Below are 111,913 nucleotides of genomic sequence, written 5' to 3' on the forward strand. Positions count from 1 at the left end.
GCTGGAGGTGGGATGGGTGTAGGCGTGCACGGCGTGCAGCCGGGCGCCGCGGACCGCTGCCTCCTCGGCGGCGAACTCGACCGCGGCCCGGGACAGCACGGAGCCGTCCACCCCGACCACCACCGGGCCGGCCGCCCGCTGCGCGCCGCGGGCCACCAGCACCGGGCAGTCGGCATGCTGGGCTACCTGGATGGCCACCGAGCCGACCACCAGGGCGGCGAACCCGCCGAGGCCACGGTCGCCGAGCACGATCATCGTGGCGGTGGGGGTCTCGCCGAGCAGCACCGCCGCCGCCTCCCCGTCGATGATCTCGCCGGAGACCCGCAGCCCGGGGGCCGCCGCCCGCGCCTCGGCGACCGCCGCGGAGACCAGTTCCTCGGCCTGGTGCCGCAGGCCACCGCCGGGTGGCGCCCCGGCCGGCGCGGAACCGGGTACGCGCAGCAGCGGCCAGATGAACCCGTGCACCACCCGCAGCGGCCGGTCGCGTCGGGCGGCCTCGGCCGCCGCGAGGCGTACGGCTCGCAGTGCCGGCTCCGAGCCGTCCACGCCGACCACCACGGCCGCGCCGTTCGCCGAGTTCACGTTGCACCTCCTGGCCGCCGACGCCCGCGCGGCCAGTATCGCGGCCGGCGGGGTGTCGCCGGGGCGATACCGCCGGAGCCGGGCCGTGGGTACGCTGTCCGCCACCGCCCGAGGAAGGGAGCCTCGTCGATGTCCGAGCCCGACCAGCCGAGCACCGCCCGTATGATCGACTTTTGGCTCGGCGGCGAGCACCACTTCCCGGTGGACGTGGCCGCGGCCCGTGCGTTCGAGGGGGCGTACGGGCCCTGCGCGGCGATCTTCCGCTCGCTCCGGGACTTCCTCGGCCGGGCGGTCCGGTCGATCGCCGACGCCGGCGTGGACGGCTTCCTGGTCTTCGGCGCGGGCGTGCCGAGCCAGGGCAACGTGCACGAGGTGGTCCCGGACGCCACCGTGCTCTACACCGACGTCGACCCGGTGACCATCCGGCTCGGCCAGCGCCTGCTCGCCGGCAGCGACCGTGCCGGCTACGGCTTCGGCGACGCCACCGACATCGGCACGATCGACCCGGCCCAGTTGCACCGGTTCGTGCCGGGGTGGGGGAGGAGGCCGGTCGGGGTGGTCTTCCTCGGGCTGGCCGCCTTCCTGGACGACGCCACTCTCGCGCGCACTCTCGACGAGCTGTACGAGGCGGCGGCGCCGGGCAGCTTCCTGGCCGTCGACTTCGACAGCGAGGAACTGGCCACGTACCCGGCGGCGTTGGCGATGATGGGGCCGGCGTTCCGGATGCGCCCGCCCACGGCGTTCCCGCCGCTGCTGGGCCGGTGGCGGCCCACGGCGGACGGTGTCGTACCGGTCGCCGAGTGGCGTACGCAGGGCGAACCCGCCCCGGTGCCGGACGCCTTCTACGGCGCGGTGGCGACGAAGCCGACCGCCTGACCGCCTCTGCCACCTGCCACCGCCGGGTGGACCGTGTCGGCCGCGGACGTACGCCATCGCCCTGTTCCGGGCGGGATGCCAACCCGGATTCGCCCCGCGGCCGCCGGCCGCCGCGGGGCGGTCGACCGTGATCCCGTGCCCGGCGGCGCAGGTCGGACGGGCTCGCCGCTTCTGGCCGGTACCGGGCGTCCGGCACCGGGCGTTCCTCCGTATGATGCTTGCCCTATAGCAATAGTCGTCATCGGAGGATGAGCATGCCGGACGCGCCCGGACAGGTGTCCCGCGCACTGCGCGCGGCGCCGCCCGACCAGTTGGCGGAGGCCGCCGACCGGGCGATCCGCCGGTCCCTCGGTGCGTCGCGGACCGAGGTGTTCATCGCCGACTACCGCTCCAGCGGGCTCTGGCCGGTGCTGGAACCGGACCGGCCCGACGGCGGCTTCCTCAGTGGCCATGGTGCGGCGCAGCGCTGTTTCAGCAGCCAACAGCCGGTGCAGGACGCCGGCGAGGACGGCCGGTGCCGGGTCTGCCTGCCGCTGTCGGTGTGGGGCGAGCGGCTCGGGGTGCTGCTGGTCGAGTTGCCGGCCGCGCCCGACGCGGCGACCGTCGAGGCGGCCCGGGACGTCGCGGGCGAGCTGGCGCTGGCGTTGCGGGCGGCCGACCGGGAGACGGACCGGTACCGGCGCGCCCGCCGTCAGGAGCGGCTCAGCATGGCCGCCGAGATGCAGTGGGACCTGCTGCCCGGACGCAGCGTCACGCACGGCGACTTCCTGCTGGCCGGGCAGCTCGAACCGGCGTACACGGTGGGCGGCGACCACTTCGACTGGTCCGTGGACGGGGACCGGCTCACCGTCACGGTGCTCAACGGCGCCGGCAGCGGCCTGGCCGCGTCGCTGCTCACCGCGGTGACCGTCAACGCCATGCGCAACGCCCGCCGCTCGGGCGGGAGCCTGGTGGAGCAGGCTGAGCTGGCCTCGGACACGATCTTCTACCAGCACCGGGGCGACCGGTACGTGGCCACGCTGCTGATGGAGTTGGACACCCGGCGGGGCGTGGTGAAGGCGGTCGACGCGGGCTCGCCGCACGTGCTGCGGCTGCGCGCCGGCAGCGTCGCCCCGATCAAACTGGAGCAGCAGTTGCCGCTGGGCATGTTCGCCGAGACCCGCTACGACGCGCAGGAGTTCGCGGTGGAGCCGGGGGACCGTCTCTTCGTGGTCAGTGACGGGGTGTACGCGGCGCAGCCGGACGGCCAGGAGCCCTACGGGGAGCGGGCCATGGCGCGCTCGATGCGGTCGACTCGGTTGCAGCCGGCGGCCGAAGCAGTTGGTACGGTAATGCGCGAACTGCACGCGTACCACGCCGACGCGGACCTTCGCGACGACGCGGTCGTCGTCTGCCTGGACTGGCGCGGTTCCAGCCCGCCGGACGACGCTGGCGGGCAGTGACCGGACCGGTGGGCGAACACGAGCGGGAAGATCGCAGGGGGACTGCGGGTGGAGCGACCTCCGAATCTCGCCGCGGCCATAGACGCGGCTGCCGAGGCGCTCATCGGTGTGCTCGACTCGGCGACGTCCCAGCACGCCGTACCGGTCTCGCCGACGCAGCTGCGGGTGCTGTCGCTGATCATGTCGCACCCGAACACGAACGTGAACCGGCTGGCCGAGCTGCTGGACGTCGTACCGTCTTCGGCGAGCCGCCTCTGTGACCGGCTGGAGGCGGTCGGCCTGCTGCGCCGGGCGGCCGACCCCCGGGACCGGCGCGAGGTGCGGTTGCTGCCCACCGCGGCGGCCGAGACCCTGCTGCGGGAGTTGACGGAGCGGCGGCACCAGGCGGTGCAGGCGGTGCTGGACCGGATGCCCAACCGGGTCCAGCACGAGCTGCTGCTGGCCCTGGTGGCGTTCGGCCAGGCGGCGGCGCTCGGCGCCACACCGGCCAACTCCGACTCCGCCGCTGTTCGTACCGCCTGATCTCTCGGCACCTCCGTGGCCTTCTCCACCGAGACAACTAGCGTCCTAGGACGCCCTAGGGGTAGTGCCGCGCCACACGGGAGACAGGACGAAAACGCCACCGAAAGCGGGGGCCGGGGCTCGTCACGGCGGCCCGATATAGTGGCAGCGCAACTGGGCGGACCATGATCGACGCGGTCGTGGTCCGCATGGGGGAGGTCCCAGCCCGGGATCGCGAAGGGCGCCGGCGCTGACCGGCCGGCAACGCGCACGTCCGGAACCGGAGCGGCCGATCGTGGTCGGCCGCCGGACCGTGCTGCGAAGGGAGGGTTCGGTGTCGCGTCGGCCGGCTCCATCGGAGCACCCGGCTCCCGGTTCGACGGCGGTCGTGGGGGACCGCGTCCTCACCCTGCCGAACCTGATCAGTTTCGTCCGGCTCGTCGGCGTACCGCTCTTCCTCTACCTGTTCCTCGTCGCCCGGGCGGACGTGGCGGCGATCGTCGTGCTGGCCATCGGTGGCACCAGCGACTGGGTCGACGGCTGGCTGGCCCGGCGGCTGCACCAGGTCAGCCGCCTCGGTGAGCTGCTCGATCCGCTCGCCGACCGGCTCTACATCCTGGCCACGCTGCTGGCGTTCACCGCTCGCGAGGTGGTGCCGTGGCAGTTCACCGCGGCGCTGCTGGCCCGCGAGCTGCTCCTGCTCGGCTCGCTCGGGGTGCTGCGCCGCTACGGTTACGGGCCGCCGCCGGTGCACTACGTCGGCAAGACGGCCACCTTCCTGCTGCTGGCCGCGTTCCCGATCCTGCTGCTCGCCGCCGCGTCGCCGGCGATCGCCACGGTGACCGCGGCGATCGGCTGGGGGCTGGCCTGGTGGGGCCTGGTGCTCTACTGGGTGGCCGGCGCGATGTACGTGGTGCAGGCCAGTCGACTGGTCCGGGCGATGCGGGCGCGCCGGGCGGGAGCGGCGGCGTGACCACGGGGTCCGGGGACAAGGGCCGGGACCCGTCGGCGCGGTCGTACGCGCCGGACTTTCTCACCGAGTTGTTCCGCAACCCCCTCGATCCGGGGTACGCCGCCGCGGCGGAGCGGCGTCGGCAGGTGCCGCCGTCGCGGTGGCGGCGGCTGTTGTCCCGTCCGGTCAGCCTGGTGGTGCTCGCGACGATCGGGCTCCTGTTCGCGGTCGCGTACCGGGAGACGGTCGCGGAGGAGCCGAGCCGGGCGAAGGCGCGGGCCGGGTTGATCGCCGAGATCAAGCAGCGGGAGGCGGAGACGGACCGGTTGACCGCCCAGGCCGACCAGTTGCGCGAGGAGGTCGGGCGGCAGCGTGATGCGGCGTTGAGCGGTGCGCAGGCGTCCCGGCTGCGGAACATGGAGGCGGGTACGGGCCTGGGCCGGGTGCGTGGTGACGGCGTGGTGGTGCGGCTGGCCGACGCGCCGCGGGACAAGGACGCGGTGACGGGCGCGGATGCCGGCCCGGACCGGGTGTTGTACTCGGACCTGCAGACGGTGGCGAACGATCTGTGGGCGGCGGGCGCGGAGGCGATCGCGATCAACGGGCAGCGGTTGACGGCGACGACGACGATCCGTCAGGCCGGTGAGGCGATCCTGGTGGACTACCGCCCGGTGACGAGCCCGTACGAGGTGACGGCGATCGGTCCGGGATCGATGCGGGACCGGTTCGACGAGAGCCGGGCGGCGGATCTGATGCGTTACTTGGCGCGGGTCACCGGAATGTCGTACGGGGTGAAGAAGGCGGGGGACCTCACCCTGCCGGCTGCCCCGCAGCCGCGGCTACGCTACGCCGAGCCCTCGGTGAGTCCGAGCCCGCAGCCGTCGGGTTCGGGTGCCGCCGGTTCTTCCAGTCCCGGGCCGTCCCGGCCGGGGACGTCTTCCAGCCCCTCCGGAGGTGGTCGATGATCGCGGTGCTGGCGTTGCTCGTCGGTGTGGTGCTCGGGGTGTATCTGGACCCCACGGTGCCCGCGGCGTTGCAGCCGTACCTGCCGATCGCGGTGGTGGCGGCGCTCGACGCCGTGTTCGGCGGGGTCCGGGCGAAGCTGGACAAGATTTTCGACGACAAGCAGTTCGTGGTGTCGTTCATTTCGAACGTGCTGGTGGCGGCGCTGATCGTGTATCTGGGTGACCAGCTGGGGGTGGGCGGTCAGCTCTCCACCGGTGTGGTGGTCGTGCTCGGGGTGCGCATCTTCGGGAACGTGGCGGCGATCCGCCGGCACCTGTTCCGGGCGTAGGTTTGTGGCGATGAGCGAGGAACACAGGGAGACGGGGACCGGTTGGCCGGAGCCGGCGGAACCGGCGCGGCCCTCGGGGCCGGCGGGTGAGCCGGATCCGCGGCCGGACGCGCCCGATCCGGACGAGTTGAGCCCGTTGACGCCGGCCGAGCGGGAGGCGGACGCGCCGCCGGCGGAGGAGTCGGCGGGTGAGGAGCCGAGCGGGTCGGCGGCGCCGGTGTCGCGGCGGTTGACGTCGGCGGGCGCGATGATCGCGGTGTTGTTGGCGTTGCTGGGGTTCACCCTGGTGGTGCAGTTGAAGACGACGTCGACGGATTCGAGCCTGACGGCGACGCGCGAGGAGGACCTGGTCCGGATCTCGTCTGATCTGGATTCGCGGGAGCGCCGGCTGCGGCAGGACATCGCGGCGTTGGAGGACAGCCAGCGGCAGCTGCGCTCGGGTGAGCAGGGCCGGCAGGCGGCGTTGGACGAGGCGACGCGGCGGGCGGACGAGTTGGGCATCCTGGCGGGTACGTTGCCGGCGGTGGGGCCGGGGTTGTCGGTGCGGTTCGTGGGTGGTGGCAAGGCGATCGCGGCGACGCGGATCCTGGACGCGGTGCAGGAGTTGCGGGGCGCGGGCGCGGAGGCGATGCAGATCGCCGGGTCGGACGGTGCGGCGGTGCGGGTCATCGCGTCGACGTATTTCGTGGACGCGCAGGGCGGTGGCCTGATGGTGGACGGGCGGCGCTTGACCGGTCCGTACACCATTCTGGTGATCGGTGATTCGGCGACGATGCGTACGGCGTTGAACATCCCCGGCGGGGTGGTCGCATCGGTGGCGGATGACGGCGGTAACGTGATCGTCGAGGATCGTGAGGCTGTGGAGGTTTCGCAGCTGCACGCGCCGATCAAGCTGGAACACGCCCGGCCGGTCTCCTGACCGGTCGCGGCCGCGCCGGTTCCCCCGGTGCACCGATGGATGAAGGATGCTGCTGGTGATTCCTGAGGATCTGCGGTACACCGCCGAGCACGAGTGGGTGGTCGGTGGGGACGGCGGGGCCGTCCGGGTCGGTATCACGCACTTCGCGCAGGACGCGCTGGGTGACATCGTGTTCGTCCAGTTGCCGGAGGTGGGTGCGGTGGTGGCCGCGGGCGAGTCGTTGGGTGAGATCGAGTCGACCAAGAGCGTGTCGGAGATCTACGCCCCGCTGAGTGGCACGGTGGCGGCGCGCAACGAGGCGTTGGCCGACACCCCTGAGGTGATCAACACGGATCCGTACGGTGCGGGGTGGTTGGTGGAGATCACTCCGGATGATCCGGCGGCGGTCGAGGGTTTGCTGACCGCTGGTGCGTACCGCGAGCTCACTGAGAGCTGATTGTGTCGTCCCGGGCGGCGGGCCTGTCTCCGCGCGTCCGGTTGCCCTGCATTTCGGCGCTGGCTAGGCTCGCCCAGTCGACCGAGAACCCAAAAGTTGAGCGTTGTGGAGTGCGCCTTCCCGGGCACGGGGAGCCAGCCGCCGGGTGTGTGACTGCCCGGCGGCCAGACCCGCCATTACCCCGACGCCGACCGAACAGATCCGTGAGGTGGTCCCATGACGCGGCCAGACGACGAGTTCCCCCCACTCGACGTCACTTCGACGCTCAATCTCGGTTCGCTCGACGAAGTGCTGGAGGGGCCGGACACCGATGTGGTGCCGAGCCGGATGTCCGGCTCGTTGCCGCCGGGGATGGCGCTGCTGGTGGTTCGTCGGGGTCCGAACGCGGGCGCCCGGTTCCTGTTGGACCACGATGTGACGACCAGCGGCCGGCACCCGGACAGTGACATTTTCCTCGATGACGTGACGGTTTCTCGGCGGCACGCCGAGTTCCACCGTGATGGTGGCACGTTCACGGTGCGGGACGTGGGCAGCCTGAACGGCACGTACGTGAACCGGGAGCGGGTCGAGGCGGCCACGCTGAGCAATGGTGACGAGGTGCAGATCGGTAAGTTCCGGGTGGTGTTCATCGCCGGGCCGCGTCCGGAGGAGGCCGGCCGGGGGTGAACGAGCCTGCGGCTTCGACGCCGCCCGGGGCGGCACGTTCCACCGCGCTGATGAGCATCGGTGAGGTGTTGGCGCAGCTGCGGGTGGAGTTCCCGGACGTCACCATCTCGAAGTTGCGGTTTCTGGAGGCCGAGGGCCTGGTGGAGCCGCAGCGGACGGCGGCGGGGTATCGGAAGTACAGCTGGGACGATGTGGCGCGGTTGCGGTTCGTGTTGACCGCGCAGCGGGACCAGTATCTGCCGTTGCGGGTGATCCGTGAGCAGTTGGCGGAGTGGGACGGGTCGGGTGCGGCGTCGGGTCGGCAACGGCCGACGTTGGTGGCGGTCGGTCCCGGTGGTGAGGTGCCGGGCCGGGAGATGGCGGAGTCCGCCGAGCCGGCCGAGGTCCGGTTGGGGCGGTCGGATCTGCTGGCCCGCAGTGGGCTCGCCGAGTCGACGTTGGCCGAGTTGGAGCGGCTCGGTGTGCTGGTGTCGGATCCGCCGGGTTGGTACGACGCGGATGCGTTGATCATCGCGTCGGCGGTGGCGGCGTTGGCGTCGTACGGGTTGGAGCCGCGGCATCTGCGGGGGTATCGGACGGCGGCGGATCGGGAGGTCGGTCTGTTCGCGCAGTTGGTGGCTCCGTTGGCGCGGCAGAGTGATCCGGCGGCGCGGGCTCGGGCGGCGGAGACGGCGCGGGAGCTGGTGGCGTTGTCGCAGCAGTTGCACGCGGCGTTGGTGCGGGTGGGGCTGCGGTCGACGTTGGGCCGGTGAGGGTGTGGTGGGGCCGGGTGCCGTGGGGTGCCCGGCCTCGGCCGTCGGTGGGCGCGGAAAGATCTGTCCCGGGAAGCGTGTCGTAGGCTTGCCGGGGTAAGCCCTTCCTGGCGAGGCGTGGTGCACGTAGCGCATGGGGCTCTCGTGTCGCGGTCCGTGTACCGTGCAGGGAAGGGCGCGGGTGCGGGCGTAGGTGACAACGACACGGAGGCGGCGGTGCGCGAGCTGAGCGTGGTCGGAGTTCGGGTGGAGCTCCCCAGCAACCAGCCGATCGTCCTGCTGCGGGAGGTCGAAGGGGACCGCTATCTGCCGATCTGGATCGGCGCGGTCGAGGCGACGGCGATCGCCTACGAGCAGCAGGGGGTCAAGCCGGCGCGGCCGTTGACGCATGATCTGTTGCGGGACGTGCTGGCGGCGTTGCAGGCGCCGTTGCGGGCGGTGGAGATCACCGAGTTGAAGGAGAACGTCTTCTACGCCGATCTGTTGATCGGTGACGGGGTGCGGGTGTCGGCGCGGCCGAGCGATTCCATCGCGTTGGCGTTGCGGGTCGGGGCCCCGATTCGTTGTGCGGAGCAGGTCCTCAGCGAGGCGGGGATCGTGATCCCGGACGAGCAGGAGGACGAGGTGGAGAAGTTCCGGGAGTTCCTGGAGCAGGTGCGGCCGGAGGACTTCGCGGGCTGAGTGCGGGCCGGTCGGCTGGCAAGTGCGGTGCGGCGGTGGACGTCACGGTAGGTGACGGCACGCCGCTGTGGGTGATCTTCCGGTTGTCGGCGCGGCGTGTCGCGGTGCGTCCTGCGTGGTAACTCCCGATGGCGGCGATAGGGTTGCGGTGTCGAGGGGTGCACGTACGGGGAGATGACGTGTCGCCGCACGGGCGGGGAGGTTTTCCGGATGCACGAGCCGCGGGATCCTGGTCCGAGTACGGAGCAGCAGGCGGGTGTGGTGGGGCCTGAGCCGGGCGGTGACGGCGAGGTCGGCTACCGGGGTGTGACGGCCTGCCACGCGGTGGGTATCAGCTATCGGCAGTTGGACTACTGGGCTCGGACGGGCCTCGTCGTGCCGAGTGTGCGGGACGCGTCGGGGTCGGGGACGTCTCGGCTGTATTCGTTCCGCGACCTCGTGGTGTTGAAGGTCGTGAAGCGGCTGTTGGACGCCGGGGTGTCGTTGCAGAACATCCGGAAGGCGATCGAGGCGCTGCGGTCGCGTGGGGTGGAGGACCTGGCGGGCATCACGTTGATTTCCGACGGTACGACGGTGTTCGAGTGCCGGTCGCCGGAGGAGGTGGTCGACCTGTTGCAGGGCGGCCAGGGGGTGTTCGGCATCGCGATCGGTGGCGCGTTCAAGGAGATCCAGGGTTCGTTGTCGAACTTGCCGGCGGAGCCGGTGGGTGGTCCGCCGCCGGCGGTGGATCCGCCGGAGTCGGTGGGTGACGAGTTGGCGGCGCGTCGGGCGCGTCGTCGGGCGGGCTGAGTCGACCCCAGGCGTTTTTTCGAGGATCGCGTCGTGGCTGAGGCCCGGCGCGATCCTTTGTTCGGCACCTCGGTGCCCGGTGCGGTCCGGTTGGTGGGACTGGCGGCCGGTGCCGGGTCGTTGCCGGTCGCGGGTGGCGTTGCCGGTGGTCAGGGGCGGTTGCCGGGGTGGTGGACGGGCCGGGGTGGGGCCGGTCCATGGTGGAGAGGTGTCACGTGGAGCTGTCCGGTGCCGGTCGGCGAACCGTGTGGCTGATGAGCACATTGACCGGACGGCGGGTGTCAAGAATCTGATAGGCCGGACGTGACCTTGTCCGGATAGCGCGCTATGGTCCCACACGGTCGTGCTGGCGACGACGTCACGGCAACTCCCCGCCAGCCGGCCGGTTGCCCCTCCGCGCCGATCGGCGTGGCCCTGCGTGTTGGAAGGAACGACCGTGACGGTTACTGAAGAGACCGCGCCCTCCCACTACGAGCGGATCGGCGGCGCCGCTTCGGTGAAGGCGGCGGTGGCGCTGTTCTACGACAAGGTGCTCGCCGACCCGGAACTCGTCGGCTACTTCGCCGAGGTCAACATGGCGGAGCAGCGGCGGCACCTGGCGCTGATGTTGACCGTGGTGCTCGGCGGTCCGAACGAGTACGCCGGTCGGGAACTGGCCGAGGCGCACCAGCCGTTGAACATCCCGGTGGCGCACTACGTCATGGTCGGCGAGCACCTGACCGCGACGCTGACGGAGCTGGGCGTGCCTGCGGACATCATCACCGACGTGCAGGTCGTGCTGGAGAAGGTGCAGGACCAGGTGGTGGCCCAGGGACGCGGGACGGGCGCCTGAGTGTGGACGCGGCACGGCTGAAGCAGAGCTGGTCCCTGGTCGCCGCGCACGGTGACCAGGTGCCGCTCTATTTCTATTCGACGTTGTTCCTGGCTTATCCGGAGACCCGGCAGATGTTCCCCACGAACATGGCCGGGCAGCGGGACCGGTTGGTGACCGCGTTGGGGCATATCGTGTCCAACGTGGACCAGGTCGACAGCCTGGTCGGGTTCCTGCAGGATCTCGGTGCCGACCACCGCAAGTTCGCGGTGCGGGCCGAGCACTACCCGGCGGTCGGCGAGGCGCTGGTGGCGACCTTGCAGCATTTCCTCGGCGAGGCGTGGACCGACGAGCTGGCCCAGGACTGGACGGCGGCGTACGGGCTGGTCTCGCAGGTGATGATCGACGCCGCGCAGGCCGCCGAGTCGGTGAAGCCGCCGTGGTGGGTGGCCGAGATCCTCGGGCACGAGCGGCGGGCGTTCGACCTGGCGGTGCTCACGTTGCGCCCGCAGTACCTGCTGCCGTTCACGCCGGGCCAGTCGGTCGGGGTGTCCCATCCGGCGGTGCGGGCGTGGCGGTACTACTCGCCGGCCAACGCGCCGCGCGCCGACGGCACGCTGGAGTTGCACGTGCGGGCGGCGCCGGGCGGCGTGGTGTCGTCGCGTCTGGTGTACGGCTGTGCGGTGGGTGACCAGGTGCACTTGGCGGCGCCGGTGGGGGACCGGTTGACGTTGTGGCCGGCCGGGTCGGCGGATCTGCTGCTGTTGGCCAGCGGCACCGGCTGGGCGCCGGTCAAGTCGCTGGTGGAGCAGGTCGCGGCGGAGGGTTCCCGTCGCCGGGTCGACCTGTATCTGGGGGCCCGCTCGCGCGCCGAGTTCTACGACAACGACGCCATCGACAAGCTGGCGGCGTCGTACCCGTGGTTGACGGTCACCTACGTGGTGGGTGCGGACTTCCAGCGGCCCGGTGAGTTCACGCACGTGGTGGATCGGGTGCTGGCCGACGGGGACTGGCGGTCCCGGCACGTCTACATCTGCGGTTCGGACGAGATGGTGAGCCATTCGGTGGGGGCGTTGACGCAGGCGGGTTACCACGCCGGTCAGCTGCACCATGAGGGTTTCGGCAAGCACTGGTACGGGCCGACGTGGCGGACGGCGATCGCCCCTGACGATTCCGGAGGTGTCCGGTGAGCGCGAGGAGTGAGCTCGCGAGCCCCGCAGTCGCGAACGAAGGAGGTGTCCGGTGAGCGCGACCCCGATCAGCAGGTACGACGGGGGCCAGGTCTCCAGCGTGCAGGTCCGGATGACCTCGGACCGGGTGCGGCGGTGGGAGTTCGACGCGGCGTCGTTCGCCCGCCGGGGTTACGACCCGACGGACGTGGACCGGTTCCGGATGCAGGTGGCCGACGAGCTGGATCTGCTGGCGGCGCAGGTGGCGAATCTGCGGGCGGAGAACGAGCGGCTCAACGACCATCTGGAGCTGCACCGGCACGGGGTGCTGCCGAGCGCCGGGGCGGCGAAGTTGCCGGCGGCGAAGGAGGTCAACCTGCTGTCGGCGGCGCAGCGGGAGGCCGAGCAGATCATCGCCCAGGCGCACGACTACGCCCAGCGGGTCGCCGAGTACGCGCGGATGCAGTACGAGAGTTACATGCGTGCGGCGGCGGAGGAGGCGAAGCAGGAGGCCGAGCGGGCGGTGACGGAGTACCGCAGCAGCTCCGGCGCGAACTTCGACGACTCGGTGGCCACCCGGGAGGCGTTGCGGATCTTCGGCGAGATGATGATCTCGCACATGCAGGCCGCGGCCCGGCATCTCGATGACGGCAGTGCGCAGTTGGCGCGGACGATGGAGCGGATCGCCGCGGAGGTCACCGCCGGCGCGGCGGTGGGCGCCAGCGGTGCGGCCGTGGGCGCCGGCGGCGCGGCGCCGGTGGACGGCGGTCGGGTGCGGGTCGCCCTGCCGCCCCGCCACCAACGCTGACCGACGTCACGGCCCGCCGGACAGGAGTGCCCGGCGGGCCGTGACGGTGCCGGCGGGTCAGTGGGCGGCGACGGTGCGGATCGCGTCGGCGATCGGCGTCTCCCCGCCGACCAGTTCCAGGGTCAGTCCGGCGGTGGTGGGCTCGTAGAGGAGCGCGAGCAGGACGCGGGCCACATCGGCGCGGGTGACCTCGCCGGGGTCGACGTGCCGGGCGAGGGTGATCCGCCCGACGGGCTGGTCGTCGGTGAGCCGGCCGGGGCGCAGCACCGTCACCTCCAGGTCGCGGCCGGTGACCTCGCCCTCGGCGGCCTTCTTCGCCCGTAGGTACGCCGCCCACACCTCGTCGCTGCCGGACCGGGGTGGGGCGTCCACGCCCATCGAGGAGACCAGCAGGTAGCGGCGGACGCCGGCCTGTTGGGCGGCGTCGGCGAGGAGCACGGCGGCGGCCCGGTCGACGGTGTCCTTGCGGCCGGCGCCGCTGCCCGGCCCGGCGCCGGCGGCGAACACCACCGCGTCCGCGCCGGCGAGGTGGGCGGCGACGGTGTCGACGTCGGTGTGTTCCAGGTCGGCCACGACCGGTTCGGCGCCGGCGGCGTGCAGCGCGGCGGCGTGGTCGGGGTTGCGGATCAGCCCCACGGCGGTGTCGCCGCGCCCGGCGAGTTCCCGCTCCAACAGCTTGGCGATCTTGCCGTGGCCTCCGGCGATGACGACTCGCATGGTCTCAACCTAGTCGCCGGGCGGGCCGCCGGGCGGTCGAGCGCGTCCCCCCGGTCGCCGGGTTGGCCGGCACCGGGCGGACCGGCCGCGCCGGATGCCGTGCGCCGGCCGGGGCCGCACCGCTCGCCGACGCCTCGGTCCGGCGTACGGGCCGTGCTGGTCGTCGCCGGGCGACGGTTGAGGCAGCATGGACGGGTGAGGCAGACCTTCGACGCGTTGACCCGGCTGGTGGACGCCGGTGACGTGGTAGTGCTCAGCGGCGCCGGGTTGTCCACCGAGTCGGGCATTCCGGACTACCGGGGGCCCAGCGGCGCGGCTCGCCGGCACACCCCGATGACGTACCAGGCGTTCACCCGCGACGCGGACGCGCGGCGGCGCTACTGGGCGCGCAGCCACCTGGGTTGGCGGCTGATCGCCCGGGCCGCCCCGAACGAGGGGCACCGGGCGGTGGCGCGGCTGCAGCGGGCCGGCCGGGTCGGCGGGATCATCACGCAGAACGTCGACGGGCTGCACGGCGCGGCCGGCAGCACCGGCGTGATCGAACTGCACGGCCGGCTCGACGAGGTGGTGTGCCTGGACTGCGGCAACCTGACCTCCCGGGAGGAACTGGACCGGCGGCTGCGGGAGGCCAACCCCGGTTTCGTCGCGCGCGCGGCCCACGTCAACCCCGACGGCGACGTCGACCTGCCCGCCGAGGCGGTCGCCGGGTTCCGTACCGTCGACTGCGGCGTCTGCGGCACCGGCACGCTGAAGCCGGACGTGGTGTTCTTCGGCGAGACCGTGCCCGCGCCCCGGGTCGCCGAGTGTTTCGCCCTGGTCGAGCGGGCCCGGGCGGTGCTGGTGCTCGGCTCGTCGTTGACGGTCATGTCGGGGCGTCGGTTCGTGATCCGGGCGGCGAGACTCGGCATTCCGGTGGCCATCGTCAACCAGGGGCCGACCCGCGGCGACGGGTACGCCGCCCTGACCGTGGACGGGCCGCTGGGTGAGGTGCTGTCCGCGCTGGCCGACCGCGTCGCCGGCCCGGCCACGGCCGTCGCCGCCGGGGAACCGGCGGCGGTGTAGCGCGACCGGCGGGGAGGACGTGAGCCGGAGACACAGCCGCTGGTAGCGTTGACCATGCCGGTACCACCCACGCGGGAGAGACCGTCCGGAAACACCCCGGACGGCGCCGAAGGGGCAGATTCCTCCCCGGAACCTCTCAGGCAAAAGGACCACGTGGGCAGGCACTGTGGAGCGCGTGTGCGCGACTCAGGGGGAGGCCGACCTGTCGACCTCGCCCCCACAAGGAGCGCAGCGCATGACCGCAGAGCAGTTCGCCGACCGGCACATCGGCCCCGATCCGGGTGATGAGCGCCGGATGTTGGAAACCGTCGGCTACAGCTCCGTCGACGAGCTGATGGACGCCGCGATCCCCGAGGTGATCCGCTGGCACGGCACCCTGGACCTGCCGGCGCCGGCCAGCGAGCGGGAGGCGATCGCCGAGCTGCGTGCCCTGGCCGCCCGCAACACCGTCGCCGTGTCGATGATCGGGCTGGGCTACCACGGCACGCACACCCCGGGGGTGATCCGCCGCAACGTGCTGGAGAACCCGGCCTGGTACACCGCGTACACGCCGTACCAGCCGGAGATCAGCCAGGGCCGGCTGGAGGCGCTGCTGAACTTCCAGACGATGGTCACGGACCTGACGGGGCTGGCCACCGCGAACGCCTCGATGCTCGACGAGGGCACCGCGGCGGCCGAGGCGATGACCCTCGCCCGCCGCGCGTCCAGGAGCAAGAGCCCGGTGTACGTGGTGGACGCGGACGCCCTGCCGCAGACCGTCGCGGTGATCACCAGCCGGGCCGAGCCGCTCGGCATCGACGTGCGGGTGCTCGACCTCGGCCGCGACGAGTTGCCCGCCGAGTTCTTCGGCCTGCACCTGCAGTACCCGGGGGCGTCCGGGGCGGTCCGCGACCACGCCGGGCTGGTCGAGGCGGCCCACCGGGTCGGGGCGCTGGTGTGTGTGGCCGCGGACCTGCTGGCGTTGACGCTGCTGCGGCCGCCCGGTGAGATCGGCGCCGACATCGCCGCCGGCACCACCCAGCGGTTCGGGGTGCCGATGGGCTTCGGCGGGCCGCACGCCGGTTACCTGGCGGTGCGGGCGGGCCTGGAGCGGATGCTGCCCGGCCGGCTGGTCGGCGTGTCGAAGGACGCGGACGGCAACCCGGCGTACCGGCTGGCGTTGCAGACCCGTGAGCAGCACATCCGTCGGGAGAAGGCGACCAGCAACATCTGCACCGCGCAGGTGCTGCTGGCGGTGATGGCCGGCATGTACGCCGTCTACCACGGCCCGGACGGGCTGCGGGCGATCGCCCGGCGTACCCATGAGCTGGCGGCGCGGCTCGCGGCCGGGCTGCGCGCCGGCGGGGTGACCGTCGCGGACGTGGCGTTCTTCGACACCGTGACCGCGACGGTGCCGGGGCGGGCCGCGGAGGTGGTGGCCGCGGCGGCCGAGCGTAACGTCAACCTGCGGCTGGTCGACGCCGACCGGGTGGGGATCTCCTGCGACGAGACGACCACGCCGGCGCACCTGGCGGCGGTGTGGGCGGCCTTCGGCGTCCCCGCCTTCGACGGCGCGGGCGATGCCGCGCTGCCGGCCGGGCTGCGCCGCGCGTCGGACTTCCTCACCCACCCGGTGTTCCACCGCCACCGCTCCGAGACGGCGATGCTGCGTTACCTGCGGCGGCTGGCCGACTTCGACTACGCCCTGGACCGGGGCATGATCCCGCTGGGGTCGTGCACGATGAAGCTGAACGCCACCACCGAGATGGAGGCGATCACCTGGCCGGAGTTCGCCCACCTGCACCCGTTCGCGCCGGCGGAGCAGACCGCCGGGTACCGGGAGTTGATCGCCCAGCTGGAGGACTGGCTGGCGGAGGTGACCGGGTACGACGCGGTCAGCGTGCAGCCCAACGCCGGCTCGCAGGGGGAACTGGCCGGGCTGCTGGCCATCCGGGCGTATCACCGGCAGCGCGGGGAGGGCCACCGGGACGTGTGCCTGATCCCGTCGTCGGCGCACGGCACGAACGCGGCGTCGGCGGTGATGGCCGGCATGCGGGTGGTCGTGGTCGGTTGCGACGCGGACGGCAACGTCGACCTGGTCGACCTCGACGCGAAGATCGACAAGCATCGGGACGACCTGGCGGCGATCATGGTGACGTACCCGTCGACGCACGGCGTGTACGAGACGGGCATCGCGTCGCTGTGCGCGAAGGTGCACGACGCCGGCGGCCAGGTGTACGTCGACGGCGCGAACCTCAACGCGCTGGTCGGGTTCGCGAAGCCGGGCCGGTTCGGCGCGGACGTGTCGCACCTGAACCTGCACAAGACGTTCTGCATTCCGCACGGCGGCGGCGGGCCGGGCGTGGGTCCGGTGGCGGTGCGGGCGCACCTGGCGCCGTTCCTGCCCGGCGACCCGGCCGGCGCGGTGCGGGAGGGCCGGCCGGCGATCTCCGCGGCGAGGCACGGGTCGGCGGGGATCCTGCCGATCCCGTGGGCGTACCTGCGGATGATGGGCGCGGAGGGGCTGACCCGGGCCACGGGGGTGGCGGTGCTGGCGGCGAACTACGTGGCGGCGCGGCTGCGCGACCACTTCCCGGTGCTGTACGCCGGCAACAAGGGCCTGGTGGCGCACGAGTGCATCCTGGACCTGCGGCCGTTGACCAGGGCGAGCGGGGTGAGCGTCGACGACGTGGCGAAGCGGCTGATCGACTACGGCTTCCACGCGCCGACGATGTCGTTCCCGGTGGCGGGGACGCTGATGGTGGAGCCGACCGAGAGCGAGGACCTGGCCGAGCTGGACCGGTTCTGCGACGCGATGATCGCGATCCGGGCGGAGATCGACAAGGTGGCGTCGGGTGAGTGGCCGGCGGGGGACAACCCGTTGTGCAACGCTCCGCACACCGCGGCGATGGTCTCGGGGGACGAGTGGCCGCACCCGTATCCGCGGTCGGTGGGCGCGTACCCGGCCGGGGTGGACCGGGCGGGGCGGTACTGGCCGCCGGTGCGGCGCATCGACGGGGCGTACGGCGACCGGAACCTGGTCTGCTCGTGCCCGTCACCGGAGGCGTTCGAGAGCTGAGGCGCGGATGCCGGGGCGGTCGTCGAGCCGCCCCGGCCGAGGCGTCGACCTGGCGGGGCCGGCCACCCGTTCGGGTGCCGGCCCGAGGGTCGACGTCGCACGCTGCGCTCACGCAGCGTGGTGGAATCAGGCGACGAGGGCGTGCCGGGCGGGCCCGCGGTGCGGGGCGATGGTGCTGCCGTCGGGGAGTAGTTCGCCGGTGTCCTCGAAAACGATGACACCGTTGCAGAGCAGGCTCCAGCCCTGCTCAGGAAAGCAGGCGAGGACGCGGGCGGCTTCGCGGTCGGTCGCCTCGGCGGAGGGGCAGGTGGGTTGGTGCTGACACATCGGGTTCTCCGGGCTGTGGGGGCGCTGTGTCATGGTTCACATGACCAGTGACGCACAGTACCAAGCGGAAGCGCGCGCTATCGAGCAGGCTTCCGTCTTGTTCACCTTAAATCGGCTGAACGGATGAGCGAGGATGGGCCAGACGGCGTGGAAGCGCTCCCACAGAGGGTGATCGACGTACCCGGCGCCCCCGGCGGCTGCCGGGAACGGCTCGTGGAACGGGCGCGGCTGCAGTGGTGGCCCGCCGACGGCGGCGACCCGGCCGCGCTGGCGCAGGAGTTCCTCGCCGCGCACGGGATCACCCTGGACGACCTGGCCCGCCCGGCCGGCCACGATCCGGCCGGGGTCTGCGGGGCCGCCCTGTACCTGTCCGCCGCCGCCGGGGCGCGGGCCGCCGGCGGACCCCCCGGCGCGCCCACCCCGGCGCCGGCGCTGCCCGACCTGGTGGTGGTCGTCTACGGTCACGCCGACCGGCCGCCCGCGCCCGAGCCCCCGGCGGGCGGCGGCTGGTGGCTGGGGGACTGGCGGGACAGTTGGACCCCCCGACAGCACGCCGACGCCGTGGCCGCGGTGCGCGCCGCCATCGGTCGCGGCGACGTCTACCAGGTCAACCTGGTCGGCTACGCCGCCGCCCCGTACGCCGGGGACCCCCAGCCCGCGCTGGCCCGGCTGGCCGCCCTGCCCGGCGCCCGCTACGGCGGCACCCTGACCGGCGCGGGCTGGGCGATCGGCTGCGCCTCACCGGAGACGCTGATCGCCCTCGAGGGCGGCCGCCTGGTCACCCGGCCGATCAAGGGCACCCGGCCGGCCACCCCCGCCGGGCGGCGGGAGCTGCTCGCCTCCGCCAAGGAACGCGCCGAGCACATCATGATCGTCGACCTGGAACGCAACGACCTGGCCCGGGTGGCCCGCACCGGCTCGGTGCGGGTGGACGAGCTGTTCGCCGTACGCCGGTGGTGCGACCTGTGGCAGGCGGAGTCGACGGTGTCGGCGGCGCCCGCCGACGGGCTGGGCCTGGCGGCGCTGCTGCGCGCGGTGTGCCCCGGCGGGTCGGTGACCGGCGCGCCCAAGCTCGCCGCGCTGGACCGGATCGCGGCCCTGGAGCCGGTCGGTCGGGGCGCCAGCATGGGCGCGCTGGGCTGGGTCGGGCCCGGGCGGATCGACCTGGGGCTGACGATCCGCACCGCCGCGGCCGACGCCGACCGGCTGCACCTGTGGGCCGGCGGCGGCATCACCTGGGGCAGCGACCCGGCCGCCGAGGTCGCCGAGGCGGCGGCGAAGGCCGCCCCGGTGCGCGCCCTGCTCGCCGCCGGCTGACCCCCACGCGGGTCAGGCGTGGGCGAAGGCGTCCAGGGCCGCGACCACCCGCTCACCCACGCCGTGGCCGCTGCCGTGGCCGCCGCTCTCGACGATCTCCAGCCGGGCGTCCGGCCAGTCGCGGGTGAGCCGCCAGGCGATGTCCGGCGGGCCGCTGACGTCGAGGCGGCCCTGCACCAGCACGCCGGGGATGCCGGCCAGCTTCCCGGCGTCGCGCAGCAGCTGCCCGTCGGGCAGGAAACCGAGGTTGCGCCAGTAGTGGGTCACGATCCGGACGAAGCAGGCCCGGAACACCGGGTCGGCGTAGCGGGGGCTGGGCCGGAAGCCGCCGGCGAGGGAGACGTGCACGTCCTCCCAGGCGCACCAGTCACGCTCGGCCCGCTCCCGTACGGCGGGGTCCGGGTCGTTGACCAACCGGGCGTACGCGGCGGACAGGTCGCCGTCCCGGTCCGCCTCGGGCACGCCGTCGCGGAAGCGGGCCCACTCCTGCGGGAAGATCCGGCCCATGTCCCGGGTCACCCAGTCGATCTCGCGACGGGTGTTGGCGACCACGCTGAACAGCACCAGCGCGGTGACCCGCTCCGGGTGGCGCTGGGCGTACGCCAGGGACAGCGACGAGCCCCAGGAGGCGCCGCAGAGCAGCCACCGGTCGACGCCGAGGTGCTCGCGCAGCCGTTCCATGTCGGCGAGCAGGTGCGCGGTGGTGTTGACCGACAGGTCCACCGCCGGGTCGCTGGCGTGCGGGGTGCTGCGTTCGCAGCCGCGCTGGTCGAACAGGATGATCCGGTAGGCGGTCGGGTCGAACAGCCGCCGCCACGACGCGGTGGCGCCGGAGCCGGGGCCGCCGTGCACCACCAGGGCGGGGCGGCCGTCGGGGTTGCCGCAGGTCTCCCAGTACACGTGCTGGCCGTCGCCGACGTCGAGCAGGCCGTGCGCGTACGGCTCGATCGGTGGATACATCCCGGTTCCCTCCCACACACCAGATACAACAGCGCTGTTACATTAGCGGACGTGACCGCCACCCCCGACCGCGAGGCGCTGGGCACCCTGCTGCGCCACGTCCTCGAGCTGCTCGACGGCGACGTCGCCGCCGTCTACACCGACCTCGACCTGGCCGACTACCGGCCCCGGTACTCGCCACTGGTGCGGGTGCTGGTCGCCGACGGGCCGCTGCCCATCCGTGACCTCGCCACCCGGGTCGGGGTCACCCACTCCGCGGCCAGCCAGACCGTCGCCCAGATGAGCCGCGCCGGCCTGGTCACCCTCACCCCCGGCGCCGACGGCCGGCAGCGCATCGTCGCCCTCACCGACCGGGCGCGGGCCCTGCTGCCCGTCATCGAGGCCGAATGGGCGGCCACCACCGCCGCCATGCGGCGACTCGACGCCGAGCTGCCCGTACCCCTCGCCGACGAGCTGTACGCGGTCCTCGCGGCGCTGCGCCGCCGTCCGCTGCGCGACCGGATCGCCGACACCGGCCTGGCGCCCCGCCGCGCACCCTGACCGGTCACCCGCTTGCCGGCGGGTGCTGACACCACCGCGGGTAACGGCCGGATAGCCTTCCGGGCATGACTATGCGCCCGATCCGGATCATCGGCGACCCCGTGTTGCGTACCCCGTGCGAGCCGGTGACCAGCTTCGACGCCGACCTGCGCGCCCTGGTGCAGGACCTGATGGACACGCTGCTCGGCGCGCCCGGCCGGGCCGGGGTGGCCGCGACCCAGATCGGGGTGAGCGCGCAGGTGTTCGTCTACGACGCAGACGGCCACCGCGGCCACCTGATCAACCCGACCTTGGAGTTGTCCGAGGAGCGCCAGGACGACGACGAGGGCTGCCTGTCCATCCCCGGCCTGTACTTCCCGACCTCGCGGGCGATGCATGCCACCGCGCACGGCTTCGACCAGCACGGCCAGCCGCTGACCATCGCCGGCAGCGGCTTCCTGGCCCGCGCGCTGCAACACGAGACCGACCACCTGCACGGCCGCCTGTACGTGGACACGCTGCGTGGCGACACCCGACGGCGGGCCCTGCGGGAGATCCGCGCCGGCCGGTTCGACTCGCCCGGCCGCAGGCTGTGACGACGCGGGGGTGACCGGTCCGACCGGCCACCCCCGCGCCCGCTCACCCGGTCACTTCGGCGGCGGGGCCACCAGGCACGTCGCCGTCGCCGTGTTCCCGGCGTCGTCCACGCCGGTGATCACCGCGTCACCGCGCAGCGTGACCCTGTAGTCGATGTCGCCGGCGCCGACCTTGACCCGGCGCCGTCCTTGACCCGGCGTCGCGGCTGGACGGGGCGGTGCGGCGGGCTGAGCCGGTCACGGACGGCGGCGCAGCGCGCACTCGGTGAAGTCGGCGACCCGGGTGAAGCCGAGCCGCTCGTAGAGGCGTACGGCGGTGGTGTTGTCGGCCCGGACGTTGAGCGTCACGTGGTCGACGTCGGCGCGCAGCCGGGCACAGAGCGCCGCCACGGCCGCTGCGGCGAGCCCCCGGCCGCGCACGCGCGGGTGGGTGGTGACGTTGCCCAGCGCGGCCACCCGCCAGGTGGGGGACCATACGTGCACCCCGGCCACCGCGACGAGGTCGCCGCCGTCGCGGATGCCCACGTACCGGCCGGTGTCCAGCATCCGCGGGTCGAACCAGTTGCCGGGGTACGCGGCGGCGTACAGGTCGAGCAGCGCCGGCAGGTCGGCGCGGCCGAGCGTCTCGCCGGCGGCGGTGACCCGGGCCAGCCGGGCCGGGTCGGTCAACGCCATCCGATGGTGCCCGGCGGCGTCGCGGACCTCGTACCAGCGCGCCACGGTGGCCTCCAGGCCGGGGGAGAGGTGCGCCCACAGCCGGACCGGCAGCACCGGCGCGAGTTCCTCCAGCAGCGCCGCCAGCTCGCCGGCGCCCCGCGGCGAGGCGAACGCCAGCAGCGTCGGCAGCTCGACCCCGTGGTAGAGCAGCGCCACCTCGTCGCCGCGGCGGAACCACGAGGTGTACGGCCAGAAGAAGTCGTCCAGGTCACCCAGCTGGTACGCGTGCAGCACCGGGTCCCGTCCCAGCAGCTCGGCCAGGACGGCCCGGTCGTGTTCGGCGCGGACGGGCATCCGCCGATGATCACATGCCGGCCGTCAGCAGCCGCCGGCGCGTCCCGCCTCGGGCAGGTTCTCGTGGGCCCACCGGGCGAGCGCGTCCAGGGCCGGCAGCAGCGCGGACCCCCGGTCGGTGAGCTGGTAGCTGACGCCCAGCGGTGGCCCCTCCCGCACGGTGCGGGAGACCAGGCCCACCCGGCACAGCTCGCCGAGCCGGTCGGACAGCACCGACTCGCTGATGCCCGGCAGCGCGCGGCCCAGCTCGGCGAACCCGGCGGGGCCGTTGGCGAGGGTGCCCAGCAGCACGCCGTTCCACCGTTTGCCGAGAAACGCGAAGGCGCGGGCGAGGCCCCCGTCGCACGCCCGTGGCGTGTGGCTCACTTCCGGCCTGACTGTCACCTCTTCAGGATACGGGGCTACCCTGACACCCGATGTACTACTAAAAAGCTAGCCGCTGCCCTTCGAGTAGCAGTTAGCCAAGAGCGAGGAACACCATGAACGACGTGATCGCCCTGCACCCCGACGCGCAGGCCCTGCTGTTCACCGACGCCCGCACCGCCAACACCTTCACCGACGAGCCCGTCACCGACGAGCAACTGCGCGCCATCCACGAACTCGCCAAGTACCCGCCCACCGCCGCCAACGTCCAGCCCCTGCGCGTGCTCTACGTCCGCCCCGGCGAACCCCGCGAACGACTGCTCACCCACATGAACGACGGCAACCGCGCCAAGACCGCCACCGCACCCGTCGTCGCCGTCCTCGCCGCCGACACCGACTTCCACGAGCACATCCCGCGGGTCTTCCCGATCCGCCCGGAACTGCGCGACGCCTTCGCCGCCGACCCCGCCGGCCGCGAACAGATGGCCCGCTTCAACGCCACCCTGCAGACCGCCTACTGGCTGCTCGCCGTCCGCGCCGCCGGCCTGGCCGCCGGACCCATGGGCGGCTTCGACGCCGCCGGCATCGACAAGGAATTCTTCGCCGACACCAGCTGGCGGTCCCTGCTCGTGGTCAACCTCGGCAAGCCCGGCCCGGACGCCTGGTACCCCCGCCTGCCCCGCCTCGACTACGACGACGTCGCCCGGCACGCCTGACACCGGCCCACCTGACCGGCCCGGCCACCCACCGGGCCGGTCAGCCGGCCACCCACTGGTCGTAGCCCAACCGGCCCACCAACGCCAGCACCACCACCAGCAACACCACCCGCACAAAACCCGAACCGCGCCGCAACGCCATCCGCGCCCCCACCGCCGCCCCCGCGACGTTGCACGCCGCCATCGCCGCCCCCAACAGCCACCACACGTGCCCGGTCGCCGCGAACACCACCAGCGCCCCCAGATTCGTGCCCGCGTTGACCACCTTCGCCATCGCCGAGGCGTGCACGAAATCCGCCCCCACCAACGCCGTGAACGCCAACACCAGGAACGTGCCCGTACCCGGCCCGATCAACCCGTCGTACAGGGCGATACCCAACCCGGCCACCGCCACCGCAGCCACCACCCGCGCCGACGTACGCCGCTGCGGCAACGCCAGCACCCCCAGCCGCGGCCGCGTCAACACGAACACCGCCACCGACACCAGCACCACCAACACCACCGGCCGGTACGCCCCCGCCGGCACCGACCCCGCCAGAACCGCACCCAACCCCGCGGTCAACACCGCCAGCCCCGCCGACGGCCCCGCCACCGCCCAGTCCAGCTTCGTACGCCGCGCATACGTCACCGCCGCCGTCGACGTACCGAAGATCGCGGCCAGCTTGTTCGTACCCAACGCCGTGGCCACCGGCACCCCCGGCGCGGCCACCAGCAACGCCGGCAACAGCAACAGGCCCCCACCACCCACCACCGCGTCCACCCAGCCCGCCATCGCCGCCGCCCCCAACAGGGTGGCCACCGACACAAGATCCACGGGCGGCATTCTGCCCACCACCACCGCGCCCACGAGCCCGGTTGTGGCCAGCCTCACCGCCACTCAACGACCCCGACGACCCCGCAACCACAAACCCACCGACGCCACCGCCACGAACACCAGCACCGAACAGACCAACGCCTTCAGCACCCGGCAAGCCTGCCACGCGGACGTAGGGTGAGCGGGTGCGCCTGGCCACCTTCAACCTGCTGCACGGCCGGTCCCTCACCGACGGACTCGTCGAACCCGACCGGCTCGCCGCCGCCGTCACCGCACTCGACGCCGACGTCCTCGCCCTACAAGAGGTCGACCGCGACCAGTCCCGCAGCGGCAACCTCGACCTCACCGCCATCGCCGCCCGCGCCCTCGACGCCCCCGAACACCGCTTCGCCGCCGCCGTCGTCGGCACCCCCGGCGAAAAATTCCGCCCCCTCACCAACGACGACGACGGCCACGGCGAACCCTGCTACGGCATCGGCCTCGTCAGCCGCCACCCCGTACGCTCCTGGCAGGTCACCCGACTCCGCCCCGCCCCCGTACGCTCCCCGGTCTACGTCCCCGGCCCCGGCGGAGGACTCGTGCTGCTGCACGACGAACCCCGCGTCGTCCTCGCCGCCGTCCTCGACACCCCGTACGGGCCACTCACCGTAGCCGCCACCCACCTGTCCTTCGTCCCCGGCTGGAACCTGCTGCAACTGCGCCGCGTCGTACGCGCCCTACGCGCCCTGCCCGCCCCGCGGATCCTCCTCGGCGACCTCAACCTCCCCGCCGGACCCGCCGCCTTGCTGACCCGCTGGCGACCCCTCGGCCGACGCCCCACCTACCCGGCCGGACAGCCCCGCGTCCAACTCGACCACATCCTCGCCGACCGGCACGACCTCGACCGGCTGCCACCCGTCACCGCCGTCGCCACACCACTGTCCACCATCTCCGACCACCGGCCCCTCATCGTCGACCTCGGCCCTCACAGCTGACCCTCAGCCACCACACATACCGTTGGTGGCGCACCACCGGTGCCACGGCCCGGAAAACCCCCCGGCCACCGCCCGCACCATGGTGCGATGGTGCAACGAGGGGAGGGGCCACCCCATGTCGCTGACCGGCCTACCACTGCTGCTCCTGGTCGCCGCCACCACCGTCGCCGCCGCCGTGACCACCGCCCGCACCTGGCGCCGCCACCGCCGCTGGAGCCACCTCACCCGAGCCGCCGCCGTCCTGCTCACCGAAACCCTCGCCCTGCTCACCGCCGGCCTCGCCGTCAACCGGACCGCCGCGTTCTACCCCACCTGGGCAGACCTGCTACCCGCCGACACCGTCCACCGCGACACCGGCCCCGCCCGCCCCGGCCACCTCGACCACTTCATCACCAGCCGGGCCGGCCGCGCCCCCACCGCCCCGATCACCTTCACCTGGCACCCACCCCGCTGGACCAGCTGGCCCCTCACCGCCGCACCCACCGTCGTGGTCCCCGCCGACTACCCACAGCACCCCACCTGGCGCTACCCGGTGATCGTCCTCACCGACCCGGCCAACCCCACCCAGGAGAACACCGCCGCCCACACCGCCGAGAACCACGCCGGACCAGCCGTCCTCGTCTTCACCCACCTACGCCCCGCCGCCACCCCCGACATCCTCACCGACGCCATACCCACCAGCCTCACCCACGACCTACGCGTCACCACCCACACCTGGGCCCTCGTCGCCGGCGGCCAACTCACCCCACTCGCCCAGGCCGCCGTCCGCGCCGCACCCACCCGCTATCCCACCCTCGCCCTGATCGACGACACCCCCGACCAACACCCCAACCCGGCGCCCACCGACCTACCACCCACCGAAACCGTCGCCGTCGCCGGCGTACCCACCCCACCCGGCGCCCCCGCCACCCACCTCGACGCCCCACCCGACGACCGGCTCACCGCCGCCCTGACCTGGGCCTGCCAACAGACACCCCCACCACTGAGCGCGCCCGCCCCACTGATCCCACCGCCCACCCGACACACCCACCACGGCCCACGCCACACCACCACCGGAGGCTGACCATGGCCCCCGACAGCCTCACCACCGCCATCACCCTCACCATCGCGGCCGTCCTCGCCGCCGTACTGCTCTCCGCCACCTGGGACCGCGGCGCCGGCCCCCGCCACGCCGCCCTACGCGCCGCCACCGCCGCCTGCTGCCTCACCACCGCCCTGGCCGCCACCGCCATCTGGATCAACCACCAGGTCGACACCTACCCCAGCTGGTCCGCCCTCACCGGCCAGAACACCACCACCCGCACCGACCCCACACCCACCACCGACCAGACCGGCGGCCAACTCGTCACCCTCACCGTCACCGGCGCCGCCAGCGGCCTCACCCTCCCCGTCAACGCCTACCTGCCCGCCGCCTACCGGCAGCAGCCCACCACCCGCTTCCCCGTCATCGAAGCGCTGCACGGCTTCCCCGGCTCACCCCACGCCTGGCTCAACCGGCTCGCCGCCGCCCACCACCTCGACCAGGAAATCAGCTCCGGCCGGATGGCCCCCACCGTCGTGCTGTTCCCCCCACAGACCCCCAACCCCCTCCTCGACACCGAATGCACCGACCTCGTCAACGGCCCCCGAACCGAAACCTTCCTCACCATCGACGTCCCCACCGCCGCCCAGACCCACCTACGAGTACGCACCGACCGCGCCGGCTGGGGACTCATCGGCTACTCCGCCGGCGGCTACTGCGCCACCAACCTCGCCCTCCGCCACCCCGACCGGTACACCGCCGCCGCCAGCCTCTCCGGCTACGCCGACCCCGGCATCACCATCGGCGACGGCACCGAACACACCCTCAACGACGACACCTGGCGACTACGCCACCTGCCCCAACCCGCCGTCGCCCTCTACCTGTCCAGCGGCCGCGCCGACCTCAAGGCCCACCACGACGCCGAAACCCTCGCCCACCTCGCCCACCCCCCACTCACCGTCACCACCTCCTACATCGACGGAGGCGGCCACAGCATGGCCGTCTGGGAAGCCGCCGAAGGCCCCGCCTTCGACTGGCTCTCCACCTGGCTCGGCCGCCCCCGCCACTGACCCGGCTCAGCCCAACCCCGACGCCCGCCACGCCGCCCGCACCGCGTTACGGAACAACATCGCCACCGTCGTCGGACCCACCCCACCGACCCGCGGCGTGATCGCCCCCGCCACCTCGGCACACGACTCGTCCACATCCGGCAGCAGCCGCCGCCCCTCGTACCGCACCCCACCACCGACCACCACCGCGCCCGGCCGCACATGCTCCGGCCGCACGATCCCCGGCACCCCAGCCGCCGCCACCAGAATCTCCGCCCGCCGCGTATACCGCGGCCAGTCCGCCACCCCGGTGTGCACCACCGTCACCGCCGCGTTCGCCGTCGACCGCTTCTGCGCCAACAACATCGCCAACGGCCGACCCAACGTGGCACCCCGACCCAGAATCACCACCTCCCGGCCCGCCACCGGCACCCCGTGAAACGCCAGCAACGCCTCGATCCCCGCCGGCGTACACGGCAACGGACCCGGCAACCCCAACGCCAACCGACCCATGTTCACCGGATGCATCCCGTCGACGTCCTTGTCCGGATCCAGCACCGCAAGAGCCCGGTCGTAGTCCAGCCGCCCCGGAATCGGATACTGCACCAGCACCCCGTGCACACCCTTGTCGGCGTTGAAATCCTCCAGCACCGCGTGCAGATCCACCTGCGACGCCGACGCCGGCAGATGCACATGCGGAGAGACGAACCCCAACTCCGCCGCCTGCCGCTGCTTGATCCGGATATAACCCGCGCTCGCGTCGTCGTCACCCACCAGCACCGTCGCCAACGCCGGCGTCACCCCCACCGCACGCAACGCCGCCACATCCTCGGCGACCTCCGCGAACACCCGCTCCGCCACCGGCCCACCCGGCAGCAGCCGAGCCGACACACCCGAAGAAGACATGCCACACCTCGCCCACGGAGGCCCAGGCGGTCGACCCCCGCGGCGAGCTCCCCGATGGTTACAGCCATCCCCGTGCCGCCAGTCGCGTTCCCGCTCAGCCTGCCACAGCCCGCCGCGCCAGCACATCCGCCCGCGGCCCCACCGGCTCAACCCGGAAGCAGATGCACCCGCTGGGCCAGAAAGATCACAGTGACCGTGGCGACCAGCGCAGCGATCACCCAACCCGCCACCCGCAGACCCACATGGATCCGACTCGGACCCACCAACTTCGGATTCCCCGCCGCCAACACCAGCAGGACCAACCCCAACGGAGTCGCCACCCCACCGATCAGGCTCGCCGCGAACAACAACCGAATCGGACCGATCCCCGCCATCGCCAGAGCAACGCCGGCCAGCGCCTGCACCACGACCACCGCATAGAAACGCGGCGCCTGCCGAGGCGTACGACTCAGCCCCCGCGGCCAACCGAAAGCACTCGCCGTCACGTACCCGCCGCTCGCCATGATCACCGGCACCGCGATGATCGCGGAGGCGAGCAACCCACCCGCGAACACCGCACCCGCCAACGGCCCCGCCAGCGGACGAAGCGCCTGCGCCGCCTGCTCGGCCGTGTCCACATGCTGATGATGCGCGCCCAAAGTGGCACCACTGGCCACCAGGATGCACCAGAAGATCACCGCCGCCAGACCACCGCCCACCAGCCCGTCGAACTCGCGATACCGCAGCTCCCGCCGGGAACACGGCTCCTCGACCTGCTCCACCGTCTGCCACACGTACATGTAGCTGGTCAGCGTGGTACCCAGAATCGCCAACATCCCCGCCAGGTGCTCCCGCGTGAACGGCACCGCCGGAACCAGGCTGCCCCGCGCCACCGCCAACCAGTCCGGACGCGCCAGAATCGCCGCCAGCCCGTACGCGAGCAGACCCAGCATCACCAGCTTCAGCACCCGCTCGACCTCGTCATACTTGCCCCACAGCAGCAGGGCCAGCACCCCCGCGGCGAAGCCGGGAACCAGCCAACGCGAGTCCACCCCGACCAGCAGACCGATCGCCGCCGCCCCGGCCGCGACATCGGCCGCGACCGTCACCACGTTGACCGCCAGAACGGAGACCAGGAACAGGACACTCACCACCCGGCCGTACCCGTCGCGCACCGCCCGCTGAAGATCACGCCCGGACAGCACGCCCACCCGCGTGGCGAGAACCTGCACGACCACCAGCGCCGGCATCATCAACAAGGTCAGCCACGCCAGCCCGAACATCGTGCTCGCCCCGACCACGACCAACGTCGCCACCGTGGTCGGATCGGTGTCCGCGGCCCCCGACACCAGGCCCGGACCCAGCGACCTGAACCCCAACCCCCGGGAACCCGCCGACGACCCCGCCCCGCGCCTCCCGCGACCGGACCGCGACAGCCGCCACCCACCCATCACGACCCCCGCCGGCGGCACCGGCCCAGCCCGACCCGACGGCCGGACGTCTCACAACCGGCCGCTGCTCGAACCTCGAACCCGTCGGCGGCCACGCACTCTCAGAGTGTGACAGCGAACCGGCGACCGCGGACGAAGTTCCGGTTCGTCAACGAACCGGACCGACCGCCCCAGGCCCCGACAACTCCGCCAACACCCGGTTGGTCCGGTTGGACCGCACCGCCGCCCGCTGCTGACCCGCCGTCACCTCGATGTACGTCTGCGACGACGCCAACGACGCGTGCCCCAGCAACCGCATGATCTCCGCCGCGCTCGCCCCGTCCTCCGCCAACCGGGTCGCGAACGTGTGCCGCAACGCGTGCAGCCGCGCACCACGCGGCACCCGGTCGCCGATGCCCGCCCGCCGGTAGCAGGACTCCACCAGATACTGCAGCCCACCCCGGCGCAACGGCTCACCCCGCCGGTCCACCAGCAACGGCGAGTCCGGCCGCACGCTGCGCGCCCCGAACCGACGACGGCGGCTGTCGAGGTAGTCCACCAACACCCGGTCCACGCCCGCCTCGATCGGCACCGTCCGGGGACGCCCGCCCTTGCCGGCGACGTCCACCCGCCGCTCGCCGGCACGGCCGGCCAGCGACGCCACCCGCAACGCCAGCAGCTCGGACAGGCGCAGCCCCGCGCAGAGCGCCAACGCCAGCACCGCCAGGTCGCGTTCCGGCCACGGGTCGCGCTGCCGGCCGTCCGCGCGGGCCACCGCGGCCAGCAGCTCCTCCGGGGTGTCCTCGCCGCGCAGCGGCTTGGGCTGGGGGAGAGGCGTGCGGGGTCGCCCCACCGCCGGCATCGGGTTCCCGGGTACGACGCCCTCGGCGACCAGGAACGTGAAGAAGCTGTTCCAGGTGGACCAGGCGCGGTGGACCGAGGCGGCGGCGCGGGGAGCGGCGAACCGGGCGAACGCCGTCCGCATGATCCGGGGGGAGAGGGCGGTGATCTCCAGCTCGTCGAGGGGGAGGGGAGGGGTGGCGTGCTCGGCCGCGAGCTGGGCGACCGTGAGCAGGTCCCGCCGGTACGCCGCGAGGGTGTGGGGGGAGGGCTTGCGGGTGGCCCGGGCGGTCAGGAACTCCTCGATCAGTCGCCCTACCAACTCGTCCGGTTTGTCATGCATAAGGGATATTATGCATGATTTTCGCGTTCGAGTGCTGACGATGCCCGGGGGAGGTCGGGCTGTTCGCCTTCAGGGGACTCGTCCGCGCCGTGCTGGGCTCGGCGGGCCGCCCGCCATCCGACGAACGCCAGATGAAGTTGATGCGCGCCGAACCAGCCGAACGGGCCGCTGACCCACAGCGGCCAGCCCCGCCGGTCGGCGACAAAGGCGGCGACGAAGCTGAGCGCCGACAGGACCAGGCCCACGATGACCCGTCGTACGGTCGTACGGGTCGGTGCCGGTTCGACGAACTCCCGGGTCCGGCCTCGTCGCTGCGCGGGTATGCCCGCCTCCAGGCGTTCGAGCTCGGCGAGGGTGCCGATCGCGTGTCGACGGTCCGGCTCCGCGGCGTACGTGGCGATCGCCCGGGCCACCAGGTCCGGGTCGCCGTCCTCGAACGCGACCTCGTTGCGTGTCGGTGTCCAGCCGGTCATGGTGACCAACTCGGGCCGGGCGTAGCGCAGTTTGATCTGCCACCGGTTCTCGCCTCTGACCGGCGGTTCCGGAGCGAGCGCCTCCCAGGGGACGGTCAGCGCGCCGGCCATCTTGCCGGCCTCGATCCCGCTGGGCCGCAGGGTCAACCCGGCGCCTTGCCACAGCGCCCGCCACATCGCGGCGAGCATGCCGCAGAAGAACAGCCCGGCGACGAGGCCGGCCCAGGTCTCGTGGATGCCCACCAGGCAGAGTCCGGCCAACTGCAGGACGAGCAGGCCGAGGAGGAGGTTGCTGGCGTACGGCGGCGTGCGGAAGCTGCGGTCGCGCTCGTCGACCAGGAGCGTCGCCCAGGGCCGCCGGTTGTGTCGTAGGGCCACGACCACGGCCACGCCGAGCAGGATCGCCATGCTCACGAGGCAGGCGATGTAGATCGGCGCCGGATACCCGACCCCGATGATCAGTTCGGCGGCGAACACCCCGAGCCCTGCCACGATGACCTTGCGTCGTCTGTCCACCGAGCGACGGTACGGGTGCCCGGGGTTGCCGGGGAACGGCCGCCCGGCCCTCTGAAGATCATCCAATCCGCTGCCCGGCGGCGACGGATGCGACCGCCGAGGGAGGGCTCACCCCGTCCAACTTGACATAATGTACATTATCGAATGTTCGTTCGGCGGCGGGTCGAGCCCTGCAACTGGGGGCGCCCCTCTTGGGCATGACCGACGACCCGCGGCCGGCCGGCGACCATCCCGCGATCCAACCCCCCGGACCCGTCACACCCGTCCCTCATACCCGCCTCAACCCCATCGAGCTCTCCGGATGGGCGCAGGCGACCGTCGTCTACATCGGGTCGGCCGTGGCTGCCGGAGTGCTGGGGAACATCGCGTACGACGGGCTCAAGGCGGCACTCGGCCGGCTGCGACGCGGCAAGGTGTCCCCCGAACCCAGGCTCCAAGACCCCGACCTCGTGCTCCTCGCTCGGACAGCGGTCAACGTACGGTGCACGGAACTCGGCATCGACGGGCAGGCCGGTGCCGACCTCAACGCCACTTGCATGCCGGTATCCGATGGGTGGGAGGTCCTGTTCCGCCGCCTCCCTCATGGGGTCACGGCCTCCGTCCGGCTGTCGGTCGACGATCAGAGGGCGGACGTCAAGGCGGAGGTTCGCCTGCCGGAGGAACTGGTCAGCCAGCGCCCCGAGGTGAAAGACGACGGGGGTGCCGTGGGGGTGCTCAGGGCGGCCGACGGGTGGGAGCAGTCACCGCCCGCCTAGCCCGTGCCCCTGCACGATCCGCACCTCGACCCGGATCTCGTCAAGCCACGGCCCGCCGTACTTGAGATCTCCGCGAGTCCCGTGGGATTGTTGTACGTCGATGAGCTGCCGCGCGCGGGGCTGACCGCCGTCCAATGGGCAACCGGGAACTGATCCCGGGGGACGGCGACAAGCACAGGAGAAGTCCGTCCCTGGTCCGCCCGCCGCGCCGCCGCGCCGTCCGGCGCGAACTACCCGTCACCGGCTGGGCGAATCTCTGTCGTGAGGAACAGTCATGAGAAACCCCAGCATGTACGAATATCGAGGGGGCGCCAGGCCGGCACGCCGCGCCCGGCCTGGTCGACGTCGCTGGACGTCGCTCGCGGCGAGCCTGCTGCTCGCCACCGGCGCGCTGTCCGGGATCCACCCGCCGAGTGCCGGCGCGGCGACCACCACGGCGATCGTGACCGTGAACGCGCGGGCGGGGCTGGCGACCATGCCGGACACCGCGCTCGGCGTCAACCACGCCATCTGGGACCAGCACCTCGGCAGCACCGAGACGTCGGACCTGTTGCGGGCCGCCGGCGTCCAGATGATGCGGTACCCGGGCGGCTCGTACGCCGACATCTACCACTGGCGGGACCACACCGCGCCCGGCGGGTACGTCGCCCCCGGCACCGACTTCGACACCTTCATGGCGGCGGTGCGCCGGGTCGGCGCCCAGCCAATGATCATCGCGAACTACGGCACCGGAACCGCGGCCGAGGCCGCGGAGTGGGTGCGGTACGCCAACCTGACCAAGCGCTACGGCGCCAAGTACTGGACGGTCGGCAACGAGAACTACGGCAACGGCCACTACGGCTCGGCCTGGGAGGCCGACGACCACCCCGACAAGAGCGCGACCCAGTACGCGAAGCTGGTCGTCGAGTACGCCGACGCGATGAAGGCGGTCGACCCCACCATCAAGGTCGGCGCGGTGCTGACCATGCCGGCGAACTGGCCGGACGCGCTGACCGCCGGCAGTGATCCGGGTCCGTGGAACCAGACGGTCCTCTCCCTCGCCGGCCCGAAGATCGACTTCGTCGACGTGCACTGGTACCCGGGTGGCAGCGCCGCCGAGTCGCTGGCCCGTACCGGCCACATCAGCGACGCGATGTACCTGCTCCGGCAGCAGCTCAACCGGTACGCCGGGGCGAACGCGGCGCGAATCGGCATCAGCTTCACGGAGTTGAACGTCGACGCCGGCCGAAACACCCAGCCGGGTGCGCTGTTCCTGGCCGACGCCTACAGTGGGCTGCTGGAGAACGGTGCCTTCACGGTCCACTGGTGGAACGTGCACAACGGTATCGGCACGGTGTCGACCGTGGCGGGACAGACCGACTTCGGCGACTTCGGCATGCTCTCCAGCGGCGGCTGCACCTCGGACGGCACGGTCTGTGAGCCGCCGTTGAACACGCCGTTCGCGCCGTACCACGGGCTGTCGATGATGAACATCTTCGCCCGGGCCGGTGACCAGTTCATCCGCGCCGGCACCGACCAGCCGCTGGTCACCGCGCACGCCGTCCGGCGGGGCAACGGGGAGTTGGCGGTGCTGCTGGTGAACAAGGACCCGGACAACGCGTACCCGGTCACCATCGACTACGCCGGGTTCACCCCGTCGACCGCTGCGCCGACGGTCTACACCCACACCAGCGGCGCCACTTCCATCGCCGCCGGCCAGACCGGCACTGCGACCAGCCGTGTCCTGCCGCCGTACTCGCTGACCACGCTCGTGGTGCGCCCGGCCGGTGCGGTGGCCGGTCAGCCCGGTGCGCCGGGCCAGCCCACCGTGAGCGGCGTGACCGACCGGCGGGCGACCATCTCCTGGCCGGCGGCCGCCGCGGGCAGCAGCCCGATCGCCAAGTATGAGGTGTACCGGCAGAACGGGGCGATCGGTGAGCAGCTCGGCGAGACGACCGGCACCACGTTCACGGTCGGCAACCTGAACCCCGGCAGCAGGTACACGGTCAACGTGCTGACCCGGGACACCGCGGGGCGGGTCTCCTGGGCCTCCCCGCCGCTCACCTTCGCCACCGGCAGCCCGGCCGCCAGCACGTGCGGCGTCCGCTTCAGCAACAGCACGGACTGGGGCAACGGCTACATCGGCGCGGTCGACATCGTCAACAACGGGGCAGGCCCCATCAACGGCTGGACGCTCACCTGGACCTGGCCGACCACCTGGCAGCAGGTGAGCGGCGGCTGGAGCGCCAACTGGGAACAGGTCGGCAATGCGGTGAGGGTCACCAACAACAACGACAGCCGGCAGATTGCCGGTGGTGGGGGTAGCACCAGCATCGGCTTCGTCGGCGCGTACAGCGGGCCGAACGTCCTCCCGACCGCGTTCACCCTCAACGGCACTCTTTGCACGACCTTGTGAGATCACCGCTGGTAGTTCTTGTTCGGAGCGGCGACTTCGTTCCGGCTTGAGCCAGCACAGGACGGGACGCCCGCTACCGGCCGGACCTGTCGTGAGCCCGCCCGCGTCGCGCGACGCGGGCGGGCTCGGTTCGTGCGCGCCCGCGGTGGCTCGGACGCACGTCGCATTGCCGCATTCCCTGCTTGGCGCCCTGACCGTGGTCGGTCACGTGGTGTCGTTGCGTCCGTCCACTGTGGTGGGCATCGTCGGTCCACCGGCGTCAGGTGGGGAGGGCGCGTGGGCCGACGTATCACCGGGGTTCTCCCCCGCTGTCTGCGCTGGCGTGCCCGCGCGGTGCCGCGTGCGGTCCGGGTGGTGGAGGTGTCAGAGGCCGCCGGCGATGCGTAGGACGGCGCCGGTGGTGTAGGAGGCGTCGGGGCCGAGGAGGAAGGCGATGGCGCCGGCGACCTCGTCGGGTTCGCCGGCGCGGCCCAGCGGGATGCGTCCGGCGGCGCTGTCGGCCCGGTCGGGTACGCCGGAGCGGGTGTGGATGTCGGTGCGGATGATGCCGGGGGCGACGGCGTTGACCCGGATGCCCTGGGGGGCGAGTTCCTTGGCGAGGCCGACGGTGAGGGTGTCGGTGGCGGCCTTGACGGCGGCGTAGTGGATGTATTCGCCGGAGCTGCCGAGCGTGGCGGCGGCGGATGAGACGTTGACGATGGCGCCGCCGTGGGTCATCCGGCGGGCGGCCTGTTGGGCGCAGAGGACGTACCCGATGAGGTTGACGTCGACGACCTGGCGGAGGTCGTCGAAGCGCAGGTCGGTGAAGGGGCCGATCGGGCTGGTGATGCCGGCGTTGTTGACCAGGCCGGTGAGTGGGCCGAGGTTGGCGGCGGTGTCGAAGAGGCGCTGGACCTGGTCGGGGTCGCGGGTGTCGGCGGGGACGGCGACGCCACGGCGGCCGGCGGTGTGGATGTCGGCGAGGACGGTCTTCGCGGCGTCGTGGTCGTGGTGGTAGCCGATGGCGATGTCGTGGCCGGCGGCGGCGAGTCGGCGGGCGGTGGCGGCGCCGATGCCGCGGCTACCGCCGGTGATGACGGTGACGTTGGTCAATGGCCTGCTCCCCTGCCCTGGTGGTGCGGGTGACGTTACCGTGGCGGGCGCGCCGCGGTGGTGGAGAGGCTGATCACAGTGGCTGGGAAGGCGGGCCGCCGGTGGTGTGTTCGGTGGCGGCGCAGGGTTGATCGCCTACGCTCCGGTGGTGTCGGGCCATCGGACGGAGGTGCGCGGTGGGTGCGGGTGTCGGGGATCTGGTCGACGATTTCGAGCTGCCGGACGAGACGGGTACGCCGCGGCGGTTGTCGGGGTTGCTGGCGGCGGGGCCGGTGGTGCTGTTCTTCTATCCGGCGGCGATGACGCGGGGGTGCACGGCGGAGAGCTGTCATTTCCGGGATCTGGCGGCGGAGTTCGGGGCGGTCGGCGCGCAGCGGGTCGGGATCAGCCGTGATCCGGTGCGGCGGCAGGCGGAGTTCTCCCGGCGGCACGGGTTCGACTATCCGCTGCTGTCGGACGTCGACGGTGTGGTGGCGGAGGCGTTCGGGGTGCGGCGTCGGCTGCCGTTGGGTGCGTTGAGCACGCGGCGGATGACGTTCGTGATCGGTCAGGACCGGCGGGTGTTGGCGGTGGTGCGCAGCGAGTTGAGCATGTCCGAGCATGCGGATGCGGCGCTGCGGGCGTTGGGGGGCTGATCTTCCGGTTGTCGCAGCCGACTGGTATCAAGGCTGCGATCAAACATGTGTACGGGAGAGGGCTGTGATGGCGGGCCAGGGTTTGTCCAGTGACGAGGTGGCGGGCATTCGGGAGGCGTTGGCGGCGGGTCGAAAGCCGAAGGTGGTGTTCACAGCGGCGGCGGGGCAGATCGCGGGTCAGGTCGGGCAGGTGGTGGAGCTGACCGATCCGGAGGTGTCCGAGGAGTTCGTGGTGGTGCGGTTCGGCCGCGACGAGCTGCCCTTCTCCCCCGCCGACGTGGCGATCGCGCCGAAGGGGGCCGGGCGGAAGCCGGCGGAGCCGAAGCCGGAGCCGGAGGCAGCGGAGCCGCCGGTGGCTGAGCCGGAGTTCGTGTTGGACACGCCGCGGATGCCGGCGCCACGTCAGGAGGAGCCGAAGGTGGAGCAGCAGGCGGAGGCGAAGCCCGCGCGTCGGGTGGTGAAGGCGGTGAAGCCGAAGAGCCCGGCGGGGCTCACGGTGACGTTGGCGTACGCCGACGGCGAGTGGACGGTGGCGGCGCAGCAGGGCGCCAAGGCGCTGGCGAAGCCGTACGTGGTAAAGCCGGCGGAGGCGCTGCGGATGGTGGCGCTGGTGGATGTGCCGGGGGTGCAGGAGGCGGTGGAGCAGATTCTGGCCGCGGAGCGGGCCGAGGCGGAGCAGCAGGCGGAGAAGCTGCGCGCCGAGCTGGCGGAGATCGAGGCGCGGCTGGCGGAGTTGCGCGAGGCTCCCTGAGACCACGAACCCCGGCCGAGACTGCTTCGGCCGGGGTTCGGGCCGTCAGCGTGATGGACGGCGAGCCGTCCGTTGATCCGGCCTTGATGGTCGTGGACGCGACGGTGTTCAACGTGGGAGCACCCAGGCCGGCGCCCAGGTCCCGGCGGCGCCGTGGGCGGTTGTTGTGGCGGCGAGGTGGTCGCGGAGGGCGGCCAGCGCCGGGTGGGGATTGTCGCGGTGCCAGAGGAGCGAGTGCGGGTAGACGGGCGTCGGGTCGGTCACCGGGATGCGGCGCAGGCCGTGGCCGGCGGGCCAGACGAGGCGGGTCTGTTCACTCATGAAGGTGGCCAGTGCGGGGGTGTCGGCGACGGTGTCGAGGAGCGCGTCGGAGCCGAAGTTGGGGCCGGTCGCCTCGATGGTGAGGCCGAACTCGGCGACGAGGTCGTCGTAGTAGGCGGCCCACTCGGTACCGGCGACGATGCCGGGCATCCAGATCCGGTGCCCGGCGAGTTGGGCGATGGTCACCGACCGGGCCGTCGCCAGAGCGTGGGCGGGGCCGGTGAGGAGTTGGAGCGGTTCGTCGAGCACCCGGACGGATTCGATGTCCTCGGGCAGGGGTCGGCCGGGCATGGCGACGGCGCGGAAGGACGCGTCGATCGTCCCGGACCGAATGGCGGCGACGGCGGTCTCGACGTCGAACAGCATCACCACGTCGAGTTCGATCTCGGGGTGCGTGCGGTGGAAGCCGCGCATCAGGCCCGCCGGCGCGACGCGCGAGGCGATCACGTCGACGCGCAGCGGACGGCGGCCGGTACGCACGGACGCGACGGCGCGTTCGGCGACGCGGAGCAGTTCGCGCGCGTGGGGCAGGAACGCCTGCCCGTCGATGGTGAGCTCGGCGCCGCGCGGCGTGCGGGTGAACAGCCGTACACCGAGGTTGCGCTCCAGCGCGGCGATGCGTTTGGAGACGGCCTGCTGGGTGATCGACAGCTCGGCGGCGGCTTCCTGGAACTGGCCCGCGTCCACGGCGGCGACGAAGGTGCGCACGGTGTCGTAATCCACGCCGACAGACCCTACCGACACAACTGTTGGTTGTAGCTTGCCGGCCTGGCGGTTGTTTGATCCGTAGTCCTGCCGCTTGTTTGGATCTCACTGGTCAACGTCGGGTTGTTCGGTGGGGATTGCGGGGGCTGCTGGGCATGGTGGCTGGCAGGTCGTTGGGGCGGCAGTTCGGGTGGCTGTGGGCGGCGTACACGGTCAGCATGTTCGGCACGTGGCTCGGGTTCGGCGCGTTTCCCTTGATCGCGATCCTCGTGCTGCACGCCGGGCCGTTCGAGGTGTCGCTGCTGTCCGCTGTGGGGTTGGCGGTCGGTGCGGTGGTCGCGGTGCCGCTCGGCCCGTGGGTGGAGTTTCGCCGTAAGCGGCCGGTGATGGTGACGATGGACCTGATCCGGTTCGCCGCGTTGATGAGCGTCCCCGCCGCGTACGCGCTCGGCTGGCTCACGTTCACCCAGCTCGTGGTCGTGTCGGTCGTCGCCGCCGCGGCCGACATCGCCTTCAAGGCGGCCGGCGGCGCCTACCTGAAGGGCCTGGTACCTCGGGCGGACCTGCTCGTCGCGAACGGACGGTTCGAGGCCACCACCTGGACCGCCACCGTGGTGGGACCGCCGCTCGGCAATGCCGCGATCGGCCTGTTCGGCCCGGTGGCGACCGTGGCGGCCGATGCGATCAGCTACCTGCTCTCGGCGGTGGGTATCCGCGCGATCGGGGGCGGCGAGCCGCGCCCCGCCCGGAGCGACGGCCCACGGCTGCGAGCCGGCGACCTGCTCGACGGGTGGCGCCACGTCCTGACCCACCCGGCGTTGCGCCCGCTGTTCTTCAACACGATCCTCGTCAACGGCCTGATCATGGCGACCTCACCGCTGCTCGCCGTTCTCATGCTCGACCGGCTCGGGTTCGCGCCCTGGCAGTACGGCCTCGCCTTCGGAGCACCGTGCGTCGGCGGACTGATCGGCTCGCGACTGGCCCGCCGGCTGGTCACCCGGTTCGGACAGCACAAGGTCCTGCGCGCCGCCGGGGCACTGCGCGTGTGCTGGCCGATCGGGTTGGCCTTCGTCGGCCCCGGCACTGCCGGGCTCGTGCTCGTCATCGCCGTCCAACTTGGCCTGGTCACGTGCATGGGCGTGTTCAACCCGGTGTTCGCCACCTATCGACTCGACCGGACCGCGTCGGGCCGGGTCGCCCGCACGCTGTCCGCGTGGTCGGTCACCAGCAACGCCACCATCGCCGCCATGACCGCCCTGTGGGGCGTGCTGGCCGACGTCACCGGCCCGCGCACCGCGATCGCGATCGCGGGTCTTCTCATCCTGACCACCCCGCTCCTGCTCCCGAGACACGACCGCGCCGGGCGGCACGAGCAGGAACTGGCCCCGAGCCACCCGTGAGACACCGCGCGGGGCCGGTGCGGCCTCCCCGCACCGGCCCCGCGCTGATCAGTGTTGCGGGATGTTCGCCACGCCGATCCGCTTGCGGAACACCCAGTAGGTCCAGCCCTGGTAGGCCAGCACGATCGGGGTGAAGATGACCGCCACCCACGTCATGATCTTGAGGGTGTAGGGGGTGGAGGCGGCGTTGGTGGCGGTGAGGGTGCCGGCGGTGTCCAGGGTGGACGGCAGCACGTTGGGGAACAGCGCGGCGAACAGGGTGGCCACGGCCAGTGCGATGGCCACGGCGGTGCCGGTGAACGCCCAGCCTTCCCGGCGTACCCGGGCGGCGGCGAGAGCGCCGAGCAGGGCGAGTGCGGCGCCGACGGCGAGCACGACGGCGGCCGCGCTGGAGCGGATGGTCAGCGTCCAGGTCAGGAAGGCCACGGCGACGACGGCGGTGCCGGCGCCGACCTTGACGGCGAGGGCGCCCGCGCGCTGGCGGACGTCGCCGGTGGTCTTGAGGGCGAGGAACACGGCGCCGTGGGTGAGGAACAGGCCGAGGGTGGTCAGGCCGCCGAGCAGGGCGTACGGGTTGAGCAGGTCGAGCAGGCCGCCGACGTACTCGTGGTCGGCATCCAGGGGTACGCCGCGCAGGATGTTGGCGAAGGCGACGCCCCACAGGATCGCCGGGACCAGTGAGCCGAAGAAGATGGCCTGGTCCCAGCGACGTTTCCAGGACGCTTCGGGGCGCTTGTGCCGGTATTCGAAGGCGACGCCGCGGGCGATGAGGGCGAGCAGGATGAGCAGCAGCGGCAGGTAGAAGCCGGAGAAGAGGGTGGCGTACCACTCGGGGAAGGCGGCGAACATGGCGCCGCCGGCGGTGATGAGCCAGACCTCGTTGCCGTCCCAGACGGGGCCGATGGTGTTGATCAGGACGCGGCGTTCCCGGTCGTCGCGGCCGAGGACGGGCAGCAGCATGCCGACGCCGAAGTCGAAGCCTTCGAGGATGAAGTAGCCGGTGAACAGTACGGCGACGAGGAGAAACCAGACGGTCGTCAGTTCCACGGTGGGCTCCGGGGTCAGTAGGCGAAGGCGAGCGGGCGCTCGGCGTCGTCGGTGTCGTCGGGTTCGGGCGTCGGGGTGACGTCGGGTACGCCGGCCTTGGCGTAGCGGACCAGCAGTTTGAACTCGACGACGGCGAGGGCGGCGTAGATGAGGGTGAACGCGGTGAACGAGGTGAGCACCTCGGTCAGGGAGACGGTGCGGGAGACGCCGTTGCGGGTGAGCATCTCGCCGAAGACGATCCACGGCTGGCGGCCCATCTCGGTGAAGATCCAGCCGAAGGAGTTGGCCAGCAGGGGCAGCACGGGCATGATCAGGCCGGCGCGTAGCAGCCACCGGCTGCGGGGGGTGCGGCCCTTGCGGTGGCTCCAGAGGACGAGCAGGGCGATCGCGGCGGCGGCCAGCCCGAAGCCGATCATGAAGCGGAAGCTCCAGTAGGTGACCGGGATGATCGGGGTGTAGCTGCCGGCGCCGTACTGGGTGGCGTACTGGGCCTGGAGGTCGTTGATGCCCTGCACGGTGCCGTTCGGGTCACCGGTGCCGAGGAACGACAGCAGGTACGGGATCTTGATGGCGAAGACCTCGCGGCTGCCGTCGAGGCTGCCGACGGTGAGTACGGAGAACGAGGCGGGGCTCTCGGTGGTGTAGAGGCCCTCGGCGGCGGCCATCTTCATCGGCTGCACGTCCGTCATGATCTTGCCTTGGATGTCGCCGGTGAGCAGCACCAGCGCGGAGGAGACCAGGACGACCCAGGAGCCGAACCTGGTGGCGAACCGGTAGGCGTCGGTGTCGGCGCTGTCGCGGTGGCGGATGACGTGGTAGAGGCCGACGGCGACGATCAGCGACCCGGCGACCAGGAACGAGCCGGCGAGGGTGTGCGGGAAGGTGATCAGGGCGACCTTGTTGGTGAGCACGGCGAGGAAGTCGGCCAGTTCGGCCCGCCCGGTGGTGGGGTTGATCCGGTAGCCGACCGGGTTCTGCATGAAGGAGTTCGCGGCGAGGATGAAGTAGGCGGACAGGTTGGTGCCGATGGCGGCGGCCCAGATGGCCGCGAGGTGCAGTCGTTTGGGTAGCCGGTCCCAACCGAAGATCCACAGGCCGATGAAGGTCGACTCGAGGAAGAAGGCGACCAGGGCCTCGATAGCGAGGGGGGCGCCGAAGATGTCGCCGACGAAGCGGGAGTAGTCGCTCCAGTTCATGCCGAACTGGAATTCCTGCACGATTCCGGTGACCACGCCCATCGCGAAGTTGATCAGGAAGAGTTTGCCGTAGAACTTGGTGAGTTTGAGGTACCGCTCGTTGCCGGTGCGGTGCCACAGGGTTTGGAGGATGGCCACCAGGATGGACAGGCCGATGGTCAGTGGCACGAAGAGAAAGTGGTAGACGGTGGTGACACCGAACTGCCAGCGGGCGACGTCCAACGCGTCCACCTGAAACCCCCCAGCTGTGCATACTACGAGACGTAGTAGATACTACCTGGCGTCGTAGACGATTGGGCAGGGCCGGGGGGCCCGACCCGGCCCGGGACCAATGACCCTGATCACCGCTGCCGCACGGCCCGATACCGGATCATCCGGCCGCCCGCCGGCGTGCAACCATCCACGATTGATGGACACCGCGACCGCCCCCTGGCGCGCGCCGCTGCTCTGGCGTACCGCGCAACTGCTCGCCCGCGTCGTCGTCGGCCTCGTCGCCCGCCTGGAGGTCACCGGCGACGTGCCGGTCGCGCTGCGGCACGGGCCGCTGATCCTGGCCGCCAACCACATCAGCCCGTTCGACCCGGTGGTGCTCACCGCCGCCTGCCGGGTCCGCGGGGTCGCGCCGCGGATCATGGCCACCGGTGGGCTGTTCCGCGCCCCCGTGGTCGGCCCGCTGATGCGCCGTGCCGGGCACATCCGCGTCGACCGGGGCACCACCGCTGTGCACCGGTCCCTGGACACCGCCGCCGCGGCCGTGGCCGGGGGCTCGGTGGTGCTGCTGTACCCGGAGGGGCGGATCGGCCTGGACCCCGGGATGTGGCCGGAGCGGGGCAAGACCGGGGCGGCCCGGCTCGCCTTCGCCAGCGGCGCCCCGGTCGTCCCGGTCGCCCAGTGGGGTTCCCACGAGGTGCTGCCGTACCGGGCGCCCAAGGGCATCCTCGGCGGAATCGTCCGGGCGGTCGTACGTCGGCCGGTGATCCGGGTGCACTTCGGTGCCCCGGTGGACCTGGATGACGTGCTGCCCGGCACGCCCGGGGCGGCCCGGCGGGCCACCGACCGGATCATCGACGCGATCACCGACAACCTGGCGCCGCTGCGCCCCGACGAGCCGGACCGCCCCCGCCACGTCGACGCCGGCCGGCCCGTCGACACCAGTCGCGCCCACCGCCGCCGCCTGCCCGGCGGCTGACCGGGCGGCGGCCGTCCCGCACACCGGTGGAGGCTCGGCTCAGGTCCGGGCGGACAGCCGGGCGTCGAGGGCGGCCAGGTCGGGCACGAACCAGACGTGGTCGCTGCGGTTCGACTCGGCGACGAGGGCCCGCAGCGCCGAACTGGCCGCGAGATGCGCGGTGATGTCCCCGACGATGACCAGCCGCAGCCGGTAGTTGACGAACTTCTGCATGATCTCCCCGGCGAAGCGGGTGCCCAGGGAGAAGAAACCCGGGTCGAGCCGGTCCGCGGGCACGGCCACCACCTCGGCGCCGGCGAAGGCCGCGCCGATCAGGTCGAGGGCCTGCTCGGCGGTGGCCACCGGCGGCCCGGCCGGGTCGCAGACCAGCACCGGCACTCCGGAGCGCTCCTCGATCAGGTCAGGCACCGGGCACCTCCTGACGCAGCAGGCCGTTGTCGCCGCGCAGCACCGCGTCGACCAGGTGCAGCAGGTCGGCGGTGGCGGCGGCGTCACCCAGGATCACGATCTTCATGCGGTGTCGCTCCTCGTCGTGGACGGTCTGTACGCGCAGCGGGCGCGCGGGGTCGTGGCCGGTGTTGACGCCGGCGAGCACCAGCGTGGCGAGCCGGTCGGCGGCGGCCCGGTCGACGCCGTCGACCTGCACGATGCTCGACACCTCCAGCGCCGGTGCCCCGGCCGGTGGCGCCGGCCGGCCGGTCAACGCGTCGAGGTCGGCCCGGGCGATCCGGTACTGCTTGCCGATCCGGACCGCGCGCAGCCGGCCGGCGCGGATGTAGCCGCGCACGGTGCGTACGTGCAGGTCGAGCAGGTCGGCCACCTGCTCGACCGAATACAGGTCATCACTCATCGTTCCCTATCGTACGCACGGTAGGGAACGATGAGGAAGTTGGTTGGGCGGACGCCGGGCGGTCACCCGGACGCCATCCACGCCCGACATACTTCCCGCGTGCAGCCCCGCTACGGCTACCTCGACGCCCCCGCGCCGCTGGCCTTCGCCCACCGGGGCGGTGCCGCCGACGGCGACGAGAACACCGCCGCCGCGTTCGCCCGGGCCATCGCGCTCGGCTACCGGTACGTGGAGACCGACGTGCACGCCACCGCCGACGGCGTAGCGGTGATCTTCCACGACACCACCCTGCACCGGGTCACCGGCGAGCGGGGGCGCATCGCCGAGCTGCGCTGGGCCGATCTGGCCTCGGTACGCGTCGGCGGCGCCGCCGTCGTCCCCCGCCTCGACGAGGTCCTCGCCGCCTGGCCGGAGGTCCGGTTCAACATCGACGTGAAGGCCGACGGCGGCGTCGAACCGACCCTGGACACGGTCGACCGGGCCGGCGCCGGCGACCGGGTACTGCTCGCCTCGTTCAGCGACGCCCGGCTGACCCGGCTACGGGCCCTGGCCGGGCCGAAGGTCGCCACCAGCCTCGGCATGCGCGGGGTGGCCCGGCTGCGGATGGCCTCCCTGCACGGGCGACCGCTGCGGCTGCCCCCGTCCGTGGTCGCCGCCCAGGTCCCCGTCCGGTACGGGCGCGTCCCGGTGGTCGACCGGCGTTTCCTCGCGTACTGCCACCGACTCGGGTTGCAGGTGCACGTGTGGACCATCGACGAACCCGCCGAGATGCACCACTTACTTGATCTCGGTGTGGATGGCATCATGACCGATCACGTCGGCGTGCTCCGCGACGTCTACCGCAGCCGCGGCCACTGGGCCGCCTGAGTCAGAGGAACCCGATGGCCGAAACGGTCGCCCCCACCGTCGCCGAGCCCGCCCAGCCCGGCAGCACCCGCCGCGAACGCACCGGCTGGTACTTCTACGACTGGGCGAACTCCGCCTTCCAGACGACGGTGATCACGGTCTTCCTCGGCCCGTTCCTCACCACCGTCACGAAGCTGGCCGCCGGCTGCGAGCTGGGCGCCGACAGCTGCGACGGGTACGTGCACCCGCTGGGCATCCGGGTCTCCCCCGGCTCCTACTACCCGTATCTGGTGTCGCTGTCGGTCCTGCTCACCGTCTTCGTGCTGCCGGTGATCGGGGCGGTCGCCGACCGGTCGATGCACAAGAAGCGGCTGCTGGGCGTCGCCGCGTTCATCGGCGCCGGGGCGACCATCGCGTTCGCCTTCGTCACCGGCGAGCGGTACCTGCTCGGCGGGGCGCTGTTCCTGATCGCCAACATCGCCTTCGGCGCGGCCATCGTGGTGTACAACTCGTTCCTGCCGCAGCTCGGCGGCCCGGACGACCGCGACAGCATCTCCAGCCGCGGCTGGGCCGTCGGCTACCTCGGCGGCGGGCTGCTGCTCGCGCTGAACCTGGTCGCGGTCAGCATGCTCAGCGAGGAGGGCAACCCGCAGCGCACCCTCGACCTGGCCCGCTGGTCCATCGTCTCGGCCGGGGTGTGGTGGGCGGCGTTCACCCTGCTGCCGCTGCGCTGGCTGCGCGAGCACCCCACCGCGGAGGCGCTGCACGCCGGTGGCGGCAACGTGCTCACCGACGGGTTCCGGCAGCTCGGACGCACCCTGCGGGAGATCAGGGCGTACCCGTTGACGCTGTTCTTCCTGCTGGCGTTCCTGGTCTTCAACGACGGCATCCAGACCGTCATCACCCTGGCCAGCCAGTACGGCACCGAGGAGCTGCGGCTGGAGCAGAGCACCCTGATCGTGACGATCCTGCTGGTGCAGTTCCTCGCCTTCGGCGGGGCGCTGGCCCTCGGCGCGCTCGCCCGGCGTATCGGCGCGTGGAAGACGGTGCTGTTGTCCCTGGTGCTGTGGACGGCGGTGATCGTCGCCGCGTTCCGGCTGCCCGCCGAGGCGCCGCTGCCGTTCATGATCCTCGGCGGCTGCATCGGCCTGGTGCTCGGTGGCAGCCAGGCGCTGAGCCGGTCACTGTTCAGCCAGCTCATCCCCGCCGGCAAGGAGGGCGAGTACTACGGCTTCTACGAGATCAGCGACAAGGGCACCAGTTGGCTCGGGCCGCTGGCCTTCGGGCTGGTGTTCCAGCTCACCGCCTCGTACCGGGTGGGCCTGGTCTCCCTGCTGATCTTCTTCGTGGTCGGGTTCGCGCTGCTGGCGGCCGTACCGATGCGCCGGGCCATCGTCGCCGCCGGCAACACGCCGCCCCGGGTGCTGTAGGGCGGTCGTGCACCTGCATGATCAACGGGGGCCGATGGACTAGGCTGCCCGGACGTGACCGACGACGCCGCTGCCGCCCCGACCTGCCTGGCCCGGCCCCTCCCCCCGGGCCCCGGCGACGACCGTGCCGGCGGCTGCGCCGCCGCCCGCGGCGTCGACGGGCGGCCGTTGCACGCCGCCACGCTGCGGTTCTTCTGGGGGCCGATGGACTGCGGCAAGTCCACGATGGCCCTGCAGATGAACTACAACCACGCCCGGCAGGGCCGCCGCGGCCTGGTCACCACCCGCATCGACCGTTCGCTCGGCCCGCAGGTCACCACCCGCATCGGCCTGGCCCACTCCGCCATCGAGGTCACCGACGACCTCGACCTGCGCGACCTGGTCCGCGACGCGACCGCCGAGGGGGTACGCGTCGACTACCTGATCTGCGACGAGGCGTCCTTCTACAACCTGGACCACGTCGAGCAGATGGCCGAACTGGTCGACCACTACGACGTCGACGTGTACGCGTTCGGCCTCGCCACCGACTTCCGGTCCTGCCTGTTCCCCGCCGCGCAGCGGCTGTTCGAACTCGCCGACGAGGTGGCCCGCATCCAGGTCGAGGTGCTGTGCTGGTGCGGCCGGGAGGGGCTGCTCAACGCCCGGGTCGTCGACGGGCGGGTGGTCCGGGAGGGCGAGCAGGTCGTCATCGGCGACACCATGGACACCGCCGACGTGCGCTACCAGGTGCTCTGCCGCCGGCACTACCGCTCCGGCGACCTCGGGCCGCGCGGCTGAGGCTCGACAGCGGCTGAGGCTCGACTGCGGCGCCCTCTCAGAAGGGGTCCCCGCAGATCCGCCACCGGCCGTCCTCCTGCACGATCGGCAGCGTCCGGTCCTCGCTGGCCCCGCCGTCGCGGGTCAGCCGCACCTTCACCGTGGCGTGCGGAACGCCGCGCCGGGTGGCCACCGACACGTCGGTGATCTCGTAGCCGCGGACCTGGGGCGGGGTGCGCACCCAACTGCCGAAGCCGACCACGCTCCACTTCCCGCGCGCCTGCCGGCACAGCTTGTCGTACGCCCGGTCGGTGTCGCCGGCGGCGACCTCGTGGAGGAAGTTGTCGGCGGTCTCCCGCACCGGGCCGTTGGCGCGCCACAGCACCTGCACGTTCCACAACGCCAGGCCGGCCACCCCGATCAGGCACAGGCCGAACCCGAGGCCGCCGAACAGCAGGCCGGCGCGTCCCGCCCGGACCCGCCGGGCCGGTCTGCTCCACTCGTGCTTCTTCTCGCCCATCAGTTCGACGGTAGGCAGCGGCGTGGGTGGCGCGCAGGAAGTTGTGCCCTGTCGCCGGTGCCACCGCATCGACTACCGTCGGCGCACACCCTCGAAGGAGAGCCACGGATGAGCCGTTACGTGCAGCCGGTGCCCGCTCCCGACAACCCGTACACCGGGGATCCGCTGCTGCGCTCCTGGCTGGAACGGCACCTCGGCCCGGCCGGGCACGCCGCCGCGAAGGGCCGCCTGGCCGACCTGGCCGCCGACGTCACCGGGCCGCTGCGGGCCGCGCACGTCGACGCCGAGGCCCACCCGCCCACGCTGGTCCGCTACGACGCGTGGGGCGCCCGCGTCGACCGTGTCGAGACCTCCGCCGGCTGGCAGGCCCAGCGGGCCGCCGCCGCCCGGCACGCCGTGGTCGCGCTGCCCTACCTGGCCTCCGCGCGCGGCACCTGGGGGGCCGCCGCCCGGGTCGTCCAGCACGCCCTGCTGCACCTGTACGCGCCGGAGTCGGCCACCTTCTCCTGCCCGGTCGCCATGGCCGACGGTGCCGCCGCGCTGCTCAGCCTCCCCGAGGTCGACGCCGCCGTCCGCGACGCCTGGCTGCCCCGGCTGACCGCCACCGACCCGGACACCGCGATCGTCAGCGGGCAGTGGATGACCGAGTCGCAGGGCGGCTCCGACCTGTCCCGCTCCAGCACCGTCGGCCGGCCCGCCGCCGACGGGTCGTGGCGGCTGACCGGCGAGAAGTGGTTCTGCTCCGCCGCCGACTCGGCGATGGCTGTCGCGTTGGCCCGCCCGGACGGCGCCGGGCGGGGCAGCCGGGTGCTCGCGCCGTTCCTGGTGCCCCGCTACGCCGCCGACTCACCCCTGGCCGGCGCCACCGTCGCCGCCGACGCCCCCGCGCCGGGGGTCACCGTGCGCCGGCTCAAGGACAAGCTGGGCACCTGGGCGTTGCCCACCGCCGAGATCGGGCTGCACGACGCGTACGCGCTGCCGCTCGGTGACCCGGCCGTGCCCGGCCTGGTCCGGGCGATGACCCTGGTGGTGGTGACCCGGGTGCACAACGCCTCCGCCGCCGCCTCGGGCATGCGCCGGGGCCTGGCGTACGCCCGCGCGTACGCGCAGGCCCGGCAGGTCGCCGGCGGGCGGCTCGCCGACTCGCCGCTGCACCGGGCCACCCTCGGCGCGCTCGCGGTGGACGCGGCCGGCGCGTTCGTCCTCGCCGGGCACGCGTTCGCGCTGCTCGGGCGGGTCGAGGTCGGCGGTGACCCGGACGCCGCCGCCGAACTGCGGGTGGTGGCGCCGCTGGCCAAGCTCGCCACCGGCCGGCTGGCCGTGGCCTCCGCCAGCGAGTACGTGGAGGCGTTCGGCGGCGCCGGCTACGTCGAGGACACCGGGGTGCCTCGGCTGCTGCGCGACGCGCAGGTGCTGCCGATCTGGGAGGGCACCACCAACGTGCTCGCCCTGGACGTGCTGCGCGCGGTCACCCGGGAGGACGCCGGCGCCCCGCTGCTGCGCCGGCTCGCCGCCGCCGTCGACCTGGCCCGGCCGCTCTCTCCCGCCCTGGCCGACACCCTCGCCTCGGTCACCGGCGAGCTGCGCGACCGGCTCGGCGAGGTCGCCGCCGACCCGGCCGCGGTCGAGGTGGTGGCCGGTGCCCGCGGGCTGGCGCTGCGCACGGCGTACGCGCTGATCACCGCGCTGCTGGTGGAGCACGCGGCGTGGGGCGACGAGCAGGCCGAGGTGGCGGCCCGGCTCTGGGCGCGGCGCCGGCTGCGGCACGAGGAGATCGCCGCCGACGCCCACCGGCACCTGGAACTGCTCTGCTGAGCAGGCCGTTCCGGGTACCTGCCAGAGGATGTCAGGATCTGCCGACAGGATGGGCGGCATGACAGTGCACGCCGACCTCGCGATGGTCAACCTCGACAGCTCCGACCCGGTCGCCCACGCCGGTTTCTACTCCCGTGTCCTCGGCTGGGAGGTCACCCACAGCCAGGCCGAATACGCCATGATCAGCAAGGACGCGGTCTCGATCGGCTTCGGGCTGGTCGACGGACACACCCCGCCGGCCTGGCCGGACGAGACCGCCGGCAAGCGCTACCACCTGGACCTGTACGTCGACGACGTGGCCGTCGCCGAGAAGGAGTTCGTGGCGGCCGGCGCGACGAGGCCGCAGTTCCAGCCGGGCGGTGAGCGGTGGACCGTGCTGCTCGACCCGATCGGCCAGCCGTTCTGCGTCTGCCCCCGCCCGCGGGGCTGAGGCGACGCCGGTTCGCCGCGGGGCTGTCCGCGCGGCGAACCGGTCGCCGGCTGTCCGGGTCGCGGCGGGTCAGCCCCGGCGGCGGGCCCGGGCGGCCCAGATGACGTACGCCGGATCGCGGTCCAGGTTGTGCCGGTCCCGGTCGTAGCGGCGGGTGGTACGCGGATCGGCGTGCCCCATGGCGTCCTGCACGTCCTCCAGCGGCACCCCCTCCGACCGGGCGGCGGTGGCGAACGCGTGCCGCAGCGAGTGCGGGGACAGCTTCGCCCAGGCGGGAATGCCGGCGGCCTGGGCGAGCCGACGGACCAGCCGGAACACCGAGTGCCGGTCCAGCCGGGCGCCGGTGGCGGTGACCAGCAGCGGCCCGGTCAGTTCGGGCACGGTCACCCCCTGCGCGGTGGCCCGCGCGGCCAGGTACGCGTCGACGGCGTACGCGGTGCCGGGGGTGAGCGCCCGGCGGCGGACCTTGCCGCCCTTGCCGACGAACCGGACGCTGCGGTGCCCCCGCTCGGCGCCCAGGTCGACCAGGTCCAGCGAGATCAGCTCGCCGACCCGCAGCCCCAGGTCGGCGAGGAGGACGATGGCGGCCCGGTTGCGGGCGGCGGTCGGGCCGGTGTCCGCCTCGGCGGCGGCGAGCAGCGCGTCGACCTCCTCCGGGGTCAGGCCGACGGTGGCGGAGTGGTCCCGGTCGACGCGGGGGCGGTCGGCGGCGGCGACCGGGTTGGCCTCCACCGCGCGCAGTTTGACCAGGAAGTCGTACCAGCTGGACAGGGCGGACAGGCGGCGGGCGACGGTGGCCGGGGTCAGCGGACGGCCGCTGCGCGCGCCCAGCGTGGCCTCCAACTCGCGGCCGTAGGCGTTGACGTCGAGGAAGGAGGCCCGCAGCGGGTCGAGACCCTGCCCGGCGCACCAGCTCAGCCAGCCGGCGACGTCCCGCCGGTACGCGTCGCGGGTGTGCTCCGACAACCGCCGGTTGCGCAGCCACGCCTCGGTGAAGTCGGCCGGGCCGCCGCGCAACGCGGGACGGGCCGACCTGCGGGGCAGGACCTCGGGACGCAGCATGCGAGGAAGCTTCTCAGCCGCCGGGGTGGATCTCGACGAGGCGCGCCCACGAAGATCAGATTGTCTCCTCCACCGGTCGGCGGTTCGCCAGGCCCCGCCGCGACCGGTTTTCCAACCGGGATACGGTCGGCGGGTGCGTGCCAGCCGGCTGGTCTCCCTACTGCTGCTCCTGCAGACGCGGGGGCGGATGACCGCCCAGGAACTCGCCGACGCCCTGGAGGTCTCCGTCCGGACCGTCTACCGCGACGTCGAGTCGCTCGGCGCCGCCGGCGTGCCGGTGTACGCCGAGCGGGGCCCGGCCGGCGGGTACCGGCTGCTGGAGGGCTACCGGACCCGGCTGACCGGGCTGACCGCGCCGGAGGCCGAGGCGTTGTTCCTGGCCGGGATGCCCGGCCCGGCCGCCGATTTGGGCCTCGGGCCGGTGGTGGCCGCCGCCGAGCTGAAACTGCTGGCCGCGCTCCCCGACGAGCTGGCCGACCGGGGCGGCCGGGTGCGGCAACGGTTCCACCTGGACGCGCCCGGCTGGTTCCGGCACCCCGAACCCACCCCGCACCTGGCCGCGCTGGCCCGGGCGGTCTGGGAGGACCGGCTGGTGGAGATGCGCTACCGGCGGTGGCGGGCCCCGCGCGAGGTGACCCGGGTGGTGGCCCCGCTGGGCGTGGTGCTCAAGGCCGGCCGCTGGTACCTGGTGGCCCGCTGCGGCGAGCAGTTGCGCACCTACCGGGTCGGCGCCGTGCTCGACCTGGTGGTACGCGACGAGCACTACGACCGGCCGGCCGCCTTCGACCTGGCCGGCTACTGGCGAGAGTGGACCGAGTGGTACGAGCGCGACGTCTACCGGGCCGAGGCCCGGGTGCGAATGACCGTGGCCGCGCTGGAGTTCGCGGCGTACGTCCTCCCGCCCGAGATGAGCCGGGCGGCAAGGGCAGCGGCCGGTGAGCCGGACGAGCACGGCTGGGTGGAGACCACCGTGCCGATCGAGTCGGTGAAGCACGCCCACACCGAGCTGCTCAAGCTCGGCGCGGAGGTGGAGGTGCTGGCGCCGGCGGAGCTGCGGGACCGGCTCACCGCCACCGCGCACGCCCTGGCCCGGCTCTATCCGGGCGGCGTGGCCACCGAGTCGGACTGACTCGGGTTCCGCTCCCGGGGCTGGCGTTCGGCGGGGTCGACCCGGGCCGGCAGCAGCTTCTCGAACCAGTGCTGGGCGTACGGGCCCGCGGTGAAGGCGGGGATCTCGCGGTAGCCGTGCCGGGCGTACAGGGCGCGGGCCTCGACCAGGTCGGCTCGGGTGTCCAGCCGGATCCGGTGCGCCCCGGCCGCCCGGGCGGACGCCTCGACGGCGGCCAGCAGGGCGGCCCCGCCGCCGGTGCCGCGATGCCCGGGGCGGACGTAGACCCGGGTGAGTTCCGCCCAGCCGGGACGCCAGCGTAGGCCGGCGCACCCGGCGAGCTGCCCGTCGTGGCGGGCCAGCAGGAGCAGCCCGGTGGGCGGGGCCAGGTCGTCGCTGGGCATCTCGGCCAGCGCCCCGGTCACCTCCGCCGGCCGTTCCGGGCGGCCGTGCCAGCGTCGGACCATCTCCGCCATGTATTCCCGCAGCAGGGTCGCCGCGTCGTGGGTGTCGGGTGGGGCGAGGCTGGTGGTCCAGGTCGTCACCGCCTGATCCTCGCTGGACGGTCAACGGCTTTTCCCGCTCACGGCCGCCGGTGGACGTCGGCTCAGGCGGGCACGGCCGCGGCGAAGTCGACCTCGGCGGTGTCGACCGTGCCCGCGTTGCGGCCCGGAGCCGTGTGGTAACGCCAGTACAGGTTGGTGTGCGCGATCACCTGCTCCGGCGGCGGCGCGCCGTACGAGGAGAGGTCCTCGGTGGTGTGGGCGTCGCCGACCAGCGTCGCGTCGTAGCCGCGCACGATCGCGCCGTGCAGCGTCGAACGAACGCACTCGTCGGTCTGCGCGCCGGTCACGACGAGCCGGCCGACGCCGCGCGCGGCCAGCACCTCCGCCAGGTCGGTGTCCTCGAACGAGTCGGGGTACGCCTTGTGCACCAGTGGCTCCGGGTCGCGGCGCACCAGCTCGGGCACGTACTGCCAGCTCTCGCTGCCCCGGGACAGGTTGTCGCTGCTGTGCTGGACCCAGACGACCTCGACGCCGGCCGCGCGGGCCCGGTCCACCAGGGTGGCGATGTTGGCGACGACCTGGTCCCGGTCGTACGCGTGCCGCACCACGCCGTTCTGCACGTCGATGACGAGCAGGGCGGTGCGCGGCCGGTCGGTGAAGGTGCTCATGACCCCTCCCCAGCCTGCGGGCGTTCCGTCTCGGGCCAGCCTAGACCCGCCCACCGACATCGCCGACCGGTGCGGTCAGAGCCGGTGGCCGGTGGTGGCGTCCACGTGGCCGGGGACCTCGTCGTGCCGGTCACCCACACTCGACGTGCCCGAAGGCTCGAACATCAGGATCGACGCCCCGTCGGGCGCGGACGGCCGGTGCTCCACCCCGCGCGGCACCACGAACACCGCGCCGCGCGACAGCACCACCTCGCGCTCGGCGGCGTCCGCGCCGTCGCGCAGGGCGATGCGCAACTCCCCGTCGAGCACCAGGAAGAACTCGTCGGTGTGCTCGTGGGCGTGCCAGACGTGCTCGCCGGCAACCTTGGCGATCCGGACGTCGTAGTCGTTGACGGTGGTGACGATGCGGGGGCTCCACAGTTGGTCGAAGCGCGCCAGGGCGGCGGCCAGCTCGATCGGCTCAGCGTTCATCGGCCCATCGTCGCGCACCGCCGCCGGTCACAGGGGGCGGTGCATGACGTGCAGCCCCACCCGGCCCAGCCTCGGGTGCGCGAACGCCTCCGGCACGGTGCCGATCACCGCGAACCCGAGCCGCCGGTACAGCTCCACGGCCGCCTCGTTCGTCTCCACCACCGCGTTGAACTGCATCGCCGCGTACCCCCGGCGGCGGGCCCAGTCCAGGGCGTACTCGGTCAGGGCCCGGCCGACACCGCGGCCCCGCGCGCCGGCGGCGACCATGAAGCTGGCGGTGGCCACGTGCGCGCCCGGGCCGGGCCGGTTGGTGCCCATCTTGGCGGTGCCGAGAACGCGGCCGTCGTCGTCGGCGACCACCGTGCGTCCGGGCGGTCGTTCCACCCACACGTCGTACGCGACCTCGGCGGGCCACGCCGGGTCGTACGGGAACGTCTCCCCGGCGGTGACGACGTCCTCGACGATCGGCCAGACCTGCGCCCAGTCGGACTCGGTGAACTCGCGGATCCGCATCCGGGCACGCTATCCGCCCCGTGTGACCGCCCGCGATCCGGTTTTGCCCAACCGTGACCTCGCGGAGCCGCCACGGGCACCCACGGCGCGCGGGAGGCGACGAAGATGGACCCGTGGCCGAACCCGTGAGCGAACTCGACCGTCCCACGACCGAGACGCCCCCGACGAACGGGACGCCCCCGGCGCCCGGCCCGCGCACCGTCGGGCCGTGGCTGGTCGGCGCGGCCGTCACCGCCGTCCTGCTGCTGCTCGCCGGCCGGTACGGCTACCACCGCGACGAGCTGTACTTCCTGCTCTGCGGCCGACACCTCGACTGGGGATACGCCGACCAGGGCCCCCTGGTGCCGGCCCTGGCCCGGCTGCTGGACACGATCGCCCCCGGCAACCTTGTGGTGCTGCGTACCCCGTCGGCGCTGATCGCCGGCGCGGCGGTGGTCCTGGTCGCGGCGATCGCCCGGGAGTTCGGCGGCGGCCGGGGCGCGCAACTGCTCGCCGCGTTCCTCGGCGCCGTCGCGGGCATCGTGCTCGCCCCCGGCCACCTGCTCAGCACCACCACCGTCGACCTGCTGGTCTGGCTCGCCGCGACGTGGTTCGCGGTGCGGATGCTGCGCACCGGCGACAGCCGGTGGGTCCTCGGCGTCGGCGTGGTGCTCGGCGTCGGCATGCTCAACAAGCTGCTGCCCGCCCTGCTCGCCGTGGGTTTGCTGGCCGGGGTGGCGATCGCCGGGCCGCGTCGGCTGCTGCGCGACCGGTGGCTGTACGCCGCCGCCGGCATCGTCGCCGTGCTCGCCGCCCCGTACCTGGTGTGGCAGGCCGCGCACGGTTTCCCGCAGCTGTCCGTGGCGTCCCAGATCGCCGGCGGCGACAGCTCCTACAGCGGTCGCCTCGACGCGGTCATGCTGCAACTGGTCATCATCAGCCCGTGCGCGGTGCCGGTCTGGATCGCCGGGCTGGTGGCGCTGCTGCGTCGCCCGGCCTGGCGGGCGTACCGGGCGATCGGGTGGGCCTGGCCGCTGGTGTTCGCGATCGTGCTGCTCGCCGGCGGTAAGGGCTACTACGACGCGCCGCTGCTGCTGGTGGTCACCGCCGCCGGCGCGGTGGTGACCACCGACTGGGCGGGCCGGGGCGCGGTGTGGGCCCGGCGCGCGCTGGTCGCCGCAGGCGCGGCCGTCGCGGTGGCCGGCAGCGCGATCCTGCTGCTGCCCACCCTGCCCGCCGACCGGCTGCCCGGCTTCGTGGTCGACGTCAACTACGACGCCGGCGAGACCATCGGCTGGCCGGCGTTCGCGGACTCGCTCGCCGCCGTCCACCAGGACCTGCCGCCGGAGCAGCGGTCCCGCGCGGTCATCCTGACCGGCAACTACGGCGAGGCGGGCGCGGTGGCCCGGTACGGCCCGCAGCGGGGGCTGCCGCAGGCGTACTCCGGGCACAACAGCATGGCCGGATTCGGCCGCCCGCCCGAGGACGCCGACGTCGTGATCGCCGTCGGCTGGGATCGTCCCGACCAGCTTCGGGGCTGGTTCACCGAGGTCACCGAGGCCGGTCGGATCGACCAGCGGGTCGACGTCGACAACGACGAGAACGGGCTGCCCGTCTACGTCTGCCGGGGGCTGCGGCGGTCGTGGTCCCAGATCTGGGACACCGAGGTACGCCACGCCGGCTGAGCACCTCCGGGCGCGTTGAATACTTGTCGGCATGCTCTGGGGTCTCAGCGGTCCGGTCTTCCTCCTCGACTACCTCGCCGGGGTGGCCGGCGCCCTCGCGGTCGCCCTCTCCGTCCGGACGCTGGTCGGCTGGCGTACCCGGGGCGAACCGCTGTCGACGGTCGAGCTGGCGTACCTCACCGACCGGGCGGTACTGGCCTGTCAGGTGGGCCTGGCGGCGCTGCGCCGGGCCGGGGTGGTGCAGCTCGGCGAGCTGGCGACGCTGTCGGTGGACGCGCCGCCGCCGCCCCGGTCGGCCCCGCTGGTGCGCGCCCTGCACGCCGCGCTGCGCCGGCCGCAGACCTGGGCGGCCGTGCTCGCCGACCCGGGCGTGGGCCGCGTGCTGCGCCGGCTGGTGGGCCGGCTCGTCCGCGACGGGTGGCTGCTCACCCCGGCGCAGCGGCGAAGCATGGCGCTGGGCACCCTGCCGCTGTTCGCGGTCGCCGTCGTGGGGTTGACCCGGCTGGTGGACAGCGCGGTCGAGGGGCGTGACGCGGGCGGGCCCGCCTCCGTCGTCGGCCTGCTGCTGTGCTGCCTGGCCACCGTGCTCGGCGGCTGGTGGCTGTGCGAGGTGCCGGAGACCGGCTCGGCCGCGCGCCGGCTGCTGCGCCGACAACGCCGCACGCACGCCGAGCTGGCGCCGCAGCGGCGGCCCGCCTGGAGCGAGCGGGGCACCGACGAACTGTTGCCCGCGATGGCGGTGTTCGGGCCGCGCCCGTTGCTCGCCGTCGACCCGCGCTTCGCCGAACTGGTCGGGGTCGACCCCGAGCACACCCGACCCCGGGAATACGCCAAGACCGCACGCTGACCCTGGCCGGGCCGTACCCCCGGTGGCGTGCCTGCCCGGCAGTTGGTCCGTGACCTGCGAACCGCACCTGGTCCCGGCGGTTATCGCCCCCGAACTGGTGCACCACATCCCGGTCGACGACGCCTGACGGGCCCCGTCGATCCCGCCCGGTCGCGGGCATCGCCGTCCGGGACCCGACCCACCCGCCCGAAGATCAGCGGAGTTCGTCGGCGAGGTGGATCACCTTCGCGAGGTCCTTCACCTCCGCGTCGTCGGTGGCCGCGCCGGCCCGCTCCGCGATCGTCGCCAGGTCGCCGAGGCGCACCTCCCGGCCGTACGGGCCGGCCTGCAGCGACTGCGCGAAATAGGCCGCCGCGTAGCAGGTCCGCAACCGTGGCGACGCCTCGCCGAACGCCCGGTTCAGGTCGGCGGCGGTCACCGACTCGTACGCCTCGGCGGCCTCACGGTTGCCGGGATCGGTCCAGCGCACCTGCACGCGGGCGATCCGGGCCGACGACGGCACCTCGGCGGCGAGCCGGACGGCGTAGAGCGCCGTGACGCTGTGTCCGGGGCCGACCTCGCCGCCGTCGACCCGGTCGTCGCGGAAGTCCTCGTCGTCGATCGCCCGGTTGTCGTACCCGATCAGGCGGTAGGACCGCACCGCGGTCGGTTCGAAGCTCACCTGCACCTTGGCGTCGAGCGCCCGTACGCTCAGCGTCGCCGGCAACTGGCGGACGAACACCTTCCGGGCCTGGGCACGCTCGCTGACGTACACCACGAAACCGTCGCCCTTGTCGGCCAACTGCTCCATCAACTCGTCGCCGTACTCGCTGCCGACCCCCACGCCGAGCAGGGCGATCTCCTTCGCCGCCTCGTCGCGTACCCGGCGCAGGATCGGCTCCGCCTCGGTCCGGCCGGTGTTGGCCAGCCCGTCGGAGAGCACGATCACCCGGTTCGTCCCGCCGGTGCGGAACCCGTCGCGCGCCACCCGGTAGCCGAGTACCAGGCCGGCCTCGAGGTTCGTGCTGTCCTGCGCGTGGAGGGAGTCGACGGCGTCGTGCAACTCCTCGGCATCGGAGACCCGGGTCATCTCCCGGACCACCCGGGCCTCGCCGCTGAACTCGACGATCGCGATGGAGTCGGTGCGACGCAGCTGGTCCACGAGGGTGTGCAGCGCGTCCTTCACCAGGTCGAGCCGGCCGGGCTCACTCATTGATCCGGAGACGTCGATGACGAAGGTGAGGGCGGCGTCCGGACGACTCTCCTCGTCCTCCGCGCGGGTCTGCAGTCCGACCCGCATCAACCGGACCTCCCCGGACGCCTCGTGGGTCTGCGGAAGGCGGGCACCGTCGACGTGCACGGCGAAGCCGTCACCCGCGGGCTCGGCGTAGTCCTGCCGGAAGGAGTTCACGAACTCCTCGGGCCGCACCGCGGTGCGCTCGGGAAGTCGCCCGTCCATGATGAGGCGGCGGGCGTAGCCGTAGGACGCGGTGTCGACGTCGACGCCGAAGGTGGAGCGTGGGTCGTCCTCCGTCGCCGTTTCGTCGCCACCCGGCCAGGGCGTCCCGCCGTGCTGTCGGACCGGCCCGTGGGACGCGTCGCCGCGCTGCGCGCCCCCGCCGGAGCAGGCGGTGGCGGTCATCGTGATCGCGAGCGTCGCCAGCAGCAGTGACCGTCGCATGTGGATCATCGGATCCTCCTCGGCAGGCTGGGGTGGGGGATCCGGCGCAGCACGTCGGATCCGTCACGGTCATTGACGCAGACGGACGGTGCGGCGGAACCCGTCGTGGCCGAGCCGATGCACAAGCGTGAACGTCGTGACCGTCCCGTGTGCAAGACGTGACCTGCCGGCGTCGGCGTTGATGGTGACGCCGGTGCCGGTGGCCGCACCGTTGTCGCCGTGCCAGGGTCGGCGTCGACTCACGCACCGCGCGGGTACGGGCAGATCGTCGCCATGCTGTCACGCTGAGCACCGCACCGACGCGGGCGGCCGCCACCCACGACGACCGCCCGCCGCGGCCCGACGCCACATACGGCACAGTGGCACCAGCGGCCGACCCACGGCCGGTGCGAGGGAGGCGGTGGCCGGTGGCGGATCCGACCGGAGTGGTGTTCCCCCTGACCGACGGCACGCGCAGCACGACGGCGCTCGGCCGGGCGGTCGTCGCCGACGCCCTGCGCGAGGTCGACCCGGTCGGCGCGCGCTCGGCGGAGCACGAGACGAACTGGCGGCACGGCTACCTGGGGCACTTCCGCCGGCTCGTCGAGGCGGGCCTGCTCTCCCGTGACGCCGGGGTCACCATCGCCCGCGACGGCCTCGCCGCGCTGCACGCCCGGATGCGGGTGCTCGACGAGGGCGGCGCGGAGCACCCGCTGGACGACGTCTTCACCGTCGACGCCGGGCAGCCGCTGGACACCGCCACCGTGGCCGGCGGCGGTGAACCCGAGCGGGAACTGTCGTTGCCGTACCGTGGGCAACGGCTGCGCGGCGACGAGCTGCACCGCCGGCTCGACGCCTGGGTAGCCGCCGGGGTGATCGAACCGTCCTGCGTGGAGGCGGTCCGCGCGGTCATCGCCAACCCCGACTGGCTCGACCTGCGCGACGAGCGCGTCGTGGTGCTCGGCGCCGGCGCCGAGATGGGCCCGCTGCCGTCGGTGCTGCGCTGGGGCGGCGACGTCGTCGCGGTCGACCTGCCCCGACCCGACATCTGGCGGCGACTGTTGCGCACCGCCCACCGGTACGCGGGCCGGCTGCACCTGCCGGTGCGCCCCGGCACCGGCGACGACGACCAGGCCCTCGCCGACGGCGCCGGCGCGGACCTGCTGCACCGCCTGCCCCAGGTCGCCGGATGGCTGCTCGGCCTGGACGGCCGGCTCGTGCTCGGCAACTACGTCTACGCCGACGGCGCCACCAACGTACGGGTCGCCACGGCCGTCGACGCGCTCACCCGGCACCTGCAACAGCGCCGCGACGACGTGGCGCTGGCGTTCCTCGCCACCCCCACCGACGTGTACGCCGTCCCCGCCGAGGCGGTCGCGCACGCCGAGCGGGGGTACGCCGCCCGGGGCCTCGCCCGCCGGTCGCTGCGGGTGCTCTCCGGCGGTCGGCTGCTGCACCGCAACTACCCGCCCGGCGCCGACCCGGGCGTCAACGACAGCCTGGTGCCGCAGCAGGGCCCGAACTACGCCCTGGCCAAGCGGCTGCAACGCTGGCGGGCCACGGTGGCGCGCGACGCCGGGGCGACCGTGTCGTTCAAGGTCGCGCCGCCGACGCGGACCCGCTCGGTGCTGCGCAACCGGGCGCTCGCCGCCGCGTACGCGGGCGCGCACCGGTTCGGCATCGAGGTGTTCGAGCCGGCGACCAGCAACACGCTGATGGCGGCGCTGCTGGTGCACGACCTGCGTACCGGGGGCGGCCCGGCCCAGGACCATCCGTGGCGCGACGAGGCGTACGGGGCGGCGCACGGCGGGCTCTGGCGGGTGCCGTACGCCCCGCGCAGCGCCCTCGGCCTGGCGGTCCTGCTCGGCCTCGGCGCCGCCCGGGCCTGACGGTCCTGGCGAGCCGACGATGCGGCGGCGGAGGTACATCAATCGGTGTAGGCCGTACTCGAATGGCGTCGATCGAGGTGACATCCACCGGACGACGCGGGCGGCGCCGGGCCGCCCATAACGTCTGGGCATCCCCGAACGAGGAGGTGTCCGATGTCCACCACCGATCCGCTGAGCCGCACCGCGCCGGCGCACGGCCGGACCGCGTCGATCCAGCCGGCCGCCACGCCGGGCTCGACCCGGTCCGGCCGGCGCCGGACCGCCGTCGACGCCGTCCTGGCCGGGCTGACCCTGCCGCTGGTCGGCTTCGCCGTGGCCGACCTGGTCAATCCTGACTGGAGCCCGGTCGAGACCATGGTCAGCCATTACGACATCGCCGGTCAGCTCGTGATCAGCCCGCTGACCGCGAAGACCCATGTCACCCGGGCCATCGCCAAACTCGGCGTCCGCGACCGGGTCCAGCTGGTGATCCTGGCGTACGAGACGGGGCTGGTCCGTCCGGGCGAGGCCGGGCCTGGCTTCCCTGGCCGGCAGGACGCGCGCTGACCAGCGGCGTCTACCGGCGCAACACGTCGACGGCGAGTTCCCGTACGACCGACTCGTCGACGTCCACGCCGAGCCCCGGTCCGGTCGGCACGTGCGCGACTCCGTCGCGGATGTCCACGGTCGCCCCGGTGGCGTACGACGACTCCAGGAACTGCCGGCCGTTGAGGTCCACCGGCGTGTCGATGCCGTACGCGGCGAACAGGTGCAGCGAGGCGGCCAGGCCCAGGTCGGAGTCGGTGAGCCCGGAGCCCATCAGCCGCACCCCGGCGTCTTCCGCCAGGGCGCACAGCCGACGCGACAGTGTCAGCCCGCCGCTGCGCTGCACCTTGGCGATGGCCACGTCGACCGCGTCGAGCTTGACGAAGGTGGCCAGGTCGCTGGGGTGGCGCAGGCTCTCGTCCAGCGCGACCGGCACCGGCGAGGACTCCCGCAGGCGGCGCAGCCCGGCGACGTCGTTGGCCGGCAGCGGCTGCTCGAACGCGGTGACGTCGAGGTCGGCCAGCCGGCGGGCCATCCGCAGCGCGGCGTCCACGGTGTACGCCTGGTTGGCGTCGACCCAGAGCGCGGCGTCGGGCGCGGCCTCGCGGACCGCCCGCACCACGGCGGCGTCCTCGGCCTCGCGGTGCAGGCCGACCTTCACCTTGAACGCCCGGTGGCCGAGGGCGTGTCCCTCGGCCACCGCGTCGGCCACCTCGGCGGCGGTCTGCCCGGAGACGATCCAGCCCAGCTCGATCGTCTCCCGGCGGCGCTGTCCCCACAGCACGCCGACGGGTACGCCCAGCGCCCGGCCGAGCAGGTCGTGCAGGGCGACGTCGACGGCGCACTTGGCCAGCGGGGCGCCGATGGTGAAGCCCCGGTTGACCGCCCGGTCGAAGGCGGTGGTCACCCCGTCGAGGTCCCAGGCCGGGCGGCCGAGCACCGCCGGGGCGAGGTACCGGTCGACGGTGGTGACGATCGACTCCGCGGTCTCGTACGTCCAGGCCGGGATGGGGGTGGCCTCACCCCAGCCGGTGAACCCGTCGGCGGTGACCTGGACCAGCACCCGGATGCTGGGCCGGCCGGCGACGGCGACCGACCCGCCGGACACCCCGAACGAGCGGACGGTGGGCAGTGCGACGGCGTACGTCCGCACGGAGTCGATGGTCAGCCCGGCCAGGGCGGTGGCGGCAGCGATCACGGTGGTGCCTTTCCTGCTTGTCCCGATCAGGCCAGCTTGGCGGTGCTGGCCCGGACGACCACCTCGCCGCCCATCCGCAGGATCCGGCGGCGCCGCCCGGTGTTGTCGGTGAGCGCCAGCTCCATCGCCTTCTCCCCGAGCTGCTGCAACGGCAGCGCGACGGTGGTGAGCGGCGGGGTGAGGTCGCGGACGATCGGGATGTCGTCGAAGCCGGCGACGGAGACGTCGCCGGGCACGGAGAGCCCGTGGTCGCGCAGCGCCGCGCAGGCACCGATGGCCATCACGTCGGTCAGCGCGAACACGCAGGTGGCGGTCAGCCCTCGGGCCAGCAGCTCGGTCATGGCGCCGTAGCCGCCGTCGCGGGTGAACGGGCCCTCCACGATGTCGGCCGCGGCCAGCGGCACGCCGGCCTTCTTCAGCTCGTCGCGGAAGCCGCCCAGCCGGTCGGCGACGGTGGTCAGCGCCGGCGGCCCGGTCAGCACCGCGAACCGGCGGTGCCCCAGGTCGAGCAGGGCGCGGGCCATCGCGGCGGCCCCGGCCCGGTTCTCCGGCAGCACGCTGTCGACCTTGAGGCTGCGGTGCCGGCTGACCACCGCGACCCGGCCGCCGCCGTCCAGGTAGGGCTTCAGCTCGGCGTCGAGGGCCCGCTCCCAGTGCGGGTCCTCGAACCCGGAACCGATGAGCAGGATGGCCAGCGCCCGCTCGGCGCGCAGCATCGACACGTACGCGATCTCCCGCTCCGGGTCGCGGAACGTGCTGGCCAGCATCACCAGCAGGTCCTTGTCCCCGGCGATCCGCATGACCCCGCCGGCCACCGCGGCGAAGTACGGGTCGCTGACGTCGTGGCAGATCACGCCGACGGTGCGGTGCGACGCCCCGGCCAGGGCACGGGCGTGCGCGTTCGGCGTGTACGCCAGTTGCTCCGCCGCCGCCAGCACCCGGTCCCGCAGGTGCGGGGTCACCCGCATGCCGTTGAGTGCCCGGGAGGCCGTGGCGAGCGAGACGTCGGCGGCTCTGGCCACGTCTTCGAGCGTCACGTGCGTCCGTGGCTGCATGGACTTCCCCCTGCGGAACTTCTTGACCGGAAGATTTCTGCGTGGTTACGGTAGCACCCTGAAAGCGCTTACTGAAAGCGCATTCAGGGTCGTTTCGCCGGGATGTTCCCGGCTCGGTTCGGCCCTGACCGACGGCTCGCGCCTACCCAACGGCTGGGTTCCCGGAACCGCCGGCCAGCCACGGAGAACGGAGGGTCATGGCCGCGCAGAGCACCATCGAGCAACCGGAGCCGACCGCGCCGGCCCGCACCCCCGCGCCGGCCGCCCGCCGCCGGGACCCGGCCGGCGCCGGGCTGCTCCGCTTCGTCCAGGGCACCTGGCGCCCGGCCGCGGTCCTCGCGGCGATCTTCGTCGTCTGGTGGGCGGTGACCGCGGCGGAGCTGGTCAAGCCCTACCTCGTCCCCTCGCCGGGCGCCACGCTGGACGTCGTCCTCGACCAGACCAGCTACTTCGCCCACCACACCTGGATCACCACGTACGAGACGGTGCTGGGCTTCGCCATCGCGATCGTGGTCGGCGTGGTCTCCGCCGTCGTCATGGTCTACTCCCCGACGGTCGAGAAGAGCCTCTACCCGCTGCTGCTGTTCGCCCAGGTCATCCCGAAGATCGCCATCGCACCGCTGTTCGTCGTGTGGCTCGGCTTCGGGCTCTCCCCGAAGGTCGTCGTCGCGGTGCTGATGGCCTTCTTCCCGATCGTCATCTCCACGGTCACCGGCCTCAAGTCGATCGACCCGGAGATGCTGCAACTGTCGGCGACCATGGGCGCGGGCCCGGGACAGACCTTCGCGAAGATCCGTTTCCCGGCCGCGCTGCCACACCTGTTCGCCGGCCTGAAGGTCGCCGCCACGATGGCCGTCACCGGCGCCGTGGTGGGCGAGTTCGTCGGCGCCAACGAGGGCCTCGGCTACGTGATCCTGCAGGCCAACGGCAACCTCGACACCCCGACGCTGTTCGCCGGGCTGCTCATCATGTCGCTGCTCGGCGTCGTCCTGTTCGTGGTCGTGGAACTGCTCGAGAAGCTCGTCCTTCCGTGGCACGCCAGCCGCCGTACCGACGCCGCTACGACGTCGCTCTGAATAGGAGACCCGTCCCATGAAGTTGCGCACCCTCGCCGTCGCGCTCGTGCCGGCGCTCATACTGGCCACCACCGCCTGCGGCTCGTCCTCCGACGAGCAGAGCAAGAACTCCCAGGGCCAGGACAAGGTCACCCTGACCCTCAACTGGTACCCGTACGGCGAGCACGCGCCGTTCTACTTCGGCAAGAAGCAGGGCATCTTCGCCAAGCACGGCATCGACCTGACCATCCAGGCCGGCCAGGGCTCGCAGAAGACGATCCAGGCCACCGCCGCCGGGCAGACCGACTTCGGCTGGGCCGACACCCCCGCCCTGCTCGCCGCCGTCGGTCAGGGCATGGACGTCAAGAGCGTCGGGGTCTTCCTCCAGACCACCCCGTCGTCGGTGCAGTTCTTCACCGACAAGAACATCAACTCCCCCGCCGACCTCAAGGGCAAGACCATCGCCTCCACCGCCGGCGACGCGCTGAGCAAGACCTTCCCGGCCTTCCTCAAGGCCAACGGCCTCAGCGACGGCGACGTGACCCTGCAGAACACCGACCCGGCCGGCAAGATGGCCGCCGTCATGTCGGACAAGACCGACGCGCTGCTCGGCTTCGCCACCGACCAGGGCCCGACCATGCAGGACAAGGCCGGCAAGCCGGTCTCCTACCTCAAGTTCGCCGAACACGGCCTGACCTTCTTCAGTAACGGCCTGCTCGCCTCGACCGACACCATCAAGAACAAGCAGGACCTGGTCAAGCGGATGGTCGCGGCCAGCAGCGAGGCCTGGGCGGCCGCCGAGGGCAACCCGACCGGCGCGGTCGAGGCCATGCAGGGCGCCTCCCAGCAACTGCCCTCGGAGAAGGTGCTCACCGAACAGTTCAACGCCACGCTCCAACTGCTGCACACCGACGCCACCAAGGGCCAGGCCCCCGGTGTCAACGACGAGTCCGACTGGACGAAGACGATCAACGTCTTCGCCGAGGCCGGCGTGATCAGCAAGGCCGAGTCCCCGGCGACGTACTGGGACGCGAGCTTCGCCCCGAAGGGATGAGAACCCGATGACGGTCGGCAACACCACCACGCAGCGACCCACGGACGCCACGGCGACCGGCGCCGCGGTCGAGATCGACCAGGTCGCGGTCCGCTTCCGTACCAAGAAGAAGGACGTCACCGCGCTGCGCGAGGTCTCGCTGCGGATCGAGCCGGGTGAGTTCGTCTCGATCGTCGGCGCCTCCGGCTGCGGCAAGTCCACGCTGCTCAAGCTGGTGTCCGGCCTGCTGCGGCCGTCGTCCGGCCAGGTCCGTCTGCACGGCGAGCAGGTACGGGGGCCGCGGCGCGACATCGGGTACGTCTTCCAGCGCGCCGCGCTGCTGGAATGGCGCACCGCCCGGCGCAACATCCTGCTCCAGGCCGAGATGCGGCGCCTGCCCCGGGCCGAGGCCCGCCAGCGGGTCGACGAGCTGATCGCGATGACCGGCCTGACCGGCTTCGAGGACGCGTACCCGAATGAACTGTCCGGCGGGATGCAGCAGCGGGTGGCCCTGTGCCGCGCGCTGCTGCACCGCCCCCCGGTCCTGCTCATGGACGAGCCGTTCGGGGCCCTCGACGCCCTCACCCGCGAGCAGATGAACGTCGAGCTGCGGCGGATCTGGCGGGAGACCGGCACCACCGTCCTGCTCGTCACCCATTCCATCGCCGAGGCGGTCTACCTGGCCAACCGGGTGATCGTCATGACCCCTCGACCCGGCACCGTCGCCGAGGTCATCGACGTCGACCTCCCCGTCGAGCGTGACTACGGCCAGACGATGTCGGAGCCCGCGTTCGCGCGCGCCACGGGACGCATCCGGGACCTCCTGGGTGCGACGACGACCGCTGAATAACCACCGGACCTGGGAAGGAAACACTGTGGAGCGCACGTCTATCGGGATCATTCTCAACGGCGTGACCGGACGGATGGGCTACCGCCAACACCTCGTCCGGTCCCTGCTCGCCATCCGCGAGCAGGGCGGCCTGCCCGCCCGCGACGGCAGCCGCATCTGGCCCGAGCTGACCCTGGTGGGCCGCAACGAGGCCAAGCTCGCCGAGATCGCCGCCCGGCACGGGCTGACGTCGTACACGACGGACCTGGACGCCGCGCTCGCCGACGACTCCCACCAGATCTACTTCGACGCGCAGGTGACCGCGCAGCGGGAGAAGGCCATCCGGACGGCGATCGAGGCCGGCAAACACGTCTACACCGAGAAGCCGCTCGCCGAGGGGCTGACCGGCTCCCTGGAACTGGCCCGGCTCGCCGCCGCCCGGGGCGTCAAGAACGGCGTCGTGCAGGACAAGCTGTTCCTGCCCGGCCTGCGCAAACTCAAGCGGCTGGTCGACGGCGGCTTCTTCGGCCGCATCCTGTCGGTGCGCGGCGAGTTCGGCTACTGGGTGTTCGAGGGCGACTGGCAGAACGCGCAGCGGCCGAGCTGGAACTACCGCGTCGAGGACGGCGGCGGCATCGTCGTGGACATGTTCCCGCACTGGCACTACGTGCTGGAGCAGATCTTCGCCCCGGTGACCGCGGTGACCGCGCACATCGCCACCCACATCCCCGAGCGGGTCGACGAGACCGGCCAGACCTACCGGGCCACCGCCGACGACGCCGCGTACGGCATCTTCGAGCTGGCCGGCGGCATCACCGCGCAGATCAACTCCTCCTGGGCGGTGCGGGTGTACCGCGACGAACTGGTCGAGTTCCAGGTCGACGGCACCGACGGCAGCGCCGTGGCCGGGCTGCGCGAGTGCCGCATCCAGCACCGGGGCGCCACCCCGATGCCGGTGTGGAACCCGGACCTGCCGGCCACCGAGAACTTCCGCGGCCAGTGGCAGACCGTCCCCGACAACGAGGACTTCGACAACGGCTTCAAGGTCCAGTGGGAGGCGTTCCTGCGCCACGTCGTCGACGGCGAGCCGTTCCCGTGGGACTTCCTGGCCGGCGCCCGCGGCGTGCAGCTCGCCGAGGCCGGGCTGCGCTCGGCGCGGGAGGGACGCCGGGTGGAGATCGAGGAGATCACCCTGTGACCGCCCGGATCACCCTGCCCGCCACGGGCGGCGGCACCGAGACGCTGACGCTGCGGGAGCCGGCCGGCTGGCAGCGGCCCGCCGGCCCGCCGGCCAGCCGGATCGCGTACGCCGCGGCGCACGTGGTCGCCGACCCGTACGCCGACAACGCCCCCGGCCAGCCCGCCCGGCTGGACTGGGACGCCACCCTCGGCGTACGGCGCAACCTGTGGTCGTGGGGGCTCGGCGTCGCCGAGGCGATGGACACCGCCCAGCGCGGCATGGGGCTGGACTGGGCCGCCACCCGGGAACTGATCCGACGCAGCGCCGCCGAGGCCGCCGCCTGCGGTGGACGGATCGTCGCCGGGGCGGCCACCGACCAGCTGACCGGCGTACCGGCCGGGCTGGACGAGGTCACCACCGCGTACGCCGAGCAGGTCGCCTTCGTGCAGGACTGCGGCGCGACCGCGGTGGTGATGGCCAGCCGGCAGCTCGCCGCCCTCGCGACCGACCCGGACGACTACCTGCGCGTCTACGGCCAGGTGCTGTCGCAGACCGACGCGCCGGTGGTGCTGCACTGGCTCGGTGACATGTTCGACCCGGCCCTCGCCGGCTACTGGGGCTCGACCGACCTCGACGCGGCGACCAAGACGTTCGTGTCGCTGGTGCACACCCACGCCGACGTGATCGACGGGGTGAAGGTGTCGCTGCTCGACGCCGAGCGGGAGGTCCGGCTGCGCGAACTGCTGCCGGCCACCGTCCGGGTCTACACCGGCGACGACTACCACTACCCGGAGCTGATCGCCGGCGACGGCCGGCGGTTCAGCCACGCCCTGCTCGGCGCGTTCGCGGCCATCGCCCCGGCCGCGTCGGCGGCGCTGCACCGCCTCGACGCCGGCGACACCGCGGGCTTCCGGGACATCCTGGACCCCACCGTGCCGCTGTCCCGGCACGTCTTCGCCCCACCCACCCAGTTCTACAAGACCGGCATCGCGTTCCTGTCCTGGCTCAACGGCTTCCAGCCCGGCTTCACCATGGTCGGCGGGCTGCACAGCGGGCGCGGCGTGCCGCACCTGGTGCGGACGTTCCGCCTGGCCGACGCCGCCGGCCTGCTGCTCGACCCCGACCTGGCCGTCGAGCGGATGCGCCGCTACCTGTCCGTCGCGGGGGTGGCCGCGTGAGTGCGCGAACCATCAGGCTCAGCAGCGCGGCGCCTCGCGCCGTCGCGGAGCGAAACGGAGCGGCGGCATGAGCGCCGTCGACCAGCGCCTGGCGCGGCTGTCGCTCAACCAGCGCACCACCGAGTCGTGGTCGGTCCGCGAGGCCGTCGAGGGCTGCGTACGCGCCGGCATCCCGGCGATCGGGCTGTGGCGCGAGCCGGTGGCCGAGATCGGGGTGGCCGCCGCCGCGAAACTCGTCGCCGACGCCGGGCTGCGGGTGTCGTCGCTGTGCCGCGGCGGCTTCCTCACCGCCTCCGGTGCGGCCGGCCGGGCGGCGCTGGCGGACAACCGGCACGCGATCGACGAGGCGGCCGGCCTGGGTACGGACTGCCTGGTCATGGTCGTCGGCGGCCTACCGCCCGGCTCCCGCGACCTGCGGGGCGCCCGACAGCGGGTGGCCGACGCGCTCGCCGAGCTGGCCCCGTACGCGGGCGAGCGCGGCGTACGACTGGCCCTGGAACCGCTGCACCCCATGTACTGCGCCGACCGGGCCGTCCTGTCCACCCTCGGGCAGGCGCTCGACCTCGCCGAACAGTTCCCGGTCGAGCGGGTGGGCGTCGTGGTCGACACGTTCCACCTCTGGTGGGACCCGGACGTGTGGCGGCAGATCTCGCGCGCCGGCCAGCGCATCGCCAGCTTCCAGGTGTGCGACTTCCTCACCCCGCTCCCGGCCGACGTGCTGCTCGGGCGGGGCATGATGGGCGACGGCCACATCGATTTCCCGCCGTTCCGTCGGGCGGTCGAGCAGGCCGGCTACACGGGCGACACCGAGGTGGAGATCTTCAACGCCGAGGTGTGGGCGACCGATCCCGACGAGGTCCTCGCGACCATGAAGGACCGCTACGTCCGGCTGGTGCTGGCCGACTGATGCGTATCGTCGTCGCGCCGGACTCGTTCAAGGGCAGCATCACCGCCGACGACGCCGCTCGGGCCCTGGCCCACGGTTGGCTCGCCTGCCGGCCCGGCGACGACATACGGCTGCTGCCCCTGGCCGACGGCGGCGAGGGCACGGTCGACGCCTTCGCCGCCGCCCTGCCCGGCGCCGAGCGCCGCACGGTGGCCGTGCCCGGCCCCGACGGGCGTCCGGTCGACGCAGCCTGGCTGCTGTTGCCCGACGGCGGGGCCGTGCTGGAACTCGCCCAGTCCAGCGGCCTGCCGCTGATGGCCGCGCCGGATCCGCTGGGCGCCCACACCTACGGGCTCGGCATGGTCGCCCGAGCCGCTCTCGACGCCGGCGCGACCCGTCTCGTCATCGGCCTCGGCGGTTCCGCGTCGACCGACGGCGGCACCGGCGCGCTGCGCGCCCTCGGCCTGCGGCTGCGTGACGTGCAGGGCCGGGAGCTGCCGCTCGGCGGTGCCGCGCTGACCGACCTGGCCGAGATCGACGTCACCGACCTGCTCCCGGCGCCGCCCGGCGGGGTGCAGGTGCTGGTCGACGTGACCGCGCCGCTGACCGGCCCGGCCGGCGCCGCCACCGTGTACGGGCCGCAGAAGGGCGCGGCCCCGGCTGACGTGACGCTGTTGGACGCGGCGCTGCGCCGGCTCGCCGGCCTGGCCGGCGGTGACCCCGCCGAATCGGGAGCCGGCGCGGCGGGCGGCACCGCGTACGGCCTGGCCGCGCTGTGGGGTGCGCGGATCGTCCCGGGCGCGACGACCATCGCCGCGCTGGTCGGGCTGGCGGACGCGCTCGCCGGCGCGGACGTGCTGCTCACCGGTGAGGGACGGTTCGACGAGACCTCGCTGACCGGCAAGGTCGTCGGGTCGCTGCTGGCGGCCGGGGCTGGCGGAGCCCGCGTCGGAGTGGCCGCCGGGCAGGTCACGGGGCCGGTCCCCGGATCGGTGGCGGCGGTGTCCCTGGTGGAGCTCGCCGGATCGGTCGACGCGGCACTGCACTACCCGGCGCGGTGGTTGACCGAGGCCGGTGCCGTGCTGGCAGGCCGGCTGGGCGCCGGTCGGGTGCCTGCCGTCGGCTGTCAAATGCCGGATCGCTGCCCGGCCGGCATCCGCTCGTCGGGTCGTCAGATCGCCGTCCCGGGCGGGGATTTCAGCAGCGACGCCGCCTCGGCCGGGTAGCCGCCGCGCCCCGACCGCAGAGCCGTGGCGGCGATGCGGATCAGGTCGATGTTGACGCCGGCGGCGCCACTGGGGTCGTGCACCTTCAACCGCACATCCAGGCTTACCGCGGTTCCGCCCCAGCCCTGCGCCTCGATGTTCAGGTGGGCGATCTTCTCGGATCCCAACTGCGGAAGGTAACCGAGAGGAGCCAGCTGAACCTTGTCCGACCCCAGGGCGTTCAGTTTGGACTGCTTCTTGGTGTTGGAGTTCTCGACCAGGTTACGGAAATCCTCGGTGCCCCCCAGATTGACCTGATAGGAACTGGCCAGGGTGAGGCCACGCTCCTCGAGCAACCGCAGCAGGGTGTGATGCACCACGGAGGTGCCGAACTGGCTGGCCAGGTCATCGCCGAGTAACGGCAGGCCAGCCTCCTCGAAACGCCCGAGCCATGAGGGTTCCCGGGCAATCGCGTCCGACGTCGTGTTGATGAACGCCACCCCCGCCGTCAGGGCCGCCTCGGCGTACGCCTGAGCGGTCTCCGGCCTGCCGCTCGGCGCCGAGTAGAGCAGCACCTCGGCGTCCTTCAGGGCGTGCGCGACCCGCTCGATCTCCGTCGAGTCCACGAGGCCGCGCTGCACTGTCACGTCCGAAGGCGGCAGTTCCGCGTCAAGACGGGGAAAGTTGTTGGGCGGCAGGAAGATCGCCTCGTGGAGGTCCTCACCCACCTTGGCGTCGGAGATGGCGAAGGCCGCGACGACGTCGATGTCGCCGACTCCCAGTCCAGAGATCTCCGGCCGGTGAATGCCCACCAGGCTGCCGGTGTCGCGATAGAAGGAGATCCCCTGCACCAGCGCCGACGTGTTGTTGCCCACCCCGACGACGGCGACCCTCACCTTTTCGATCATGGACTGAGGGTACCGGTGACGGCATCAACGATGGTCCCGTCGCGGTCGTACGCATCCGTCGCCACCGCACCCGCTTCGGTCGAACGCGGTGGGGCGGCGGCCTCCGCGCCGCCGCCCCACCGCGTTGCGTGCCCGTCAGGCGGCCGGCGTGCCCGTCACCGTGAACAGACGGGTACGGCCGATGTTGTCGAACGAGCCGAAGCCCACCCGACCGGAGGCGAAGGTGGTGTCCTTCGCGGTCAGCAGCGGATCCTTGTGCCCGTCGACGTAGACGGCGATCTCACCGGTGGCGGGCAGGTGCACGACCCGCACCTTGTGCCAGTCGGCGTCGGTGATCGCCGGGTTCGCGCCGCGGGAGCGTCCGTTCCACTGCTGGTCGATCCGCTCCCGGTCGGCGTTGTTGACCTTGAAGATGCCGTTGTGCGGGTAGATCGAGTTGTCGGTGGACAGGTGCGCGTAGTAGTACTGCGTGTCCGACTGCCAGCCGAAGACGACGATCACGTCACGGTTGGTGATCTCGACCGGTGTGTCGAGGCGTACCCGGGCGTCGATCTGCACCGACGACCAGGCCGGGCCCTTGGTCAGAACGGCGTACTCGAACGGCCGGCGCGGGCCGGGGCGGCTCACGCCCTCCTCGGCGAGGATCACCTCGTCACCGTCGAAGCGCCACTTCGACGGGGTCACCGGCGCCCAGTTCGTCGCGCCGCCGGTGTGGACCACCTTGGTCCTGCCCACATCGCCCTCCGCGACCGTCCTGGTGCCGACCACCTTCCAGATCTTCGCATTGGCCTTGGCCACGATGTAGAGCTCACCGGCCGCGTCGGTGCCGAAGCGCAGGTCGACCCGGTTCGGGTCGCCGGGCGCGCCGGGCCCGGAGAGGTCCTGCATCCGCACCAGCTCGCCAGCGGTGGTGTACAGGGCGAGGCGGTGGATCGGGGCGAGCCCTTCGCCGCGGCGCATCTCGTTCGCCTCGGTGTAGAGGACCCGACCGTCGACCAGGTCACCGAAGACGTACTTGCCCTTCAGCGCCGGCAGCGCCCTGCCGCGATAGACGAACCCGCCCGCCACCGCGACGCCGACGTCCGAGGTGCAGTTCCAGCCCGGGGCCGGGTCGTGGTCGTACGCGGCCACCGGGTACGTGTAGCCGTACTTCGCGTCGTCGGCCGGCAGCGGGTAGAGCTTGTCACAGGGCTTGGTGGCCGCCTTGTCGAAGACCCACGAGCCCTCGCGCTCGCTCCAGCCGAAGTTGTCCCCGGCCCGGACCTCGTAGATCGCCTCGACGGCGTGCTCGCCGATGTGGCCCAGGAACATCCGGCCGGTGGCCCGGTCCCAACTGAACCGGTGCGGGTCGCGGAAGCCCACCGCGTAGATCTCGCCGAGCGCACCGGACTGCCCGACGAACGGGTTGTCGGCCGGGATCCCGTACCGGCCGTTGGCCGAGTTGGTGCCGCGCGGGTCGATGCGCAGCAGCTTGCCGTGCGGCAGGCCCATGTCCTGCGGGTCGCCGTTGCGGTAGCCCTGGCCGCCGTCGCCGACGGCCAGGTAGAGCATCCCGTAGTCCCGGTCGTGCGGCTTCGCGGTCGGGTTGAAGTTGATCTCCTGGATGCCGTGGATCTGGCCACCGAAGCCGATGCGCAGCAGCTCCCGGTGCGTCCCGGCGAAGGTGTCGGCGGCCGGGTCGGTGGCCGTCCACTCGGTGATGACGCCCTGGTAGATGGTGCTCGGCTGGGCGTAGTCCGGCGTCCTGGTGGCGAGCGACGCCTGCTCGGTGTGGATGGTGTAGAAGCGGCCGTTGCGCGCGAAGTCCGGGTGGAACGCGACGTACCCGAAGCCCTGGCCGAGGCCGCGGCCGGAGAAGAACTGCGGCGCGAACGTGGCCGCCACGTCCAGGTAGACGTGCGGCACGCCGTTCTCGACCAGGTACAGGTTGCCGTTGAGGTCCGGCACGGCCCGGCGGCCGGAGCCGTCGGGCAGCTCGCTGATGGTGTTGATCCGGGCCTTGCGCATCAGCCGCTGGTCGACCGGCGCCGGGTTCGGGTCCGACTGCGGGAAGCTGGCGTACTCCTGCAACACCAGACCCAGCCGGGACTGGTCCGGTGTCTCGGAAATCGGGTCGTAGATCGCCCCGGCGGCCCGGGCGGGCGCGGCGACCAGGGTGGACAGGACGAGGGTGGCGGCTGTGACTCCGGCCGTCAGCGCGGCTCTGCGGAGCCTGCCGGTGCTGCCAGCGCGTATGAACACGCGGGTTCTCCTTCTCGGTGGGACGGTGCCGAGCAACGGTCAGCGGGCCATGTAGCGGTACTGCTTGGCGATGTCGCCCGCCGGGATCACACTGTCGAGGAACATGAGTCCGTCCATGCGGCAGTCGCACGGGTTGCGCTCGAGGGTGTTCTGCGGGAAGCTCCCGCCGATCTTGATGCCGCGCGGGTCGGTGGCGCTGGTGACGTGCGGGCCGGGTCCGGAGACCCGCCACGGGTCGCCGGCGACGGTGTAGAAGCCGTCGACCGGCTCGCCGTCGCGGTAGAGCGCCATGGTGCCGGTGGTGAAGTCGTAGGTGGCGGCGAGGTGCACCCACTTCCCCTTCGGCAGCAGGGTCCGCCAGTCCTCACTCGCGGCGAACGTCTGCGAGGCCCCGCCGTCGAGGCGCCGGCCCAGGGCGACCAGCCGCAGCTCCCCGTTGACGTCGATGAGTTCGAGCAGGGCCCGTACGGCGTGGCCGTCGGAGTCGCCGGTCAGCACGCCGGCCAGGCCGATCGCGTTGTACCGGTCGGTCGGGTTGGCGGTGGTGGAGTTGAGCGCCGGCCCGTCCATCTCCCGCTTGAACCAGCCCATCACGGTCGCGCCCTCGGCGCCGTTGAACGCACGCAGCGTCCGTACGCCGCTGGACGACCAGGTCCCGGCCTTCCAGTCGTCGTTGCCGGCGACCTCCGGGTTGACCTGCCGGGTCTGCAGCGCGTTGCCGCTGCCCTTGTACGCGTGGTCGGGCACCCGCATGGCCGTGCCCCCGTTGATCAGTTCGATCTCGGTGCCGGACCGGCCCAGGTCGCGTTCGAGCGCGGCGTCGCCGGGCACCGGGTGGTCGAAGTCGTAGAAGGCGACCAGGTGCGACCACAGTGCCGGGTGGACGTCGTGCGGGCCGGGCCGGTCGGCGCGGGCGGGGCTCGCCCCGGCGGTCAGGGCCAGGCCCAGCAGTGTGGCGGCCGCGACGGCGGCCCGTCTGCTTCTTCTCATCGGGAGGTGCTCCATTCGTCGGTACGCGGTGGTGGCCGCTGACGAAAGCGCTTACGTGGCCAGGCGCGGGGCCGTGCTCGATCGCATTGGCGTCGGGAGATACGTCTGAACAGGACCGCTGGCCGCCGTACGGCCGAGGTGAGGCTCGCCGTACGGCGATCAGGCAGCGGCGGTGCCGAGGCTACGAAAGCGCTTACGTAAGCGCTTTCGTAGCCTATGCTGTGCCTTCCGCCACAGGCAAGAGCGCGGTGCGGATCAATGTTTCCGAGGGAGTCAAGGATGCCCAGACCCGGTCCCCGGCTGCGCCTCGTCGACGTGGCGGAACGCGCCGGCGTCTCGCTGGCCACCGCCTCGCGCGCCCTGGCTGGCCGGGAGGGCGTCAGCGAGGAGGTCGCCGACCGCGTCCGGCAGGTCTCCCGCGAGCTGGGATACGTCGCCAACCCGTACGCCCGCACCCTCGCCGGCGGGGCCAGCTCCACCGTCGGCCTGATCGTCCACCAGATCGACGACCCGTACTTCTCCGAGATCGCCGGCGGGGTGATCGAACTCGCCGCCGCGGAAGGGCTGCTGGTCCAGATCGCCCACTCCGGCCGCGACCCCGACCACGAGCTGCGCCAACTGCGCCACCTCATCGCCCAGCGCGTCGGAATCATCCTGATCGCCGGGTCCGGCTACGACGACCAGCGCGTGGAGACCGAGGCGCGCACCGAACTCGCCGCGTACCAGCGCGGCGGCGGTCGGGTCGCCGTCATCGGCCGGCACACCCTGGGCGTCGACGCCGTCCTGCCCGACAACGAGGCCGGCGGCCGGGCGATCGGCACGCATCTGCTGGGGCTCGGACACCGACGGATCGCCGTCGCCGCCGGGACCCCCGGACTGACCACGGTGACCGACCGGCTCGCCGGCGTGGCCGCCGCGCTCGCCGAACACGGGCTCACCCTCGACGAGCTGCCCGTGGTGCACAGCGACTTCACCCGCGACGGTGGCCGGGTCGCGGCCGAGCGGATCCTGCGCGAACACCCGGAGAGCACGGCGATCATCGCCCTCAACGACGCGATGGCGATCGGCGTCCTGTCCGCCCTGCGGGCCCACCGCGTGCCGGTGCCCGAACGGATGTCGGTGGTCGGCTTCGACGACGTGTCGGTCGCCGCCGACCTCGCGCCGAGCCTCACCACGGTACGCCTGCCCATGACGCAGATGGGGCGCATGGCGCTCGGTCTCGCCCTCAAGCCCCGCACGAACCGTCCGCGCCGCCGGCCCACCGGCCAGACCCTGGTCGTACGCGACTCGACCGGCCCGGCCCCGCTCCCGCGCGACTGATCCGGGGCGTCTGCCGCCCCGGGGACGGGACGAACCGGCGCCGGCGGGTTTCCCGTGCCGAGGCCCGGGAACGCACCGGCATGGCCGATTCTTTCGTGGATGAAGACCTGGCGACGCTGCGGGCCATCGCGTACGCCGCCGGGATCCCGGACAGCGACCGGATGCCACACGACGACCTTGTCGCCGCGCTGCGCCGGGCCGGCCTGGCCGAGCCGACCGGCGGGCCGATCGACACCAGTTTGGCCGATCCGGGCGACCCCGGCACGGACGAGGGCACATACCACGGCCGGGGCGTGGGGCGACGCGAGTCCGTAGGCGGTCCGGCCGCGCAGACGGCGGCGTCCCGCGCGGGCACACCGAGACCGGGACGTTCGGGCACCGACCACTGACCGGCGCTGCCGACCAGTTTCGACAGCCACCACACGGGAGGCGACATGAGCGACGACATCAACCGCGTGGCGAAGTCCCGAGCCAACCACCTGCCGGGCGAGACCGCGCACCGCAGCATCGACGACCGCGGCGTGACGCGGGGCCGTACCGGGGACTCCCGCACCGCCGGCCCACCGGACGGGACCGGCACGGCCTCCGGGGTGGAGGGCATGCCCCGCAGTGACCTGAACCTGGGCGACGAGAGCACCGGCGGCCGGGCCGCCGAGCAGGCGATCGGGGCCCTTCCCGAGGAGTCCGGCACCGAGATCGAGGACCGTACCCAACGGTGACGGCACGGCGTCGTAGGCGGCCCCGCTCAGCGGGGCCGCCCGCGTCGCGTTGCCGTACGTTCCCTACCCTGGCGGCATGCTGTCGCAGGTCAAGGGCCTGTCCCGCCACTTCACCGAGGAGCGCCTGCGCGCCTACCTGGTCAGCCGATCGGCCCGCCGCGACGACGGCTGCCTGATCGTGCGCGGATACGGCGACCGGCGCGGCAGCCACCAGAAACTGGCCGGACGGGCGTGGGCGCACATCGCCGCGTACGTGGTGTTCGTCGGCGGCTACGACCCCGACCTGGACGTCGACCAGCGGTGCGGCGTGCCGGACTGCATCGAGCCCACCCACCTGCGCCAGGTGAGCCGGGCGGAGAACTGCCGCACCCGCCGGCGCGGCGACCGGTGCCGCAACGGGCACGACCGGGAGGTCGACGAGGCGACCGGCCGCTACCGGCGGGTGTGCCGGATCTGCAACCAGCAGGCCCAGCGACGCTGGCGGGAACGACAGGCCGCCGAGGTCGCGCAGGCCCGGGCCCGGCACGGCCGCGACCCGGTCTGACCCGCCTCTGTCATCCACACCGAAGCACATGGGACCACGCGGCAATCTGCCGGCGCCGCCGAGCGGCACGGCGACCCCGGTGGCGAACGCGGCTGGCGAACAGGTGTCGACGGGTCAGTCCGGTGGTCTTCGCTCCTCCCGGGTGTCGGTGGTCTCGACGCGGGCGATGAGCAGCTTGAGCCGCGCGATCTGATCGGCGAGCGCGGTGTCGCCGGCAGCGGTGAGCGTGATCCAGGTCCGGCCGCGCTTTCCGGCGTAGCCCTTCTCGACCTCGATCAGCCCGGCAGCCTCCAGCACGCTCAGGTGCTTGGAGAGGTTCCCGGCGGTCAGGTCCAGCTGCGTGCGCAGGTAGCCGAACTCCGCCCGGCGCGCCTCGTGCGCGATCGTGAGAATGCCCAGCCGCACCCGCTGGTGCACCACCTCGTCCAGCCCGGTGACCGGGTGGCTGGCTGGCTCGTACGGGTCCGGGGCCCCGGCCTCGGTGGTCACCGGCGCCGCCGCCCGGCCAGCGCGAAGCCGATCGCGCCCAGCAGCAGCACGGTGCCGTTGATGATCTGCTGCGGCAGGAACGACGCGCGGAATGCGCCCCAGTGCCAGCCGAAGTCGATCGGCACCAGCACCACCGTCAGGTAGCCCAGGGTGAACACCAGCAGCCTTACGTTGCGTTCCAACCGGGCCAGCACCAGCAGTGCCACCCCGATCGTGCCCCACGGTGCGATCAGCCGGTCCAGCACGAGCACCCAGTACGGGAACTGGTGCGGGTGGGTCGGGAAGTACAGGCGTGCCGCCACCCAGGCGGCGGTGAACAGGACGGTCAGCGCGACGCCGGTGAGCGCGTACGGCGTCACCCTGGCGCCCAGCCCCCGTGCCCGGGCGACCCGTACATAGCAGACGGCGATCGCCGCGTACGCCAGCAGCAGCGCCGGCGGCCAGTAGTACAGCACGCCTTGACGCGAGAACTGGCACGCGGTGCCGTCGCCTACGCAGTGGAAGACGACGAAATACCAGTCGAACGGGATCCCGACGAAGGTCACCGCGGCCAACACCAGCAGCGCGAACCAGGTCACCCGCTGGTCGACCCGCACCCGGCGGGCGAGGCCCCGCACCTCCGACAACAGCCGGCTTGGATCGCCGCCGGCGGGCACTGATTCAGCAGTCATGCCAACAGGTTTCCACAGCAAACCTGTTTGCGCTAGCGCCCTCCGGCAGTCGAGGCTGAAGGCGCCCGGGCTCCACCGGCGTCGGCCCGCGCGCAGCCGCTGCCCGAGGAGGGTCAGCTCCACCCGCCCGCGCGTACCGGACCCGAAGGCGTAGGCGTCCAGTCGACGTGCCGGCGGCACCGTTCGCCGTCGAGGTCGCCGCAGCCTTGATGGCTGACTCGGTCGCTCCTCGCCCACACCATCCTGACGCCTTATGCACAAGAACTGTCATTATGATGTAGTGCCGGAATGTCCGTATCTGTCCGAACCAATTACAAGATTGTCATTACCGATAATCCAATAATCAGGGCCGAGGGCTCGGATGGTGTGGTGGACGCACCTGGGTTCGCTGGCACGTCCACCACGTGCCCCTGACCCGCCTGCTACGCCGACGAGTTCGGCTAGGAGCGGACGGCGGTGGGCTTCCGGTTCGCGATCAGGGCGGCCACGATCCGGGGCAGGGCCTCCCCGATCGGTTCCCGCACCACCTCGTCGGCGAGGTCGTCGTACGGCGTCTCGTCCCGGTTCACGATCACCAGCCGCGCGCCGGCGCGGACCGCCACGGAACACAGCGAGGCTGCCGGCTCCACCAGCAGCGAGCTGCCCACGGCCAGCAGCAGCTGCGCCGCTGTGGCGATCTGCCGGGCCTGGTCGAGAACCCGCGCGTCGAGGTGCTCCCCGAACAGCACCACGGCCAGTTTCAGGATGCCCCCGCAGGCGTCGCAGCGCGGGTCGGAGTGGCCCATCCTAACCCGGAGCAGCGTACGTTCGGTGTCGGTGCGGATGTGGCAGCCGGTGCACCGCACGGCACGGATCGTGCCGTGCAGCTCGAGGACCTTGCGCGCCGGCAGGCCCGCCCGCTGGTGCAGCCCGTCGACGTTCTGGGTGAGCACCCGGACCGCCGTGCCGGACCCGTCCAGCTCCGCCAGCGCGCGGTGCGCCCCGTTGGGCTCGGCGAGCCAGGCGGAGTGCCCGGCGTAGGTGTCCCAGAACCGGGCCCGCAGCGCGGGATCGGCCAGGAACCCGTCGTACGTGAAGGCCCGCGCCGCGGCCGGGTCCCGGGTCCAGATTCCGTTCGGACCGCGATAGTCCGGCACGCCGGAGTCGGTGGAGATGCCCGCGCCGGTCAGTACCGCCACCCGCGTGATCCCCCGCGTCCACTCCATGCGCGTGATCGTAGGGAGCCGCCGAATGCCCGGCGAGCGCATTTCGGGCCGGAAGGCCGGGTGGCCGGCCGCGGCGGCTGCTGGCATGGTCGACGCCATGACAGGGATGACCGGGGCGCACGTACGGGCGGCCGCCGCCGAGATGAACCGGGTGCTGCGCCCCGCCGTGGACGGCGACTGGACCGTGGCGGCCACGGATCTGACCTGGTCGTGCTGGACGACCGCCGCGCACGTGGCCCATGACCTGCTCGCCTACGCGGCCCAGCTCACCGGCCGGCCGGTCGACGGATACCTCCCCCTCGATCTGCGGGTACGCGCCGACGCGGCACCGGCCGACCTGCTGACCGTGGTGACCGCGAGCGCCGGGCTGCTCGCCGCCGCCGTCGACGGTGCCGACCCGCAGGCCCGGGCCTGGCACTGGGGACCGTGTGACCCGGGCGGCTTCGCGGCGATGGGGATCGCGGAGACTCTGCTGCACACCCGGGACATCACCGGCGGCCTGCGGCTGGACTGGTCGCCGCCGCCGGAACCGTGCGCCGGGGTGCTGGGCCGGCTGTTCCCGGACGCGCCGGGCGGCGACCCGGTGGCGGTGCTGCTCTGGATGACCGGCCGGGCTCCGCTGGGCGACCGGCCACGGCGTACCGCGTGGACCTGGCGGGCCGCGCTCGGCTGAGGCAGGTCAGCGCCGACGCCAGGGCAACCGCCAGCGCCGACGCTCGGCACGGCCGGTCACGGTGGCGGTGGCGGTGGCGACACGTTCGGCGGCGGCCCGTTCGCGTTCCTCCCGCCAGCGTCGGACGGTCTCCTCCACGTTCACGGGACGGACCACCACCCGGGGTCCGCTCGGTGAACGCAGGAATTCCACGATCTCCTGGTTCAACGCGGTGATCACCCCGCGCACCGACTCCTCGGTCGGCAGGTCCCGCAGTTCGCCGGGCAACCGCTCCACGCGGCGGCGCAGCTGCAACGGGGTGGGCAGCAGCAGGTCACCCGGGATCCGCTCCCGCTCCAGGAAGCTCTTGATCCACCACGACTCGTCGTAGGGCAGGTCGCGCCCCGGGATCGGTTTGCCCGCGCCCGGCAGGTTGTCGAACTCGCCGCGCTCCTGGGCCGAGCGGATCTGCGCCTCGACCGCCGCCTCCCAGCCAGTCACCACCGCCGTCACCTCCCGCACCCACCGTATCCGCCGGTCCCGGACGGCGGCACGCCCCGGCAGGAGCCGGTCACGCCAGGTGGCGGACGTGCCGGTGGCCGTCGCGGGGGAACGGCGGCCGGGCCGGCAGCACCTCCTGGAAGACGTATCCGCTCTTCTCCGCCACCCGGCAGGAGGCGGGGTTGTCGATCTGGTGCAGCAGTTCGAGGCGGGCCAGCCCGCCGGCGGCGAAGCGGGCGAACGCCCAGTCGCTGACGGCGTCGACCGCCCGGGGCGCGACGCCGCGGCCCCGGGCGGTCGCCGCCGTCCAGTAGCCCACCTCGGCGTACGGTCGCCCGGGCGTGACCTCCTTGAGCAGTACGTGCGCCACCAGCCGTTCCCCCGCGGGCGTCGGCTCCAGCACGGCGAAGCTGAACCGACGGTCGGCCGCCCAGCCCTGTCGGCTGCGGCGCAGGAACGCCCGGGCGTCGGACGGGGTGTCCACCGGTTGTTGGGTCCAGTTCCGCAGCACCGGGTCCTGGTACGCGGCCAGCAGCGCGCCGGCGTCGCCGACACGCCACGGCCGCAGCAGCAGACCGGGCGCGGACGGGGTGGGCGCGGCGTGCAACACGATCGACATGTCGGTAGTCTGGCCCGCCCCGCCGCTCGTGGCGACCCCGCTCGGGCCGGCGGCGCGGTGGCGGCTCGCCGCCGTCCGGCGGCTGATCGACCGGCTGACTGGCGGAATCCTGCTGGCCCTCCGAGCACTGACCGCGCTGACGTGACGCGGATAACCGCCGGTGCGGCCGGCGGGGCGTAGGGTCGGGCGGACGGGCACGGGGGAGGACACATTGGTCACGGTCGGCGCGGTGCTGGGGATCGCCCTGGTGGCGTTGGGTCTGGTGCTCACGCCCGGCCCGAACATGGTCTACCTGGTGTCCCGGTCGGTCACCCAGGGCCGGCGGGCCGGGCTCGTGTCGCTGCTCGGCGTGGCCGTCGGCTTCCTGGTCTACCTGGGCGCGGCGGTCGCCGGGATCGCCACGGTGTTCATGCTGGTCCCTCCGCTGTACGTGGCGGTGAAGCTGGCCGGGGCGGCGTACCTGCTGTGGCTGGCCTGGCAGGCGCTGCGCCCGGGCGGCCGGTCGGCGTTCGCCCCGGCACCGCTGCCGCCGGACCGGCCTCGGCGGCTGTTCACCATGGGTCTGGTCACCAACCTGCTCAATCCGAAGATCGCCATCCTGTACGTGTCGCTGCTGCCGCAGTTCATCGACCCGGCGCGCGGCCACGTAGCGGTGCAGAGCCTGCTGTTGGGGCTGACCCAGATCAGCATCGCGCTGACCGTGAACGGGCTGATCGTGCTCACCGCCGGCACGGTGTCGGCGTTCCTGACCCGGCGCCCGGCGTGGGCACGGGCGCAGCGGTACGTGATGGGCAGCGTGCTGGCCGGTCTTGCGATCCGCATCGCCGCCGACCGCTCCCGCGCCGCCGTCGCCACCCCCTGACCGGCGCCGGCTGCCGCGCCCGCCTCGCGTCGAGCGGGCCGGCGACGGTGCTCGAGTCGGACCGGGGCCGCCTCACCTGGGTGGCTCGCGGAGCACGGCGACGCCGCCGGCCGGTACGGTCACCGCGTCGCCGACCGGTTCGCCGGTGAGCAGTTCCGTCCCGGCGGCCGGCACCCGCTGCGGCCGGTCGGTGTGGTTGAGCAGGAACAGCCAGCTCCGGTCCCCGTCCCGGCGGCGGACCGCTTCGACGCCCGGCGGCGCGTCCGGGCAGACCGGGGCGACCCCGGCGAGCCGGGCGGCCTCGGCGAGCAGCCGGCGGTAGCTGTCGTCGTCGGGACGGGTGGAGACGTACCAGGCGAGGGCGTCGCCGATCCGGTGCCGGGTCACCGCCGGCCGTCCGTCCAGCACCCCACCGAGGTACGCGGTGACCGGCGCGGCGCCGGCCAGGTGCACGGTCTCGGTCCAGTCCCGGCCGGTCCCGCCGCCGGTCAACGGCACCCGGTCGTCGCCGGCGAGCGGGTGGAACTCCTCGACCCGGATGCCCAGCAGGTCGCGGAACGCGCCCGGGTAGCCGCCCAGGCGGATCCGGCCGTGTTCGTCGGCGACGCCGCTGAGCCAGGTGACCAGCAGGTGGCCGCCGCCGCGCACGTGGTCGCGTACCCAGTCGGCGGTGGCGTCGGAGGCCAGGTAAAGGGCGGGGAGCACGAGCAGCCGGTACCCGTCGAGGGGGTCGCCGGGCAGCACCAGGTCGCAGGCGATCCCGGCGTGCCACAGCGCGCGGTGGGCGGCGGCCACCTCGGCGTGCTGGTCGAGCCGCTGCGACGGCAGGCCCGGGTGGCGCAGCGCCCAGCCGCAGGCCGCGTCCCAGCCGATCGCTACGGAGGCGTCCACCCGGCCGGCGTCGACCTCGGGGATCCGGCGCAGCATCTCGCCGAGGTCGACGGCTTCCCGGAACACCCGGCTGTCCGGGCCGGCGTGCGGGACCAGCGCCGAGTGGAAGCGTTCCGCCCCGCCGGCCGGGGCCCGCCACTGGAAGAACATCACCCCGCGGGAGCCGCGGGCGACGTGGGCGAGGCTGTGCCGGGCCATCCGGCCGGGCTCCTTGGTGTGCATCCGGTCGGTGGTGTGGATCTGGTTCGGGGCGCTCTCCATCAGCAGCCAGGCCGCCGGCCGGTCCGTCGCGCCCCGCCGGTGCGCGCCGTGCCGGGCCCAGCCGCGGGCGAGGTCGGCGGCGAGCGCGGTCTGCTCCTCCGCGCCGCCGTCCACCGCCGGCGGGTAGTGGTCGATGGCGACCAGGTCCACCTCGGACGCCCACCGGCCATGGTCGACCGGCACCCAGTCGCCGAGCACGTAGTTGGTGGTGACCGGCACCGCCGGGTTCGCCGCGCGCAGCACGTCCCGCTGCTCGGCGTACGCGGCCAGCAGGGTGTCGGACCAGAAGCGGCGGAAGTCGAGCAGGTGGCCCGGGTTGGCCAGGTACTGGGTGGCCCGGGGCGCGGCGATCTGCGCCCAGTCCGAGTAGTGCTGGCTCCAGAAGGTGGTCACCCAGGCGGCGTTGAGCGCGTCGAGGTCGCCGTACCGGTCGGCCAGCCAGCGGCGGAACGCCGCCTCGGTGTGCGCGCAGTGGCAGGTGGTGCCGTACTCGTTGTGCACGTGCCACAGGGCCAGGGCCGGGTGGTCGGCGTACCGGTCGGCGAGCACCCCCGCGATGCGACGGGCCGCGGCCCGGTACGCGGGCGCGGCGGCGCAGTAGGTGTCGCGGCTGCCGTGGTGCAGCCGTACGCCGTCGGCGGTGACCGGCAGCGCGTCCGGGTGGGCGAGGGAGAACCACGGCGGGGGCGAGGCGGTGGGGGTGGCCAGCGCGGCCCGGATGTCGTTGTCGTGCAGCAGGTCGAGGACCCGGTCGAGCCAGTCGAAGGCGTACCGGGCGGGGGCCGGTTCGAGGCGGGACCAGGCGAACACGCCGACGGTGACGAGGTTGACCCCGGCGCGGCGCATCAGCGCGACGTCCTCCCGCCACACCTCGGCCGGCCACTGCTCCGGGTTCCAGTCGCCGCCGTAGCAGAGCCGGCCGTCGTCGTTGCGCATCGGTCAGCCCTTCACCGCGCCGGTGATCATTCCCTTGGTGAAGTGCCGCTGCACGAACGGGTAGACGATCACCGCCGGGACCACGGTGACCACCACCACCGCCATCTTGACGGCGAGGGTCGGCGGGTACGCGGTCATCCCGGGCAGGTTGACCGGGGTGCCGGAGACGTTGGGCGACTGCCCGGCGAGGATGTAGCTCTGCAGCACCCGTTGGATCGGGAACTTGTCGTTGTCGTCGAGGTAGAGCACCGCGTTGAAGTACGCGTTCCAGTAGCCGACGGCGTAGAAGAGGCCGATCACGGCGATCACCGCCCGGGACAGCGGCAGCATGATCCTCCAGAGGATCTGGAACTCCCCCGCCCCGTCGATGCGGGCGCTGTCGAGCAGTTCCCCGGGCACGTTCATGAAGAACGCCCGGATCACCACCAGGTTGAACACGCTGACCGCGCTGGGCAGGATCAGCGACCAGATGCTGTCCTTGAGCCCGAGACCGGTGACCACCAGGTAGCTGGGCACCAGCCCGGGAAAGATCAGGAAGGTCAGCAGGAAGAAGAAGAGCAGCCCCCGGTGGCCGACCGACCCGCGCCGCGACAGCCCGTACGCGGCGAGCACGGTCAGCGCCAGGCTGAGCGTGGTGCCGAGCACGGTGACCAGGGTGCTGATCCAGACCGCCTGGGTGATCTGCCCGCCGCTGAAGATCGTCACGTACGCCGACAGGTCGATGCCGCGCGGCACCATCACCATCCCGCCGGCCGCGTCGATCGTCTCCCGGGAGGAGAGGCTGGTCACCAGGACCGCCCACATGGGGACGAGGACCGCGGCGACGAGCAGGACGAGCAGGGTGCCCTTGGCGGCCTGCCCGGCCGGCGAGGGCGGTTCCTCCCAGGCGGGCCGGCGGGAGCGTCGCCGTCGGACGGTCGGGACGTCGAGTTGGCTGATCATGATCGGGAGTACACCCCCTGCTCGCCGAGCCGGTGCGCGACGCGGTTGGCGGCGAGGATCAGCACCAGCCCGACCACGGCCTTGAACAGGCCGGCGGCGGCGCCGAGGCCCCACTGCTGGGTGGTGATCGCCTGGTAGTAGACGAAGGTGTCCAGCACCTCGGCGGCGTCCCGGCCGACCGCGTCGCGTTGCAGGATGAACTGTTCGAAGCCGACCGAGAGCGCGTCGCCGAGACGCATGATGAGCAGCAGCACGATCACCGGGCGCAGGCCCGGCAGGGTGATGTGCCACAGCCGACGCCACCGGCCGGCCCCGTCGGCGGCGGCCGCCTCGTACAGGTTCGGGTCGATCGCCGCGAGGGCGGCGAGGAAGACGATGGCACCCCAGCCGAGGTCCTTCCAGACCGCCTCGGCGGTGACCAGCACGATGAAGCCGTCCGGGTTGGTCATGATGTTCCAGGGCTCCAGGCCGGCCTGGCGCATCTCCTGGGCGAGCAGCCCGGCCCCGCCGAGCATCTGCACGAAGAACGTCACCACCAGCACCCAGCTGAAGAAGTGCGGCAGGTAGACGACGCTCTGCACGAGGCCGCGTACCCGGCCGGAGACCAGGCTGTTGAGCAGGATCGCCAGCAGGATCGGCAGCGGGAAGAAGAAGACCAGTTGGAACGCGGTGATGGTCAGGGTGTTGCGGACCGCGTCCCAGAACAGCGGGTCGCCGAAGAGGGCCTCGAAGTTGCCGAAGCCGATCCATTCGCTGTGCAGGAACGCGTCGAGCGGGTCGTCCCCGACGAACGGGTTGTAGTCCTGGAAGGCGATGACGTTGCCCAGGGTGGGCAGGTAGTGGAAGACCAGCAGCAGCGTCGCGGCCGGGGCGGTCATCGCCAGCAGCGGCCAGTCGCGGACCAGCCGGGCGCGCAGCGTCCGTCGGGGCCTTCCACGGGTACGCCCCGGCGGCTCGGCCGGGGCGACCGCCGGCGTGTCGACCACGCCGGCGGCTCCCTGGGTGCTCATGCGGCCGCCTCGCCTGGCTCGGCGGCCGCATGAGGCACTGCGCCGATGATCCGCTCGCCCAACCCGCTCATCGGCCGTTGTCCGCGAGCGCCTTCTCGTGGAACGCGCGCCCCTCCTCGCCGCCGGTGGCGAGGAACTCCTTGCGGACCGCTTCCAGGTCGCTGAGCGGCCGGCGGCCGCGCAGGATGTCCCGGATCTTGTCGTCGGTCGGCTGGATGATCTTCGACCAGTTGGCGGGCAGTTCCAGCTTGATCCCGGCGAACAGGTCCTTCTCCAGCTGGGCGATGTTCTTCTGGTAGTAGCCGATGTAGTCCTGCGCGAAGTTCGGGGTGTCGGCGCTGCGCACCTTCACCGGGACCCGGCCACCGATGTGGGTGTACTGGGCACCCATCTCCTTGCGCCCCAGTTCGGTGGCGGCAGGGCTGCCGTCGGCGGCGCGGGTGAAGTGCTTTCCCTCGACGCCGTACTCGCGCAGCTCGAACTCGCGGCTGCCGAACGGCGCGGCGCACCAGTTGAGCACCCGCAGCAGCTCCTCGACGCGGTCCTTGCCGAGGCCCTTCTTGACGAAGGTGAAGAAGATCGGCTTCTCGCTGCCCCAGATGACCGGTTGGCTGCCGCCCGTGCCGAAGACCGGCAGCGGCTGCATCTCGAAGCTGGGCAGCACCTTGGTCTGCTCGCTCTGCATGCCCTGCCAGGCGCCGAGGCCGTCCTGGTACATCAGGATCTTGCCGGCCTTGAACAGCTGCTTCTCGTCGGCGCCCTTGCTGGCCACCGTGTCGGGGTGGACCAGGCCCTCCTTGAACAGCTTCGCCGTGAACTCCAGAGCGGCGGCGAACGCCGGGTTCTCGAACTTGTGCTCCAGGCCGCCGTCGGGGCGCTTGCGCCAGGTCTGCTGGCAGCCGAAGAACTGCTGCACCATGTCGAAGACGCTGCCGAAGGCCCACACGCCCTTGGCCGGGTCGGTGACCTGCTTGCCGAGCTGGTACAGCTCGTCGGGGCTGGTCGGCGCGGCCAGGCCGGCCCGGTCGAGCAGGTCCTTGCGGTGGAACAGCGCCCACGCGAACGGGCCGTCGGTGGGGAACGGGACCGCGTGCAGCCGGCCGCCCCAGACCGAGTACTCCCAGGCGCCGGTGGACAGCGAGGCCAGGTACGGGTAGTTCGCGGCGGCGTCGCCCTTGAGGTGGTCGGTGAGGTCCTCGAAGAGCGCCTTGACCGCGTCCGAGAATCGGGCGATCTTGTCGACCTCCCAGTTGGGCACGCTGAGGATGTCCGGCACGTCGCGGGCGCCGAGCATCGCGTTGAGCTTGTCGGCGTACAGGTTGCCGTCCTGCAGGCTGGGGTCGACGTCGACGCCGAGCTTGGCGTTGACCGCGGCGAGGTAGGAGTTCTTGCCCAGGGTCGGCGGGGTGGGCCCCCACCACGGGCTCATGGTACGGATGGCCGGCCCACCCCGGCCCGGCTGTTCGGTGACCGCGTCCACCAGCTCGCGCGGGTAGCTGAGGTAGCCGTTGGGGATCGGGCCCTCACCGGGGATGTCCGGCTTGAGCAGCTCGGCCGGCTTGTACGTGGGCAGCACCGACCGGATGGCGTCAGCCTTGGTGGCGGTGCCCTTGCTGCCGGCCTCCTTGCTGCACGCGGCCAGGGCGCCGCCGCCGAGGGTGGCGGTGGCGCCGAGACCGATCAGCCGCAGCAGGGTCCGGCGGTCGGTGGATGCGCCCGGCAGGGACGGCTTCACGGCGCGCTCCCTTCGTCATAGTGGTTTGCCGAGGACGTGGAACCGGATAGGATTAGTTGGGGTGCTAGCCGAACAAACTAATCGACGGTGATCCCGCCCACAAGACAGCCGCAACGCAACCCCGGGTGGTCGATCCGGGCCGACCACGGAGGTAGGCGATGATGAAGGCCGCACCACCGGGACCGGCAGCGTCGGCGCAGGAAGCGGGCAACTCGTGATCAGCATCCACACCCCACCCCGGCCCACCGACCTCAGCGACGTCCGGGTGGCCAACCGGGCCGTGGTCCTGCGGCACGTCCGGCTGCACGCACCCTGCTCCCGGGCCGACATCGCCGCGCACACCGGCCTCAACAAGGCCACCGTCTCCAGCCTGGTCACCGAGCTGATCGAACGGCGGCTGCTGCGCGAGACCGGGCTCACCGAGAACCGGGTCGGACGACCCGCCACCATGCTCGTCCTCGACGGCGAGCCGTACGCCGGGCTCGGACTCCAGGTCGGCGCCGACGAACTCGTGGTGGTCGCCGCCGACCTGGGCGGCAACCGGCTGCTCACCTGGCGACGGGCCTTCGCCGCGCCGACCGTCGCGACCGACGAGACCGTACGCGCCCTCGCCGCGCTGACCCGCCGGGCGGTCACCCGGGTCACCGGGCAGGGCCGCGGCGTGCTCGGCCTCACCGTCGGCGTACCCGGGCCGGTGGGCACCGACGGCGTGGTCCCGTTGGCCCCGGCGCTGGGCTGGCGGGACGTGCCGCTCGCCGCCGAGCTGCGCCGCGCGCTGCGGGAACCGGGCTTCACCGTCGCCGTCGACACCGACGCCAACCTCGCCGTCCTGGCCGAGCAGCGGCACGGCGCGTACGCCGGGACGGCCGACCTGGTGCACCTGACCGGCGGGACCGCGCTCGGCGCGGGCGTGGTCAGCGGCGGGCGGCTGCTACGCGGCGGCCGCGGCTTCGCCGGCGAGATCGGCCACGTGCCGCTGGACCCGGCCGGGCCGGCCTGCGTGTGCGGTCGGCGCGGCTGCCTGGCGGCGCTGACCGGGGTGGACGCGGTGGTCCGCCGGGTCCTGCCCGACGCCGAGCGGGACGGCCCGGTCACCGACTACCTGCCGGAGGTCGACCGGATCCGGACCCTCGCCAGCGCCGGCGACGACAGCGTCCTGACCGGACTCGCCGAGGTCGGTCGGTGGCTGGGCCACGGAGTGTCCATCCTGGCCAACCTGATCGACCCGCAGGTGGTCGTGGTCGGCGGCCACCTCGCGGCGCTGGCCCCGTGGCTGCTGCCGGCGGCCCGCGCCGAGCTGTCCGCCCGTACTCTTGCCCCCGGCGCGTGCCGGCTGGAGGCCAGCGTCCTCGGCTCCGCGGCGACCGCCCTCGGCGGCGCCACCGCCGCACTGGCCACCGTGGAGGCCGGCCGGCTACCGGTTGGCTGAGCACCCGCACGACCCCGACCCGCCCCGGGCCTTGACCGGATCGGTGCCCTGGTGCCAACCTCGGTACCGCCACCTCGTCACAGGGCAGTCGGGGCGGCATGTCTTTCCGCGGTCGTCGAAGCGCTTCACCAGCGTCCGGGTCGACCACCGCTCCCATCCGCACGATCGCGCGCCGCCGGTCGCCCCGACGCCCACGGAAGGCACCCGCCATGACCGACCGCATCCCCCACCGCCTCGACGACCTGCTGGCCCGGCTCACCCTGCCGGAGAAACTCGGCCTGCTGCACCAGTGGCAGGCGCCGGTGCCCCGGCTCGGCCTGCCGGCGTTCCGCACCGGCACCGAAGCGCTGCACGGCGTCGCCTGGCTCGGGCCGGCGACCGTCTTCCCGCAGGCGGTCGGGCTGGCCGCCACCTGGAACCCCGACCTCGTCCGGGCCGTGGGCGCCGCCGTCGGCGCCGAGGTCCGCGCCAAGCACCACGCCGACCCCACCCGGATCGGCCTGAACGTGTGGGCGCCGGTGGTGAACCCGCTGCGCGACCCGCGCTGGGGGCGCAACGAGGAGGGCTGGTCCGAGGACCCGTGGCTGACCGGGCGGCTGGCCACCGCGTACGCCCGAGGGCTGCGCGGCGACCACCCGACCCGGTTGCGCACCGCGCCGACCCTCAAACACTTCCTGGGCTACAACAACGAGACCGACCGGGCCACCACCTCCAGCGACCTGCCGCCCCGCGTGCTGCACGAGTACGAACTGCCCGCCTTCCGGGCGCCCCTGGAGGCCGGCGCGGCGGTGGCGGTCATGGCCTCGTACAACCGGGTCAACGGGGTGCCGGCGCACGTCAGCCCGCTCATCTCCGGCGAACTGCGCGGCTGGGCCGACGACGAGATCATGGTGGTCGGCGACGCCGGGGCGGTCGGCAACCTCGCCGGCGTGCAGGGCCACTCGCCCGACCACGTCGAAGGCTTCGCCGCCGCGCTGCGCGCCGGCGTCGACAGCTTCACCGAGGACGACGAGAACAGTGCCCCGACCGTCGAACGGCTGACCGAGGCGCTGCGCCGCGGGCTGATCACCGAGTCCGACGTGGACCGGGCGGTACGTCGCATCCTCGGCGTACGGCTGCGCCTGGGCGACCTGGACCCACCGGACGAGGACCCGTACGCCGACGTGCCGCCCGACGCGGTCGACTGCCCGGCGCACCGGCGACTGGCCCGCGAGGCGGCCCGCGCCGCGGCCGTGCTGCTGCGCAACGACGGGCTGCTCCCCCTCTCCCCCGCCACCGCGCCCCGGGTGGCCGTGCTCGGCCCGCTCGCCGACAGCGTCCACCTCGACTGGTACAGCGGCACCCTGCCGTACGCGGTCAGCGCGTACGCCGGGCTGGCCGGGCGGCTGCCCGAGGTGAGCACCCACCCGGGCACGGACCGGATCGCGCTGCGCCTCGGCGACCGGTACGTCCACTGCCCGGACACCCCGGACGGCGGCCCGCTGACCCTCGACGTCGAGCCGGCCGCGTTCGACGTCTTCGACTGGGGCGGGGACGCGGTGGCGCTGCGCGCCGTCGGCAACGGCCGGCACGTCGGCGCCGACGACACCGGCGCGCTGGTCAACGACCGTCCCGGCCCGGGCGGCTGGGTGGTGCGGGAGACGTTCCGCCTCGACCACCGTCCCGACGGCACCACCCGGCTGCACCACCTCGCCACCGGCGGGTACGTGGCCGTCGACGCCGACGGCCGGCTCCGCGTCGGCGCGGCCGCGGCCGGCGCGGCCGGGTTCACCGTGGACCTGCTCGCCGACGGGGCCGCCGAGGCCGCCGCGCTCGCCGCCGCCGCGGACGTGGCCGTGGTGACGCTGGGCAACCACCCGATGGTCAACGGACGCGAGACCGAGGACCGGCTCGACCTTACCCTGCCGGCCGGGCAGGAGGCGCTGCTGCGCGCCGTGCACGCCGCCAACCCGCGGACCGTGCTGGTGGTGACCAGCAGCTACCCGTACGCGGTCGGTTGGGCGCAACGGCACCTGCCGGCGGTGCTGTGGACCTCACACGGCGGCCAGGAGCACGGCGCGGCCCTCGCCGACGTGCTGCTCGGCGACGTCGACCCGGCCGGCCGGCTCACCCAGACCTGGTACGCCGACGCCGCCGAACTGCCGGACCTGCTCGACTACGACATCATCGGCGCGGACGCCACCTACCTGTACCACCGGGGCGAGCCGCTGTACCCGTTCGGGCACGGGCTCAGCTACACCCGCTTCGACTACGCCGACCTGCGGTTGAGCGCGGCCGAGGCGTCCGCCGGCGAGGAGGTCGAGGTGAGCGTCTCGGTCACCAACACCGGCGCCCGCCCGGGCACCGAGGTGGTGCAGCTCTACACCCGGCAGCGGCGTTCCCGGGTCAAGCAGCCGCTGCGGCAGTTGCGCGACTTCGCCCGGGTCACCCTGACACCCGGGCAGCGCGCGACGGTCACGTTGCGGCTGCGTACCGCCGAGCTGGCCTGGTGGGACGAGTCCCGGGGCGCCCTGGTGGTGGAGGACGCCACCCACACCGTCCAGGTCGGCCGCTCCGCCAGGGACATCCGGCTGGTCGACGCGCTCACCGTCACCGGCGGGGCCGGGGCCGCCCGGCCGGCCGTCGACCGGTGCGGGGTGGGCCGGTGACCCGCGCGCCGGGTCGCGGGCGCAGCCCCGGCGGTCAGGTCACCATCGCCGACGTCGCCCGGCACGCCGGGGTCGCCGCCAGCACCGTGTCGTACGTCCTCAGCGGCAAGCGGGTGATCTCCGCGGTGACCCGCGACCGCGTCCTGGCCAGCGTCCGTGCCCTCGGCTACCACCCGAACGCCGGGGCCCGTGCCCTGGCCAGCCGGCGGGCGAACGTGATCGCGCTGGTGCTGCCGCTGCGTACCGGGATGCAGGTGCCGGTGGTGATGCAGTTCGCCACGGCCGTCGTCACCACCGCCCGCCGGTTCGACCACGACGTGCTGCTGGTCACCTCGGACGAGGGTCCGGCCGGGCTGCGCCGGATCGCCGGCAGCGCGATGGTCGACGGCGTGCTGCTGATGGACGTGGAGCTGGAGGATTCCCGGGTGCCCCTGCTGCGGGAGTTGGCGCTGCCCAGCGTGCTGATCGGCCATCCCACCGACACCACCGCCCTGGCCTGCGTCGACCTCGACTTCCAGCGGGCCGGCGAGGTGTGTGTCGAGCACCTGGCCGGGTTGGGGCACCGGCGGGTGGCGCTGCTCGGCGCCCCGGCGGCCGTCTACGGGCGGGGCACCGGGTTCGCGCACCGGACCCGGGCCGGGGTGGTGGCCGCCGCCGCGCGGCTCGGCGTCGACGCGGTGGCCCTGCCGTGCGAGGAGGGCCCGGCCGCGGTCCGCCGCGACCTGGGATCCCTGCTGGACCGCCATCCCGACGTCTCCGCGCTGGTGGTGCAGAACGAGTCGGCGGTCGGCCCGGTGCTGGCCGCGCTGCCCGTCCTGGGCCGGCAGGTGCCGCGGGACGTCTCCGTGGTGGCCATCTGTCCCGACCAGTTCGCCGAGCAGGCCGGTCTCACCTCGGTGCCGGTCCCGGCCGAGGAGGTCGGCCGGCAGGCGGTGGCGCTGCTGATGCGCCGGCTGCGGGAGGACTCGGTGCCGGAGGTGACGCTGCTCGTCCCGCGGCTGACCGTACGGGACAGCACCGCCGCCCCGGCCAGGGCCGCCCGGTGACGGCCCCGCTCCCGCCGGCCGGTCAGAGGTTGTCGGGCCGGGTGAGGGCCGGGTGGCGCCGGCCCGGGGCGGCGTACCAGGCGGCGGTCTCCTCACGCAGGGCGGTGTCGATCCGCAGCCGGGACCAGTCGTCCAGCTCCGGCAGGTCGTCGGGGTCGAACCAGCCGACCGCGAGGGACTCGTCCCCGTCGGCGACGGCCGCGCCGCCGACGGCGCGGCAGCGGAACCAGACGTTGAGGTATTCGCAGGCGTCGCCGTTGGGGTAGACGACCGGGTGGGTGGCGACCCCGCCGAGCCGCTCGATCCGTACCCGCACGCCGGTCTCCTCGTGGACCTCGCGCAGCAGCGCGTCGGCCGGCTGCTCGCCCGGGTCGACCATGCCGGCCGGCACGGACCAGCGGCCGTTGTCGCCGCGGCGGGCCAGCAGCAGCCGTCCCGCCTCGTCGGTCACCACGGCGCTGACGCCGTACAGCATGAGCAGGTCATGTCCGATGTGCCGGCGCAGCCGGGCGATGTACGGCGAGACAGCCATGATCGGAAACCTACCCCGGCGCGCGGGCGTGCCCGTCCGGGCCGGCCAATAGACTTCGCCCCGATGGACGCCCAAGCCACCCCCGAGACCCGCCCGTGCGCCCACTGCGGACGTCAGGTGCCGCAGCGCGTCGGTGCCGGCCGGCCTTTCCGTTACTGCCGGGACAACGACGGGGCCTGCCAGCGGGCGTCGCGCAACTCGCGGATGCGGCACCGCAACGCCCCCGGCCTGCCCGGGCAGGTGGCCCGCACCTGGGAGGCGGTGGACCGGCTCGACCAGATCGTCGAGGCGCTGACCGAGGCGCTGCACGCCGAACTGTCCCCCACCGGGGTGGAGCGGCAGCTCGCGCAGGTCCGTGCCGATGCGGCCACGCAGGCGGCGGCCGCGCACACCGAACGGGACGAGGCCCGCCGCGACGCCGAGGACGCCGCCGCGACCGCCGTCCGGGCCCGGCAGGAGGCCCAGGCGGCGCTGGCCGAGCGGGACGCGGCCGGGGAACGCGCCGGCCGGGCCGAGGCCGAGGCCGCCCACGCCGCCGAACGGGCCGCGCACGCCGAGAAGGCCAGGGACGAGGCGCGCGGGCAGACCAGCGCCGCGCAGGCGTTGCGGGTGCAGGCCGAGCGGGACCGCGACGCCGCCCGCCACGAGCTGCGTACCGTGCGGGCCGAACTCGACACCGAGCGGCGGCGGGTGGCCGAGCTGACCGCCGAGCGGGACGCCGCCCGCGGCGATGCCGTACAGGCCGCCCGGTCGGCCGGCGAGGCGGTGGAGCGGGCCGAGCGGCTGCGGGTCGAGACCGAGGCGGCCCGCGCGGAGGCGCAACGGACGCGGGTCGAGACCGAGGCGGCGCACGCCGAGGCCCAACGGGTCCGGGAGAAGAGCGCGGCGGCGCACGCGCAGGCTGAGCGGGCCCGGGCGGAGGCCGCCGACGCGCGGCGGGCCGAGCAGGAGGCGCGGACCGCCCGGGAGCGGGCCGAGACGGCCCGGGCGGAGGCCGTCGCGGCGAGCGCGGCGGCGCGGGACGAACTGGCGGCCCGGGTCGGCGAGCGGGACGCCCTGGCCGCCGACCTGACGGTCGCGCGGCAGGCCGGCGGGGCCGCCGAGGCCCGGCTGGCCGAGCTGACCGTACGGCTGGCCGCCGCCGAGGCCGACCGCGACGCGGCCCAGCGCCGGGCCGGACAGCTTGCCGACCAGGTCAGTGACCTGGCCAGCGCCCTGGCCCGGCTCGGTTCCCGGCCCACCTGACGCAATTTGGTTGAATGCACAATCACTTGGGGTTCCCGACGCCGGTCGGTACCCCGGGCCGGCTGGCCGGCGTGCCGGTGTTCGTGGCTCAGGGCGAGCACGACCTCGTCATCCCCCGCGAACTGCTCGACCGCACCTGGGCGTATCTGCGCGGCGAGTCCGGGGCCGCGACCACGGCCCGCCACGACCACGGCCCGCCGCGACCCGGTGGGGCACGGCATCGCCGCGCCGGCGCGGACCGCCCTGTCGGACTGGCTGCGCCAGCGGCTGGACGCCTGACACCGCCACGAGATGGGACGGGGGCAGCGGCCCGGCCGGGACGAGGGCGATGATAGGGCGCGTGGGAAAGACGTACGAACGCATCGACGGCCGGCTGCGGACATTCATCGAGGCGCAGCCGATGTTCTTCACCGCCACCGCCCCCCTCACCGGAGACGGGACGGTCAACCTCTCCCCCAAGGGCCTGCGCGGCTCCTTCGCGGTGCTCGACGAGCACACGGTGGCCTACCTGGACTTCGCGGGCAGCAACGCCGAGACCATCGCCCACCTGCGGGAGAACGGCCGCATCACGCTGATGTGGTGCGCGTTCTCCGGCCCGCCGAACATCGTGCGGGTGCACGGGCACGGCGAGCCGGTGTTCCGCGACGATCCCCGGTGGACGGACCTGCTGCGCCACTTCCCCGACGTCGACACCAGCGTGCACGGGCTGCGGGCGATCATCGTGGTCCGCGCCGGGCTGATCCGCGACACCTGCGGATACGCCGTCCCGCTGATGACCTACGACGCCGACCGCGACCTGCACGGCCGGCGGTTCGCCCGGGAGGACGACGCCTCACTCAGCGCCTACTTCGCCGGCAAGGAGCACGTGGCCACCAGCATCGACGGGCTGCCCGGCCTGCCGCTGCCGTTGCCGCCCACCCCGGCGACGTAACCCCGTCGCCGGTCAGTGGATGCCGGCCATCAGCGCCCGGATGTGCCGGGCGAACATCACCGCGCTCAGCCCCAGCACCACCGACGCCAACCCGAAGGTGAGGAAGTAGGTCGCCTCCGACCAGGTGCCGGCGAGCCGGGCCACCTGGCCACCGATCGCGTCACCGACGGCGGTGGCAAGGAACCACAGGCCCAGCATCTGGCTGGCGTACTTGACCGGGGCGAGCTTCGTGGTGGCCGACAGGCCCACCGGGCTCAGCGACAGCTCACCGGCGACCTGGATGGCGTACACCGCGACCAGCCACCACGGGGAGACCAGCCGGTCGCCGACGGCGGCCTGCGCGGCGGCGGCCATCAGCACGAACGACAGGCCGTTGAGGACCAGGCCGACGGCGAACTTCATCGGGGTGGACACCCGGTGACCGAGCCTCAGCCACAGCCAGGCGGCCAGCGGCGCCCCGATAATGATCAGGATCGGGTTGACCGACTGCAGCCAGGACGCCGGGAAGGTGAAGCCGAACACGCCCCGGTCGGTCTTGTCGGCGGCGAAGATGTTCAGCACCGACCCGGCCTGGTCGTAGATCAACCAGAAGGCGGCGGCGAAGGCGAACAACCACAGGTACGCCTTCATCCGGCTGCGTTCGGTGGTGCTGATCTCCCGGTCGGTGAGGATCCGGGCGAAGTATCCGACGGCCACCAGGACGGTGACCAGGGTGAGCAGGTTGACCACGGTGTTGACGGTGAACAGCCCGGTCAGGGCGAGCGCGGCCAGCACCGCCAGCGCCACCAGGGCGACGACGCCGATGCGGGTCAGCGCCCGCCGCCGGTCCGCCCCGAGCAGCGGGTCGGCGGGCCGCGCGCCGGCCTCGCCCAGGTGGCGCCGGCCGAGGACGTACTGGATCACGCCGAAGGTCATGCCGATCGCGGCGGCGCCGAACCCCAGATGCCAGTTGATCTTCTCGCCGAGGAAGCCGGTGACCAGCGGGGCGATGAACCCGCCCAGGTTGATGCCCATGTAGAAGATCGAGAATCCGGCGTCGCGGCGCGGCGAGTCCCGGTCGTACAGGTCGCCGACCATGGCGGAGATGTTGGGCTTGAGCAACCCGGTGCCGAGCACGATCAGGGTCATGCCGGCGAACACGCTCCACCGGACCGGCACCGCCATCACGTAGTGGCCGGCGGCGATGACCACGCCGCCCCACAGCACGCTGCGCCGGGCGCCGAGGAGCCGGTCGGCGATCCAGCCGCCGGGCAGCGCCATCAGGTACACCATGGCGTTGTAGGTGCCGTAGACGGCGTTGGCGGTGGACTCCCGGATGGCCAGCCCGTCGTCGGCGACGGCCGCGGTCAGGTACAGCACGAGGATGGCCCGCATCCCGTAGAAGCTGAACCGCTCCCACATCTCGGTGAGGAACAGCGTCGACAGCGCCCGCGGATGACCGAAGAAGGTCTTCCCGTCAGATGGGCGGCCCCTGACCGGCATGTCACCGCTCATCGTCACCTCCGGCACGCCGTGGGCGGTTAACATCCCCAGTGACAGCCGAAACACTCCACCCATTCGACCCGGCCGGGGACGACCCCGCCGGGCGACTGGCGTGGCCAGCTACCCTTGCAGGGTTCCGACCCGCGCGGATCGTGTCTGCGTGGGCGGGAATGGCCCGGCGGGGACGGACCGTTACACCGAGAAGACCAGCACCACGAACGAGGGGAAGTCGATCATGGGCGAGCGCATGCTGCGCGGAAGCCGCCTGGGCGCGGTCAGCTACGAATCCGACCGCAACACGGAGCTCGCGCCGCGTCAGACCCGCGAGTACCTCTGCGCCAAGGGACACCAGTTCGAGGTGCCGTTCGCCGTCGACGCCGAGGTCCCGACGACCTGGGAGTGCAAGTTCGACGGCAGCGTCGCCCGGCTGGTCGACGGCAGCGAACCGGAGCAGAAGAAGGCCAAGCCGCCGCGTACCCACTGGGACATGCTGCTGGAGCGGCGTTCCATCGCCGAACTGGAGGACATCCTCGCCGAGCGGCTCCAGGAGGTCCGTACCCGCCGCGGTCGCGCCTGAGCGCACCAGACACCGAAGCGCCCCCGGGGGTCACCCCGGGGGCGCTTCGTCACGTTTCAGGTCCGCCGCGGCTCGACGATCTCGCCCTCGATGGCCGGGCCCGGCTCACCGGCGGGCTGATGCTGCGGCGTCGCCGTCGGCGGCTGCGGCGCGCCCCGGTACACCCGGACCCGGCGAGGCCCGAACAGGTCACCGGCGACCATCGACGACACCCGCCGCTCGGTGGCGCGTTGCGCCCCGACGCGGGCCAGCCGCCGCACCGGCGGCACCAGCAGCAGCAGCCCCACCGCGCCGGTGACCAGGCCGGGCAGCGCCAGCAGCAGCGCACCCGCCAGCCCGACCAGGCCGTCGGTGACCTGCTGCCCCGGTGGCCGCCCGGACGCCGCGGCGGCGCGGAAGCCCCGCCACGCCCGCATCCCCTCCCGGCGCAGCAGCGCCAGGCCGAGCACGGACACCGCGAACACCAGCAGCAGGGCCGCACCGAATCCGACGCCCCGGCCCACCAGGACGAAAACGGTCAGCTCCAGCGCCGCGAGCAGCAGCAGAGCCGGGGGTACGTATCTCATTCCTCGGCGCATCTCACCTCTTCAGCCACGGGTGTCATCACGCCCTTCCAGCATGACACGACCACGCTCAAGGCCACCGGGCCAGCTCGTCCGGGCTGCCCCGCCGCATCGCCGTGCGTCGGTCCCGCAACCCCCAGCTGGTGATCCGCCACAGCGCCTCGGCCATGATCAGCGGGCTCATCTTGCTGTCGCCGTGCTCCCGCTCGACGAACGTGATCGGCACCTCCACGATCCGCACCCCGGCCCGGTGCGCCAGCCGGGACAGCTCCACCTGGAACGCGTACCCCTGGGAGCGCACCGAGTCCAGATCGATGGCGTCCAGCGCGGTCGACCGGTACACCCGGTAGCCGCCGGTGGCGTCGGTGACCGGCATGCCCAGCGCCAGCCGGGTGTACAGGTTGGCGCAGCGCGACAGCAGCAGCCGCCGCAGCGGCCAGTTCAGCACCCGCGCCCCGCGGGTCCACCGGGACCCGATCACCACGTCGGCGTCGCGGGCGGCGGCCAGCAGCGCCGGCAGGTCCTGCGGGGCGTGCGAGCCGTCGGCGTCCATCTCCACCACCGCGTCGTAGCCGCGCTCCCGTGCCCAGGCGAAACCGGCCAGGTAGGCCGCGCCGAGACCTTCCTTGCCCTGCCGGTGCAGCACGTGCACGTGCGGGTCGGAACGGGCCAGAGCGTCGGCGATCGCGCCGGTGCCGTCGGGACTGTTGTCGTCGGCCACGAGGACGTCCACCGCGGGCGCGGCGTCGCGGACCCCCGCGACGATCCGACGGACGTTGTCGGCCTCGTTGTAGGTGGGGATGACCACGAGCACCCGTCCCACGCCGGGATGCCCGGACGTCCGCCGCTCGGCTGCCACGCGCACCGTCGTACCGCCCTCCCGCCGGCGTACCGGCGCTCGTCCTACCCGGGCACACCTCCCCGGCGGCGACGCAGCACCGCCGCGCCGGCCAGGGCCGCGACGGCGAGCGCCGCGAGGGCCATCTCCGGCCACACCCCCATCCGGGTGGCCGGGGTACGCCCGTCCCCGAGCTGCATCTGCCGGACCACCACCGCCGCGGTGTTGAACCCGGTGGCCCCGTCTACCCGCCCGTCGGGGGTAACGAACCCGGAAACCCCGACCGTGGAGGCCATCAGCGCCGCCCGGCCGTGCTCGACGGCGCGCAGCCGCACCATGGCCAACTGCTGGCGGGCCTCCGCCACGTCGAAGGTGGCGTTGTTGGTCTGCACCACCAGCAGCTGCCCGCCACCGGTGACGGTGTCCCGGACGAGGCCGTCGTAGGCGACCTCGAAGCAGATCACGTCGCCGACGGTGACCGCCCCGGCGTCGATCACCCCGGGCGTGGCGCCGGGGACGAAGTCGGCGCGCACCCGGTCGACCTGGGCGCTGACCATCCGGGCGATCTTTCGCAGCGGCACGTACTCGGCGAACGGCACCGGGTGCCGCTTGACGTACAGCTGGTCGAGGTCGACGCCGCTGCCGGGCCGCCACAGCAGGCCGGCGTTGCGGACCTGCCCGGCGTCGGGGCCGAGCAGCACCGCGCCGACCAGGACGGGCGCGCCGATCGCCTCGGCGGCCTGGGAGATCCGGTATCCGGCCTCCGGGTTGCGCAGCGGGTCGATGTCGCTGGAGTTCTCCGGCCACACCACCAGGTCGGGGCGGGGCTGCGCGCCGGCGGTGACCTGCTCGGCCAGTCTCAGGGTGGCGGTGACGTGGTTGTCGAGCACGGCCTCCCGTTGGGCGTTGAAGTCCAGCCCGAGGCGGGGCACGTTGCCCTGCACGATGGCGACGGTGACGGTCTTCCCGCCGCCGCGTACGCCCGCCGGGACGGCCGATCCGGCGGCGAGCAGGGCGGCCAGCGCGGCGGCCAGCGCCGCCACCGGCCGCCAGTGCCCGGCGGGTCGACGCCAGTCCCGCCACGCGGCGGTGACCAGGATCCCGCCGGCGACCGCGACCGCGCAGGTGACCAGCGGGGCACCGCCGAGCGCGGCCAGCCGCAGCAACGGCGAGGTGTCCTGGCTGAACGCGAGCCGCCCCCACGGGAACCCGCCGAACGGGGTCCGGTCGCGCAGCGCCTCCTGCCCCACCCACAGCACCCCGGTGAGCGCCGGCCAGCTCCACCGCCACCGGTCCACCAGCGGCGACACCCAGGCGGCGGCGGCGCCGAGCAGCGCGAGGTAACCGGCCTGCAGCAGGGACAGCAGGATCCACGGCAGCACGCCGGTGTGCAGGTTGGTCCACTCCAGCAGTGGCGCGAACAGCGCCACCCCGGCGAGGAAGCCCAGCCCGGCGCCGGCCCGCAGCCGCCGCCGGTGCGCCGCCGCGGCCAGCAACGCCACCCCGACCGGCGCGAGCGGCCACACCCCGTACGGGGGGAACGCGGCCAGCAGCGCCAGCCCGGCCACGACGGCCAGCGGCGCCGCCACCCGCAGCGGCAGCGGCCGGGGCCCCCCGCCGTCGCGTGCCCCGTCAGTGGCGCGCACCTCTTCCCGGTCGAGCGTCGTCACCGGCACCTCATCACGATCACGCGCCGAAGGCTACCTGGCCGGACTGTGGGCCGACCGCCGGTGGGCGCGGCGCCCCGGGCCCGTCTCGGTGGGAGTGGCGGCGGGTCAGCGGGCCGGTGCCGGCAGGCGTAGGCGACCGTCGCGCATCTCGGCGGTCGCGTCGACGGCGGTGAGGTGGGTGCGGTCGTGGGTGACCAGGACGGTGGCGGCGGCCCGCTGGCGGGTGAGGCGGGCGATCAGGTCGATGACGGCAGCGCCCCGGTCGTGGTCGAGGGCGCTGGTGGGTTCGTCGACGAGCAGCACGGTGGGGTCGTTCATCAGGGCGCGGGCGATGTTGACGCGCTGGCGTTGGCCGCCGGAGAGCTGGTGGGGGCGCCGGCCGGCCTCGGCGGCGAGTCCGACGGCGTCGAGGAGCTCCATCGCCCGGGGGCGGGCCCGGGCCGGGGACCGACCGTCGAGCGGGGCCATGACCTGAAGCTGCTCGACGGCGGTGAGCGAGGGCAGCAGGTTCGGCTGCTGGAAGACGATGCCGATCCGGGCGCGACGCAGCGCGGCGAGTTCCGCCCGGGTCATCCCGGTGGTGGGGGTGCCATCGACGGTGACGGTGCCGCGGTCGGGGGTGATGAGGGTGGCGGCGACGGCGAGCAGGCTGGACTTGCCGGATCCGGAGGGGCCGACAACGGCGGTGAGGCTGCCCTTGGGGGCGTCGAGGGTGACGTGGTCGAGGGCGGTCAGGCGGCCGCCCCCGTCGGGATAGGTGAGGGTGACGTCGGTCAGGTTGAGGCTCATCGGGCGCTCCCCAGTGCGGTCAGCGGGTCGACGGAGGTGATGCGGCGAATGGACAGGGCGGCCCCGAACACGCCGAGCAGGATGATCACGGCGGCGGGAACGAGGACCGTGGCGGGGGTGAGCAGGAACGGCACGGCCGAGGCCGTGACGGCGGCGCCGAGGGCGGCGGCGGCAACGGCGCCGACGAGGGTGCCGGCGCTCAGCAGGACGACGGCCTGACCGAGCGCGTCGCGCAGCAGGTACGCGGTGGAGGCGCCCAGCGCCTTCAGGACGGCGACGTCGGCGCCGCGCTGGATGGTCCACACGCTGAAGAAGGCACCGATGACCAGGGCGGCGATGGCGAACAGGAAGCCGCGCATCAACTGCAGGGAGCCGTTCTCGGAGGTGTAGGAGCCGATCGCGGACAGCGAGTCGCCGATGGTGACGGTTCTGGTGCCGGCGGCCGCGTCGGCGGCCCGGACGTCGACGTCCGCGGTGGTGTTCAGGGCGATGACGGTGGCGGTCCGGCCGGTGGCGGCCCCGGCCGGCGGCGCGATCTCCTGCCACCGGTCCAGGCTGATCCAGATCACCGGAGTGTGGCTGTAGGAGGCGTCGCCGCCGACCGCCGCGACGGTCAGTGCCCGCCCGGCGAGGGTGACGGTGTCGCCGGCCCGTACGTCGAGGTCGTCGGCGGCGGGCGTGGACAGCACCACCGACCCGTCGTCGATCCTGCCGCCGTCCGGGGCCAGGGCGGATCCGGGACGGACCCCGAAGACGGTCACGCCGACACCCGCGTCACCGGCGGTGGCCCTGGTGACGGCGATGCCCAGCGGTTCGGCCCGGGTCACCCCGGGCACCTCCGCCCACCGCCGCCACTGCCCCTCGGTGACGGTGGAGTCGGCGTACGACAGGTCCTGCCCGGGACCGGGCGCGGCGAAGGCGACCCGGTCCGCGGGCAGGTCGGTGATCGCGGAGACGTTCTCCCGCCCCAGCCCGGCGGTGAGGCCGGACAAAAGCCCGACCAGCAAGCTGATGAGCGTGACGACGGTCCCCATGAGGGCGAAACGCCCTTTGGCGAACCTCAGGTCTCTCCAGGCGACGAACACGACAGGTCCCGGCCCTTTCTCGACGGCGAATCGGTACCGGTCCCAGCGTCGCCGTCCGCCTCGGTGGGCACATCTGGCCCAGGACGGCACTTCACGGATCAAACGGCGCCGGTCGGGTTGCACCTTTTGACAGAGGGCACCGACGTGGTCAGCGCCTAGGCTGGAAGGACCGTGAACGCGACCACCATCTCCTCCACCCCGGGCGTACGGGCCCTGGCCTGGTGCCTGCACCTGCTGGTCGCCGGCCTGCTCGCCCTGGCCGCCGGCCGGGCCGTGGCCGCCGCCGCGCCGCACGCCGCCGGCGTGGTCGTCGCCGCGGCGCTGCTGGCGCTGGTCTACGCGGCCGGCGCGCTGCTGCCCCACGCCCGGGCCGCCGCCTGGTGGCTGGCCGCCGTGGCCGCGGTGTGGGTGGCGCTGCTGGTCCTGTCCGCCGACGGAGTGTGGGTCGCGTTCCCGCTCTACTTCGTTCAGCTCCATCTGCTGCCGCGCCGGGCCGGTCTGGTGGCGGTGACCGCGACCGCCCTCACGGCGATCCTCGCCTTCGCCGCTCACCAGGGCACGTTCGCCCTGGCCACCGCCGTCGGTCCGGCCCTCGGCGCGGCGGTGGCGGTGGCGGTGGTGTGGGGGTACGAGGCCCTCTACCAGGAGAACGAACAGCGACGTCGGCTGATCGAGGAACTCACCGCCACCCGCGCGGATCTGGCCGCCGCCCAGCACACCGCCGGGGTGTTGGCCGAACGCGAACGCCTGGCCCGGGAGATCCACGACACCCTCGCCCAGGGGCTGACCAGCATTCAGTTGCTGCTGCGTGCCGCCGAGCGGGCGCTGCCCGAGGCGTCCGGCGCCGCCGCCCGCCACGTGGAGCAGGCCCGCCAGGCAGCCGTGGACAACCTTGCCGAGGCCCGCCGCTTCGTCACCGCACTCACCCCGCCGGCCCTGGAGGGCACCACCCTGGCCGGCGCGCTGCGACGGCTGTGCGCCACCACGTCCACCCGGCACCGGCTCGCCGCGCGTTTCCACCTCACCGGCGACCCGGTGCCGCTGCCGACCACCCACGAGGTCGCCCTGTTACGCATCGCCCAGTCCGCCCTGTCCAACACGGTCCGCCACGCGCGGGCCAGCACCGCCGAGGTCACCCTCGGCTACCTCGGCGACCAGGTCACGGTACGGATCGTCGACGACGGCGTCGGCTTCGAAGCCGGCCACGACGGGTTCGGTCTGGCCGCCATGCGCGCCCGCGTGCACGCCCTCGGCGGCACCGTCGGCATCCGGTCCGCCGCCGGGCAGGGCACCACCGTGACCGCCCGGCTGCCCGTCACCACGTCCATGCCCGGCGTCGGGTCCGGGGTGGACCCGTGACGGATCCCGACATCCGCCTGCTGGTGGCCGACGACCATCCGGTGGTGCGGGCCGGGCTACGGGCCGTACTGGAGACCGAACCTGGCCTGCTGGTGGTGGCCGAGGCCGCCACCGCGGAGGACGCCGTGGCCCGCGCCGCCGCCGGTGACATCGACGTCGTCCTGATGGATCTGCAGTTCGGGCGGGGGATGAACGGCGCGCAGGCCACCGCCGCCATCACCGCGCGCCCCGGCGCGCCCCGGGTCCTGATCGTCACCACCTACGACTCCGACGCCGACACGCTGCCGGCCATCGAAGCCGGCGCCACCGGCTACCTGCTCAAGGACGCCCCGCCCGAGGAACTGGCCGCCGCCGTACGCACGGCGGCGGCCGGGCGGACGACGCTGGCGCCCGCCGTGGCCGACCGGCTCATGAACCGGCTACGCGCCCCGGCCACCGTCCTGACCCGGCGGGAGATCGACGTTCTCGTGCTGGTCGCCGAAGGGCTGTCCAACCGGGCCGTCGGCGCGCGGCTGCACCTCACCGAGGGCACCGTCAAATCGCACCTGGCCCGGATCTACGCCAAACTCGACGTCGACTCCCGCACCGCCGCCGTCGCCACCGCCACCGACCTCGGTGTCATCCGCCGCTGAGTCACCGGCGGTCCCGTGGCCCGATTCTGCGGGTTTTCCGCCGTCGCGGCGGGCGGGGACTGCCAGACTCGGCAGCATGAGCGCTGGCCACTGGCGGGGGCGGATCCTGCCGGCCGCGCCGGGGTCCCGCGTCAATCGCCTGGAGTTGTTCTACGACCTGGTGTTCGTGCTGGCGTTCCTCAACGTCACCACCCTGGTGTCGGTGAACCTGAGCGTACGCACACTGCTCGCGGGGCTGCTGGTGCTGGCCCTGCTGTGGTGGTGCTGGGTCTCCTTCGCGGCGCTGGGCAACGCGGTACGCACCGACCAGGGGGTGCTGCCGCTGATCGGCGCGGTGACGGTGGTGGCCCTGTTCGTGCTCAACGTGAGCCTGCCGGAGGCGTTCGCGAGCCGCCCAGGCGGGCCGCCCGGCCCGCTCATCTTCGCCGCCTGCTATCTGGTCGTCCGGGCGGTCCAGGTGCTGGTGCTGCTGACCCGCGCCGACGCCCCGGGCCGCGCGGTGCTGCGGTTCGGCCTGCCGCTGCTGGCCAGCGTGACGCTGCTCCTGGTCGCCGGCGCGCTACCGCACCCGCCGGGGGTCGGGCCGACGTGGTGGCAGCTGGCGCTGTGGGCGGCCGCCGTGGGCGTCGAGTTCACCGCCGGGGGCCGCGTCCGAAGCGTCAGGCTGACGGTGGTCTCCGCCGGCCACTGGGCGGAACGGTACGCGCTGATCCTGCTCATCGCGCTCGGCGAGTCGATCATCTCGCTGGGGCTGGGCCCCAAACCGGCCACCGGTTCGTCGCTGAGCTGGGCGGTGATCGTGGCGTCGATACTCGGCGTCACCACCATCGCGGCGCTGTGGTGGATGTACTTCGACACCGTGGCGCACGCCATCGAGCAGCAACTGCACGGCACCCGCGACCCGGACGCCCGGGCCGCCTACGCCCGCGACGTCTACGCCTACCTGCACCTGCCGTTGATCGCCGGAATCATCCTGTTCGCCCTCGGCGCGAAGCGCTACCTCGCCGTGATCGCCGACCCGCACGGTGATCCCTGGCGGGTACGGGCGCTCGGAGTGGACTACCGGGTCCTGTTCTCCGGCGTGATCATCTACATCGTCGGCCTGCTGGCGCTGTGGGCCCGCGCCACCCACCGGGTACGGCTGTGGCCGGCCGTGACGGTGGTGGCGCTGATCGCCGTGCTGCTGCCCGCCGGCCGGTTGCCGGCGGTCGCCGGCCTGGCGGTGCTCGCCCTGGCCAGTGTCGCGCTGGTGCTGACCGGGCTGCGCGCCGGTGACCCGCTGCGCCGCCGGGTACGGCAGACCGCGCTCGACGAGCAGATCGCCGCCGAGCAGGAACAGTCCGAGTGGCGCCGCCGCCACCTGTGAGCGGACCTGGCGGGTACGAAATCGGGGCGCGGCTCGCGCCGCGCCCCGATGCTCCCAGGCCCTTCCCGGCCGGTGGGGCGGGAATGACCGGCGCCGACCTTCGGACCGACCGGACGTGGACTGGCTGCCCCCGCCTGGCCGTTGTCTACTGGCCGTGCCTCTCACCCTGCCCGTACACCGGTAACCGCGGCCGGTTCGCGCCGCCCCGCCGACCCCCGCCCGCTGGACCTGGCCGCCGCAACCGCACCGGGTCGCTCGGCCAGCGGACGAAGGGACGAAGCGAACAACAGCCACTTCCCGTGGTAGGACTCAAAGACGGTACGGCGTGCACCCCCGCCGCTGTCAACCCACCCCGGCCTGTCGTGTGTTACGCCACGGCGTGTCGCGTCGGCGCGTCTCGATCCGCTCCGGCCGTCGGGATCGGACGGCGACCCGCCGCGTCAGTCCGCGCCGAGGTGGCGGCGCAGCAGCCGCACCGCCGCCACCGGATGGTCGTCGGCGAGCAGCCCACCGGCCGCGAGGACGTAGTCGACGTCGACGACCGCGCGGGCGGCCCTCGGCAGCGGCCACCCGCCGGCGTGGTCACCGAGCACCGCGGCGAGCACCCCGGCGGCGTCGGCGGCGGGCGCGTGCCGCAGCACCCCGCCCGAGCCGACCACCAGCCTCACGTCGCGCAGGTCCCGGCCGGCCCGCTCCCCGGTGGCCGCACCGCGGGCGTGCCGCCGCAACGCCACCGTCGCCGCGAGGGCGGCGATCCGCCGGTCGGCGACCCGGTCCGCCTCACCGGCCGGCAGGAACCCCGGATCGGCCGCCCGCACCGCCGCCGCCACGGCCAACTCGTCGGACTCCCCCGGGGCCAGCAGACGCTCCTCGGCGGCGGCCCGGACCACACCGGGCGCGCTCCACCGCATGCCCAGATCCCCCTCGACCGTACGGGCCCGCCACAGCGTGCCGGCGACCTCCCGACCCGGCCCGTCCTCCCGCTCGTCCGGGGTGAGCACCGAGTACACGTCGGTGGTGGCGCCGCCCACGTCGACCACCACCAGGTCCCCGCCGAGGGAGTCGGCGAGCACCTCCACCCCGGTGAGCACCGCGTCCGGGGTGGCCGCCCGCACCAGCCGGGCGAACCGCCCACCCCGGGACAGTTTCTTGCCCCCGATGACGTGGCGCAGGAACACCTCCCGGATCGCCGCCCGCGCCGCGACCGGCGCCAGCACCCCGATCCGGGGCAGCACGTTGTCGGCAGCCGTCACCGGCACCTTCGCGGCGGCGAGCAGCCCACACAGGTCGTCGCGGACGTCACCGTTGCCGGCGAGTACCACCGGCACCCGCCAGCGGGCCTTCGCCAGCCGCGTCGCGTTGTGCGTCAACACCTCCGCGTCACCGCCGTCGGTGCCGCCGACCAGCAACACCACGTCGGGGCGGGCGGCCCGCAACGCCGCCAGGTCGGCCGCGCCGAGCCGCCCGGCGGCCACATGAACCACGTTCGCCCCGGCGGACAACCCCACCCGCCGGCCGGCCTGCGCGGTCACCAGGGGCTCGTAGCCGACCACCGCCAGCCGCAACCCACCGCCCGCCGACGAGCACACGTACCAGGGCAGCTCGCCGCGCACCCCCGCGTCGGCGGTGGCGGCGCCGACCGCCGCGTCCAGACCGTGCAGCACATCCGTGCCGACCGTCGTCGGCGCCGCCGCCGCCGCGACCAGCCGGCCGCCGTCCACGTCGACCACCGCCGCCTTCGTGTACGTCGACCCGACGTCGGCGCAGACCGCGACGTTCACGCCGACGGCGGCACGACCACCGTGCCGGTCGCGGTGACCGCCACGATCGGCTCACCGAGCACCTCGGCGGCCGACTCGCCCCGGTCCGGGCGGCCCCGGCACACCACCCGCGCCTCGAAGTCGATGGTGCGGCTACGGGTGCCCACCCGGGTCACCGTCGCCACCACCTCCAGCACGTCCCCGGCCTTCATCGGAGCCCTGAACTGCACGTCCGAGTACGAGGCGAACAACCCCTCGTCGCCGTCGGTGCGGATGCACACCTCGGTGGCGACGTCCCCGAACAGGCCCAACGCGTACGCCCCGTCGACCAGGTTCCCGGCGTAGTGGGCGTGCGAGTACGGCACATACCGGCGGTGGGTGACGGTCAGACCGACCCGCGAATCGCTCATCGCTTAACCTTCTTGTCAGTGATCAGGGCGTGCACCAGATAGCTGGCCACCTCGCCCGGGGTGGTGCCACGGCCGAAGATCCGGTCCACGCCCAGCTCCCCGGTCATCGTCTCGTCGAAGCGGGGGCCACCGACGATCAGCAGCGGCCGCTTCCCGGCCGGCATCGCCTCCCGGAACGCCGCCGACATCTCCCGGGTGTTGTGCAAATGCGCGTCGCGCTGCGTGACCACCTGCGACACCAGCACCGCGTCGGCCTTCTCCCGCCGGGCCGCCTCCACCAACTCCGGCACGCTGACCTGCGCGCCCAGGTTGCTGACCTTCAACTCCCGGTAGTACTCCAGGCCCTTCTCCCCGGCGATGCCCTTCACGTTGAGGATCGCGTCGATGCCGACGGTGTGCGCGTCGGTGCCGATGCACGCCCCCACCACCGACAGCTTGCGCCGCAACCTCTGCTTCACCACCGCGTTGACCTCCTTGGCCGACAACAGCGGGAAGTCCCGTTCCACCACCTGCACCGCCGACAGGTCCACCAGATGGTTCACCCGCCCGTACACCACGAAGAAGGTGAACCCGTCACCCATCTGCTTCGCGTGCACCAGCATCGCCGGGTCGATGCCCATCTTGTTGGCCAACTGCACCGCCGCGCCCTCGGCCCGCTTGTCGTGCGGCACCGGCAGCGTGAACGACACCTGCACCATGCCGTCACCGGTGGTGTCCCCGTACGGCCGGACGATCTTCTTCTCCGGGGCCGTCACGCCGCCGCCTCCAGGATCTCCGTGGCCGGGTTGAAGTAGTCGGCCTCGTGCCTCGCCACCCCGTCGAGACCCTTGCCGCGATCCGCCGGCCGCTTCATGATCCCGAACGTGCCCTCGGCGATCGCCGTCAACAACGACTGCTCACCGATCCGCTCCAACAGCTCGACGGCCTCGCCGAGCACCCGGTGCGCGCGCTGCTGGATGAACCCGCCCGCAGCCGGCACGAAATCCTCGTGCAGCCCGCCGGCCGCGCCCAGCACGTACCGGACGTTCTGCAGGGCGATGTCCCGGTCCGACAACCACGGCGTCACCACCGCCTCGGTCATCATGCCCACCAGCAGGATGCCCTGCCCGGTCATGGCACCGACCAGGTTGAAGAACCCGTCGAGCAGATTGCCGCGGAACACGTCCCCGGTCATGTGCTTCGTCGGCGGCATCCACTTCAACGGCGCGTCCGGGAACAACTCCCGGGCCAGCAGCGCGTGCGCCAGCTCGAGCCGGAACGACTCCGGCAGATCCGGATTGATCTCGAACGCGTGCCCCAACCCCAACTGCCAGTCGGCCAACCCCGCCTCGTGCGCGAAGAACTCGTTGAGCAACTGCGACACCGTCACCGTGTGCGCCTCGTCAACGGCGTCCGCGGTGGTCAGGTAGTTGTCCTCACCGGTGTTGATGATGATCCCGGCGCGGGCGTGCACCTGCCGGGAGAACCGCTGGTCGACGAACGTGCGAATCGGGTTGATGTCCCGGAACAGGATCCCGTACATCGAGTCGTTGAGCATCATGTCCAGCCGCTCCAGGCCGGCCAGGGTCGCCATCTCCGGCATGCACAGACCCGACGCGTAGTTCGTCAACCGCACGTAGCGGCCCAACTCCTTCGACGACTCGTCCAACGCCGCCCGCATCAACCGGAAGTTCTCCTGCGTCGCGTACGTGCCGGCGAACCCCTCCCGGGTCGCGCCCTCCGGCACGTAGTCCAGCAGCGACTGCCCCGTCGAACGGATCACCGCGATGATGTCCGCCCCGGCCCGCGCCGCGGCCTGCGCCTGCGGAATGTCCTCGTAGATGTCACCGGTCGCCACGATCAGGTAGATCCACGGCCGCTGCCTCGGATCCCCGTACCGCTTCACGAGCCGCTCCCGCTCGACCCGACGCCGGTCGATCTGCCGCACCCCCGCGGCCACCGCCCGACGCGCGGCCTTACGCGCCGCCGTCGCGGCCCGACCCGTCGGCAGCGCGAACCGCACCGACCCGGCGGCAGCCTTCTGCGCCAACAACGTCACATCGCTGATCTGCTCCCGGGCCAGCGCGTCGAACACCGGCAGCGCCACCCCGTGCCCCAACCCGACGTCCGCGACGACCGCGTCCACCAGCCGGTTCACCCACGGAATCCCGTCCGGATCCGCGCCGGTCACCCCCGCCAACCGCAGCACCGCCCGCTCCACCGACACCGTCGTGTGGCTGCGGGCCAGATCCACCACCGGCTGCCCGGCCCGGCGCGCCAACTCCCGCGCCCGCGCCACCAGCGCCGGGTCCAGCCCAAGCTTTCCGGTCACGAACTACCTTCCTCATAGATCACGTCACCACGCAGCACCGTGGCCCGGCACACCGGCAACGGCGTCGGATCGTCCGCCCCCCGCAACTCCGGATCCTCCGCCTGCAACACCGGCAGGCCCCGCTGCGCCCCGGCCGGCGTCGACCACACCGCGAACGTCGCCGGCGCCCCCAACGCCAACACACCCTCGTTGTCCAGATGCACGGCCCGCCACCCGCCACGGGTGTGCGCCGCGAACGCCGCCCGCACACTCATCCGCTGCGCCGGATTGTGATGCGCCGCCGCCGCCCGCACCGAACCCCACGGATCCAGCGGAGTCACCGGCGAATCCGACCCGAACGCCAACGCCACCCCGACCGAGTGCATCGCACCCATCGGGTTCGACTCCAACGACCGCGACAGACCCAACCGCGACTCGTACATCCGGCCCGAACCACCCCACAACCGGTCGAACGCCGGCTGCATCGACGCCACGATCCCGTACTCCACGAACCCGGCGATCATCCGCTTGTTCATGATCTCCGCGTGCTCGACCCGATGCCGGGCCGCCCGCAACCGATCCACACCCAGCTTCTCCGCCGCCCCCGCGAACCCCGCCAACACCGTCGAGATCGCCGCGTCACCGATCGCGTGGAAACCGCCCTGCAACCCGTACGCCGCACAGTCCAACAGGTGATCCCGCACCTGCTCCGCCGTGACGTACCCGTGCCCGCACCCACCGGACTCCCCGTCCAGATACGCCTGCGACACGTGCGCCGTCCGCGACCCCAACGCCCCGTCGGCGAACAGGTCACCACCGGCCCCGACCGCGCCCAGCTCCCGGGCCCGCGCCGCACCCAGCAGCTCACCCCAGTACCCGTACACCTCCGGCAGCCCGTCCCCGGAAATCCCCAACAGCCCGGTGAAGTCCTCCTCGTCGGAGATCTCCGGACCACCGCACTCGTGCACCGCCGCGATCCCCAGCGACGCCGCCTGCTCCAGGGCCCGCCGCTGCGCGGCCACCCGCTGCGCCCGGGTCACCGACGCGAACGCCGCCGCCCGCACCACGTGGTGCGCGTCCCGCCGCAACCACCCCGACACGTCGTACCCCGGCGCGGCCACCGCCTCCGGGCAGGCCGCCAGCAGCGCCCGCGACACCAACGCCGAGTGGATCGACGCCTGCGACAGATACACCCGCCGACCCCCGGCCGCCCGGTCCACCGCCGCCGCGTCCGGCAGCGTCCCGTCCGCCCAGTTCGACTCGTCCCAGCCGTGCCCCAGCACCACCGCGTCCCCCGGCAGACCGGCCGCGAACGCCGACACCGCGACCAGCAGCTCACCGGCCGACCGCACCCCGGACAGGTCCAGCCCCGACAGCGCCAACCCGGTGTCCGTGGCGTGCACGTGCGCGTCCACGAACGCCGGCGTCACCAACGCCCCGGCCAGATCCACC

General features: G+C 73.1%; 112 protein-coding genes, 1 pseudogene and 2 riboswitches (2 of these 115 cut by a window edge). Of the genes and pseudogenes, 63 read left to right on the top strand and 50 right to left on the bottom strand.

Annotated features, from left to right (window positions below; translation table 11 throughout):
- On the bottom strand, positions 1-582 hold the 5' portion of the coding sequence (locus GA0070621_RS11250) for a universal stress protein (RefSeq protein ID WP_091202271.1). It extends 300 nt beyond the left edge of the window; the window shows 582 of its 882 coding nt (coding positions 1-582); its start codon is at positions 580-582; its stop codon lies off the left edge, out of view.
- Between the two features lie 129 nt (positions 583-711).
- On the opposite strand from GA0070621_RS11250, the gene GA0070621_RS11255 reads away from it, so the two are divergent.
- The 15 genes from GA0070621_RS11255 (at position 712) to GA0070621_RS11325 (ending at position 12,678) form a co-directional block, all read left to right on the top strand.
- The gene (locus GA0070621_RS11255; protein ID WP_091194343.1) at positions 712-1,458 is read left to right on the top strand and encodes an SAM-dependent methyltransferase; all 747 of its coding nucleotides are present in this window, start codon (positions 712-714) and stop codon (positions 1,456-1,458) included.
- Positions 1,459-1,712: 254 nt separating this feature from the next.
- A complete protein-coding gene (locus GA0070621_RS11260; RefSeq protein WP_091194345.1) occupies positions 1,713-2,900 on the top strand; it encodes a PP2C family protein-serine/threonine phosphatase in 1,188 nt (395 codons plus the stop codon).
- A gap of 48 nt (positions 2,901-2,948) precedes the next feature.
- Positions 2,949-3,422: a MarR family winged helix-turn-helix transcriptional regulator gene (locus tag GA0070621_RS11265; RefSeq protein WP_091194347.1), complete on the top strand. Its 474-nt coding sequence runs from the start codon at positions 2,949-2,951 to the stop codon at positions 3,420-3,422.
- A gap of 313 nt (positions 3,423-3,735) precedes the next feature.
- Positions 3,736-4,374: a CDP-alcohol phosphatidyltransferase family protein gene (locus tag GA0070621_RS11270; RefSeq protein ID WP_091202272.1), complete on the top strand. Its 639-nt coding sequence runs from the start codon at positions 3,736-3,738 to the stop codon at positions 4,372-4,374.
- Positions 4,371-5,318, top strand: a complete 948-nt coding sequence (locus tag GA0070621_RS11275) for a DUF881 domain-containing protein (protein ID WP_091194348.1) — start codon at positions 4,371-4,373, stop codon at positions 5,316-5,318. Before GA0070621_RS11270 ends, GA0070621_RS11275 begins: the two co-directional genes overlap by 4 nt.
- Positions 5,315-5,647 (top strand): small basic family protein, encoded by a 333-nt coding sequence (locus GA0070621_RS11280; protein ID WP_091194350.1) that lies wholly within the window; start codon positions 5,315-5,317, stop codon positions 5,645-5,647. The genes GA0070621_RS11275 and GA0070621_RS11280 overlap by 4 nt, the downstream gene beginning before the upstream one ends.
- A gap of 10 nt (positions 5,648-5,657) precedes the next feature.
- Positions 5,658-6,566, top strand: coding sequence for a DUF881 domain-containing protein (locus GA0070621_RS11285; RefSeq protein ID WP_091194352.1), 909 nt, complete (start codon positions 5,658-5,660; stop codon positions 6,564-6,566).
- 55 nt (positions 6,567-6,621) lie between these two features.
- A complete protein-coding gene (gcvH, locus tag GA0070621_RS11290) occupies positions 6,622-7,002 on the top strand; it encodes a glycine cleavage system protein GcvH (RefSeq protein ID WP_091202273.1) in 381 nt (126 codons plus the stop codon).
- A 216-nt stretch (positions 7,003-7,218) separates the two neighbouring features.
- Positions 7,219-7,668: an oxoglutarate dehydrogenase inhibitor Odhl gene (gene odhI, locus GA0070621_RS11295; protein WP_046570336.1), complete on the top strand. Its 450-nt coding sequence runs from the start codon at positions 7,219-7,221 to the stop codon at positions 7,666-7,668.
- A gap of 50 nt (positions 7,669-7,718) precedes the next feature.
- The gene (gene ftsR, locus GA0070621_RS11300) at positions 7,719-8,420 is read left to right on the top strand and encodes a transcriptional regulator FtsR (RefSeq protein ID WP_197674016.1); all 702 of its coding nucleotides are present in this window, start codon (positions 7,719-7,721) and stop codon (positions 8,418-8,420) included.
- Positions 8,421-8,636: 216 nt separating this feature from the next.
- A complete protein-coding gene (locus GA0070621_RS11305) occupies positions 8,637-9,101 on the top strand; it encodes a bifunctional nuclease family protein (RefSeq protein ID WP_073833177.1) in 465 nt (154 codons plus the stop codon).
- A gap of 210 nt (positions 9,102-9,311) precedes the next feature.
- Complete coding sequence (locus GA0070621_RS11310; RefSeq protein ID WP_167666808.1) at positions 9,312-9,890, top strand: MerR family transcriptional regulator; 579 nt, start codon at positions 9,312-9,314, stop codon at positions 9,888-9,890.
- A gap of 436 nt (positions 9,891-10,326) precedes the next feature.
- Positions 10,327-10,722 carry a group I truncated hemoglobin gene (locus tag GA0070621_RS11315; RefSeq protein WP_091194356.1) on the top strand — a complete coding sequence of 132 codons (396 nt, stop codon included), beginning with the start codon at positions 10,327-10,329 and terminating at the stop codon, positions 10,720-10,722.
- A gap of 2 nt (positions 10,723-10,724) precedes the next feature.
- The gene (locus tag GA0070621_RS11320; protein ID WP_091194357.1) at positions 10,725-11,891 is read left to right on the top strand and encodes a globin domain-containing protein; all 1,167 of its coding nucleotides are present in this window, start codon (positions 10,725-10,727) and stop codon (positions 11,889-11,891) included.
- Between the two features lie 52 nt (positions 11,892-11,943).
- Complete coding sequence (locus tag GA0070621_RS11325; RefSeq protein ID WP_091194359.1) at positions 11,944-12,678, top strand: DivIVA domain-containing protein; 735 nt, start codon at positions 11,944-11,946, stop codon at positions 12,676-12,678.
- Positions 12,679-12,735: 57 nt separating this feature from the next.
- Here the strand turns inward: GA0070621_RS11325 and GA0070621_RS11330 are convergent, their stop codons facing one another.
- Entirely contained in the window at positions 12,736-13,395 is a 660-nt protein-coding gene (locus GA0070621_RS11330; protein ID WP_091194361.1) for an NAD(P)H-binding protein, read from the bottom strand.
- A 195-nt stretch (positions 13,396-13,590) separates the two neighbouring features.
- Between GA0070621_RS11330 and GA0070621_RS11335 the strand changes: the two genes are divergently transcribed.
- Positions 13,591-14,457, top strand: a complete 867-nt coding sequence (locus tag GA0070621_RS11335) for an NAD-dependent protein deacetylase (RefSeq protein ID WP_091194363.1) — start codon at positions 13,591-13,593, stop codon at positions 14,455-14,457.
- A gap of 62 nt (positions 14,458-14,519) precedes the next feature.
- A riboswitch (glycine riboswitch) is annotated at positions 14,520-14,619 on the top strand.
- Positions 14,620-14,692: 73 nt separating this feature from the next.
- Positions 14,693-17,515 (top strand): aminomethyl-transferring glycine dehydrogenase, encoded by a 2,823-nt coding sequence (gcvP, locus tag GA0070621_RS11340; protein WP_091194365.1) that lies wholly within the window; start codon positions 14,693-14,695, stop codon positions 17,513-17,515.
- A gap of 126 nt (positions 17,516-17,641) precedes the next feature.
- Here the strand turns inward: gcvP and GA0070621_RS11345 are convergent, their stop codons facing one another.
- A complete protein-coding gene (locus GA0070621_RS11345; protein ID WP_036371784.1) occupies positions 17,642-17,842 on the bottom strand; it encodes a DUF5999 family protein in 201 nt (66 codons plus the stop codon).
- A gap of 123 nt (positions 17,843-17,965) precedes the next feature.
- On the opposite strand from GA0070621_RS11345, the gene GA0070621_RS11350 reads away from it, so the two are divergent.
- Complete coding sequence (locus GA0070621_RS11350; RefSeq protein WP_091194367.1) at positions 17,966-19,159, top strand: chorismate-binding protein; 1,194 nt, start codon at positions 17,966-17,968, stop codon at positions 19,157-19,159.
- Positions 19,160-19,171: 12 nt separating this feature from the next.
- Here GA0070621_RS11350 and pip read toward each other — a convergent pair whose 3' ends face one another.
- Positions 19,172-20,119 carry a prolyl aminopeptidase gene (gene pip, locus GA0070621_RS11355; RefSeq protein ID WP_091194369.1) on the bottom strand — a complete coding sequence of 316 codons (948 nt, stop codon included), beginning with the start codon at positions 20,117-20,119 and terminating at the stop codon, positions 19,172-19,174.
- 51 nt (positions 20,120-20,170) lie between these two features.
- On the opposite strand from pip, the gene GA0070621_RS11360 reads away from it, so the two are divergent.
- Together GA0070621_RS11360 and def are read left to right on the top strand one after the other, a co-directional pair.
- Positions 20,171-20,659, top strand: coding sequence for a MarR family winged helix-turn-helix transcriptional regulator (locus GA0070621_RS11360; protein WP_091194371.1), 489 nt, complete (start codon positions 20,171-20,173; stop codon positions 20,657-20,659).
- 65 nt (positions 20,660-20,724) lie between these two features.
- Complete coding sequence (def, locus tag GA0070621_RS11365; protein ID WP_091194373.1) at positions 20,725-21,234, top strand: peptide deformylase; 510 nt, start codon at positions 20,725-20,727, stop codon at positions 21,232-21,234.
- A 237-nt stretch (positions 21,235-21,471) separates the two neighbouring features.
- Here the strand turns inward: def and GA0070621_RS11370 are convergent, their stop codons facing one another.
- Together GA0070621_RS11370 and GA0070621_RS11375 are read right to left on the bottom strand one after the other, a co-directional pair.
- Positions 21,472-22,245, bottom strand: coding sequence for a GNAT family N-acetyltransferase (locus GA0070621_RS11370; protein ID WP_091194374.1), 774 nt, complete (start codon positions 22,243-22,245; stop codon positions 21,472-21,474).
- 24 nt (positions 22,246-22,269) lie between these two features.
- Complete coding sequence (locus GA0070621_RS11375) at positions 22,270-22,629, bottom strand: winged helix-turn-helix transcriptional regulator (RefSeq protein WP_091194376.1); 360 nt, start codon at positions 22,627-22,629, stop codon at positions 22,270-22,272.
- 95 nt (positions 22,630-22,724) lie between these two features.
- Here GA0070621_RS11375 and GA0070621_RS11380 point away from each other — a divergent pair, with 95 nt between their 5' ends.
- Entirely contained in the window at positions 22,725-23,324 is a 600-nt protein-coding gene (locus GA0070621_RS11380; RefSeq protein ID WP_091194377.1) for a malonic semialdehyde reductase, read from the top strand.
- Between the two features lie 40 nt (positions 23,325-23,364).
- On the opposite strand, the gene GA0070621_RS11385 is transcribed toward GA0070621_RS11380, so the two are convergent.
- A complete protein-coding gene (locus GA0070621_RS11385) occupies positions 23,365-24,138 on the bottom strand; it encodes a sulfite exporter TauE/SafE family protein (protein WP_167666811.1) in 774 nt (257 codons plus the stop codon).
- 185 nt (positions 24,139-24,323) lie between these two features.
- On the opposite strand from GA0070621_RS11385, the gene GA0070621_RS11390 reads away from it, so the two are divergent.
- The 3 genes from GA0070621_RS11390 to GA0070621_RS11400 all read left to right on the top strand — a co-directional run bounded on the left by GA0070621_RS11390 (position 24,324) and on the right by GA0070621_RS11400 (position 27,203).
- Positions 24,324-25,112 carry an endonuclease/exonuclease/phosphatase family protein gene (locus GA0070621_RS11390; protein ID WP_091194379.1) on the top strand — a complete coding sequence of 263 codons (789 nt, stop codon included), beginning with the start codon at positions 24,324-24,326 and terminating at the stop codon, positions 25,110-25,112.
- A 115-nt stretch (positions 25,113-25,227) separates the two neighbouring features.
- Positions 25,228-26,175, top strand: coding sequence for a hypothetical protein (locus tag GA0070621_RS11395; protein ID WP_091194380.1), 948 nt, complete (start codon positions 25,228-25,230; stop codon positions 26,173-26,175).
- A gap of 2 nt (positions 26,176-26,177) precedes the next feature.
- Positions 26,178-27,203: an alpha/beta hydrolase gene (locus GA0070621_RS11400; protein ID WP_091194382.1), complete on the top strand. Its 1,026-nt coding sequence runs from the start codon at positions 26,178-26,180 to the stop codon at positions 27,201-27,203.
- Positions 27,204-27,209: 6 nt separating this feature from the next.
- Here the strand turns inward: GA0070621_RS11400 and GA0070621_RS11405 are convergent, their stop codons facing one another.
- The 4 genes from GA0070621_RS11405 to GA0070621_RS11420 form a co-directional block, all read right to left on the bottom strand.
- Positions 27,210-28,088, bottom strand: a complete 879-nt coding sequence (locus GA0070621_RS11405; protein WP_091194384.1) for a bifunctional 5,10-methylenetetrahydrofolate dehydrogenase/5,10-methenyltetrahydrofolate cyclohydrolase — start codon at positions 28,086-28,088, stop codon at positions 27,210-27,212.
- 13 nt (positions 28,089-28,101) lie between these two features.
- A riboswitch (ZMP/ZTP riboswitch) is annotated at positions 28,102-28,184 on the bottom strand.
- A 50-nt stretch (positions 28,185-28,234) separates the two neighbouring features.
- Positions 28,235-29,383: an NRAMP family divalent metal transporter gene (locus GA0070621_RS11410; protein ID WP_157739943.1), complete on the bottom strand. Its 1,149-nt coding sequence runs from the start codon at positions 29,381-29,383 to the stop codon at positions 28,235-28,237.
- A 283-nt stretch (positions 29,384-29,666) separates the two neighbouring features.
- Positions 29,667-30,680: a tyrosine-type recombinase/integrase gene (locus GA0070621_RS11415; RefSeq protein ID WP_091194387.1), complete on the bottom strand. Its 1,014-nt coding sequence runs from the start codon at positions 30,678-30,680 to the stop codon at positions 29,667-29,669.
- An 8-nt stretch (positions 30,681-30,688) separates the two neighbouring features.
- Entirely contained in the window at positions 30,689-31,669 is a 981-nt protein-coding gene (locus GA0070621_RS11420; RefSeq protein ID WP_157739944.1) for a hypothetical protein, read from the bottom strand.
- Positions 31,670-31,866: 197 nt separating this feature from the next.
- On the opposite strand from GA0070621_RS11420, the gene GA0070621_RS11425 reads away from it, so the two are divergent.
- Both GA0070621_RS11425 and GA0070621_RS11430 read left to right on the top strand, forming a co-directional pair.
- A complete protein-coding gene (locus tag GA0070621_RS11425; RefSeq protein WP_091194390.1) occupies positions 31,867-32,424 on the top strand; it encodes a hypothetical protein in 558 nt (185 codons plus the stop codon).
- 289 nt (positions 32,425-32,713) lie between these two features.
- Entirely contained in the window at positions 32,714-34,819 is a 2,106-nt protein-coding gene (locus GA0070621_RS11430; RefSeq protein WP_091194392.1) for a cellulose binding domain-containing protein, read from the top strand.
- Between the two features lie 363 nt (positions 34,820-35,182).
- Here GA0070621_RS11430 and GA0070621_RS11435 read toward each other — a convergent pair whose 3' ends face one another.
- Positions 35,183-35,911: an SDR family oxidoreductase gene (locus tag GA0070621_RS11435; RefSeq protein ID WP_091194393.1), complete on the bottom strand. Its 729-nt coding sequence runs from the start codon at positions 35,909-35,911 to the stop codon at positions 35,183-35,185.
- A gap of 176 nt (positions 35,912-36,087) precedes the next feature.
- Between GA0070621_RS11435 and GA0070621_RS11440 the strand changes: the two genes are divergently transcribed.
- Entirely contained in the window at positions 36,088-36,546 is a 459-nt protein-coding gene (locus tag GA0070621_RS11440) for a peroxiredoxin (protein WP_167666812.1), read from the top strand.
- Between the two features lie 67 nt (positions 36,547-36,613).
- Positions 36,614-37,297, top strand: a complete 684-nt coding sequence (locus GA0070621_RS11445) for a hypothetical protein (protein ID WP_091194397.1) — start codon at positions 36,614-36,616, stop codon at positions 37,295-37,297.
- A 108-nt stretch (positions 37,298-37,405) separates the two neighbouring features.
- On the opposite strand, the gene GA0070621_RS11450 is transcribed toward GA0070621_RS11445, so the two are convergent.
- Positions 37,406-38,341, bottom strand: a complete 936-nt coding sequence (locus GA0070621_RS11450) for a LysR family transcriptional regulator (RefSeq protein WP_091194398.1) — start codon at positions 38,339-38,341, stop codon at positions 37,406-37,408.
- A gap of 137 nt (positions 38,342-38,478) precedes the next feature.
- On the opposite strand from GA0070621_RS11450, the gene GA0070621_RS11455 reads away from it, so the two are divergent.
- Positions 38,479-39,723 carry an MFS transporter gene (locus tag GA0070621_RS11455; RefSeq protein ID WP_091202276.1) on the top strand — a complete coding sequence of 415 codons (1,245 nt, stop codon included), beginning with the start codon at positions 38,479-38,481 and terminating at the stop codon, positions 39,721-39,723.
- A 48-nt stretch (positions 39,724-39,771) separates the two neighbouring features.
- On the opposite strand, the gene cydB is transcribed toward GA0070621_RS11455, so the two are convergent.
- The gene (gene cydB / locus GA0070621_RS11460) at positions 39,772-40,770 is read right to left on the bottom strand and encodes a cytochrome d ubiquinol oxidase subunit II (protein ID WP_091194400.1); all 999 of its coding nucleotides are present in this window, start codon (positions 40,768-40,770) and stop codon (positions 39,772-39,774) included.
- 14 nt (positions 40,771-40,784) lie between these two features.
- Entirely contained in the window at positions 40,785-42,197 is a 1,413-nt protein-coding gene (locus tag GA0070621_RS11465) for a cytochrome ubiquinol oxidase subunit I (protein WP_091194402.1), read from the bottom strand.
- Between the two features lie 178 nt (positions 42,198-42,375).
- On the opposite strand from GA0070621_RS11465, the gene GA0070621_RS11470 reads away from it, so the two are divergent.
- Positions 42,376-43,155, top strand: a complete 780-nt coding sequence (locus GA0070621_RS11470) for a lysophospholipid acyltransferase family protein (protein WP_091194403.1) — start codon at positions 42,376-42,378, stop codon at positions 43,153-43,155.
- Between the two features lie 39 nt (positions 43,156-43,194).
- Here the strand turns inward: GA0070621_RS11470 and GA0070621_RS11475 are convergent, their stop codons facing one another.
- Positions 43,195-43,563: a DUF4180 domain-containing protein gene (locus GA0070621_RS11475; RefSeq protein WP_091194405.1), complete on the bottom strand. Its 369-nt coding sequence runs from the start codon at positions 43,561-43,563 to the stop codon at positions 43,195-43,197.
- A complete protein-coding gene (locus GA0070621_RS11480; RefSeq protein WP_091194406.1) occupies positions 43,556-44,005 on the bottom strand; it encodes a helix-turn-helix domain-containing protein in 450 nt (149 codons plus the stop codon). Before GA0070621_RS11480 ends, GA0070621_RS11475 begins: the two co-directional genes overlap by 8 nt.
- Before the next feature lie 99 nt (positions 44,006-44,104).
- Between GA0070621_RS11480 and GA0070621_RS11485 the strand changes: the two genes are divergently transcribed.
- Genes GA0070621_RS11485 through GA0070621_RS11495 form a run of 3 tightly spaced genes read left to right on the top strand, consistent with a single transcriptional unit; the run spans position 44,105 to position 47,058 of the window.
- On the top strand, positions 44,105-44,872 hold the full coding sequence (locus GA0070621_RS11485; protein ID WP_167666814.1) for a glycerophosphodiester phosphodiesterase: 768 nt from the start codon (positions 44,105-44,107) through the stop codon (positions 44,870-44,872).
- 14 nt (positions 44,873-44,886) lie between these two features.
- Positions 44,887-46,281, top strand: coding sequence for an MFS transporter (locus GA0070621_RS11490; RefSeq protein ID WP_091194409.1), 1,395 nt, complete (start codon positions 44,887-44,889; stop codon positions 46,279-46,281).
- 54 nt (positions 46,282-46,335) lie between these two features.
- Positions 46,336-47,058 carry a thymidine kinase gene (locus GA0070621_RS11495; protein WP_091194411.1) on the top strand — a complete coding sequence of 241 codons (723 nt, stop codon included), beginning with the start codon at positions 46,336-46,338 and terminating at the stop codon, positions 47,056-47,058.
- A 37-nt stretch (positions 47,059-47,095) separates the two neighbouring features.
- Here the strand turns inward: GA0070621_RS11495 and GA0070621_RS11500 are convergent, their stop codons facing one another.
- Entirely contained in the window at positions 47,096-47,557 is a 462-nt protein-coding gene (locus GA0070621_RS11500) for an Rv0361 family membrane protein (RefSeq protein ID WP_091194412.1), read from the bottom strand.
- Between the two features lie 108 nt (positions 47,558-47,665).
- On the opposite strand from GA0070621_RS11500, the gene GA0070621_RS11505 reads away from it, so the two are divergent.
- Entirely contained in the window at positions 47,666-49,372 is a 1,707-nt protein-coding gene (locus tag GA0070621_RS11505) for an acyl-CoA dehydrogenase family protein (protein WP_091194414.1), read from the top strand.
- A gap of 58 nt (positions 49,373-49,430) precedes the next feature.
- A complete protein-coding gene (locus GA0070621_RS11510) occupies positions 49,431-49,802 on the top strand; it encodes a VOC family protein (protein WP_091202277.1) in 372 nt (123 codons plus the stop codon).
- 69 nt (positions 49,803-49,871) lie between these two features.
- On the opposite strand, the gene GA0070621_RS11515 is transcribed toward GA0070621_RS11510, so the two are convergent.
- Complete coding sequence (locus GA0070621_RS11515) at positions 49,872-50,864, bottom strand: tyrosine-type recombinase/integrase (RefSeq protein WP_091194415.1); 993 nt, start codon at positions 50,862-50,864, stop codon at positions 49,872-49,874.
- A gap of 133 nt (positions 50,865-50,997) precedes the next feature.
- Here GA0070621_RS11515 and GA0070621_RS11520 point away from each other — a divergent pair, with 133 nt between their 5' ends.
- Entirely contained in the window at positions 50,998-51,993 is a 996-nt protein-coding gene (locus GA0070621_RS11520; protein WP_091194417.1) for a helix-turn-helix transcriptional regulator, read from the top strand.
- Here the strand turns inward: GA0070621_RS11520 and GA0070621_RS11525 are convergent.
- The 4 genes from GA0070621_RS11525 to GA0070621_RS11540 all read right to left on the bottom strand — a co-directional run bounded on the left by GA0070621_RS11525 (position 51,960) and on the right by GA0070621_RS11540 (position 54,130).
- Entirely contained in the window at positions 51,960-52,517 is a 558-nt protein-coding gene (locus GA0070621_RS11525) for a GNAT family N-acetyltransferase (protein WP_157739945.1), read from the bottom strand. The two genes, GA0070621_RS11520 and GA0070621_RS11525, sit on opposite strands and share 34 nt — an antisense overlap.
- A 62-nt stretch (positions 52,518-52,579) precedes the next feature.
- Positions 52,580-53,146, bottom strand: coding sequence for a cysteine hydrolase family protein (locus GA0070621_RS11530; protein ID WP_091194418.1), 567 nt, complete (start codon positions 53,144-53,146; stop codon positions 52,580-52,582).
- Between the two features lie 75 nt (positions 53,147-53,221).
- Complete coding sequence (locus tag GA0070621_RS11535) at positions 53,222-53,617, bottom strand: cupin domain-containing protein (RefSeq protein ID WP_091194420.1); 396 nt, start codon at positions 53,615-53,617, stop codon at positions 53,222-53,224.
- A 27-nt stretch (positions 53,618-53,644) separates the two neighbouring features.
- Complete coding sequence (locus GA0070621_RS11540; RefSeq protein ID WP_091194422.1) at positions 53,645-54,130, bottom strand: GNAT family N-acetyltransferase; 486 nt, start codon at positions 54,128-54,130, stop codon at positions 53,645-53,647.
- A gap of 113 nt (positions 54,131-54,243) precedes the next feature.
- On the opposite strand from GA0070621_RS11540, the gene GA0070621_RS11545 reads away from it, so the two are divergent.
- Both GA0070621_RS11545 and GA0070621_RS11550 read left to right on the top strand, forming a co-directional pair.
- On the top strand, positions 54,244-55,794 hold the full coding sequence (locus tag GA0070621_RS11545; RefSeq protein ID WP_091194423.1) for a glycosyltransferase family 39 protein: 1,551 nt from the start codon (positions 54,244-54,246) through the stop codon (positions 55,792-55,794).
- Positions 55,795-55,825: 31 nt separating this feature from the next.
- Positions 55,826-56,641, top strand: a complete 816-nt coding sequence (locus tag GA0070621_RS11550) for a TIGR04222 domain-containing membrane protein (protein WP_091194425.1) — start codon at positions 55,826-55,828, stop codon at positions 56,639-56,641.
- A gap of 193 nt (positions 56,642-56,834) precedes the next feature.
- On the opposite strand, the gene GA0070621_RS11555 is transcribed toward GA0070621_RS11550, so the two are convergent.
- A complete protein-coding gene (locus tag GA0070621_RS11555; RefSeq protein WP_091194426.1) occupies positions 56,835-58,310 on the bottom strand; it encodes a vWA domain-containing protein in 1,476 nt (491 codons plus the stop codon).
- Positions 58,311-58,708: 398 nt separating this feature from the next.
- On the opposite strand from GA0070621_RS11555, the gene GA0070621_RS11560 reads away from it, so the two are divergent.
- Together GA0070621_RS11560 and GA0070621_RS30775 are read left to right on the top strand one after the other, a co-directional pair.
- Positions 58,709-60,169, top strand: coding sequence for a hypothetical protein (locus tag GA0070621_RS11560; RefSeq protein ID WP_091194428.1), 1,461 nt, complete (start codon positions 58,709-58,711; stop codon positions 60,167-60,169).
- Positions 60,170-60,541: 372 nt separating this feature from the next.
- Positions 60,542-60,715 (top strand): annotated as a pseudogene (locus GA0070621_RS30775) (LuxR C-terminal-related transcriptional regulator); the annotation flags it as partial.
- Positions 60,716-60,725: 10 nt separating this feature from the next.
- Here GA0070621_RS30775 and GA0070621_RS11570 read toward each other — a convergent pair.
- Positions 60,726-61,892: a mandelate racemase/muconate lactonizing enzyme family protein gene (locus tag GA0070621_RS11570; protein ID WP_091194431.1), complete on the bottom strand. Its 1,167-nt coding sequence runs from the start codon at positions 61,890-61,892 to the stop codon at positions 60,726-60,728.
- A 26-nt stretch (positions 61,893-61,918) separates the two neighbouring features.
- Positions 61,919-62,929, bottom strand: a complete 1,011-nt coding sequence (locus GA0070621_RS11575; protein WP_167666815.1) for a LacI family DNA-binding transcriptional regulator — start codon at positions 62,927-62,929, stop codon at positions 61,919-61,921.
- Between the two features lie 215 nt (positions 62,930-63,144).
- Between GA0070621_RS11575 and GA0070621_RS11580 the strand changes: the two genes are divergently transcribed.
- The 7 genes from GA0070621_RS11580 to GA0070621_RS11610 all read left to right on the top strand — a co-directional run bounded on the left by GA0070621_RS11580 (position 63,145) and on the right by GA0070621_RS11610 (position 70,334).
- Positions 63,145-64,023 carry an ABC transporter permease gene (locus GA0070621_RS11580; protein ID WP_091194434.1) on the top strand — a complete coding sequence of 293 codons (879 nt, stop codon included), beginning with the start codon at positions 63,145-63,147 and terminating at the stop codon, positions 64,021-64,023.
- 16 nt (positions 64,024-64,039) lie between these two features.
- Positions 64,040-65,056 carry an ABC transporter substrate-binding protein gene (locus GA0070621_RS11585; protein WP_091194436.1) on the top strand — a complete coding sequence of 339 codons (1,017 nt, stop codon included), beginning with the start codon at positions 64,040-64,042 and terminating at the stop codon, positions 65,054-65,056.
- A gap of 7 nt (positions 65,057-65,063) precedes the next feature.
- On the top strand, positions 65,064-65,885 hold the full coding sequence (locus GA0070621_RS11590) for an ABC transporter ATP-binding protein (RefSeq protein WP_091194437.1): 822 nt from the start codon (positions 65,064-65,066) through the stop codon (positions 65,883-65,885).
- A 25-nt stretch (positions 65,886-65,910) separates the two neighbouring features.
- A complete protein-coding gene (locus GA0070621_RS11595; protein WP_091194439.1) occupies positions 65,911-67,062 on the top strand; it encodes a Gfo/Idh/MocA family protein in 1,152 nt (383 codons plus the stop codon).
- Complete coding sequence (locus GA0070621_RS11600) at positions 67,059-68,222, top strand: dihydrodipicolinate synthase family protein (RefSeq protein WP_091194441.1); 1,164 nt, start codon at positions 67,059-67,061, stop codon at positions 68,220-68,222. Before GA0070621_RS11595 ends, GA0070621_RS11600 begins: the two co-directional genes overlap by 4 nt.
- 67 nt (positions 68,223-68,289) lie before the next feature.
- On the top strand, positions 68,290-69,129 hold the full coding sequence (locus GA0070621_RS11605; protein ID WP_091194443.1) for a sugar phosphate isomerase/epimerase family protein: 840 nt from the start codon (positions 68,290-68,292) through the stop codon (positions 69,127-69,129).
- A complete protein-coding gene (locus GA0070621_RS11610) occupies positions 69,129-70,334 on the top strand; it encodes a glycerate kinase (protein ID WP_091194444.1) in 1,206 nt (401 codons plus the stop codon). Before GA0070621_RS11605 ends, GA0070621_RS11610 begins: the two co-directional genes overlap by 1 nt.
- Here the strand turns inward: GA0070621_RS11610 and GA0070621_RS11615 are convergent.
- The 3 genes from GA0070621_RS11615 to GA0070621_RS11625 all read right to left on the bottom strand — a co-directional run bounded on the left by GA0070621_RS11615 (position 70,280) and on the right by GA0070621_RS11625 (position 74,452).
- Positions 70,280-71,221 (bottom strand): inositol-3-phosphate synthase, encoded by a 942-nt coding sequence (locus tag GA0070621_RS11615; RefSeq protein ID WP_091194446.1) that lies wholly within the window; start codon positions 71,219-71,221, stop codon positions 70,280-70,282. The genes GA0070621_RS11610 and GA0070621_RS11615 overlap by 55 nt on opposite strands.
- A gap of 135 nt (positions 71,222-71,356) precedes the next feature.
- On the bottom strand, positions 71,357-73,462 hold the full coding sequence (locus tag GA0070621_RS11620) for a PQQ-dependent sugar dehydrogenase (RefSeq protein WP_091194447.1): 2,106 nt from the start codon (positions 73,460-73,462) through the stop codon (positions 71,357-71,359).
- Positions 73,463-73,501: 39 nt separating this feature from the next.
- A complete protein-coding gene (locus GA0070621_RS11625; protein WP_091202279.1) occupies positions 73,502-74,452 on the bottom strand; it encodes a LamG-like jellyroll fold domain-containing protein in 951 nt (316 codons plus the stop codon).
- Between the two features lie 279 nt (positions 74,453-74,731).
- Here GA0070621_RS11625 and GA0070621_RS11630 point away from each other — a divergent pair, with 279 nt between their 5' ends.
- From GA0070621_RS11630 to GA0070621_RS11645, 4 genes are all read left to right on the top strand, one after another.
- Positions 74,732-75,772, top strand: a complete 1,041-nt coding sequence (locus tag GA0070621_RS11630) for a LacI family DNA-binding transcriptional regulator (RefSeq protein ID WP_091194449.1) — start codon at positions 74,732-74,734, stop codon at positions 75,770-75,772.
- Positions 75,773-75,867: 95 nt separating this feature from the next.
- A complete protein-coding gene (locus GA0070621_RS11635) occupies positions 75,868-76,161 on the top strand; it encodes a hypothetical protein (RefSeq protein ID WP_167666816.1) in 294 nt (97 codons plus the stop codon).
- 45 nt (positions 76,162-76,206) lie between these two features.
- Positions 76,207-76,491, top strand: a complete 285-nt coding sequence (locus GA0070621_RS11640; RefSeq protein ID WP_091194453.1) for a hypothetical protein — start codon at positions 76,207-76,209, stop codon at positions 76,489-76,491.
- 76 nt (positions 76,492-76,567) lie between these two features.
- A complete protein-coding gene (locus GA0070621_RS11645) occupies positions 76,568-77,035 on the top strand; it encodes an HNH endonuclease (RefSeq protein WP_091194455.1) in 468 nt (155 codons plus the stop codon).
- A gap of 114 nt (positions 77,036-77,149) precedes the next feature.
- Here the strand turns inward: GA0070621_RS11645 and GA0070621_RS11650 are convergent, their stop codons facing one another.
- The 3 genes from GA0070621_RS11650 to GA0070621_RS11660 form a co-directional block, all read right to left on the bottom strand.
- The gene (locus tag GA0070621_RS11650; RefSeq protein WP_091194457.1) at positions 77,150-77,524 is read right to left on the bottom strand and encodes a transcriptional regulator; all 375 of its coding nucleotides are present in this window, start codon (positions 77,522-77,524) and stop codon (positions 77,150-77,152) included.
- Entirely contained in the window at positions 77,521-78,195 is a 675-nt protein-coding gene (locus tag GA0070621_RS11655; RefSeq protein ID WP_091194459.1) for a hypothetical protein, read from the bottom strand. Before GA0070621_RS11655 ends, GA0070621_RS11650 begins: the two co-directional genes overlap by 4 nt.
- 440 nt (positions 78,196-78,635) lie before the next feature.
- On the bottom strand, positions 78,636-79,400 hold the full coding sequence (locus GA0070621_RS11660; protein ID WP_091194460.1) for an SIR2 family NAD-dependent protein deacylase: 765 nt from the start codon (positions 79,398-79,400) through the stop codon (positions 78,636-78,638).
- Between the two features lie 106 nt (positions 79,401-79,506).
- On the opposite strand from GA0070621_RS11660, the gene GA0070621_RS11665 reads away from it, so the two are divergent.
- Complete coding sequence (locus tag GA0070621_RS11665; RefSeq protein ID WP_091194462.1) at positions 79,507-80,073, top strand: maleylpyruvate isomerase N-terminal domain-containing protein; 567 nt, start codon at positions 79,507-79,509, stop codon at positions 80,071-80,073.
- A gap of 6 nt (positions 80,074-80,079) precedes the next feature.
- On the opposite strand, the gene GA0070621_RS11670 is transcribed toward GA0070621_RS11665, so the two are convergent.
- Positions 80,080-80,556, bottom strand: coding sequence for a DnaJ family domain-containing protein (locus GA0070621_RS11670; RefSeq protein ID WP_091202280.1), 477 nt, complete (start codon positions 80,554-80,556; stop codon positions 80,080-80,082).
- 67 nt (positions 80,557-80,623) lie between these two features.
- Positions 80,624-81,172, bottom strand: coding sequence for a GNAT family N-acetyltransferase (locus GA0070621_RS11675; RefSeq protein WP_091194463.1), 549 nt, complete (start codon positions 81,170-81,172; stop codon positions 80,624-80,626).
- Between GA0070621_RS11675 and GA0070621_RS29510 the strand changes: the two genes are divergently transcribed.
- Both GA0070621_RS29510 and GA0070621_RS11680 read left to right on the top strand, forming a co-directional pair.
- Entirely contained in the window at positions 81,171-81,317 is a 147-nt protein-coding gene (locus GA0070621_RS29510; protein ID WP_157739946.1) for a hypothetical protein, read from the top strand. The genes GA0070621_RS11675 and GA0070621_RS29510 overlap by 2 nt on opposite strands.
- A 66-nt stretch (positions 81,318-81,383) precedes the next feature.
- On the top strand, positions 81,384-82,034 hold the full coding sequence (locus GA0070621_RS11680; RefSeq protein WP_091194465.1) for a LysE family translocator: 651 nt from the start codon (positions 81,384-81,386) through the stop codon (positions 82,032-82,034).
- Between the two features lie 72 nt (positions 82,035-82,106).
- Here the strand turns inward: GA0070621_RS11680 and GA0070621_RS11685 are convergent, their stop codons facing one another.
- The 4 genes from GA0070621_RS11685 to GA0070621_RS11700 form a co-directional block, all read right to left on the bottom strand.
- The gene (locus GA0070621_RS11685) at positions 82,107-84,122 is read right to left on the bottom strand and encodes a beta-galactosidase (protein WP_091194467.1); all 2,016 of its coding nucleotides are present in this window, start codon (positions 84,120-84,122) and stop codon (positions 82,107-82,109) included.
- A gap of 3 nt (positions 84,123-84,125) precedes the next feature.
- Positions 84,126-85,064 carry a carbohydrate ABC transporter permease gene (locus tag GA0070621_RS11690; protein WP_091194469.1) on the bottom strand — a complete coding sequence of 313 codons (939 nt, stop codon included), beginning with the start codon at positions 85,062-85,064 and terminating at the stop codon, positions 84,126-84,128.
- The gene (locus tag GA0070621_RS11695; RefSeq protein WP_091194471.1) at positions 85,061-86,074 is read right to left on the bottom strand and encodes an ABC transporter permease; all 1,014 of its coding nucleotides are present in this window, start codon (positions 86,072-86,074) and stop codon (positions 85,061-85,063) included. Before GA0070621_RS11695 ends, GA0070621_RS11690 begins: the two co-directional genes overlap by 4 nt.
- Positions 86,075-86,141: 67 nt before the next feature.
- Positions 86,142-87,809, bottom strand: coding sequence for an extracellular solute-binding protein (locus GA0070621_RS11700; RefSeq protein ID WP_091194473.1), 1,668 nt, complete (start codon positions 87,807-87,809; stop codon positions 86,142-86,144).
- A 214-nt stretch (positions 87,810-88,023) separates the two neighbouring features.
- Between GA0070621_RS11700 and GA0070621_RS11705 the strand changes: the two genes are divergently transcribed.
- The 3 genes from GA0070621_RS11705 (at position 88,024) to GA0070621_RS11715 (ending at position 92,932) form a co-directional block, all read left to right on the top strand.
- Positions 88,024-89,238: an ROK family transcriptional regulator gene (locus tag GA0070621_RS11705; RefSeq protein ID WP_091194475.1), complete on the top strand. Its 1,215-nt coding sequence runs from the start codon at positions 88,024-88,026 to the stop codon at positions 89,236-89,238.
- 209 nt (positions 89,239-89,447) lie between these two features.
- Positions 89,448-91,886 carry a beta-glucosidase family protein gene (locus GA0070621_RS11710; protein WP_091194479.1) on the top strand — a complete coding sequence of 813 codons (2,439 nt, stop codon included), beginning with the start codon at positions 89,448-89,450 and terminating at the stop codon, positions 91,884-91,886.
- Positions 91,883-92,932, top strand: a complete 1,050-nt coding sequence (locus GA0070621_RS11715; protein WP_091202281.1) for a LacI family DNA-binding transcriptional regulator — start codon at positions 91,883-91,885, stop codon at positions 92,930-92,932. Before GA0070621_RS11710 ends, GA0070621_RS11715 begins: the two co-directional genes overlap by 4 nt.
- A 22-nt stretch (positions 92,933-92,954) precedes the next feature.
- Here the strand turns inward: GA0070621_RS11715 and GA0070621_RS11720 are convergent, their stop codons facing one another.
- On the bottom strand, positions 92,955-93,464 hold the full coding sequence (locus GA0070621_RS11720; protein ID WP_091194482.1) for an NUDIX hydrolase: 510 nt from the start codon (positions 93,462-93,464) through the stop codon (positions 92,955-92,957).
- Positions 93,465-93,527: 63 nt separating this feature from the next.
- Between GA0070621_RS11720 and GA0070621_RS11725 the strand changes: the two genes are divergently transcribed.
- A complete protein-coding gene (locus GA0070621_RS11725) occupies positions 93,528-94,709 on the top strand; it encodes a coiled-coil domain-containing protein (RefSeq protein ID WP_091194484.1) in 1,182 nt (393 codons plus the stop codon).
- Positions 94,710-95,049: 340 nt separating this feature from the next.
- The gene (locus tag GA0070621_RS11735; RefSeq protein WP_091194487.1) at positions 95,050-95,640 is read left to right on the top strand and encodes a pyridoxamine 5'-phosphate oxidase family protein; all 591 of its coding nucleotides are present in this window, start codon (positions 95,050-95,052) and stop codon (positions 95,638-95,640) included.
- Positions 95,641-95,652: 12 nt separating this feature from the next.
- On the opposite strand, the gene GA0070621_RS11740 is transcribed toward GA0070621_RS11735, so the two are convergent.
- Positions 95,653-97,134, bottom strand: a complete 1,482-nt coding sequence (locus GA0070621_RS11740) for a peptide MFS transporter (protein WP_091202282.1) — start codon at positions 97,132-97,134, stop codon at positions 95,653-95,655.
- 223 nt (positions 97,135-97,357) lie between these two features.
- Here GA0070621_RS11740 and GA0070621_RS11745 point away from each other — a divergent pair, with 223 nt between their 5' ends.
- Positions 97,358-97,699: an RNA polymerase-binding protein RbpA gene (locus tag GA0070621_RS11745; protein ID WP_046564157.1), complete on the top strand. Its 342-nt coding sequence runs from the start codon at positions 97,358-97,360 to the stop codon at positions 97,697-97,699.
- Between the two features lie 56 nt (positions 97,700-97,755).
- On the opposite strand, the gene GA0070621_RS11750 is transcribed toward GA0070621_RS11745, so the two are convergent.
- The 5 genes from GA0070621_RS11750 to GA0070621_RS11770 form a co-directional block, all read right to left on the bottom strand.
- Positions 97,756-98,277 (bottom strand): FxsA family protein, encoded by a 522-nt coding sequence (locus GA0070621_RS11750; RefSeq protein ID WP_091194489.1) that lies wholly within the window; start codon positions 98,275-98,277, stop codon positions 97,756-97,758.
- A 55-nt stretch (positions 98,278-98,332) separates the two neighbouring features.
- Positions 98,333-99,127 (bottom strand): polyprenol monophosphomannose synthase, encoded by a 795-nt coding sequence (locus GA0070621_RS11755; protein ID WP_091194492.1) that lies wholly within the window; start codon positions 99,125-99,127, stop codon positions 98,333-98,335.
- Between the two features lie 38 nt (positions 99,128-99,165).
- Entirely contained in the window at positions 99,166-100,770 is a 1,605-nt protein-coding gene (lnt, locus tag GA0070621_RS11760) for an apolipoprotein N-acyltransferase (RefSeq protein WP_091202283.1), read from the bottom strand.
- 105 nt (positions 100,771-100,875) lie between these two features.
- The gene (locus GA0070621_RS11765; RefSeq protein WP_091194495.1) at positions 100,876-101,559 is read right to left on the bottom strand and encodes an ABC transporter ATP-binding protein; all 684 of its coding nucleotides are present in this window, start codon (positions 101,557-101,559) and stop codon (positions 100,876-100,878) included.
- On the bottom strand, positions 101,556-102,593 hold the full coding sequence (locus GA0070621_RS11770) for an ABC transporter permease (RefSeq protein ID WP_167666820.1): 1,038 nt from the start codon (positions 102,591-102,593) through the stop codon (positions 101,556-101,558). Before GA0070621_RS11770 ends, GA0070621_RS11765 begins: the two co-directional genes overlap by 4 nt.
- 222 nt (positions 102,594-102,815) lie before the next feature.
- Between GA0070621_RS11770 and GA0070621_RS11775 the strand changes: the two genes are divergently transcribed.
- The 3 genes from GA0070621_RS11775 (at position 102,816) to GA0070621_RS11785 (ending at position 106,001) form a co-directional block, all read left to right on the top strand.
- Positions 102,816-104,003: a sensor histidine kinase gene (locus GA0070621_RS11775; RefSeq protein ID WP_091194500.1), complete on the top strand. Its 1,188-nt coding sequence runs from the start codon at positions 102,816-102,818 to the stop codon at positions 104,001-104,003.
- A complete protein-coding gene (locus GA0070621_RS11780) occupies positions 104,000-104,635 on the top strand; it encodes a response regulator (RefSeq protein ID WP_091194503.1) in 636 nt (211 codons plus the stop codon). The genes GA0070621_RS11775 and GA0070621_RS11780 overlap by 4 nt, the downstream gene beginning before the upstream one ends.
- Positions 104,636-104,711: 76 nt before the next feature.
- On the top strand, positions 104,712-106,001 hold the full coding sequence (locus tag GA0070621_RS11785; RefSeq protein ID WP_091194506.1) for a low temperature requirement protein A: 1,290 nt from the start codon (positions 104,712-104,714) through the stop codon (positions 105,999-106,001).
- A 440-nt stretch (positions 106,002-106,441) separates the two neighbouring features.
- On the opposite strand, the gene GA0070621_RS11790 is transcribed toward GA0070621_RS11785, so the two are convergent.
- The 5 genes in view from GA0070621_RS11790 to GA0070621_RS11810 are tightly spaced (each overlapping or abutting the next) and all read right to left on the bottom strand, a layout consistent with a single transcriptional unit that may run on beyond the window.
- Complete coding sequence (locus GA0070621_RS11790) at positions 106,442-107,782, bottom strand: glutamate mutase L (RefSeq protein WP_091194509.1); 1,341 nt, start codon at positions 107,780-107,782, stop codon at positions 106,442-106,444.
- Positions 107,779-108,171: a 3-aminobutyryl-CoA ammonia lyase gene (gene kal / locus GA0070621_RS11795; RefSeq protein ID WP_091194515.1), complete on the bottom strand. Its 393-nt coding sequence runs from the start codon at positions 108,169-108,171 to the stop codon at positions 107,779-107,781. Before kal ends, GA0070621_RS11790 begins: the two co-directional genes overlap by 4 nt.
- Positions 108,168-108,926: a lysine 5,6-aminomutase subunit beta gene (gene kamE / locus GA0070621_RS11800; RefSeq protein WP_091194517.1), complete on the bottom strand. Its 759-nt coding sequence runs from the start codon at positions 108,924-108,926 to the stop codon at positions 108,168-108,170. The genes kal and kamE overlap by 4 nt, the downstream gene beginning before the upstream one ends.
- Positions 108,923-110,482, bottom strand: a complete 1,560-nt coding sequence (kamD, locus tag GA0070621_RS11805; RefSeq protein ID WP_091194520.1) for a lysine 5,6-aminomutase subunit alpha — start codon at positions 110,480-110,482, stop codon at positions 108,923-108,925. The genes kamE and kamD overlap by 4 nt, the downstream gene beginning before the upstream one ends.
- Positions 110,479-111,913: the 3' portion of an amidohydrolase gene (locus tag GA0070621_RS11810; protein WP_091194523.1), read on the bottom strand. 137 nt of this gene lie beyond the right edge of the window; 1,435 of the gene's 1,572 nt are visible here — the last part of the coding sequence; its start codon lies off the right edge, out of view — the gene reads right to left on this strand; its stop codon occupies positions 110,479-110,481. Before GA0070621_RS11810 ends, kamD begins: the two co-directional genes overlap by 4 nt.

The organism is Micromonospora narathiwatensis, assembly GCF_900089605.1.
In the GTDB taxonomy this organism is placed as follows: Bacteria; Actinomycetota; Actinomycetes; order Mycobacteriales; family Micromonosporaceae; genus Micromonospora; species Micromonospora narathiwatensis.

Coding starts and splice junctions, on each gene's coding strand:
- GA0070621_RS11370 (WP_091194374.1), bottom strand. CDS start 22,245: ATGCCCGTCCGCGCCGAACACGACCGGGCCGTCCTGGCCGAGCTGCTG.
- gcvP (WP_091194365.1), top strand. CDS start 14,693: ATGACCGCAGAGCAGTTCGCCGACCGGCACATCGGCCCCGATCCGGGT.
- kal (WP_091194515.1), bottom strand. CDS start 108,171: ATGAGCGATTCGCGGGTCGGTCTGACCGTCACCCACCGCCGGTATGTG.
- GA0070621_RS11515 (WP_091194415.1), bottom strand. CDS start 50,864: ATGCTGCGTCCCGAGGTCCTGCCCCGCAGGTCGGCCCGTCCCGCGTTG.
- GA0070621_RS11500 (WP_091194412.1), bottom strand. CDS start 47,557: ATGGGCGAGAAGAAGCACGAGTGGAGCAGACCGGCCCGGCGGGTCCGG.
- GA0070621_RS11285 (WP_091194352.1), top strand. CDS start 5,658: ATGAGCGAGGAACACAGGGAGACGGGGACCGGTTGGCCGGAGCCGGCG.
- GA0070621_RS11345 (WP_036371784.1), bottom strand. CDS start 17,842: ATGTGTCAGCACCAACCCACCTGCCCCTCCGCCGAGGCGACCGACCGC.
- GA0070621_RS11455 (WP_091202276.1), top strand. CDS start 38,479: ATGGTGGCTGGCAGGTCGTTGGGGCGGCAGTTCGGGTGGCTGTGGGCG.
- GA0070621_RS11415 (WP_091194387.1), bottom strand. CDS start 30,680: ATGCATGACAAACCGGACGAGTTGGTAGGGCGACTGATCGAGGAGTTC.
- GA0070621_RS11785 (WP_091194506.1), top strand. CDS start 104,712: ATGAGCGCTGGCCACTGGCGGGGGCGGATCCTGCCGGCCGCGCCGGGG.
- GA0070621_RS11765 (WP_091194495.1), bottom strand. CDS start 101,559: ATGAGCCTCAACCTGACCGACGTCACCCTCACCTATCCCGACGGGGGC.
- GA0070621_RS11745 (WP_046564157.1), top strand. CDS start 97,358: ATGGGCGAGCGCATGCTGCGCGGAAGCCGCCTGGGCGCGGTCAGCTAC.
- def (WP_091194373.1), top strand. CDS start 20,725: ATGACTATGCGCCCGATCCGGATCATCGGCGACCCCGTGTTGCGTACC.
- GA0070621_RS11625 (WP_091202279.1), bottom strand. CDS start 74,452: ATGAGAAGAAGCAGACGGGCCGCCGTCGCGGCCGCCACACTGCTGGGC.
- GA0070621_RS11535 (WP_091194420.1), bottom strand. CDS start 53,617: ATGAACGCTGAGCCGATCGAGCTGGCCGCCGCCCTGGCGCGCTTCGAC.
- GA0070621_RS11770 (WP_167666820.1), bottom strand. CDS start 102,593: ATGGGGACCGTCGTCACGCTCATCAGCTTGCTGGTCGGGCTTTTGTCC.
- GA0070621_RS11445 (WP_091194397.1), top strand. CDS start 36,614: ATGGCGGGCCAGGGTTTGTCCAGTGACGAGGTGGCGGGCATTCGGGAG.
- GA0070621_RS11740 (WP_091202282.1), bottom strand. CDS start 97,134: ATGAGCGGTGACATGCCGGTCAGGGGCCGCCCATCTGACGGGAAGACC.
- GA0070621_RS11585 (WP_091194436.1), top strand. CDS start 64,040: ATGAAGTTGCGCACCCTCGCCGTCGCGCTCGTGCCGGCGCTCATACTG.
- GA0070621_RS11665 (WP_091194462.1), top strand. CDS start 79,507: ATGACCGGGGCGCACGTACGGGCGGCCGCCGCCGAGATGAACCGGGTG.
- GA0070621_RS11350 (WP_091194367.1), top strand. CDS start 17,966: ATGAGCGAGGATGGGCCAGACGGCGTGGAAGCGCTCCCACAGAGGGTG.
- GA0070621_RS11425 (WP_091194390.1), top strand. CDS start 31,867: ATGACCGACGACCCGCGGCCGGCCGGCGACCATCCCGCGATCCAACCC.
- GA0070621_RS11695 (WP_091194471.1), bottom strand. CDS start 86,074: ATGAGCACCCAGGGAGCCGCCGGCGTGGTCGACACGCCGGCGGTCGCC.
- GA0070621_RS11690 (WP_091194469.1), bottom strand. CDS start 85,064: ATGATCAGCCAACTCGACGTCCCGACCGTCCGACGGCGACGCTCCCGC.
- GA0070621_RS11655 (WP_091194459.1), bottom strand. CDS start 78,195: ATGACTGCTGAATCAGTGCCCGCCGGCGGCGATCCAAGCCGGCTGTTG.
- ftsR (WP_197674016.1), top strand. CDS start 7,719: ATGAGCATCGGTGAGGTGTTGGCGCAGCTGCGGGTGGAGTTCCCGGAC.
- GA0070621_RS11400 (WP_091194382.1), top strand. CDS start 26,178: ATGGCCCCCGACAGCCTCACCACCGCCATCACCCTCACCATCGCGGCC.
- GA0070621_RS11550 (WP_091194425.1), top strand. CDS start 55,826: ATGCTCTGGGGTCTCAGCGGTCCGGTCTTCCTCCTCGACTACCTCGCC.
- GA0070621_RS11590 (WP_091194437.1), top strand. CDS start 65,064: ATGACGGTCGGCAACACCACCACGCAGCGACCCACGGACGCCACGGCG.
- GA0070621_RS11255 (WP_091194343.1), top strand. CDS start 712: ATGTCCGAGCCCGACCAGCCGAGCACCGCCCGTATGATCGACTTTTGG.
- GA0070621_RS11710 (WP_091194479.1), top strand. CDS start 89,448: ATGACCGACCGCATCCCCCACCGCCTCGACGACCTGCTGGCCCGGCTC.
- GA0070621_RS11405 (WP_091194384.1), bottom strand. CDS start 28,088: ATGTCTTCTTCGGGTGTGTCGGCTCGGCTGCTGCCGGGTGGGCCGGTG.
- GA0070621_RS11480 (WP_091194406.1), bottom strand. CDS start 44,005: ATGAGTGATGACCTGTATTCGGTCGAGCAGGTGGCCGACCTGCTCGAC.
- GA0070621_RS11330 (WP_091194361.1), bottom strand. CDS start 13,395: ATGCGAGTCGTCATCGCCGGAGGCCACGGCAAGATCGCCAAGCTGTTG.
- GA0070621_RS11685 (WP_091194467.1), bottom strand. CDS start 84,122: ATGCGCAACGACGACGGCCGGCTCTGCTACGGCGGCGACTGGAACCCG.
- GA0070621_RS11660 (WP_091194460.1), bottom strand. CDS start 79,400: ATGGAGTGGACGCGGGGGATCACGCGGGTGGCGGTACTGACCGGCGCG.
- odhI (WP_046570336.1), top strand. CDS start 7,219: ATGACGCGGCCAGACGACGAGTTCCCCCCACTCGACGTCACTTCGACG.
- GA0070621_RS11675 (WP_091194463.1), bottom strand. CDS start 81,172: ATGTCGATCGTGTTGCACGCCGCGCCCACCCCGTCCGCGCCCGGTCTG.
- GA0070621_RS11640 (WP_091194453.1), top strand. CDS start 76,207: ATGAGCGACGACATCAACCGCGTGGCGAAGTCCCGAGCCAACCACCTG.
- GA0070621_RS11280 (WP_091194350.1), top strand. CDS start 5,315: ATGATCGCGGTGCTGGCGTTGCTCGTCGGTGTGGTGCTCGGGGTGTAT.
- GA0070621_RS11505 (WP_091194414.1), top strand. CDS start 47,666: ATGAGCCGTTACGTGCAGCCGGTGCCCGCTCCCGACAACCCGTACACC.
- GA0070621_RS11260 (WP_091194345.1), top strand. CDS start 1,713: ATGCCGGACGCGCCCGGACAGGTGTCCCGCGCACTGCGCGCGGCGCCG.
- GA0070621_RS11540 (WP_091194422.1), bottom strand. CDS start 54,130: ATGCGGATCCGCGAGTTCACCGAGTCCGACTGGGCGCAGGTCTGGCCG.
- GA0070621_RS11605 (WP_091194443.1), top strand. CDS start 68,290: ATGAGCGCCGTCGACCAGCGCCTGGCGCGGCTGTCGCTCAACCAGCGC.
- GA0070621_RS11555 (WP_091194426.1), bottom strand. CDS start 58,310: ATGATCCACATGCGACGGTCACTGCTGCTGGCGACGCTCGCGATCACG.
- GA0070621_RS11645 (WP_091194455.1), top strand. CDS start 76,568: ATGCTGTCGCAGGTCAAGGGCCTGTCCCGCCACTTCACCGAGGAGCGC.
- GA0070621_RS11720 (WP_091194482.1), bottom strand. CDS start 93,464: ATGGCTGTCTCGCCGTACATCGCCCGGCTGCGCCGGCACATCGGACAT.
- GA0070621_RS11430 (WP_091194392.1), top strand. CDS start 32,714: ATGTACGAATATCGAGGGGGCGCCAGGCCGGCACGCCGCGCCCGGCCT.
- GA0070621_RS11630 (WP_091194449.1), top strand. CDS start 74,732: ATGCCCAGACCCGGTCCCCGGCTGCGCCTCGTCGACGTGGCGGAACGC.
- GA0070621_RS29510 (WP_157739946.1), top strand. CDS start 81,171: ATGTCGGTAGTCTGGCCCGCCCCGCCGCTCGTGGCGACCCCGCTCGGG.
- GA0070621_RS11615 (WP_091194446.1), bottom strand. CDS start 71,221: ATGATCGAAAAGGTGAGGGTCGCCGTCGTCGGGGTGGGCAACAACACG.
- GA0070621_RS11380 (WP_091194377.1), top strand. CDS start 22,725: ATGAACGACGTGATCGCCCTGCACCCCGACGCGCAGGCCCTGCTGTTC.
- GA0070621_RS11530 (WP_091194418.1), bottom strand. CDS start 53,146: ATGAGCACCTTCACCGACCGGCCGCGCACCGCCCTGCTCGTCATCGAC.
- GA0070621_RS11470 (WP_091194403.1), top strand. CDS start 42,376: ATGGACACCGCGACCGCCCCCTGGCGCGCGCCGCTGCTCTGGCGTACC.
- GA0070621_RS11395 (WP_091194380.1), top strand. CDS start 25,228: ATGTCGCTGACCGGCCTACCACTGCTGCTCCTGGTCGCCGCCACCACC.
- GA0070621_RS11510 (WP_091202277.1), top strand. CDS start 49,431: ATGACAGTGCACGCCGACCTCGCGATGGTCAACCTCGACAGCTCCGAC.
- GA0070621_RS11490 (WP_091194409.1), top strand. CDS start 44,887: ATGGCCGAAACGGTCGCCCCCACCGTCGCCGAGCCCGCCCAGCCCGGC.
- GA0070621_RS11310 (WP_167666808.1), top strand. CDS start 9,312: ATGCACGAGCCGCGGGATCCTGGTCCGAGTACGGAGCAGCAGGCGGGT.
- pip (WP_091194369.1), bottom strand. CDS start 20,119: ATGTATCCACCGATCGAGCCGTACGCGCACGGCCTGCTCGACGTCGGC.
- GA0070621_RS11580 (WP_091194434.1), top strand. CDS start 63,145: ATGGCCGCGCAGAGCACCATCGAGCAACCGGAGCCGACCGCGCCGGCC.
- GA0070621_RS11610 (WP_091194444.1), top strand. CDS start 69,129: ATGCGTATCGTCGTCGCGCCGGACTCGTTCAAGGGCAGCATCACCGCC.
- GA0070621_RS11750 (WP_091194489.1), bottom strand. CDS start 98,277: ATGCGCCGAGGAATGAGATACGTACCCCCGGCTCTGCTGCTGCTCGCG.
- GA0070621_RS11725 (WP_091194484.1), top strand. CDS start 93,528: ATGGACGCCCAAGCCACCCCCGAGACCCGCCCGTGCGCCCACTGCGGA.